This is a genomic window from Shewanella colwelliana (assembly GCF_001735525.1).
Lineage (GTDB): Bacteria > Pseudomonadota > Gammaproteobacteria > Enterobacterales > Shewanellaceae > Shewanella > Shewanella colwelliana.
On sequence record NZ_MCBT01000013.1, the window covers coordinates 57672 to 173014 of the forward strand.

The window sequence follows — 115343 nt, forward strand, 5'->3', positions numbered from 1 at the left end:
TTAGTTCTATTTCGGCAGCCATTCGCCAATTGCTCACTTTTTGATTAACTAATCAGAATCTGTCATGAAAGTTTAATTATAATTTAACCAAACCTTCATAGTGTAATATTGCTGTAATAAAAGCCCTTTAGGATTACGCTTTGAAGTTTATATATAACTCGTTAGAATAAAAACTGTGAGTTTTTATATAAAAACACAGTTTCAATACGCGGACGCTTGGGTTAACATGCGCCCGCATTTTCCAACAGTGGAATAACCTAAATAGGTACACGGCAATGCCAGTAAACTCTATTTTGGGCGTGTTTGCAAAATCGCCAATAAAACCGTTACAAGAACACATAGATAAAGTGCACGATTGTGCGTCGATTCTAGTGCCATTTTTTGAAGCTACTGTCTCAGGTGACTGGGACAAGGCTGTTCAACTTCGCAAGCAAATCAGCCAAGCGGAAAGAGAAGCAGATGAACTCAAAAGAGAGATCCGTCTGACTCTGCCTGGTGGCTTATTTATGCCAGTTGAAAGAACTGACTTACTGGAGCTACTCACCCAGCAAGATAAGATCGCTAATAAAGCGAAAGACATTTCAGGCCGAATCATTGGCCGTCAACTACTTGTCCCAGAAGCTATTCAAGATCCGTTTACTGCCTACCTAAAGCGTTGTCTTGACGCTGTAGCGCAGGCTAAGCAAGCTATCAACGAACTCGATGACCTACTTGAAACAGGTTTTCGCGGACGTGAAGTGGATCTAGTCGCTAAGATGATCGTTGAACTCGATAAGATTGAAGAGGACACCGATGATCTACAAATCAAAATCCGTCGCCAGCTATTTAGTATCGAAAACGATCTAAATCCTATCGATGTGATGTTCCTCTATAAGATAATTGAGTGGGTTGGAGACTTAGCAGATCTTGCTGAGCGCGTCGGTTCCCGCCTAGAGCTAATGTTAGCTCGCGTCTAAAACACAAGTTATCAAGGTATCAACATGGTTGATGTATTAGTCACCAATGGCCCAATGCTAATTGCAATTGCGGCCGCATTTGGATTTTTAATGGCGTGGGGTATTGGCGCGAACGATGTAGCCAATGCAATGGGAACCTCTGTAGGTTCTAACGCGATCACCATTAAACAAGCGATCATTATTGCAATGATCTTCGAATTTGCCGGCGCTTACCTTGCTGGTGGTGAAGTAACAAGCACGATCCGTAAAGGGATTATCGATTCCGCTTACTTCGTTGACTCACCAGAACTGCTGGTTTACGGCATGATTGCTGCGCTATTAGCTGCGGGTATCTGGTTAGTATTGGCATCAGCACTTGGCTGGCCAGTTTCCACAACACACTCTATCGTTGGTGCGATTGTCGGCTTTGCCGCTGTCGGTGTTAGCGTTGATTCAGTGGCGTGGGGCAAGGTTGTTGGCATCATAGGGTCTTGGGTTGTCACACCTGCAATCTCTGGTTTTATCGCCTTTATGATATTCCAAAGTGTGCAAAAGCTGATTTTCAATACGGCAAATCCACTTGAAAATGCCAAGCGTTATGTTCCATTTTATATGGGACTTGCAGGCTTTGTTATGTCACTGGTTACCATCAAGAAAGGCCTTAAGCATGTAGGTTTGCATTTTAGCAATGTTGAAGCTTACGCATTGGCTGCAGCAATTGCTGTACTTGTTGGCCTAGCTGGTATGGTTGCTATCAAACGCTTGAAGATGAGTGCAAAAGCGGATCTCCAAACTCAGTTTGGTAACGTTGAGAAAGTCTTCGCAATCTTAATGGTTGTAACGGCATGTTGTATGGCATTTGCTCACGGTTCAAACGATGTTGCTAACGCGATTGGCCCACTAGCTGCAGTGGTTTCTGTAGTGCAAAGTGGTGGTGAGATCAGCAGTAAAGCACCGCTTGTTTGGTGGATTCTGCCTCTTGGTGCTGTAGGTATTGTAATGGGTCTGGCTATCTTTGGTAAGCGCGTTATGCAAACCATAGGTAAGAACATTACTCACCTTACCCCTAGCCGCGGTTTTGCAGCTGAGCTTGCCGCTGCATCAACGGTAGTCATTGCATCTGGTACTGGTCTACCAATTTCTACCACGCAAACACTGGTTGGTGCAGTATTAGGTGTCGGTATGGCTCGTGGTATTGCAGCCATCAATATTGGTGTGGTGCGTAATATCGTCGTCTCTTGGGTGGTTACCCTACCTGCAGGCGCAGCGTTATCAATCATCTTCTTCTATATCATCAAAGGCATCTTTAGCTAAACGATGACTAAGAAGAGACAAAAGGAAGCCCACGGGCTTCCTTTTTTGTTTCTGCCAGCACAATTTTGAGCCGAAATGTTGATCGGCTTATTATACCAATCTAACTCTTGCAAAAAGCCGCCTAAATCCATAGCATGTGGCAATATTTCGTTGAAGAGAACTCAATGTGTTAAGACTACTATCTCTCGTTGCACTGATGTTGCTGTCACCTTCACTTCTGGCGGCTGAGCAAACCCGTTATATTTCAGATAACGTCTATACCTTCCTTCATGGCGGTCCAGGAACTCAATACCGTATTTTAGGTAGTGTAGAAGCTGGCCAACCTGTTACCTACTCTGGTGAGACGCAAGGTGACTACGTCAAAATAGTCGATCATAAGGGCCGCGAAGGTTGGGTCGATGCTAACTTGATCTCCAGCGAGAAAAGCTTCCGAGTGCAATTACCTGAAGTGCAGACAAAGCTGGATCAAGTGCAAGCTGAACTATCGCAAGTTACCGCAGATAGCAATGACAGCGCACAGATTATCCGCCAGTTACGTTCGCAACTTGCCACCGCTGAAGAGTCACTGTCTATCGCAAGCAATGAACGAGACAGCGCCACGCGTGAATTGGCTAGCATTCAAAACAACGAACGCTACGAAATGCTAAAGCAAGGTGGCATGATTGCCGGTGCAGGCATTATCCTTGGTGTTATCTTGGTTTATTTACCACGCCCACGTCGTCGTCAAAAGAATCGCTGGTAAAACGCCACAGCATCACTCAGTAAAGCCAGCCTATTCATACGCTGGCTTTTTTATTGCCTGTCAAAAATCCCCGAAAACACGGCGTTAGCGCACCCTCTGGCCGGACAAGATCAAACAAAGCTCACATATCGTTTCGCAACAGTGTTCCTCATCACATTTTGGAGGTATAATCGGCGCGCGCAAGGCGTCAGATTGTATACAAAAAAGATAAAACGCCTTATAAAACTTATATTTTGTTCAAGCCAAAACTGTCCCTTATTTAGGTCCAGGTGGAAGTTACTACTATGTTCAAAGCAAGTGAAGTTCTGACTGGTCGTTATGACTCAGCTACCCTAAACGAGCTTTTTGAAGCCATCACCAATAACTATATTGTCGACGAAGAGCAATATCTTGGTGAGCTGATTCAGCTTGTCCCTGCAAGTGAAGATGAGATTCAACGTGTCACCCAGCGTGCCCACGACTTAGTAAAAAAAGTTCGCCAGTATGACAAGAAAGGTCTGATGGTCGGCATAGATGCCTTCCTACAGCAATACAGCCTAGAGACGCAAGAAGGCATTATTCTGATGTGTCTGGCAGAAGCCTTACTACGCATCCCCGACGCAGCCACAGCAGATGCTTTGATTGAAGACAAGTTATCTGGTGCCAAATGGGATGAACACCTTAGCAAGAGCGACTCAACACTTGTTAACGCGTCAACTTGGGGCTTAATGCTCACAGGTAAAATCGTTAATCTAGATAAGAATATCGACGGTAAGCCAAGTAGCCTGTTGAACCGTTTAGTTAATCGCATGGGCGAACCCGTTATTCGCCAAGCGATGCTTGCCGCCATGAAGATCATGGGTAAACAGTTTGTCCTTGGCCGCACGGTAAAAGAAGCATTAAAGAACAGCGTTGATAAACGCAAGTTAGGCTACACCCATAGCTACGATATGCTAGGCGAAGCGGCTCTCACCAGCAAAGATGCGCAAAAGTATTTCGATGATTACTCAAGTGCCATCGCCGCACTCGGTGCCGAAAGCTATGACGAGCAAGAAGCTCCTCGCCCAACGATCTCTATCAAACTATCAGCCTTGCACCCACGTTATGAAGTGGCCAATGAAGACAGAACCTTGACTGAGCTATACGACACCTTGATTAAGCTCATTAGTCAGGCGCGTAGTTTAAATGTTGGTGTTTCAATTGATGCTGAAGAGATGGACCGTCTAGAACTCTCTCTAACGCTGTTTAAGAAGCTATATAACTCAGATGCTGCCAAGGGGTGGGGACTACTGGGTATCGTCGTTCAGGCCTACTCTAAACGTGCTCTGCCTGTACTGTGCTGGTTAACACGCCTGTCAAAAGAGCAAGGCGATGAAATTCCATTGCGCTTGGTTAAAGGCGCTTACTGGGACAGTGAGTTAAAGTGGGGACAAGTCAATGGTGAGGGGGGCTACCCACTTTATACCCGTAAAGCGGGCACCGATGTCTCATACCTGGCTTGTGCGCGCTACCTATTGTCTGACGCAACACGCGGAGCCATCTATCCGCAGTTTGCCAGCCATAATGCTCAAACGGTTGCCGCTATCTCAGACATGGCAGGCGATCGCCAGTATGAATTCCAACGTTTACACGGCATGGGTGAAGAGTTGTACGACACCCTGTTGGCAGAAAGCGGTGTATCAACGGTGCGTATCTATGCTCCCGTTGGCGCTCACAAAGATCTGCTGCCCTACTTAGTGCGTCGTTTACTTGAAAATGGGGCCAACACCTCATTTGTACACAAGCTCGTCGACCCTAAAACACCGATTGAATCTTTGGTTGTCCATCCTTTGACAACCCTACAAGGCTACAAAACCCTAGCAAATAACAAAATCGTTCAGCCAATCGACATTTTTGGTGATGAGCGTAAAAATTCCAAGGGACTTAACATGAACATCCTCTCTGAATCTACGCCCTTCTTTGCCGCGCTAGATAAATTTAAAGACACCAACTGGTCCGCAGGCCCAATCGTCAATGGTGAAACCCTTAGTGGCGAAACGATTGACGTGGTTAGCCCATTCGATACCACTAAAGTGGTCGGTAAGGTGGCTTTCGCTAACAATCAAGCGGTAGAACAGGCACTTTCCAGCGCTCACAATGCCTTTGGCTCATGGTGTTCAACTCCTGTTGAGGTCCGCGCTAATGCCCTGCAAAAGCTTGCCGACCTGTTAGAAGAAAACCGTGAAGAACTGATTGCATTATGTACCCGCGAAGCAGGTAAGAGCATTCAAGATGGTATAGACGAAGTGCGCGAAGCGGTCGACTTCTGTCGCTACTACGCTGTGCAAGCGAAGAAGATGATGGCTAAGCCTGAACTACTTCCAGGCCCAACGGGCGAGCTTAACGAACTGTTCCTCCAAGGTCGTGGCGTATTTGTTTGTATTAGCCCATGGAACTTCCCATTAGCGATCTTCTTGGGCCAAGTGGCAGCAGCGTTAGCGGCGGGTAACACAGTTGTGGCTAAGCCAGCAGAACAAACCTCTATCGTGGGTTATCGCGCCGTGCAACTTGCACACCAAGCGGGTATCCCTAAAGAAGCGCTGCAATTCCTACCAGGTACCGGTGCGACAGTTGGCGCAACCATCACTGCCGATGAGCGCATTGGTGGCGTCTGCTTTACGGGTTCAACGGTTACCGCGAAACGCATTAACCTGACCCTAGCTCAGCGTGACGGTGCAATTATTCCGTTAATTGCCGAAACAGGTGGCCAAAACGCCATGGTTGTGGATTCAACCTCACAACCTGAACAAGTGGTCAATGATGTCGTCTCTTCATCGTTTACCAGCGCCGGCCAACGCTGCTCGGCACTGCGCGTACTCTTCCTGCAAGAAGATATCGCAGACCGCGTTATCGATGTCATGAAAGGCGCAATGAACGAACTGACCATTGGTGACCCAAGTTTCGTCAAAACCGATGTCGGCCCAGTGATTGATGCCACCGCCAAAGCCAACCTTAATGCGCACATAGATCACATCAAGCAAGTGGGTCGTTTGATTAACCAGCTTGAGTTGCCAGCTGGCAGCGAAAATGGTCACTTTGTTGCACCAACGGCGGTAGAGATCGACTCAATCAAGGTGCTTGAAAAAGAACATTTTGGCCCTATTCTGCACGTTATTCGCTACAAAGCGGCCGATTTACCTAAGGTTATTGATGAGATCAACTCCACAGGTTTCGGCTTAACATTAGGCATCCATAGTCGTAATGAAGGGCATGCGCTAGAAGTGGCTGATAAAGTTAACGTAGGTAACGTCTACATTAACCGTAACCAAATTGGCGCAGTGGTTGGCGTACAGCCGTTTGGCGGCCAAGGCCTATCTGGCACGGGCCCTAAAGCAGGCGGTCCACACTACCTAACACGTTTCGTGACAGAGAAGACACGCACCAACAACATCACCGCTATCGGTGGTAACGCGACCCTACTTTCATTGGGCGATAGCGACGAGTAATCTTAGCGACTTGTCAGTAAAGCCAGTGGGTAACACCACTGGCTTTTTTATTTTCCGCTCCCCAAAGAATCTGCTCCTATACTTACACTGATTGGTATGACTCAACACAACACCAAAAATAGGAACAATAGAATGAGCGATAAACAACTGACCCTTGAGCAGGTCTGTGAAATTTTGAATAAGACTCCAACCACTATCAAACGATATGCGCGGGAGAATCTACTAACCAATGTCGGCGAAGATGATAACTATCTATTTAACGAAGCCGAGGTGATGCGTTATCTAGAGTTTTCTAAGCGATTAGGGTAACCACGCAGTCAAGCTAACTAACGCGTGGTATCCATATTTCAACCGTTAAGCCTCAGTCAAACGCTGATATAAACTCGCATAATAGCTGTCTTGTTGTAACAGTGTTTGATGACTGCCACTTTGACGAATCTGGCCATTTTCCATTAAATGAATGCGATCCATCTGACTCATTGCAGTGAGTCGATGGCTAATCATCAATAGGGTTTTATCTTTGGCAAATTCAAACAATATGGCCAATATTTCTCGCTCAGTGCGCTGATCTAACCCTTCAGTGGGCTCATCAAGCAGCAGTAATGGTGCATCACGTAATAACGCACGCGCCACACCAATACGGCGTTGCTCCCCGCCCGAGAGCTGACGTCCGCCTTCACCTATCCAAGTATCCAAAGGCGTATCTCCCTGCACTAAGCTTCCAAGCCCCACTCGATTAAGCACCTCAATTAATACGATATCATTGGCTGCACGTGCAGCATTGCGCTCCGCCCGTGTCATCAACTCGGTAAATTCCGGTGCCAGTTGTGCTAGGATCAAGTTGTCACGTAAGGTGCCTGCAAACAGATAGATGCGCTGACTTACCACTGTCATTCCGCTGCGTAATGCCGTTTCGCTGTATCGTTCCAACTCATGCCCATCAATCGTTATCTCCCCACTTTGCGCTTGCCACTCACGGGTAAGTAACGACAGCAGACTCGACTTGCCGCAACCTGTTTGCCCCAGCAAGGCGACCTTACTGCCCGCTTTCACTGTTAAGTCGATGCCATCCAATACCTTTTGTCCGGCTTGGTAACCAAATTGCACCTGACTGATGCGCAGCTCTCCCTGGGTTATGGCAAGCGTCGATTGTTCAACGAAGCGAATACTTGGCTGCTTATCAACTACCTCATTAACTCGCTCCGCTGCCAACACACAGGCAGAGAGGTGCTGAAATGCTCCAGCCAGCGGCATCAGCATTTCGATACAAGCTAAAGTCATAAAGACCACCAGCGCCAACATCGGGCCAGGAGGGATATTGTCACCCACACCGTGAGCCGCCAGATAAAACAGGACGACAACCGCCACGCCATGACATAAGACTAATGTGGCTTGACTGAGCGCTGTGACTTTGGCCATGGCACTTTGGCTTGCAAATAACGCTGCTTGAGCCTGATCCAACTCTGCCCGATAACGCTTCACCGCGCCAAATAGGGTAAGTTCCGCCTGCCCTTGCAAATATTCCAGCAACAACACGCGATACTGACGCTTACTCTCAAGCTGCAGCCTGCCTGGCTCCTCACCCAACAGATAAAAAGCCAACGGCAATAACAACCAAAAGAGTAATAGTAAGCTACACAAGGTCACCGCTAAGCTGCTATCGAACCAGCCTAAAAATAGGTACAGCGCAGCGATCATCAACAGTGACGCAGCCATTGGGGTGACAAGGCGTAAATAGAGGTGGTCTAAGGTGTCGATATCGGCGACTAGGCGATTAAGCAGGTCGCCTCCTCGCACACCTTTAAGGTCGCTGGCACTCAGCGGCATTAGCTTACGCCATGCCCAACAGCGAAGCTGAGTCAGTAACTTAAATGTGGCTTCATGGGTTGCTAGACGTTCACCATAGCGACTTGCGGTGCGAGCAATTGATAAAAACCGCACCCCACCGGCGGGAGTAAAATAGTTAAAGGCTTGCGCGGTGGCCACACTAAGGCCCGCAACGGCCGTTGCCGATAAAAACCAACCTGACAGCGATAACAAACCGATACCAGCCATCAAGGTGGTGATACTCAAAAATAGGCCGATAAACATCATCAGCCATTGGTGTTTAAACAGTTTTAAAAAAGGGATTAGCTGCTTCATGACTGTACCTCATCTAGCGATGACACCTGCGTATGGCACATGGCGGCAAATAACCCTTCTTGAGCAAGCAATTGCTGATAACTGTCTTGCTGCACTATCTTGCCGCCCTCCAATACCACTATGTTGTCCATCGCCTTGAGCGTGTCTAATCTATGAGTAACCATCACAGAAGAAGCCCCCTGCATCGCTTGCGTCAACGCCTCTAGCACAGCCTGTTCACTATGACTGTCTAAACTGGCGCTAGGTTCATCGAGTAGATAAAGCCCCGCTTTTTGCCCAAGTGCGCGCGCCAAACAGATACGTTGCGCTTGGCCAACCGATACCCCTGCAGACTGTTCGCCAATGGGATGAGACAATCCCAATTTAAGGCTGTCGACAAAAGGTCTGACTTTGGCTTTTTCAAGCAGAGCCATAATTGTTTCATCACTCATATGCGGGTCACTCATGGCAACATTTTCACGCAAGGAGCCATGAAACAACTGTGGCTCTTGCCCAAGCCAAGCCAGCTGCTGACGCCAACTGACTCTGTCGAGTTCTCGTAGCTCAATGCCGTTCACCAGTACACTGCCTTGATAGGGTAAAAAGCCCAGCAGCAGATTAAGCAAAGTGGTTTTGCCCGCGCCACTTGGCCCCACCACGGCAATATGCTCGCCATGAGTTAGGCACAAATTAAGCGGCCCGAGCAAGCGAACACCTTGAGCGGTTTGCACCACAACATCCTTCATCACTATGCTGGGCGCGCGTTCGCCTTGATAAGGGAGCTTGATTGCGGGGAGATCATTGTCGCTATCTGGTGCTTGGTAGGTCAGTAATGCCATTAAGGCTTCGGCTGCACCAATGGCTTGAGCCTTAGCATGGTAGTGAGTCCCCATGTCTCGTAGCGGCTGATAAAACTCAGGTGCCAATATCAATACAAACAGGCCAGTAAACAGCGTGAGCCCTGCACCATAATGGCCAAAATTTAAATGGTCTAAAAAACTAAACCCAAAATAGACAGCTAACACCGCAATGGACACGGCAGCAAAAAACTCCAACACCGCTGAGCTTAAAAATGCCATCCGCAATACGGCCATGGTGCGCTCGCGAAACGCTTCAGAGGCCGTTTCAATCGCTTTAACTTCACTGTCGGCGCGATTAAACAACTTGATGGTATTAAGCCCTTTGAGCCTATCCATAAAATGACCACTTAGACGCGACAACGCACTAAAGTTTTTGCGGTTGGCATCGGCGGCGCCCATACCCACTAAAATCATAAATAGCGGAATAAGCGGTGCGGTCGCTAATAAGATGATGCCTGCCGCCCAGTTGATGGGGAATACCACCGCAAGAATCATCAGTGGAATAAAGCCAGCGAGCATCATTTGCGGCAAATATTTTGCGTAAAAGTCGTGTAGATCCTCAACTTGCTCCAGCACAATGCTTGCCCAGCTTCCCGCTGGACGTCCTTTGATAAATACCGGACCAAGCTCGGTCATTTTATCAAGTACCGTCTGGCGGATCTGGTGGCGTAATCGCATGCCCGCAATAAAGCTCACTCGCTCTCGGCCGTAGGCCAATAGCGCACGGAGTACGATAACGGCACCCAGTAAATACAGTTGGTTAGAGAAAGCCTCTATAGGCTGGTCATCGATAATTAACCCATGCAGCATAGTCGCAAGCAGATAGGCTTGCAGCACCAACGCCAACCCCGTGAGCACACCAAACAGCACGGTCAGGTTTAGGTAGAAGCCACAGGCCGGCTTTTGCTTTTTTAACCAACGGGTAAGGACTTTTTCTAAGCTTTTATCCATGATGCTCCGAGGCGATCTTAGGGGGGAATATTCATTTTTGGTGAAGTATCGCAGGCTATGGGAAGGGAATAAACAATGGTCAACGGATTTGCTAGGAACCTCACAAAAATTGAGCTAGATCAAAAAAGCCAGCACTCAGTGCTGGCTTCTTACTACATCATTAAAGACTTAAATATTAGTCTTCTTTGCTGTAAATATCTTGGTCGTCGGCATCGCTACCATCGTCATGAGCATCACGCCACTCTTGCGCCGCTGCTTCTTTTGCAGCCAATGCTTCATTACGTTCGGTGCGCTGCTTAGCGCGACGTTCGTTACGTACCATTAGGTTCTCAACGATCTCTTGCAGTGCCTTATTGCCCCACTCATTGGCTTCTGCTTCAGTAGCAAAACCCTTTTGAGATTTAGAGACAACCGTCTTACGTGCCGTCATGCGACGTGTAACTTGTGCGGTCCATGTACCTTCGGCTTCGATCACACGAAGACCGTATTTCTTTTGTTGCGTCATTGTATTTCCTAATTCGATCTTCGAGTGTCTAGTTCGCTATCAATATGGGTTGGGTGCTGCTGACATAAATAGGATGTATAGCAGAAAGGCGGCTATTGTAGTCTCCTTTGCACAAAACTCAATCATGAGCGACACAATAATAGCATTAAATTGATTTTACTTAACCCGCTTGGCAAATATTGGCCATTCCACGCGGCTAAGAGGCTGTCGGTACCAGCTTTTACACTTTTAAGACGATTAACCTATACTTTTATCCACCATAGAGACACATGGTCAAGTTTGCACTGTACGTTTCATCGCCGAGTTTTATTGAATCATTAGCGATTTTTAAGCAGATCCTGTAAGATGCACGCCCGCCAGCGTACCTGGCACCTGAATTTTGCTGCACGTTGCAGCCCCAAGAGACCCATCTATGAGTTTTACCTCCCTAGGTTTATCCGCCCCAATTTTAAAAGCTGTAGCCCACAAAGGTTATGAAACACCTTCCCCTATCCAAGCACAGGCAATACCAGCGGTGTTAGAGGGCAAAGATGTGATGGCGGCGGCACAAACAGGTACGGGCAAGACGGCAGGCTTCACCCTGCCACTGCTAGAACTTCTGAGCAAAGGTGAACGAGCGCGTGCTAAACAAGTGCGTGCCTTAGTGTTAACACCAACACGAGAACTCGCCGCACAAATCGCAGAAAGCGTCACCACCTATGGTAAATACCTGCCGCTTCGCAGCGCTGTTGTCTTTGGTGGTGTAGGTATTGGCCCACAGATCAGCCAACTTAATCGCGGAGTCGACATACTCGTTGCCACCCCAGGCCGTTTACTCGACCTTTATAACCAACGCGCGGTGAATTTTAGCCAGCTTGAAGTCTTAGTGCTCGACGAAGCCGATCGCATGCTCGATATGGGCTTTATTCACGACATCAAAAAGATCTTGGCCATCTTACCGACCAAACGCCAAAACCTGATGTTTTCAGCAACCTTCTCCGACGAGATCCGTACCCTAGCCAAAGGCTTGGTGAATAATCCCGTTGAGATTTCGGTAACGCCACGTAACACCACGGCGAACACAGTGCAGCAGCTTATCTGCCCAGTAGATAAGACACAAAAGTCGGCCGCACTGGTTAAAATGATCAAACAAAACGATTGGCAGCAAGTATTAGTCTTTAGTCGCACCAAGCATGGGGCTAACCGTTTAGCCAAGAGCTTAGATAGCAAAGGCATCACCTCGGCGGCGATTCACGGCAATAAAAGCCAAGGGGCACGTACCAAAGCACTGGCAAACTTTAAAACTGGTGAAGTACGCGTACTCGTGGCCACCGATATCGCTGCACGTGGACTGGATATCGACCAACTTCCACAGGTGGTCAACTTTGATCTGCCCAACGTGCCAGAGGATTATGTGCATCGTATTGGTCGTACAGGCCGCGCGGGTGCCGATGGTAAAGCAATCTCCTTAGTCAGCAGCGAAGAGATCAAATTACTTGCCGATATTGAACGTCTTATTGGTAAAAACTTACCGCGTACTGAGGTTGAAGGATTCGAGCCGACACACAGCCTGCCAGAGACAGATTTAACGCCTAAGCGTCACGGACAAAACCGTGGGCCACGCAACGCCAAGCCCAGTGGCAACCGCCCACCGCGCAATAGTGGCGGTCACAACCGTAATGACGATAAGCCACAAGGCAACCGCGAAGGTCAAAGCAAACGTCGTAGTGGCACTGCCAACAAACCTAACGCTGAAGGCCAGAGTCAAGCTCGTCAAGGGCAAGACCGCCAAGGGCAAGGACAAAGCAAAAGTCCCTATCAAGGCAAGAGCGAACACAGAGATGGTAATGCGCCTGCTCGCCGCCGTACTCGCCGACCCAATGCGGCAGCACAGACAAAGTAGTTGCTTAATTGTTAACTGGGGACAGAAAGTTTCTGTGCCCCTTTTAACTAATAGCTATTAACCAATCAAGAGCATTTATCACCAACCAACATGTAATTGACGTGTAAGCATCCAACTCCCGATTTCCGCTACTTTCCTAGCGCGTAAAAATAGTCCCAAACATTTACACCTTGTCCTAAAGTACTGTATTGTCTGTTTATCTAGAAGATAAAGCGTTTATTATTCCAACGGTGAGTAGAACAAATATGAGTTAAAGGATTAACGTGAAAACCTTGTTTAAAATTGTAGTGTTTGGCTCATTAAGCCTAGTGGCGTTTTTTATCGGCATGATAGCGATAGCCGCGCTGACTTCAGTCGATAAAGCCGAGGTATTTGAACCTCACCTGACCGAGACAGCCCCCAAGCTGGTAAAATGGGAGCACCAAACCTTCAAAGATTTGATGACTCAAGACGCTTACAATATCGCCAAACCTGAGCAATGGGATCTTTACATCAAAAAGCTTTCAACCTTGGGATCACTAAAGTCGTTCGAACAAGCCGAACTGCAAAATTGGCATAGTACTGCCAGTATTGGTAGCGCTTCAGCAACCTATGCCACCTATATTGTTCCCATGGCCTTCGATACCGGGCCCGCTCACCTGACTCTGACCTTAGTATCATCAAACGACAAAACGCTGATCCGCTCGATTAAATTCTCATCAGACATCTTGATGCAATAACGTCAATACATGGATTTATAATATGAAATATATAAGCCTAATAATATTATGCCTTACCTCGCTGTGCGCTATGGCGAACTCGGGCCTACCCAATCATAGACATATAGTCGTTCATGGTGCTGGCCAAATTATCACTAAACCCGATATGGCAAAAATAACGTTTGAAGTCAGCAGCGTCCAAGATGATGCATTAGCAGCAAAAAAAGAGGTTGATAAACGAGTCAATGCGTTGCTCAACGGTCTAGATAAATTTAACGTTAATGACGATAACGTCTCAGCCTCAAGTCTGCTCACCGAGCCACATGTAAACTACACAGATGAAGGCCTAGAAGTCATTGCAGGCTATGTTGCTACCCGAACCCTGAAAGTAACGCTCAGTGAACTGGCACAGATGAATGAGTTTATCGACTTTGCTTTAAGTGTCGGTATTAATGAGATAGAAGACATCAAACTATTATCCATCCACTCATCCACACTCAAAAATCAAGCGACAACATTAGCAGTGGAAGATGCAAAGACAAAGGGCGCAGCATTAGCAAACGCTTTTGGAGCAACCTTAGGTAAGATTTACAGTATCAATTCAAGCAATAGTAGCAGTCGTTATGGTTATAGCGCCTACAGTAATGTTGAACGTATCGAAGTGGCTGGCTCAAAGATTGATGCAGACGATCTAGCTCCAGGACGATACCTTCAAGCCACGATCAATTTTTCCGCGTCGATTACGGTCGTTTTTGACCTAGAAGTCGAGTAAACACTCACATCGTTGCAACCTGACTGAAATCACTACAACCCTATTGGAGAACACAATGCTAAAGCATATTTTTTTAACGATTCTATTGCTATCTGGCACAGCGCAAGCGGCTGATGACATTTTGACCCTTGATAGAAGTGTGTCGGGTAGCTTTCAATCATCCTTCCCCAATGACAATAACATTCAACCTGATATCAGCGATTTTAAAGTAATAAACACCGTACTGATGAGCAATGAAATTGGTGAGCGCTGGGCAGTTTTGACAGTTGAAAACTTGGCATCAGGGCAGCGTACTTTAAATCAGAACCACCTACTTGGACTATTTGCCAACGGTGAAAGAATGACACCACATACCTTCAAAAGAAAGTTTTCAGCGAATGAGTTGCTTTCTATCACCATCGCTTTTGGAGAGAGTAAATTTCCAATTCTTGAGGTTTACCCTCGAAACTAAGGCGACTTATCAGAGAATGGTAGTGCAGGAGTGACTAACGAACTATCCCCTCTATGGTGAAATCACAATCAAGGACAGCACAATGGAAACAACCAACCTATTACAAGGCGGCTGCCTTTGCGGCGCACTGCGTTATCAAGTATCAGCCATGCCGTTTGACAGTGATTACTGTCATTGCAGCCAATGCCAAAAGAGCTCTGGCGCAGTCGCCGTTAGCTGGATGGATTTTAACGTCGAGCAGATCACTTGGCTTAAGGGAGCGCCAACGGAATATGCTTCATCAACCACCATTCGCCGTGGTTTCTGTAACCAATGCGGCACCAGTATCAGCTACCGCAGCACCGATTATCCTAACTATTACACTCTCACCATAGCGTCCTTAGATGAGCCAAACCGAGTGCCACCCAAGTATCATATCTATACCGACAATCAAGTGGCTTGGTTAAAAATCGCCGATGATTTACCCAAATATCGCGGTGGTCGCAGTGAAGGAGAATCTTAGAATAAAAAAGTAAGCAGAGGAAAAAACCAAAAACTAAGCCAAAAAGTAAGCCACCCATAGTTAATCACCACACAAGAATGCCTTACGCACCACACGTGAGCAGCAGTGGTAGTAAGGCGTATCTTCCAGGCTAACGATTGTCTGTCTTGGTCTGGCCATCTTCAATTACCATTTGGAAAGGGTAAATAAAGCGTAGTTAAGCGGTCAATATTTAGTCAAGAATCTTGGGTGTCTTAATTATTTGTTTATGACTGGAATAATCCAATCAGAAAAGTCAATCACAAATGCATCTTGAGAAATTTCTTCACATTTATTGTCATTCGAACTGTTTATATAATTAACCCCGAAACCAACATTTTTTATACTTTCTTTTCGTAAAGTAAAGTTATATTTTAGTTCACCATCGCCGTTTAATGCCAATGGAACTATAGCTGTTAGCTCATTATTTTTTTCATTATAAAAACCGATGTCAACTTTACTGAGCGTCAAGCAACTCCATTTACTAGGCACTCTACCTACAACAACATTGATTTCATACATATTATAGATTTCACTAGATCCCACCTTGACACGAACATTATATTCTGCGGCATTTTCACTGGAAATAATAATTGCATCATTTGCAAACACATTAAAGCAGGACATTATAACCACACCAATTACATAATTTATATGTCTCATTTTGAAAGCTCTCTGTATTGTTCAACAGCCCCGAATGATATAGCTTTTAATCTTAGATCATGTGCAGGCCCATACCTAGTATGCGTACCTTCATGTGCTAGATTATAAATAACACTTTCCACTGACGTTAATTGCATTTTTTGATAACAATAAAACTAAGCCACCCATAGTTAATCACCACACAAGAATGCCTTACGCACCACACGAGAGCAGCAGTGGTAGTAAGGCGTATCTTCCAGGCTAACGATTGTCTGTCTTGATCTGGCCATCTTCAATTACCATTTGGAAAGGGTAAATAAAGCGTAGTTAAGCGGTCAATATTTAGCCAGGAATCTTGGGTGTCTTAATTATTCCTCTTAATTAATATGTCACACAGAAATGCAGCCTCTAATTGATACTCTCTTTAATCACACGCCCCCTCCCAAAACGCTTACAGATTTAAAGCACCGTATTTTTTAGCAACTTGTTAAAATCTATCCACGACTAACAGCAGCTTGGTCAGTTCAAAGCAGTAGAAGTGATCATTCATGAACAGCAGAAGCGATCAATTGGGCCAGTGCCACCAGTTAGCGGCGCTGGCCCAAACTGCCCGTCCTGCTGTCAGACACTGATCGTTTCTACTGGCAAGCTCTGCCTAGGCTGCTGGTCGAATTGCCCAATTTCAGACAAGAAAAAGCCCCAATTCAATGAGGCCAGCAGCGAAGGCAAGGAAACTGTTAAATCAGAACTAAGCTAGTACACATTAACTATGGGTTTCTAGGCATTACTTGTGCTCTGCGTAAAATTAAATTAACTCCAAACAATCGGAGACTTCCCTTCCTGTTTCAATATCATGGCTTCAGGTCCATTGTAATCATTATCTTTTAAACCGATTGAAATAGAGCTACCGTCAGAAAAGGTAATTGAAACTTCATCACAAACCTCTTCTACAGACTTAACTTTCATGCCTTCAATATCTAGTACCGAGCCACAGTCATATACATAACTATTGAAAATACTTAGCGTAGCACCATCAGAAAAGACAATCTGAATATAGTCATGAACTTTCTCAATCTTACTTACAATAAGACCAATCAAAATCTGTAGACAAGCCATATATTAACTCCTTATTTTATTGGATAGTGGCTATCTTTATTGGAAATAGTACGTCCGGTATATGGGTCTACACCTTGGCCGGACTTATTTTCAAAAACCAAAAACTAAGCCACCCATTTTTTTAAAATAACATAACTCGTTTTCATGGCTTTGGCGAGGGTTACGATCGATGTGGAACAGCTCATCAATTTTTATCGATATGGCTAAAAACTTATCGTTAAATGAGTAATTTATGGTCACGTAAGATATTCAACACAGCAGAAAGACTTGATAACAATCAAGTATAAGGTGAATTATAATTTGATTGGGGATTATGACTTAAGCGCACAGCCAGCGCTGGCAATTTGCCGCGCCTTGTCGTCGTTTTCGGTCTAAATGCTCACAGTATTCGGTTAAGGCAGGTAGTGCACCTACAGCACCTTTAAATAATGCACCAAACTCTGTAGTGATTTTAAGCCAATTATCTGCGGGGATGTTTAGCCTATTCAGTATATCCTGGCTGCTTGAGCTAATGGCGCCACGTTTATCTTCTCGAATAATCCGACCTGTATCTTCAACTAAAACTATGTAGTCTTTGACACTGAACATGAGCCCGTTAGGCATATTGAGTCGCTCATTACCCACAAACTGTAATAGCTCTGTTGGTTGCTCGCCTTTCATTGCTGAATGTATACGTCGTTTAATACTGGTGTAATCAGAAGTTTCGGGGGTGACGGCCATTTTTGCACGAATGGGGTTTAAATCAACATAAGCCATACAGGCTAAAACTGCGGCTTCATCAAGTAATGCTTGAGACTTAAAGCGCCCTTCCCAGAAGCGACCGGTACATTTATCTTCTTTGTTGGCCATTCTGGCGATGGGCTCACTGAGTGAACGCATAAACCAACTGATATCAATTAAGCGTTTACGGTATTCGGTAATGCATTCATTAACCGTTTGAAGTTCAAACTGGTTAAGGTCTTCCTCTTCAAGGTATTTGTGCGTGAGTAACGTACCTTTAAAGCCCTTGTGCCACTGTATAAGCACTTCTTTATCTGACCATTTTTGTGCTTTATCAGCATCAACCTTTAACACCACATGCAGATGGTTACTCATCACGGCATAAGCACAGATATCAATCGCAAAGATGGTCGCTAACTCAAGAATGCGTGAATCAACCCATTCGCGCCGATGTTCATAATTCTCACCTGTTGAGTTATCTATTCCACACAAGAATGCCTTACGCACCACACGAGAGCAGCAGTGGTAGTAAGGCGTATCTTCCAGGCTAACGATTGTCTGTCTTGATCTGGCCATCTTCAATTACCATTTGGAAAGGGTAAATAAAGCGTAGTTAAGCGGCCAATATTTAGCCAAGAATCTTGGGTGTCTTAATTATTAATTGTTAAGCGGCCAATATTTAGCCAAGAATCTTGGGTGTCTTAATTATTGTTAATTATTACTGATGTCAATTGCACAGGCCGCTGATCACAACTGATCACTTCTACTGGCGGCCACGGCTCACGGTGCTGGTCAAATTACTAGCTATAGGCAACAAAAAGCCCCAAAATATGGGGCTGTTCAAGATGCAGGAAATCATTAGCTATCTAAATTTGATTTGTCATGCCTGTCTATATAAGCGTTACAACAGGCAAGCGCCACATCAGTATGGCGCTGACTCTGCTGGTAAAAGTAAGTTAGCAAGACTTTTAATCAAATAATTATAAAAAACCACCTTCTTTAAGCGGTTTATCCAAAGACTAATTTAGGCTGGTGAAACGAGTCTATATACTACTATGTGATTTCCCAATATTTGTCACCCTGAAAAGAATTAAACTTTCGTAAAAAAATACCTAAATCGGCCGCAACTACATCCCAATCAATGCGAGAGTCTATTGCGGAAACAATAACAACCGAACCAAAATCAGCACTCTTAAGGTTACATCGCAGCAATAAATAATCCGAATCACCGACAAACTCTCCGATTATCAAATCCCCCTCTAAAGCATCACTGATTCTTTCACTCTGATATCTATTGGTAGCATCAGCTATCTCATCTAAACAATATATTTTGAGTCCCCACTGTCCATATTTATCATCTTTAAACAAAGTTGCGCCGTCTGTTGCAAGATAAAACTCTTTAGCCTCTAACGGTAAATTAGCTGTTATGCCTGATAACCGATACTCTTCAACCCCATCAAAAAATGAGCAACGAAGCTTGAAAGGAATTTCTGCGCCTCTATGAATAGCTACTTTAGGAGTGCTCCAGTAACTGCTCATCTGGGCTATCATTTCATTTACCATATCCATTTACATATCCCTCCAGAATGAATTGAACTCCTGCTGATGCGTTCTCCGTTGTATTGGAGCTAGATTCCAGAAATCATTTGAACCTCCAAATTCCCTTGGACGAATATGATGAATATCATATTCAGCCCAGCCTCCACGAGGAGTTTTATATCCTCTATCGTACGATTGCTTGATGAATGCTCCTCTTTCCTGAGCTCCCCAAGACACACGTTGAGATTTGGCTACTTTTTGAAGGTGCCCTGTTGGGAATATTATAGATTTTCCGGTTCTTAAATCTGGTATATTTGGGTAAAACCTTCCAGTCTTATTTAGTAGATTAAAACTTCCTCTATTTGGAAAGCTGGGAAGTCTTATACCAGTTGTAATAAGATCATCAGCATGAGTACCTACAGCTCTCATAGGTAAGAATATCATGCTTTTTAAACCTAACCCCAACAAGTCATCGAAGAATAATGATGACTCTATTTCTCCACTTCCTCTACACGGGTAAACATCACAGAATCTAGCCATATCTTTGACGAAATTAGGCAGTTGATATGACTGTGACAAGTCGCCGTAATGGGATAGTTGACGACCAACATCTTTTGACTTTGCTGTTTTCTGCCCCCAAACAGTTATATTAATCTTGCCGGAGGTAACGTTAGGTTTGCCTTGTTGCTTAGATTTCTCTTTTTCAGCTTTGCCTTTCCTGGATTTATTTTTATCCCCACTTCTATCCTCAGGAGCTTTAGGGGCATCACAAGTCGGTTTTGGGGGACACATTGTAATTTCTGTTATGTACCCCGTAGGATCCACCCCAGACATCGGATTATTGAGGATATAAGAGTAAGGATTCGCACTCTGGCTGTTCTCAGGGAACTGCAAGAAGGGGTCGACACTCAGGAAACGGCCGACGTTGTAATCGTACACCCGACCGTTCATGTGAATCAGTTGTTGCTCGTTTAAATGTTCATGATCTGTATAACCTTTAGTCACACCTTGCCAGCTAGCTAACAAGTTATTGCCTGCAGCAATATCCCGCGGCCGACCAAACACATCGTAACCTCGATGCTGCAATACTGCAGCAGTTTTACCATCGACTAAGGTATCAACGCTACCGAGGCGATCTCTTAGCACGTGCTGAAACGGGGATTGATTACCTAAGCTACCAATATGCGCCTTCATCTTGATAGTGTGATCACCAATATAAGTTTTATCTATTGTGCTGCTGAGCGTCACCTCACGTTCAAAGCTGCCAACATAATAGGTTGTAGTAGTGACACTACCCGTTTTTTTCACCTGTTTATAGCGATTACCATTGGCGTCATAACTAAAGGTACTGGTTGTGCCGTTGCGCACCACTGTGAGCGGTTTGTTTTGGTCATTGTAACTTAAACTAACCCCGTCTCCAGTTAATCGATTGCCATTGTTGTCATAGGTGAAGTTGTAAGTAGCCAGGAATCTTGGGTGTCATAATTATTCTGTTAGTCTGCCATCTTCCCAAACTGCCCTATCACGCTTACCTTTGTCGTAATTTTTCTTGTTTTTATAAACTTCATAATGCGGCTGATTTTTGTGGAGTAAATCCTTTTCCCATATTTCTTCAGTTTTTATATTGCAATCAGCTTTACTGATCTGCCCCAATACTTTTGGACACCGAGCTAAGGTGAAATGGACCGCCCCGAGTCTTATGGACAAATTTCACCTAAGCTTTTTGCATAAGAGATATGTTTATGAGTGGACAACGATATACCCCAGAATTTAAAGAAGAAGCCGTTAAGCAAGTGCTAAATGCTCGCTGAGCGATAACATCTTTATACTGATTGGTATCACAGCGAAGATTCGACCTTCAAAGACTTTCAATAAATAAAAATGCTGCCTGCCGCGACTCATGCCAAACGTAAAAACAGCAAACAACAAAAAAGGAGCTAACGTGAGTTAGCTCCTTTTCGAAATAACGTGATAGCTAATTAAGCCAATCGCTAGCTAAAGCGATAAATTAACGCAGTTCCCATGCACGGTAGCTCTTACCTTTAAGCTTGCCCTTAGTGATCTTGTTAAGTGCCTTATTCAGCACTTTACGATCAACGGCAACATAAGAGCGGAATTCAGTGATCTTAATCTTACCCACTTCGGTGCCTTCGATACCGTTATCACCTGTTAGACAACCTAAGATATCGCCTGGACGTACTTTGTTTTTCTTACCACCGTCAATTTGAATCGTGACCATGCGTGGCTGCGGTGGATACGTATCTAATAGATATTCACTTGGCAGTGCTTCACCAATGATGTCACGGCCAATTTCATCTTCAAGCAGTGCAATTTTGTAAGCATCTTCATGATTAAAGAAGGTATGCGCTGCGCCTTTGCTGCCGGCGCGGCCAGTACGGCCAATACGGTGAATGTGCACTTCAGTGTCGTAGGCAACATGGTAGTTGACCACCATGTCCAGTGCATCGATATCGAGTCCGCGTGCTGCCACGTCAGTGGCCACCATTACGCTGGCACTCTTGTTAGCAAAACGCAGTAGCATCTGGTCACGATCACGCTGTTCTAAATCACCGTGAAGGGCGACCACGCTAAAACCATCGTTAGTCAGTTTGGCCGCAACATCTTTGGTTTCACGCTTAGTGTTGCAAAATACCACGGCGCTTTCTGGTTTATGTTGCAGCAGCAAAAGACGCAATGCCTTCATACGGTCATTGTTGTTGCCACACTCATAAAAATGTTGGTCAATCGTGTTACCGTCATGCTTACCTTCAACCTTTACCATGACAGGATTGACTAAAAACTGCTCACTAATGGTTTGAATCTGCTCCGGGAAAGTGGCGCTAAATAGCAAGGTTTGACGCTCACGCGGCACTTCAAGCATGATGGCGTCGAGCTCTTTTTGAAAACCCATCTCTAGCATGCGATCGGCTTCATCAAGCACTAACATGTTAACGTTTTCAAGATCTAAACGACGACGATCTAAATGATCGATAATACGACCAGGAGTGCCCACAATAATATGTGCGCCATGCTCTAACGAGCCGATTTGTGGCCCCATAGGCACACCGCCGCACAGGGTTAAAATCTTGATGTTGTGGATACCACGTGCCAAGGTACGCAGATCCGCCGCAACTTGGTCGGCCAGTTCTCGGGTTGGACACATCACCAACGCCTGAATACGAAAACGCTTCACATCGAGTTTGTTAAGCAAACCTAGGCCAAACGCGGCCGTTTTACCTGACCCTGTTTTCCCCTGACCAATCACGTCTTCGCCATTAAGAATGGCGGGCAAGCTCTGAGCCTGGATCGGTGTCATCGACTCAAAGCCAATGGTGGTTAGCGTATCGAGTAACGCAGGCTTTAACGGCAGGCTGTTAAATGCAGTGTCAGTGTTTGGGGTGGCTTGGCTCACGGTATTTTCCTAGTCGGATCATACAGAGCCTTGTTGAATGTTAATCAATCTAGGCTCGGCAAATCGAATGTTAAGCATGTTAGGAGGCACGCCTAACTGCATCGCGTTCGCATGCGTTAAGCCTTGCCCTATATAGGCGGCGATTATAGCAATGTTTTACCTGCGAGGGAAAAGAGCGTGTAAAACAAAAGCCCCTAGAAAGCGTTATTGCTGTGCTAGGGGCTCATTGGTCGGGCGTTTATGCGGTAACTAACTCGCCCTCATCGTTGTCGCTATCACTGTCTTTAGCATCCATGCGTTTAATCACAGCGCCATAAATGATCAACGACACGGCTGATAAACTGGCGATGGCAGCAAACACATACCAGATGTAATGCGCATTGGATGAGGCCTCAACCCACGCGGCATGGTCGCTAAAAGTACGCGGATCTGGGCAGTAAGCTTGTAACAAGTAACCTGATAAACCAAAGCCCAATAGAGAACTGATAAATGAGTGCAGGTGTGAGAAACCTAAATAAAGTCCCTCTTCACCTTTAGGTGCTTGTAGTGAAAAGTATTCCAAAAAGCGTGGCGAGATAAAGCACTCGGCTAAGCCTTGGAAAACGATACCTATGATCATCATCGCCGCAATAGGGTGCATGCCAAGTATGGTGGCAGCGGGGTCAAACATATTACCCGAAGCCATCAAAAGTGCCGATACTGGCATAATAAACATACCTATGGTCATTGACGACAGCGCACTGCGTTTGGCCATCATTGCCGTGATAAGGCTAACAGACAAAAAGACCACCAAGGGGTTTACGTTGGCATACCAAGAGGGAGACGAACCTTCACCCGCCATGCGCAACACATACTTAGGCATGGTCGCGTACAGTTGGTGCTGTACCATCCAAAAGCCTGAAATAATGACGGTTAATGAAATAAGGCGTCCATTCCCAAGTACTTTGACCAAGGCTTGCCAGATTTGGCCTAAGCTCTTACTCGAACGACTTTGCTCGGTGCTCTTGAAGAACAAGAAGATACTGATAAATGCAAGGAAGGTCATGGTGGCGGCGAAATAGTTAAGGTTTATTAAACCTAAGTCACCCATAGATTCACGCAACGGCTTTACCACAGTTTTCCCTGAAAACGCACCGATATTGACCATCATGTAAAAGATAGAAAAACCCTTGGCGCGGGTCTCTGTCGTGGTCGACAAGGCAACGGTTCCGGTGATCACCGCCTTAATAAACGAGCCACCTATCATGATAACAATCAAAATTGGTACAATTGCCCAGCGAATATCTGCCTCACGTAAGCCGTGATACACCGTCTCTTTACCGTATTCCACCAGCCCTTGTGTTTCAATAAGCATAGGGAAGATAGCAAGCGAGGCATAACCTATGGTCAACAAACCAAAGGCCAGCAGTAGCGCGCCCCTAAAACCAATTTTGTCGGCCAATGCCCCACTGAAGGTGGGTAAGAAATAGAGACCTGCCGAGAAGGAACCGGCCAACCATGCGGCTTCTACGTCGGTAAAGCCTAAAATACGCGACAAATAAAGGGTGATAACGATAAACACCCCGTAATACGCTGCGCGCTCCAACAGCTCAACACCATTGGCTATCCAAAAAATACGCGGAAAGCCCGTACTTGTGTTAGCGGTAACTTTATTATTCATTTTGTGTGTTCCAAGAAAAAAACACACCAAACTACCGCGAGCGCAGCAATGACGCAACCTCTTCAACATCTATTACACATCAATTTTTCAACTGTTGCGATCGTCACCACAAGTTCACCAAGTTCACCTAAGCTTCACGGCTTAACTTGGCCGCAGCACAACGTAAGCCGCACTGACCATAGTGTGGCGATTAATCAGCTGTTTCTATTGTAAAAGACACCTACAGAGTTGCTTTTTCTTTTCTATACTTATGTGGCCCTAAGGAGAAAGTACTATGGTAAAACTCAATATCCGCCGTAAAGTTGTACTCGCAACAATTACCTCAGTCGTGTTATCCATTTTTTTAATCAGCGTATACGCCCTCAGCAGTAGCCGTAGCATTATTCTCGACAGTACCCTAAACCGAGAGCTGCCTGCGGTATTAGGCGAAGTGGCTAACGATATTGATGCGCAGTTACTCATGCCAATCACGGTATCAAAAGTGATGGCAAGCGATCTCAACTATCAGCGGCTACTCGCCCAAGGGGAGCCTGACGACACCCATATCGGGATCATCGAATCACTGGTAAATATTAAGCAGAAATTTAACACCATCACCGCTTTTTTAGTCTCAAATACCTCTGGTCGTTATTTTACTCACGAAGGATTATTTAAAACCTTGTCCAAAAATGATGAACGCGATCAATGGTTTTATCGCTTTCTCTCCAGCGGAAAAGATTATGACTTAGCCATTGACGTTGACGATCTTAACCAAACGCCGACTCTATTTATCAATTACTTAGTAAAGAACAATGGCCAAGCTGCTGGTGTGGCGGGGGTGGGTCTATCACTGGACTCGCTGGCCAAAAATATTAAGCAGTACCAGATAGGTGAAAATGGCTTGGTGTACCTCACCGACGGTCAAGGGGTGATCAAAATCCATGCAGACACCAGTAAAGGCGGCAAAAGCCTCAGCGCACAAGGCGAAATGGACACTGTAAAATTGCTGTCAAAGCAACGTTTTGCCACCTCGCAATATGTCAAAGATGGCGTCGACACATTGGTCGCCAGCCGCTATATCGACACTATAGGTTGGTACCTGATTGCTGAAATCCCACAAAGCGAACTTTACAGCGCACTAAATGATGCAACCTGGTCGTTAGTATTCATGGGCATAGTCTTGGCGCTGATTATTATGTTCACCAGTACTTGGCTGATTAACCGTCTCATTGCACCGTTTGGCGAGTTAGCGACGATGCTAAATGCCATAGGTGAAGGAGAAGGTGATCTGTCACTGCGTCTTGATGACAGCCGCCAAGACGAAACCGGCAGCATGGCAAAAGGCTATAACCAGTTTGTGACTTACTTGAGCAAAACCCTGCAAAGCGTATCAGCAACCGGACATGATCTGTTCGATGCGGTCGAGCGGATAGATAATCAAGCCAAGCACATGGAACATGAAATTAACGAACAGGTCAGTAAGATTGAACAAGTGGCCACCGCTATCCATGAGATGGGCATGACGGCCGAAGAGATAGCTGGCAGTGCAAATAACGCGGCACAAAATGCACACGTGGCTGATGAGTCAGTCAACCACGGTAATCTTTCGGTGCAAAATACCATTAACAGTGTTTCGACCATGAGCGATCAACTGGGCCATACTAGTGAGACCATTAGTCAACTTGCCGAAGACGTCAACTCTATCGATACGGTACTTGAAGTAATACGTGCAGTGTCAGAGCAAACGAATCTATTGGCGCTAAATGCCGCTATTGAAGCCGCTAGAGCGGGTGAGCAAGGCCGGGGATTTGCGGTGGTGGCCGATGAAGTTCGTACGCTCGCTTCTCGCAGTCATGCCTCAACGGAAGATATTCGCAGCATCATTGAAAAACTACAGGCTAAAACCCGTGAAGCCGTTGATGCCATCGCGCAGAGTACCTCTTTGAGCCAAGAAAGCCAGCAAGAAGCCACCACTTCTGGTGAGCATCTGCAAAGCATTGCCGACAATATTAAGGTAATGAATGAGATGAGCGTGCAGATAGCCAATGCCACTGGCGAGCAGTCTAATGTTGTGGGCGAAATTAACCCCCATGTGACCGCGATTGCCGATATTTCACGCGCCAGTAGCGAGGTAGTCAGACAAACCTCTATCGACTGTAGCGACCTCAGGGAGATGGCGGTGCAGCTTAACGAACTAGTGTCGCGCTTCAAGTTTTAGGTTATCAAAGTCACGATGGTTTTGGCGCGATTATTCAGCCAAAGCCATCGCCTTCATCGGCAATAGTGGTTATCCTTAGCGCCAGTTTTAATCAACACCCGAAATAACCCATGACAAAAGCTAATATCAGCAAAGCAGACCTCATTGAGCAGTTACAACAGTGGCAGACGGCACAGATTAGTGCAGAGCAACTGCAAGACTGGATGGTGACCCATTATGATCCCGACGAGGTCAGCATAGGCCAGGGGGAATGCGAATGGACGGTAGAGGCGATGAATATCGTAATGAATGAGTACGAAATTGCTAAGCTTGACAAATTCCGCCAAGAAAACGCACAACTGGCTATCGATTTTATTCAAGCCGAAGAGGCGAGATTTAATCAGACTCGCCATCTATTTCTACAAGATGGGTTTAAAGATTAACTAAACGAGCGAGTGCTAGCCACCATGCATAGGGCCTAGCACTCTGACTTGCGCAGAGAGAATTAAGGCTTAAACACGCCGATCACATCACCCGTCGCTTTCGCGGCAACCTGCTCTTCCGTTTGCTGATCGCGGTAATCACATTCTACGCACTCTACGGTTTCGACACCTTGCTCTTTGAACAACACAATACTGTCGGTTGCCTTGCATTGAGGACACTTTGCCCCCGCGACGAAACGCTTCTTTACTCTGACTTTGCTCACGTTGTGATTAACCTGTGATGATAAATGGGTTGTCAATTGCCGCCATTTTGCCACAGCTTTGCCAAAAAGACCCCAATAATCCCCCTAAATAGTGGCCTAAATAGCCGACTTTACGCTATTATCCCCTCCCTATTATCTCCACCCAAGTAGCAAGCCGACCTCAATGATCACCATTACTCAAGCGCAACTGATTCGTGGCACCAAGACTCTCTTGGATGAAACCTCACTGACGATTTATCCCGGCCACAAAGTGGGGTTGGTTGGCGCTAATGGCACAGGAAAATCCTCCTTGTTGGCACTGATTCTCGGTCATTTGAGCCTGGACAAAGGTGAATTCAGCGTACCAGCGGGTTGGCAGATAGCCACCGTCGCACAGGAAACGCCAGCGCTTGAAGTGAGCGCCATCGAATATGTGATCGATGGGGACAGAGAGTATCGTCAACTTGAGCAAGCCCTGCATCAAGCTCAGCTCGATGACAATGGTCATGACATAGCCTTGCTACATGGCAAGATTGACGCCATTGGCGGTTATAGCATTCAATCTCGCGCAGCAAGCTTATTGGCAGGTTTGGGCTTTAGTGACACCGAACAGAAAAATCCCGTGAAGAGTTTCTCGGGGGGGTGGCGTATGCGCCTCAACTTAGCCCAGGCACTACTGTGCCGCTCTGAGTTGTTGCTACTCGATGAGCCAACCAACCATTTAGACTTAGATACCATGTATTGGCTCGAAGGGTGGATTAAGGCCTATCAAGGTACGCTCATTTTGATCAGTCACGACCGCGACTTTATTGATGCGATTGTGGATGAGATTGTGCATGTTGAACACCACAAGCTGAACTACTACAAAGGTAACTACAGTGCCTTTGAACGTATCCGTGCCGAGCGTATGGCCCAGCAACAAGTTGCCTTTGAACGACAACAAAAAGAGCGGGCTCATATGCAGTCTTTTGTTGACCGCTTCCGTTATAAGGCCAGTAAGGCAAAGCAAGCCCAAAGCCGCTTAAAAGCGCTAGAGCGCATGGCGGACCTGCTGCCATCCAAAGCCGACAGCCCTTTTTATATGGCCTTTAGAGCACCCGATGCCCTGCCTAATCCACTAGTTAAGATGGAACAGGTGTCGGTGGGTTACAACGACACACCAATTTTGAACCATGTACACCTCAACCTAGTTCCGGGTGCCCGTATCGGTTTGCTTGGACGCAATGGTGCAGGTAAATCGACACTGATAAAGTTATTGGCCGAACAACTTAAACCCATGAGCGGCGTTTACGAGACAAACCCGGGTTTAAATATCGGTTACTTTGCCCAGCATCAATTAGAGTTTTTGCGCCTCGATGATTCACCACTGCAACATTTAGTTAGACTGGCACCCACCCATAGAGAGCAGGAGCTAAGAGACTTTTTAGGTGGCTATGGCTTTAATGGTGATATGGCATTAGCGCCCGTGCGCCCCTTCTCTGGCGGTGAAAAAGCTCGTCTAGTACTGGCTCTGCTGGTATGGCAACGCCCTAACCTATTACTGCTCGATGAACCGACTAACCACTTAGATTTAGAGATGCGTCATGCGCTAACTATGGCGCTGCAATCGTTTGAGGGCGCCATGATTATCGTGTCGCATGACAGACACTTGCTACGCCTTAGTTGCAGTGACTACTACCTAGTTGATCAGGGTGAAGTCCGCAGCTTCGACGGCGATCTCGATGATTACCATCAGTGGTTACTCGATGCTGCCAAGGGCGCTAATAAGTCTGAGTCGGTTGTGGATGCCACGCCAGCACAAGATAAAAAACTACAAAAGCGTCTCGAAGCAGAGTTACGCCAAAAATTGTCGCCACTTAAAAAAATACAAACCAAACTCGAAAAAGCACAGCAGCAATGCAGTGAACGCCTCAGCGAATTAGAAAATATGCTCGCCGACACCAGTTTGTACGATGCTGATAATAAGCCTAAATTAACCCAAGTGCTTAGTGAACGCACCACCTTAACCCAATCGCTCGAAGAGAGTGAAATGGAATGGTTAGAGTTACAAGAGCAGATTGAAGCCATTGAGCAAAGCGTTAAAGCTGAGTTAAGCTAATCTGTATTAGGGGTTCAACAAGGAAGCTGACATGACCTATTTAAATCAATTTGACCTGTCACTATGGCAAGAGTGCGATACCTTATATGCCAACGGACAGCGAGGTTATCTGCAACTGCAAGATGACTATGGTGTGAATGTTAACTTATTGCTGTTAGCGACCTGGCTTGACGGGCAAGCCTATCGATTAAGCACTCAAGCTTGGGAGCAACTCTTTACGCAGATAGATAGCTGGGAAGAGAAAGTGCTTAAGCCTTACCGTAAATTGCGTAAGCTAAGCAAATGCAACCTGGCCGACAGCGAATACCAACAGATGCTCGATGTCGAACTGATGCTAGAACGTAAGGCACAAGCGCTGATTCTGCATAAAGTTAGGCAGCTGCCCGATGAGAGTCGCGAGCAAAACCTGCCTCGCTACCTGTCTCTTTTCGGCGTAGAGTTATCACAACTCAGTGAACTACAAATTGCTGCTACTGAGGTTTAGCGGTTAATCTTTGCGCCAGTAAACTCGCGTTTTTGGCCGTGATACCATAAATGGATAACTGTGGGTTTGCCCCAAGGCTGGTTGGAAACAGCGAGCCGTCCATCACAGATAGATTATCGAAATAGTGGCTACTGCCCTCACTATCGACCATGGCCGTTTTAGTATCTTCCCCCATAGGGCAACCGCCCATCACATGTGCCGAGGCAACCACTGTCTTAAGTGGTGCCAAATCCATCTCGGCAATCGCCTTCTTTGCCTCAGTCCAACTCGACAAGTAGGGCATCCCCTCGCTGATAGGAAGTACTTGCTTTGCACCAGCCGCAAATTGTAACTCTGCCATGCTAGCAAAGGCGCGCCGAGCCGCATGCCAAAAAGCATCCGTGAGCGGATAATCTAAACTAAAACCACTGTCTGTTAGCCTCACCTGACCACCTTGGCTATCAGGGTGATACCCGTCTCTCACTAAGGCAATAGTGACCTGTAACTGATTAAACTTGGCCATGAGCTCTGCATGACTCTGACCATAGCCTAATGTTTTTGAGGCAATTAAAATCGGATGCACCGGAGGAACTTCCAATTTGTAACCCAGTTCACCCTCAGCACCATCTTGCCAAACAAACTGATCAGAATAGATTGATTGCGGGGCACCAGCATGACCATTAATAGGATCATTAAACATGGCACCACTGAGTAACGTTGGGTGTAAAAAGGTACGTTTACCCAAGATATAGTATGGATCGGGCAGCTTTGAGCGCATCATCAAGGTCGGCGTATGGATAGCGCCAGCACTCAAGATGTAATGCTTAGCTTTAAACAACAGCTCCACGCCTGTGGGTTTTAACGACTCGCTCAACGCCTGAGCTTTAAGGCCATAGACCTTATCGTTAGTGTGCTCAATCTTACTCACCTTAGCGCGACTCACCAATGTCGCCCCGCGATTAAGTGCCGCAGGGATCGTCGTGAGTAGCATAGATTGTTTGGCATTAACTGGGCAGCCCATGCCGCAATAACCGCTGTTCCAGCAGCCTGCCACATTACGCTTAATCACGGTAAAATCCCAGCCTAAGGCTTCACAACCTTGCCTTAATGCCAAATTATTCCGATTGGGCTCATAAGCCCACTCGCTAATGTTGAGCCGCTGCTCCATCTTTTCAAACCAAGGCTTGAGTGACTCAGCAGACAGACCCGTTATAGATTTCTCTTTTGCCCAGTACTCGAGGGCATTTTGAGGAGTACGGATCGAAGTGGTCCAGTTGACAGTGGTCGAGCCACCTACGGCCCGACCCTGAAAGATCCCAATCGCCTTATCTTTGGTCTTCATTGACGCGGCCTGCTGATAGAGATTGGGGTAAGCGCGGCGCTCCTCCATATTAAAGCTCTCAGATGACTTTAACGGTCCACCTTCGATGATAATCACCGATAGCCCCGCCTCACTGAGAATCTCTGCGGCGACACCACCACCAGCGCCACTGCCCACAATCACGACATCAGCTTCTAGGGTCTGCGCCTGCGTCACTTGGCTCGCATCAATGTGCTTCCAACCTGAGGCTAAACCTTGTTGTATCGGATCTTGTATGGCCAACAGACTTCCTCCAACCTTTATATTCAACCACTTATCAACAGACCATGGTCTGCTTGTTTTAATGAGCAATACGCAAAAGGTTTAATTTAAAAATGTGGGTTTATTGTAATTCAGTCGAGTCCAGTGTTCGGGGCTAGAGTAATAACTGGCAATCACCAATTCACGCAGCCCCTGATAGGCGGTGATCATCATATCTAGGTAGCTAGCACGCCAGCGCTCTAACATCTCAACCAATTCAGCCGGACGGCGCATTAATAACGGCGTCATACTGCCAGTTAATAACAGTAATCCTAAACGAGATTCCAATAACTCAAGTAACTCTTCCAGCTCTGCACGGCTATCATCAGGCAACAACCCCATGGTTGCCACGATTGCTTCTATGGTTTGGTTCTGTGCCACGATACGCTGAGATTCAATTTCAGGCAGTGCACCATCAAGAAATACCGGGATCAATAAACTAAACAGCAGTCGATGCTGCTCATCTAAGGCTTCACTAATCTTAACGTGAGACGGTGAATAGAGATTAACCCCAAGCGCTAATGCACCTGTGCCCACCAGTGCGCTAGTCAGAAATGTTCTTCGTTTCATCATCTCCCCTGTTTGAGGTTTTTATTTAGGAAAGTCGGCTAATCTGATGTGCTATGTAGATGAAAAAGCCAGTTGATAAATCTATGTTACACTAGCGACTCATTCAACAATTAAACACACGTTTTAATTTTCAGCAATAGCCAATTATGATAAAGCCATACTTTTCGCCACCTTGGTGGGCTAAAAATCCCCATGTCCAAACGATCTTACCCGTACTGACTAAGGTGGACAGACCACCCCTAACCCGCCAACGGCTTGAACTTGAAGATGGTGACTTTATCGATTTAGATTGGCTAAGCCAGCCTAAAACTGGTGCGCCCATTGTGGTGCTAGTGCATGGCCTTGAAGGCAGCAGCGACTCCCATTACGCCAGACGCCTGCTGCAAGATTTAGCCCAACAGCAGATAAGCGCCGTGGTTCATCATCATCGCAGCTGCTCCGGTGAAAGTAATCGATTGGCCAGAAGCTACCACAGTGGTGACACCCAAGATCTGCATGCCTGCTTGGCGATGCTCAAACAGCAGCACCCAAGCTCAGCATTACTGGCCGTTGGTTATAGTTTGGGCGGCAATGTACTGACTAAATATTTAGGCGAACGGGGCGAAACCTCACTAATCGAACGCGCTGTGGTGGTCTCTGCACCATTGCATCTTGCTGCTTGCGCAACACGTCTTAAGAAAGGCTTTTCTAAAGTTTACCAAAGCCATTTAATCAAGCAGTTGCAACAAAAAGTACGCGATAAGCTAAACAATCCACAATTGACTGCACTCATGCCCGTTAGCAATGATGAAGTCGCGCAGCTGAGCACCTTCCATCTATTTGATGATAAGATCACCGCCCCGCTCCACGGCTTTAATGGTGTGGAAGATTATTATCATCGGGCCAGTGGCTTGCCGTTTTTAAGTCAGATCACTCGCCCTTGCTTAGTGCTGCACGCCAAGGATGACCCTTTTATGAATGATGAAGTGATCCCAGCCAATTCACAATTAGCCCCAGCAGTCACTTATGAATTGCACAATAATGGCGGCCATGTGGGTTTTATTGATGGTGGTACTCCTTTTCGTCCCCGCTACTATTTAGAAAAACGTATTGTCAGCTTTTTAATTCACTCGGATAAATCACCATGTTAGTGCCTTACGAATCACTACTACAATTGCCAAGCGAAACCTTAGATCGCTTAATCAAAGAGTTTCTGTTTACTCAGACTGAAGACGGTAGCTTCGCCGCATTGGATGATCAGGCTGTGACGAATGCCATCACCAAATGTCGAGCGGCACTGGCGCGCAATGACCTAGTGGTCGAATACAGCGAAGATGATGAGTCAATTGCGATTAGATCCAAAGAGAACACCCTATTTAAAGGCTAGGCCCCTGAGGGCAAGTCTACGGTAATATTGACCTGTGTAGGGTGTGTGCCGTATAACTATGGGTTCACTGATGCCTTGTGCTGGCATCAATTTCAGCGTTTTTTAGGTAAAAAGATGTCAGCCAAACACCCGATTATTGCCGTAACGGGCTCTTCTGGAGCCGGTACCACCACGACGACAACCGCATTTAGTCATATCTTCCGTCAACTCGGAATTAATGCCGCTGTTATTGAAGGGGATAGCTTTCACAATTTTACGCGTCCTGAAATGGAGCTGAAGATACGCCAAGGCCAAACTGACAATAAAAACATCAGTTACTTTGGCCCAGAAGCCAACGATTTCGCTCGGTTAGAGCAGTGTTTTAGTGATTATAGCGCCACAGGCCAAGGCGATACACGCTCCTATCTGCACACCTTCGATGAAGCCGTGCCCTTTAACCAGATGCCAGGCACTTTTACCCAATGGCGACCACTGCCTGATAATACCGATATGCTGTACTACGAAGGCTTACATGGTGGTGTTGTCACTGATGAGGTTAACGTTGCCCAGCATGTGGATCTGCTTATCGGCATGGTGCCTATCGTCAACCTTGAGTGGATCCAAAAGATCATTCGAGACACCTCCGATAGAGGCCACAGCCGTGAAAAAGTGATGGGATCAATTGTGCGCAGTATGGATGATTACATTAACCATATGACACCACAGTTTTCTCGTACTCATATCAATTTCCAACGTGTTCCCACTGTCGATACTTCTAATCCGTTTAGTGCTAAAACGATACCTAGCTTAGATGAAAGCTTTGTGGTGATCCGCTTTCGTGGCATTAACAATGTCGATTTTCCCTACTACTTAAAAATGATCGATGGCAGCTTTATGTCGCGTATCAATACCCTAGTGGTACCGGGTGGCAAGATGTCACTGGCTATGGAACTGATTTTAACGCCATTGATCCGTGACTTATTAGAAAAAAGACAGCATCTACTGGATTTGGATAACGAATAATTCAAACACTTAAGATTCATTTAAGTCTCTAAGGGTAGACTCACTGCTATCGGGATTTCAGGCGAAAGACTGATAGTTAGTATACTCTTGGGAGTGAATTCCCCCATCTTGATCTGTTTGTTTCCTTGAGTATGCTAACGTCCCGAATTTTCTCAGTTACTCCCTCTTTCAGCACACTCCATCTTGTCGCTCAAGCACAAATATACGCATTAAATACACCATAAGGTTTCACGATTATTTTGCGCGCGTAGCCTTAGCACTTGCCCAACTGTAGAGCCACCATTGAGCAGACATAAAAAACGCCAGCATCTTGCAATGCTGGCGTATTGTTAATCTCAATGAACATTACTGTCCTAAAGGCACGACTTCACGGTAGGGTTGCTGCTGTTGATAATTTTGTAATCTCAACTCAAACTCACTGGAGCGATTCTGCTCAGCGGCCTGCTTCAATGCCTCAATCGCTCGCTGCTGAGTGTCGATGGCAGCAGTATAATCACCGATTTCTGCATAAGCGGCTGCCAAGTTATCTAAATTAGTCGGATCGGCGCTGTTAGCTTCAACTAAGCCTTTGCCAATCTCTAATGCTCTATCACCATTGCGATACTTTGACTCTGGACAGGTTGATAAAATCCACACCACATTGCCAAGAGATATCTCATCACCGACGGCAAGAAAGTGATCCACTGCTTTACCACAATTGCGCGCAACTCCTTCTCCACCAGCGGCATAGATAAAACCTAAACGAAACTGTGCCCATTTGTTCTCTTGGGCTGCTAACTGCAGATACCAACGCTCCGCCAACGCTAAGTCTTTCGTAATAATTTTGCCGTCAAATGCTAAATCAGCAATAGTCTGTGCGGCTTTTTCATGACCTTGCTCCGCTGCCCGTGATACCCACTGCGCCCCCAGTTGCTGGTTCTGTTCAACGAAACGACCCGAAAGATACATCAGGCCCAGTAAAAATTCGGCTTCAGGCTCTCCCTGAGCAGCTTTGAGCTGGATATGCGCCAGTTTACTAGCCATTGCAGCGGATTCAGTCGCAGGAGTTGAGAAAGCCCAAGCGTGACTTGTGATTGCCATAGCAGCAATCAAGCTTGCAACTTTAATCCAAACAGATGTTTTCACGATTTAATGCTCTCCTACATCAAGCTACATAGCCTTTTGGCTAATTGTAATTTGATCACAACCTTGGAAAATGACCCCAGATACGCCGTAAATATGACGCTAGAGAATAACGTTAGCAATAATTAGCGCCTCAAGTCGAGAAAAAAACGTATTAATGTGCATGAAAATCCATTGTGTGTGCGGCAAACTGTGATTTAGTAAACAAGTTAGATGTGATTTACGCAGCATTGTCGGTTAAATAACGTGGGCTTTTAACGGTATTAGTTGACATATATTACTAATGTATCAAAATAAACTCCCATAATTGAAAGCAAGTTACATTGAGTTTTATTGAGTTGTTGATTGCATATTTATTGCAAACTTTGATCTCTCGCGAGGTTTTTCCCACTTAATTGACGTAATCTGCTTATTTAGCATATTCTTGTATTTACATTAATCAGTCGAGGAACATAGGCATGGCTCTGATTGGTAAGCCAAAACCTGATCCAACTTTGGAATGGTTTTTATCACACTGTCACATTCATAAGTATCCAGCCAAAAGCACTCTGATCCATGCTGGTGAAGACTCTGATACCTTGTACTACATCGTTAAAGGTTCTGTTGCCGTCTTGATTAAAGATGAAGAAGGCAAAGAGATGATTCTCTCTTACCTAAATCAGGGTGACTTTATCGGTGAATTAGGTCTGTTTGAAGAGCAAGCCGAGCGTACTGCTTGGGTTCGCGCTAAACAAGCCTGTGAAATCGCAGAGATCTCATACAAGAAGTTTAAGCAATTGATTCAGGTAAACCCTGAGATTTTGATGAAACTCTCTTCACAGATGGCTTATCGCTTACAAAGCACTAGCCAAAAGGTGGGTGACTTAGCTTTCCTAGACGTTGCAGGTCGTATTGCACAGACATTGCTACATCTAGCCAAGCAACCTGATGCGATGACACACCCGGATGGCATGCAAATCAAGATCACTCGTCAAGAGATCGGTCAGATTGTTGGTTGTTCACGCGAAACGGTTGGCCGTATTCTTAAGATGCTTGAAGAGCAGAACTTAATTCAAGCTCACGGTAAAACAATCGTGGTATACGGTACTCGCTAAGCGTACATTAAGTTAGATTTAATAGATCTTCGCTAAAGTGGCCTGACATCTAGTCAGGCCATTTTTTTTAGGATAGCGTTAGTGAATTTTATCTCTCTTATTAGCACCACTGTCCTAACATTGATCTTACTGGGCACAAGCTATGCGTCGACCTCTATTGAGCTTGAGCATAACCAAGCTAAAAAACTGGTTAGCCAAGGTAAAATCCTCTCTCTAGATCTAACCTTGGTGCATGTACAGCAATACTGTGCAGGAAAATTAATTGACGCCCATCTATATCAAGCTCAAGGCCGCTGGAGCTACGACCTACGACTTAAAACCCTTGAAGGCGAGCTAGTATCACTCAGTATTGATGCGGCAACCGGTCAACTTCAAAGCTACCAACAGTTGCCATTAACCTGTCATGACACGAACAGTAAGTAATACCAATCACTATAATCCACCACAAAATTAATCTGCTTTACATCAGCCCGTTGAAAAGTAGTATTATCTTTGTCATATAAACTCTCACTCGATGTTCTGGACCCTGGCACCTCCTCGCAGGCCACACCAGTTGATAACGAGAATGAACTTGAAGGTACACTCAGACAATGAAATTGCTGCTGGTTGAAGACAACGCACTATTAGTGGAAGAGCTGGAAAAACAGTTAAAGCAAGCAGGTTATGTCACCGATGTTACCGACAGAGCTGCTGAAGCAGACTATCTGCTTAAAGAAACCAACTATGACTGCGTTATTTTGGATATTGGCCTGCCTGATGGCAATGGCTTAGAATTGCTAGAGCGTTGGCGCAACCAAGGTATCAATACGCCTGTCATCATGTTAACCGCTCGCAGTCAGTGGCATGAAAAGGTTGAGGGATTCAATGCTGGTGCTGATGACTATTTAGGTAAGCCTTTCCATACCCAAGAGTTGTTAGCCCGTATACATGCGTTAATACAGCGCGCGCATGGCAAAGCCAGTACGCCTTCAAAAGAACTGAGCTTTGAAGGGGTCACCTTGGATGAGGGACAGCAGAGCGTGACTGTGGGTGACAATCACTTTGAACTCACCGCGATGGAGTTTCGGCTACTTAAAATATTCCTTATGTCACCGAAAAAATTACTTTCCAAAGCACAGCTTACCGACAAACTTTATCAATTTGATGATGAAAAAGAGAGTAATGTGGTTGAGGTTTACGTGACCCATCTGCGTAAGAAGCTGGGTAAAACTGCGATTGAAACTCGACGAGGCCAAGGTTATATCTTTCACGGCTTGAAACAATGATCTCGATTAAGACTAAACTAAGCCTGTGGTTAACAGGCTTAGTTATTATCTCAACATTTATTGCCATCGCCTTCTTCGAATCTATGCTCAGGCAAGCCTTTCATGACTCAATCATAGACCGACTTGAGGAAGATTTGGAGCAAGTGTTACTCGCCATTAATGTCGAGAATGGCGACATCAGCATAGATCAAAGTCAACTTTCTGGTTTCTACAATCCCGTTTATTCTGGTCGCTACTACCAGCTAAATATGGAAGGTGTGGAGCTGCGCTCGCGCTCACTTTGGGATCAACGGCTCAATATCCAGTCGTTGAATAAAGGAGAAACTCGGGTGTGGCAGACAAAAGGCCCGCAAAATCATGATATCCAACTGCTCTCTTTAGGGCTAAGCAACCAAGCTGCCCACCAAAACGCCACCCTAACGGTAGCCCAAGATCTCAGTATTGGCCGAAAGGTGTTTACCCAAGTATATGGCACAAAATTAAGCGTAAACCTCGCAATGTTATTAGCCATGATAGCGGGGATATTTTTGGTGCTCAGGCAATCTTTTAAACCGATAAACGACATGCAACACGCACTGGTCAAACTGCGTGAGGGCGAGATCACCGCACTGGATGCGACGAAAATTCCGCCAGAACTAACGCCATTAGCCGACACCTATAATGAATTGCTCAAGTATTCCAGCAAACAGATGGAACGCAGTCGCAATAACTTAGGCAACTTAAGCCACGGGCTAAAAACACCGCTGGCAGTGATGCAGCAGCAAGTCGAAGCTCTTGGGCTCAAAGATCCAGACAGCGCAATAGCATTGCAAAAACAGCTCGACCAAGTGCATAAGATGATTGAGCGCAAACTGGCCGCAGCGAGAATTACCGGCGATATGCTACCAGCCGCACAGCTGCAACTGCCTAAAGATCTGCATGATCTATCTCAAACATTGGCTAAGGTGCACAGTGCCAAAACGATTAACTGCCAGTTTGAGCTTTCAACCACAGTGTCTAGGCTGCCAATTCACCGCGAAGATGGCATGGAGCTTATCGGTAACTTAATGGATAACGCTTATAAATGGGCACAAACTGTGGTGCAAGTCAGTGTGGTCAACCATGACGATACCCTAACCCTTGTCATTGAAGATGATGGGCCGGGCGTTGCCAGCGACGAACTCACTCTACTTACCCATAGAGGCAGGCGTTTAGATGAAGAGATCATGGGCCATGGGCTCGGTCTCTCTATTGTTAAAGATATCGCCGAGCAATATGAAATTGGACTGAAGTTTGATCACAGCACTCACTTAAGTGGTTTAAAAATCGAACTGACCTTTAATAAGCTGTAAGGTTGCCAATGGCACGCGTTAAGCGCCTCACTCACACTCAAGTAATACCAATCAGTTTAAGTTGGCTCTGTGGTAAAAAACACCCATAAAAAAGCCGATGCGACCGCATCGGCTTTCTAACGAAATTCACTCACTCGGATTAACCGTTATTAGTGCTCTCAAAAATCTTGTCAGCAGAGGCTGCCACAAAGCCTGTGTACAACTCACCATCAGCTTGAGGGTAACGCAGTGCAAACTCATAGAAACAGCTTGGAATCGCCTTTTGAGCGTCTTTAAAGTCAACAGTGATTCTATCTGCCATCGTCGACGACTGCTCAAGCAGGACTTCTGCAGAACCTTTGACTTCACCACCGACACTATTTAAGACAAAATCGCCCTGTTTTAGGGTTTCATTGACTTCTAAAATCGTGTTGTAACCAGGTAAATGGTTAATCGATACCGTAAAGTGGTTAGCGCGGTAACCAAATGCAGCAACCCAAGCCGCGTACTCACTTTCAGCCAGTAAGGCCTCATAAGTACTGTAGTCGAGTTCCCAATGACGACCCGAATAGAGGAAGTTTTCAGCATGGGTCGCTGCAACGTCAACTTGCTCAACCAAGGCTTTCACAGTCGCTTGTAGTTCAGGACTAAAGGCTTCAACCATCAGCTCAGAGATAAATACCTTAGGCTGTTTTGGATCTGGGTGCTCAAAATGCTTAGCTTTGAGCTTTTTCGCTTCAAAATTATAATCACCGCAGGCAACATAGCCAAGGGACTCAAAGTGCTTTGCCAGCACGCCTAAGTTCACTTTTTCAATGTTAAAGGTGCGCAGCGCAATATGGTCATTGATAATGGTCTCACCCTTAGCCAAAAGCTGGTGTACTTTCGCAGCTGAAGGGGTCATTTCAACATAGTCGTCCCAAAGGGCGGCAAATAACTGGTTTACATCTGTGTGCATCAATTTCTTCCTTAACGGCATCGTGCTCTCAGTCTTTTGCTATGGCAGCTGAGTTGTGGTTATCACGATATAAGTACAACGAGAGTAAAGAGATTAATCTTTCGTGTACGACTTTTAAAAATGGCGCAGCTCAAACAAGCTGCCCCATGGTGTTTCTCTTAAACAGTTAGGCCTGGGCTTAACGTGGCTGGCAAACTAACCGCATCAGCTTCAACCGAAGCAACTGGGTAAGCACAGTAATCGGCAGCATAAAATGCGCTGGCTCTATGGTTACCTGAAGCGCCTACGCCACCAAAAGGTGCCGCGCCTGATGCGCCCGTGATCTGCTTGTTCCAGTTAACAATACCTGCACGAATACGCGCAAGGAAATAGTCATAATCATCACGGCTGTCGGCCAATATCCCCGCTGAAAGGCCGTAACGGGTATTGTTTGCTAGCTTAATCGCTTCATCAAACTCAGTATAACGAACCACTTGTAACAGCGGACCAAAGTACTCTTCATCTGGTAGTTCGATCACTTGGGTAACGTCGATAAGGCCCGGAGAAACAAGACCTGTACCCGCTTCAAGATGGGTTAACTCCACCAACGCCGTACCACCTAGGTTAACCAAGTTACGCTGCGCTTCAACCATACCTTTGGCCGCAGTTTCTGAAATCATAGATCCCATGAATGGCTGTGGCTGTGCGTTCCACGGTCCCACTTTGATCTGCTTAACGGCTTCAGCCAGTTGAGCTAATAGCGCATCACCTTCGGCGCCTTTCTCCACATACAAGCGACGTGCACAAGTACAACGTTGACCTGATGAGATATAAGCCGATTGAATGATGTCATGAACCGCAGCCTTGGTATCCTTAACACCTTTGATAATAAGTGGATTATTACCACCCATCTCAAGCGCTAGAATTTTACCAGGGTCGCCAGCATATTGCTGATGCAAGATATGACCGGTACGCGAGCTACCAGTAAAGAACAGGCCATCGATTTGCGGATGTGATGCTAGCGCCTTACCGGTTTCAACTTCACCTTGAACTAAGTTAATCACACCTGCAGGAAGTCCCGCCTTTTCCCACAACTTAAGCATTAGCTCAGCGGTTTTAGGGGTAAGCTCTGACGGCTTAAATACCACAGTGTTACCTGCAAGCAGCGCAGGAACAATATGTCCATTAGGCAGATGCCCTGGGAAGTTGTAAGGACCAAATACCGCCACAACACCGTGCGGCTTGTGACGCAACACAGCGCGGCCAGCTGGTGTGTCATTTTCAGTGGTGCCAGTACGCTTGTTGTACGCGGCAACAGATAAGCCTATCTTGCCGACCATAGCGCCCGCTTCAGTCGCGGTTTCCCACTGAGGTTTGCCAGTTTCTTGAGCAATCGTTTCAGCTATTTCCGCTTTACTCGCTTCAAGTTGATCGCGATAAGCTTCTACGATGGCTAAACGCCCCTCAAAACCCAGCATAAACCAATCAAATTGCACCGCACGCGCAGCATCAACAGCACTATTAACTTGCTCAGGCGTTGCCGTATTGCTCTGCCAGATAACTTCATTGTTTGCAGGGTTCTTCGACGTCACATCGTGACCTAGACCAGCAACCCATTGACCATTTATAAATTGACTCATAATTTTATCCTACAATGCTAAAATGCGGATCTGTTCGCCTTGAGCAACCATTAATCCCGCTGCAAGCTCAGCTGAAATCATCACTTCATCAGTTTCATCACTGACCAGCAGATCTGCTGATGTCGCGCGATAATCCGCTAATAAAGTATTTGAGATGATATAACCAGTGGTTGATGCAGGCATCTCACCAATGTTTACCGTTAATAGACGACTCTCTTTCACCGAGCGAATATCGTTAATGTTGCACTCTACCGTTGGACCACCATCGAAAATATCGACATATCCTCGGCATCTAAAGCCTTCGGCTTGTAATAGATTAAGCGCTGGACGTGTATTACGATGAACTTCGCCAATCACTTTCTGTGCTTCTTCCGGCAGCAAACAGACATATACCGCATTCTTTGGCATCATCTCTGCCATAAACGCTTTTTGTCCTAAACCAGATAGATAGTCGGCCTGAACGAAGTCAATGCCAAGAAAGTGTTGTTGCAGCCAACTGTAAAAAGGTGAATTGCCTTCGGCATCACTTTCACCACGCATCTCTGCTATAACAGTTTCGCCGAACCGCGCTGCGTGTTGAGCCAAGAAGAGAAAACGGCTGCGCGATAACATACGGCCATTATTATTTTTACGATATGATTCGCGTAAAAATAGGGTGCACAGCTCAGCAGAGCCAGTATAGTCGTGGCATAAGGTTAAGGTTTCAACCTCGTTACGCACATCAATCTGCTCCGAGTGATAAACTTCGGTGCCTAAGCGATAATGATAGAAAGCATCGACCATGCCCACTGCGGCTTCTAGCCCGCAAGTACCAACAACTTCGCCCGTTTCAGTATCTTCAAGCACCATCAGATAGCCTTCATCGAACGGCTTATCTAGCTGCTTTACGAATGACTCTTCAACACGCTTAATCTTGTTGCGAAGTAGCTCTTCATTTACGGGTAAAGACGTGAATCCATGACCTGACTCCACGGCGATCTGATATAGCGCATCATAATCGCTTGAGCGGATGGGACGGATAATTAACATCTTCGATCTCCTCAGTTTTGCTCTAGACCCAAACACGACCCCTTAAAGTAAGACAGGCGTGTAGTGTTTGAGGTTCAAGTATTCCTATCGACAAAAAAGCGCGAATAAATGATCCGCGCTTAATATGTCTCTTAGCCTGCAACCACTTTCGCTACAGCGCGTTCGAAACGAGCAAGACCTTCAGCAATATCAGCCTCAGGGATAACTAGGGAAGGAGTAAAACGGATAACGTTGGCACCCGCGATTAGGGTCATTAACCCCTCAGCAACTGACGCAACAAGAAACTCTTTTGAACGACCCTGATATTGTTCGTTCAACACAGCACCTAGGAGTAGTCCTTGACCACGTACTTCGGCGAATACCTTATACTTTTCGTTGATCTTGTTAAGGCCATCACGCAACAACTGTTCGCGATGCTTAACGCCATCTAACACTTCAGGCGTATTGACCACATCCAATACAGCGTTACCGATAGCACAAGCTAATGGGTTACCGCCGTAAGTTGAACCATGAGTACCAATTTTTAGATGCGCTGCAATCGCGTCAGTGGTTAACATCGCTGCGATTGGGAAGCCACCGCCTAAGGCTTTCGCCGTTGTCAGGATATCCGGTACCACTTCAGTACGCATATAGGCATATAGCTCACCTAAACGACCAACACCCGTTTGGACTTCATCGAAGATAACCAATGCATTGTGCTTGTCTGCTAGGGCGCGAACCGCTCTTAGAAACTCAACATCAGCATCGATAATACCACCTTCACCTTGAAGTGGCTCAAGCATGATGGCACACGTTTTATCAGAGATAGTCGCTTCAAGCGCAGCGATATCATTAAATGGAATATGGGTGATACTTTGTGGTTTTGGACCAAACCCATCAGAATAAGCGGCTTGACCACCGACACTTACTGTGAAGAAAGTACGGCCATGGAACGCCTTATCAAAAGCGATAATCTGGTCTTTCTCTGCGCTAAACTTATCCAATGCATAGCGACGTGCGAGTTTTAATGCCGCTTCGTTGGCCTCAGCACCTGAGTTGGCGAAATAGACCTTGTCAGCAAATGTTGCATCGACCAGCTTAGTCGCTAGAGCCAATGCAGGTTCGTTAGTCATCACGTTAGAAAGATGCCAAAGTTTTTCACCTTGCTCTTTAAGCGCGCCAACGAGTGCTGGGTGACAGTGACCTAAACAATTAACTGCAATACCACCAGCGAAATCGACAAATTCGGTGCCTTCTTGATCCCATACTCTGCTTCCCTCACCACGAACAGGGATCACTGCAGAAGGTGCATAGTTAGGCACCATTACTTCATCAAATTGGGCTCTAGTTAGCTTGTTGTTCACGCTCATTCCTCTCATCCTTTCATTGTTGCCGATGGCTTAAAAGCCTGTCGTACCCGTCTTTTATCGTATCGATTGCCTATGGCGGCGACGGTTGTTTAGTTATCTTAAGTGACATTAATAGCGAAAATGTGATCAAAATACCAGTTTCTTACACTCAACCCAATTATTCACTGCATGATTAATGCATAAAGATTTGAGCTTTAGAGTTATACAAGCGTTTATTACGGGGGTTTGCGGCATAATTAGTCATAAAAAAAGTTGTTAGCGCCCACTTTTGTTATTCATGCACCAATTTTGAATATATAAACACATTAAATCGCTATAATTAGCTGAGTTGTTTGAATTCTGCTGCTTTTTAACACAAAAAGGCAGTCATAGACTGCCTGAGGAGTGGAGAAGCACCACTACTGGCACTATATCAGATCCAGCTTACGGTAATTCTGCCCTTTAAGGCGAATAACCTCCTGCTCACTTAGCTCATAGTAATCATACATTAAGCGCTTCTCTTTAGCGTCAATCATGCGCATATCTTCTAGCATCATCACCTTGGCAAAGCAGCTGGCTCTGGCAACGATAGCGCCGTATGTCGACAATTCACTATAACTTAAGTGGTTACCCAACTCAGTTTGCACCGTGGTCAGCTCACTTTCACCGAAGTTAAGCAGACTCAATAACTGCCAGTTGAGCTGGTGACTGTGAAGCAGCACTAATTGATACACATCTTCGGCAGGAAACTCAGTCGCAAGCACGGCATCGTACAGCTCTTTATCTCGACTGGCACTTGCCTCTCTCAACCAGTTGCCCCAAATACTCTCATATACCTTGGCACCGTTTTTAAGCACCACAGAGGCACCGAGTTGATACAAGAGTGCACAGCTATAACTAAGTGCGATATCCTGCTCATTCAGCTGAGCTAACGCTTTAGCAGCGATGCCAGTTATCATCGCGTAGCGCCACAGCTTTCTCGTGGTCCACAGCAGATTCGCGTGACCCGTTGGCAGCCAGTTACGTAAACAGTAATACGGAATCAACATCCGTAAGTTCTCAACCCCAATGAAGTTAAGAACTAGCTTAATATCGGTCACCTTTATATCTGAGCGTTGCTGGCGTTTATGGCGAAATGTCGGGCTGTTAACCATATTGGTTAAATCGCGGCATAACCAAGGTAAGTCGGTGATCAGCAGGCGTAAGCGGTTTAAATCTATATTCTTTTGATGCAGAACCTCCAGCATTAACATCTGAGTTTCGTTAATACCCGAATGCTTTAATAACAACTCTGGTGAGGCAAGTTGATTGTCTAAGGTCGTTTTGACTGTGGTGATTAACTGTGCCGATACCGCTTCGAATACTTGTTTGGCTTGTATCTGTTTAGTGAGTCGCTCCAGCACGGCATCACGTTCGATGTCGAGTTTATTCGCATCACCTTCGAGTTCGCGATCGAGTTCATCAAACATGGAGGCTGCAACCTTTTGCTTACCCACAATGAGCTGCTTCAACAACCTATGTTCTATATCAATAATCACGCCTGGACGCACACCGCCAGCAACCGATTTACTCACCTAACCATTTCTCCATCGCCTTCATTCGATTAAACATATAGTACACGAAACTACTGATTTAAAAGACTACAATCCCAGTATAACTTGAACTAGCACTTGTCACGGTTAACAGTACTTCAAGGTTAAGTCGACATAAGCTGGACAACTCTGTTACTTGCCCCCGCGTTGGAATCGTAATGGCCCACTCCCTTCACTGGAATAATAGTGGCCTTCTAATCTGGTACCATCAGCCGATAGTTGTAATCTGTGTTTGCCCTCAACGACCCAGCCTGGAATAGGACGCGTAACCGTCACATCGACCTCTACCGTATTCCCTATGCGCGTACCGATACCATATTCAACCATAGCAACACCTTTGTACTCGACGTAATGGCTCATCTTAATTTGATCACCATCTTGTGCAAGGATCATCACTCCATTAGTAAAGTCACTGCTATTCACATCATGCCACAAACCGTCAACCATCGATGCAATCCCTGTATTAGCATGCACCTTGAGTCCCAGCGTAAAACATGACACTAATGCAATGAATAACAAGCCTATTACTCTTATCATTTCCCCACTCCCAAATATAAAAAAAGGCCTCCAATAGGAGGCCTAAAACCGGCTTACTTCAACTCTTGTTCAAACAACTTATAGATGCGGCGGTACTCATCTAACCAACTCGATGGTTGGCGGAATCCGTGAGGCTCAACAGGGTATATTGCCGTTTCAAACATTGGCTTCTCCAGCTCAATAAGACGCTGTACCAAACGGACACTGTCTTGGAAGAATACATTGTCATCTAACACACCACTCATGATCAGCAACGGCTTTTGTAGGCCTTGTGCATGTTCAATCGGTGAGCTGCGCTCGTACGCAATGGCATCAACATCTGGCGTATTCAATATGTTCGACGTATAGGGTGCATTGTAGTGAGCCCAATCTGTTACTGGACGCAACGCTGCACCTGCTTGGAACAACTCAGGCTCAGTAAATAGCGCCATAAAGGTGAGGAAGCCACCATAAGAACCACCATAGGTGCCAACTTTATTTGCGTCGACATTGGCATTGGCAACCATCCAGCTCACGCCATCCTTAAGATCTTCAACCTCTGGATGCCCCATGTTACGGTACACCGCGGTGCGCCAATCTCGTCCATACCCTTTTGAGCCACGATAATCCATATCCATCACCACGTAACCCTGTTGAGTTAGTAGGTTATGGAACATAAATTCACGGAAGTAACCAGAGAAACCATAGTGGGCATTTTGTAGATAACCCGCACCATGATTAAAGATCACCGCTGGGTACTTATGCGCATTGTTCTTGTCATAACCTTGCGGCAAGTAAACACGCGCATAAACATCTGCCGCGCCATGGGTCGAAGCGACAGTAACAACTTCAGGGGCTTGCCATGCATATTGCTTAAATGCATCGCTGGTATAATGGGTTAACTGCTTTAGTTCACCGCCAATGGCCTGGACAAACAGTTCGCTTGGCTCTGTGCGACGAGAAGCATTTAACAATAACTGAGTTCCATCAGGGCTCAGGCTGTACTCTAATTGGCCATCCCACTGTGTCAACTGCTGGCTCTCACCAGTGGCTATCTCTACGCGATACACGTTATCGATACCTGGGTGCTGCTTATTCGCCTTGTAATAGATAAATTGTGCTTTGGGGCCCAAGGTAATGTCACTGACGACAAACTGGCCTTGGGTAAGCGCTAGAGGCTTGCCAACCAATGATTTCAGGTATAAATGGGAGTAACCCGTTTCTTCAGAAAGGTAATAAAGTTTGTCGCTATTAGGTAGCCAACCAAACTGGTTAAAGTTGTAATTGACCCACGCCTCGTCGTGTAATCGGTGCTCTGTCGCTAACTTGCCGCTGTTGAGATCAAGCGATGCGATCCACCTGTCTTTATTGTCAACAGCTTCGAGCATTATAGCCACTTGGTTGTCTTGGTTATGCCACTGGATTGCACTTTGACTCCAACCCCAATCTTGCATCAATTGGATTTTACGGGGCTGCTTTTCACTCTTATAGCGCTCACCTTTGCCTTGCGCGTTTTCCGCTTTGACGCTGGCGAGTACATCCTCATCAAAACCCGTCAAGCCTTCGATAGTGACATCATGTTTTTGACGTTCCACTAAATCAAGCAATACCAGGCGTTGTCCTGGATTTTCATCTTCGGCAACTCGCGCTCTAACAGGAACCGCATCAACATAACCATCCTTGCCTAAATAGTTAGGCATAATGTCATGCTCACTACGCCAGCTATAGCTTTTATCCATGAGTGATAAAATAAGGTAACGACCATCTGGGGATAAGCTCTTTTCTAAAATGGTCTCTGCGTCACCTAAATACCATGGCTCTGGTGCCATCGTTGGATCAGCCTTGGCTAACTCCTCTTTATATGCTGCTTTGTGTTTCGCATTGTCTTGCTGCATCGCAACATACTGAATCAATCTGTGCTGTTGTTTAGCAATGTAACTATCTGGTTCTTGGACACCTTTAGGGGCATTCTCCATCTTAATCAACGCTAGCTGTTCTATTAAGCCAGAGTCTTGATGAATACGAACAACCTCATTGCCCTGCCAATAAGCGATGTCGCCATTATTTAAAAATCTTACATCCTCTACTGGCTTATTTAATCTTGTCAGTTGTGAAACCTGCCCCGTGGCCAGCACTTTAACGAAGACGTTACCTTGATAAATATAAGCTTTGCGGCTTTTACTGCCATCCAACACACCATATTGTTGATCGGCTGAATGCAGCTGGTTCAGTGCTAGCTGCTCTGCGCTCTGCGCCGTAATGGCTTGTTGATAAAAATCGCGAGTGGGTGCACCGTGAGCCTGACGAGCAAAATAGATCGATTGACTATCATCGCTCCAGTATTCGCCTTTGGCTAAAATCCCCATCCAATCAGGATTAGCCATTATTTGATTAAGCGTTAACGCTTGATCAACTTGTGGGGGTGTCGCCAAAGCCACTTGAATGGGAGCGACTGCCTGAGCAGTATCATTTGAGGGGGTGGTCGCGCAACCACCTAATATTGTGAGGGTCAGTAAACTAAGACCAAAACCACGAAAAGCGCCAGTCATCCTTCTTCCTTATCGTTATCACTGTGCTAAGCCGCAGCCACACAGTCGTTATTTTGATGCCTTTTATATCATAAAATGGCTTATCGACGTGGATGATTAATGATAAATCTTGTAACAGATTGAAAAGGATATCGACAACATAGCAACAAAGTTTGCCAGCAATAGGATGAATAGCCACTCGATGACTATTGGCTAGAAAATGATGCGCGCGGGTTGAGCTAAATTTAATGAATAATCCAGCCAAGCAGACGCTAACCAGGCAAGCTGAAGAAGTTGTTTAACAGCTCTAATCCTTGCTCGGTCAAAATAGACTCCGGATGAAACTGGACACTATAAATGGGGAGGTGTTGGTGACTCATCGCCATAATCTCTCGCCCATGCTGCGGATCGTCGAACCACGCATCTAATACAAATTCAGCGGGTAGGCTTTCCACTAATAAGGAGTGATAACGCGTTACCGTTAACGGGTTATTCAACTGCGAAAAGAGCCGCATACCCGTATGGCAAATCTTGCTCGTTTTACCATGCATAACTCGCTTGGCTCTAATGACGTTAGCACCAAACACCTGCCCAATGGCTTGATGACCCAAACATACGCCTAAGATCGGCAATTTTCCGGCAAAATGTTTAATCGCATCAAGCGATACCCCAGCTTCATTTGGGCTACAAGGTCCTGGAGAGATAACTAAATGAGATGGCGCGAGTTGTTCTATCTGCGCTATGGTGATCTCATTATTTCGTTTAACCACGATAGTATGACCTAGCTGCTGAAAATACTGCACTAAGTTAAAGGTAAAAGAGTCGTAGTTATCGATCATTAAGATCATAGCGTTTTTACAAGCCCTAGGTTTTTAGAGGAGGAATTATGGCCGCAGATGCTACCACAGTGACACACGCTTATCATCCAAAAACACCATGCTAACACGCTGGCTTGAGACATAAAAAAACCAGTCTTTCGACTGGTTCTTAGTATGAGTTACAAGTACTCGGCCTATTTGACAACCGTAAGGTGTCCACGGCGCTTTGGCTTACTCTCTTCTTTTTTAGCCACAGGCTCTGCAGAAGGTTCGTCGACAACAGTTAAGCCACTTTCTTCGAGTTCGGGCTCGAGTTGGTAAGCTTCCTCTTGATCAAACACAGTGCCAGCACCATTCTCACGGGCGTAAATAGCCACGATTGCTGCCATAGGCAGCACTACCTGCTGGGGTACACCACCAAAACGAGCATTGAACTCAATAAAATCATGACCGATTTGCAAATTACCCACTGCACTCGCAGTAATATTAAGCACTATCTGTCCATCCTTGACATACTGTTGCGGCACTTGAGTACCTGGAACATAAGCATCAACAACCACATGTGGGGTGAGCTCATTATCCATCAACCAATCATAATATGCTTGCAGCAGATATGGACGATTAGGGGTCATCGACTTCATTAGATACTCATGCGCATTTCGCGCTCGGCCTCAGTTAAAGAAGCTTTAAATGATTCACGGTCAAATAGACGTGTCATGTAAGCTTTAACTTCTTTTGCTGTGCGGCTATCAAGTTCAATGCCTAATACTGGTAGACGCCATAGTAGTGGGCCTAAGTAGCAATCAGCCAAGCCAAACTCTTCAGCCATAAAGTAAGGCATTTCTGTGAAGATTGGGGCGATAGCTGTCAAGCTCTCTTGCAACTCTTTACGAGCCGCATCGGCGCGATCACCGCTTCTGATGCGTTCAACTAGCGTATACCAATCATTTTCGATACGGTGCATCATCAAACGAGTTTGACCACGAGACACTGGATAAACCGGCATTAGTGGTGGATGAGGAAAACGCTCATCCAAGTATTCCATTATAATGCGTGAGTTATACAGGACTAATTCACGGTCAACCAAAGTTGGTACAGTGTTGTACGGGTTTAGCTCAATAAGATCTTCAGGCATTTCGCTAGGATCAACCTGCAGTACATCGACAGTAACGCCCTTTTCAGCCAACACAATGCGAACTTGATGGCTATAGAGATCGTCGGCGCCTGAGAACAGGGTCATGATTGAGCGTTTATTGGCAGCAACAGCCATTGATACCCTCCAAGATTTAAAATCAAAAGCTAAGAAAAGCAAAAAATAAACGAGGGGCAAAGCCCCCCGTTTACAATATGCGGATAATACATTCTAACCTTTATTGGGGGTTAGTGTACATCTCTCCAGTACTCTTTCTTTAGGAGATAGGCCACAATAAAGAAAATAAACAGGAAGCCCATAACCCACCAACCTAAGCTTTCACGCTCAAGTTTGACAGGATCACCCGAATAAACGAGGAATCCAGTGATGTCACGAACAACTTGGTCATACTCTTCAGCAGTCAATGAACCGCCTGTAGCTACCGTAGTACCATCTTCTTGCTTAACTGGAAGGCCTTGAAGTTCTTGAAGAACGTGAGGCATACCTACCGCAGGGAATACTGAATTATTAACACCAAACGGGCGACTCTCATCTTTATAGAAGCCTTTTAGGTATGTATAAATCCAATCTTCACCACGGACACGAGCTACTAGCGTGAGATCCGGTGGCGCTGCACCAAACCATTTCGCTGCATCGACTTCTGGAATCGCATTTTCCATCAAGTCACCAACCTTGGCATTTTCATCGAACATATACTTATTACGCATATCGTCGATTGAAATATCTAGGTCTTCCGCGACGCGGTTATAACGTTGGTATTGCGTACTGTGACAACCTGCGCAGTAGTGTTGGAATTTATCCAAGCCGCGTTGCAGTGATTCAGTATCATTTAAATCAACGTTAGCACTTTCTAAGTGTACGTGTGCACCACCTGCTGCGAATACGAGCGATGGTACCAAGGTAACTAATGCAATCAGTAATTTTTTCATTAGTGTGTCAACCTCTCTGGTACAGGCTTGGTCTTCTCATTCTTACTGTAAATCCAAAGTGCTAAGAAGAAACCGAAGTAAGTCAGAGTAAAGATACGCGCAGCTATAGTTAGCGCTGGCGTCGCTGGTACCGCACCTAAGTATCCTAAGATAACAAATGATACAGCGAACTGACTGATGTTCAGCTTGTGGATCATGCTACGGTAGCGGATAGATTTAACGTTGCAGCGATCTAACCAAGGTAGAATGAACAATACTGCAATCGCTAACCCCATACCTACGACACCTAATAACTTGTCAGGAATCGCACGCAAAATCGCGTAGAAAGGTGTGAAGTACCACACTGGCGCAATGTGCTCAGGTGTCTTCATCGGGTTAGCCGCTTCAAAGTTTGGCTTCTCGAGGAAGTATCCACCGCCCTCAGGCATGAAGAACAACACATAACAGAAGACAATCAGGAAGCCTGCGACGCCCATGATATCTTTTACTGTGTAGTAAGGGTGGAATGGAATACCGTCTTTTGGCCAGCCATTCTCATCTTTGTTTTTCTTAATTTCGATACCGTCGGGGTTATTTGAACCCACTTCATGTAACGCGATTAAGTGTAGGAATACCAATACAACCAAGACTAATGGCAATGCAATAACATGCAGCGCAAAGAAACGGTTTAGGGTAGCACCGGAGACAACAAAGTCACCACGGATCCAAAGTGTTAGGTCATCACCTATTACGGGAATCGCACCAAATAGTGAGATAATTACCTGCGCCCCCCAGTAAGACATCTGTCCCCAAGGAAGGAGGTAACCCATGAACGCTTCAGCCATCAACACGAGGAAGATCAACATACCAAATAACCAGAGAAGTTCTCTTGGCTTCTGGTATGAACCGTAGATAAGACCACGGAACATGTGCAGATAGATAACCACGAAGAACGCCGATGCACCGGTAGAGTGCATGTAGCGCAGTAACCAACCATATTCAACATCACGCATGATGTATTCAATAGAGGCAAATGCCCCTTCTGCCGTTGGTACATAGTTCATGGTTAGCCAGATACCGGTTAGTAGCTGGTTAACAAGGACTAGCATGGCTAATGAGCCAAAGAAGTACCAAAAGTTAAAGTTAGTTGGTGTAGCGTATTGACCCACATGACGGTTATAAGTGGCCGTCATTGGAATACGAGCATCAATCCAATCGATAATATTTTTAACCATTACGCAGCTCCCTGGTCGACACCGATGATCACGTTGCCATCATCAATATATTGATGAGGTGGGACAACAAGGTTCAGTGGTGCAGGTACGCCCTGGAATACACGTCCAGCCATATCAAACTTAGAGCCGTGACATGGACAGAAGAAGCCCGAAGCAACACCCTCAACTTGCTCACCGAAGGTATCAGGTAGATACGTTGGCGAACAACCTAGGTGAGTACAAAGACCTACGGCAATGAAGAACTCAGGATTAATTGAACGAACGGCGTTCTGCGCATAGGCAGGCTGCTGCTCTTCAACTGACGCAGGATCACGAAGCTGATTATCATGCTTTGCAAGACCATCTAAGATCTCTTCGGTGCGACGGACAACCCATACAGGTTTCCCACGCCACTCCACACGGATCAGCTGACCCGGCTCGACTTTACTAATATTTACTTCAACCGGTGCACCTGCAGCTTTCGCTTTGGCACTCGGATTCCATGACTTTATAAAAGGAACCGCTACAGCGACGGCACCAGCACCACCTACTACGGCGGTTGCTGCGGTCAGGAATCTGCGACGTCCGGTATCGACTGGCGCATTGCTCATCCACTTATCTCCAGAGAGTGTTGGAATTTTTGTTTTAAAATTTCTTTGAAATTGGGGTTTTACCCCAAAGCACAAAAATCAAATTTGAGGCGGGGCTCATTATAGCCAAAAATTAGAACCAGATCATAGTAAAACAGCGAACAAAGTTAACTATGTTAGGAAAAATACCGTTCTAGCACTTAAAGTAGGGCAAGAAATAGCGTAAACGAGCAGAAATTAACAAAGATAATTGAAGTACCAGCTATAACAACTTTAGCTAAATTAGAACGTTACAAAAATTAAATACAAAAAAGCCCGAACTTGTCGGGCTTTTTTAGTCACATGGCTTATTTGCCGTCAGAACGCTTCATATACTTAAAGAAGTCACTGTCAGGTTCTAAGACCATAACGTTTGCGCCACCGTCGAAACTGGCTTTATACGCTTCTAAGCTACGTAAGAACGCATAGAACTCAGCATCTTTGTTATACGCATCAGCGTATATTTTAGCGGCAATCGCATCACCTTCACCGCGAACAGCAAGAGCTTTACGCTCCGCCTCAGCGATTTGGATTGTTACGCTAGCATCAGTCTTAGCGCGAATGATTTCAGACTGCTCCTTACCTTGAGCACGATGCTCTTTCGCTACAGCGGTACGTTCTGCACGCATACGCTGATAGATACTTGAACTTACGTTTGCAGGCAGGTTAATCTGCTTAACACGCACATCGACCACTTCGATACCAAGATCTTCAGCACTTTCAGATGCGTTCTTCAATGCATCTTGCTGCAACTCATCACGACTACCGGAAACGATGTCTTTAATGGTGCGGCGACCAAACTCTGTACGAAGATCGTTATTAATCTTACGTTGGAGTAAAGACTCCGCCTGAGCTTTATTACCGCCATTAGTAGCAAGGTAATATCTCTCATGGTCAAGGATGCGCCATTTCACATAGGAGTCGACCATAAGGTCTTTCTTCTCAGAAGTAACGAAACGATCCGCTGCGCCATCCATGGTCTGAATCCGTGAATCCAGTAGCTTGATCTTATCGATCATCGGCACCTTGATATGCAAACCTGGTTCATAGACACGAGTAACGCCATCTACTTTCAAGATTTTACCAAAACGAGATACGATAGCTCGCTCACCTTCATTGACTACCATCAGTGATGACAGGCCGAGCGCAATTAAAATTGCGACAATAATTACAGTTAATCTACCCATAATTAATTTCTCCCCTCACGAGTTCTATCGCTGCGAGAAGCGCGACCATCAAGCGGCATGCTTAAACTGTTCACCATGCTATTCGCTGATTCCTGATTAGAGGTGTCTGCCTTGGCTGCGGCTTTAGCCTTTTTAGTTGATTGGTTTTGCTCCATCAACTTATCCAAAGGCAGGTACATCATGTTGCCACTGCTCTTAGAATCAACAAGTACCTTGTTCGAACCAGAATAAACCAAAGACATCGCATCGATATAAAGACGATTACGAGTCACTTCTGGTGCAGCTTGGTATTCAGGAAGTAACTGTTCAAAGCGTGCAACTTTACCGCGAGCCTCTAGGATTTCTCGCTCTTTATAAGCGTTAGCCTGTTGCTCCATGCGCTGCACAGTACCACGGGCTTTGGGCTCAATCTCACGAGAATAAGCTTCAGCTTCACGTATAAAGCGCTGCTCATCTTCTTGTGCTGCAATAGCATCATCAAATGCGTCTTTTACCTCTTCAGGCGGACGCGCAGGCAAGAAGTTGACGTCTCGGATCTCTAACCCCAGATTATAAGGCTCGATAATACGATTGACTTCATCCCACGTATCGCGACGAATTTGATCACGTCCCGTGGTCAAAATGTCATCCATCCTGTTGTGACCAATAACATAACGTAACGCACTATCAGTGGCTTCACGCAAACTCGCATTAGCATCGACAGCACTAAACATAAAGCGATACGGATCAACAACGATGTACTGGACATCCAACTCAACTAGCACGACATTTTCGTCAGCAGTAAGCATGCTGCCAGATGCAGGGATCGAGCGAACGTTACTGACATTCACTGGATAAACTTCATCGATGAAAGTCGCTTTCCATTGCAAGCCTGGCCCGACTTCACCAATATATTGGCCAAATCGTAAGGCAACGCCTTTCTCAGCTTCTTTCACCGTATAGAAACCGGACAGTCCCCACACGACAACGGCAATGACTAATACAATGACCAAGCCAAATGCGCTGAAACCAGCACCAGAGCCATTACCTTTTCCCCCAAAGCGCTTAGAGATATTCTTAAACACTTCATCTAGATCTGGTGGCCCTTTGTCATTGCCACTTTTGTTTCCCCAAGGGTCTTTACCCTTGTTACCGGGCTCGTTCCAAGCCATTTAGCACTCCATAGGTGTATGAATTAAACGAGATTACTAAAAACTACTCTACCGCTGTTGTTTCAACAATAAAGGTTTCCAACTCCCCTTGGCTCTGTTTCGTTAATCGTTGCCAATCGGACTCCAATAAACGCACAGATAAGATACAGTTCCCCAGATCGTCATACTCTTTCTGCTGTATCACATCCAGTCGATAAAACTGACCAAGATAATGTCCAGCCGTCGCTGGGATTTGCAAGGTTAACTCAATGGCGACGCGACCAACTATTTTATCGATCGCCTCTTCGAGCAGCTCCAAGCCTTTGCGTTGCTGAGCCGAAACCCACACACGCGTTGGGACACCATCACTATCGTAATCGATCTTAGGCCCCACATCCTCCAACAGGTCGATCTTATTACAAACGACCAATTGTGGAATATCTTCAGCACCAACCTCTTTAAGCACTAATTGCACTTGCTCAAAATTGTCGCCCATATTGTCATCGGCACAATCAACAATATGTAACAACAGATCAGCTTCACGCGTTTCTTGCAGCGTCGCCTTAAAAGCGGCAACAAGGTCATGAGGCAAATGCCTAATAAAACCTACGGTATCGGCCAATATGACCGCACCATCTCGCAACTCAAGCTTTCTTAATGTCGGGTCGAGTGTGGCAAACAATTGATCTGCCGCATACACTTCTGACACGGTAAGTGAATTAAACAAGGTAGACTTGCCCGCGTTGGTATAACCCACTAGCGATACCGTGGCTAATTCACTGCGCTTTCGCGCGCGTCGACTCTGTTCACGTTGTTTATCGACTTTTTCAAGTCGCTTGTTGATCGTTTTTATCCGACCACGCAATAGACGACGGTCAGTTTCGAGTTGAGTTTCACCTGGGCCGCGCAAGCCGATCCCGCCTTTTTGTCTTTCAAGGTGGGTCCAACCACGAATAAGGCGTGTTGACATGTGGCGCAGTTGCGCTAGCTCCACTTGCAATTTACCTTCATACGTACGCGCACGTTGGGCAAAAATATCGAGAATCAGTGTAGTGCGATCTAACACTCGACACTGACAAACTTGCTCAAGATTACGCTCTTGAGCAGGACTTAGGGGATGATTAAAAATCACCACACTCGCTTCTGTAGCAGCCACTAATGCCGCTAACTCTTCCGCTTTGCCTGATCCAACAAAAAACTTTCGATCTGGAGAACGACGACTTCCCGTTATCACACCAACGGTTTCAGCCCCTGCCGATTCAACTAATAAGCGAAGTTCAGTAAGATCTTCCCTACTGTCTTCGTCTGCAAAGTCGATATGAACAAGTACTGCAGCATCTCCCGCTTCATAGCGATCAAACAAAAAGTAGACTCCTCAGAAAATTACTCAGCGCTGTCATCATGTGGTGCGTTATAGCCACCAGTTTGATTTGGCGTAGCGTGGTGGTTGCTCACGTTAAATGGGCGCGCAGGTACCACGGTAGAAATAGCGTGCTTATACACCATTTGGCTAACGGTGTTTTTAAGCAAAATAACGAACTGATCAAATGACTCAACCTGTCCTTGAAGCTTGATACCATTAACAAGGTAGATAGAAACAGGAACGCGTTCACGACGTAATGCGTTCAAAAACGGGTCTTGTAAAGATTGCCCCTTTGCCATTTTATAATTTCCTTTTTATTAAAATAAATTTAAACCTAATACAGCATCAATTTCTGGTTTAGTTTTAGTATTATATAGAGTGAATGAATTAGCTAGCGACAATACTGCATAAGTCGAGCTAGATTTGTTTCGTCACCACTCTCAAGCCAATTTAGCTCAGGCCATCCCCGTAACCATGTTAATTGACGCTTGGCCAATTGCCTAGTCGCAACAATGGATTTTTCGACCATTGTATCATAGTCATAATCACCATTTAGGTACTGCCAAACTTGGCGATACCCCACACAACGCATCGAAGGTAGGTCTAAATGTAGATCGCCGCGCGCTTTTAAGCGCTCTACCTCTTCGATGAATCCTTGATTTAACATCAATTTGAATCTTTCTTCTATAGAAAGATGTAACACTTTACGATCTTTAGGTGAAATACCAAATTGCACCACAGAATAAGGTAAGGCTTCAGACTTAACTTCGGTTAACTGGGTTAAACTTTTACCGCTAATCCGATACACCTCAAGTGCTCGGGATAAACGTTGCGGATCGTTCGGGTGTATCCTCGCCGCAGACACGGGATCTATCTGTTGTAATTGCAGATGCAATACATCCCAGCCGTCTCGCTCGGCTTCTAATGCTATCTGTGCTCGAATCGACTCATTCGCCGCCGGTAAGGGTGATAAGCCTTCCAGCAACGCCTTGAAATAAAGCATAGTGCCGCCAACTAAAAGCGGAGTTTTACCTGCGTCGATAATCGACGCAATCTCATTCAGCGCATCTTGTCGGAAATCGGCCGCGGAGTAGCTCTCACTTGGGTCCCGAATATCAATTAATCGGTGCGGTGCCCGTTCAAGCTCTTCACTATTCGGTTTAGCGCTGCCGATATCCATACCACGGTATATCAAGGCCGAGTCAACGGAAATAATCTCGCAGTTATGCTGCTCAACAAGCTCAATAGCTAATGCCGTTTTACCTGAAGCCGTTGGCCCCATTAAGGTGACAATTCTCGGCTTATTTTCGCTATTCACACTTTTACTCACTTAACCACGTTTGCCAAGGTAGGACCTTAGCCTGAGAAACAATATTGGCTCTTTCTGACTCAGCTAACTGACAATAATCAGCCCAAAGCGATACCGCGGAACTAAAATGATGGCAACTCTTTGCAGCTAACCAACTAATCATGGCTTCATCCGCAGGCTCTTCAAAACGAATCCATTGTAATAGATCAGGTATTACAGTGGCCAGCTGGCTATGCCTTAGATATGGGGGCACTTTCTTTATTATCAACTGCCCAAGGCGAATAGTTAACTCTATGCCTAATTTTCTCAGTAATAATTCCCTTTGGTTCACAGTTTCTAACCAATCTTCATCCACTTTCACCGAAATTGGCATGAGCAATGGCTGCCCTATCAAGCCTAAGGGATACTTGATGCCAATCTCTACCACAGCAAGCTGCCGAGCCACCTCATTTAGCGGCACCAGCAACAATTTATCCTCCTGCGTCATCACCCAAAACTTACCCGCTAACACAGGTGGCATTGCCGGTATCTCAGTTTGAGAGACTTGAACCCCAACTGGAGTCACTGAAGGCGTGCGCAATAGCTGAGCATAACTATCAACTGCGCGCTGTGAGGGCAATTCGGTATTGCGCCATGCATCCGGCGCCCGGCCCGAAGGCTCTCGGTCGCTCACCATACGGTCATCGCGCCCAACCACTGATGGGCCAGTTTTTCCATATGAATAAGGTGCGCTATGCTTTTCACCAGCAGGTAATGGCGATGAAGCCCCAACCTGATCTTGGTGTATTTGAATATCAGCACCAGCCATTACAGGGGCTTTGTTAGTGGATTCAATATGTGTTATTGAGCTTGGTCGAACAAACACGTCATCTTCCAACCCTAAACTTTCAGCTTGGGTTAGCGCAGACTGCAATGCCTGTAAAATAAAGTCATGCACGTAGCGACTCTCATGAAATCGCACTTCATGCTTAGCGGGGTGAACATTGACATCCACCTGGTGAGGATCAAGCGTCAACATCAACACATAGCCGACTTGTACGCCAGCTAACTGTTGAGCAAATGCTTGGCGCACCGCGTGGTTAACTAGACGGTCGCGGACAAGACGGCCATTAACATAAAAATATTGAGTATCACTTGAAGTCGCATCGAAATGCGGAGACTGTATATAGCCACTTAACTGCAAGCCATTATGGCTGCAATCCACACGCAAGGCCTGCTCAGAAAATTGCTTACCACTGACCTGCGCCAATCGCTGCAAGTATTGCGTATCACTCATCGCTGGGCGGTAATTGCGCACCATTTTGCCGTTATGCTTGAGCGTAAAGTGAATATCCTTTCGTACCAATGCAATGCGTTTAAGCCACTCATCGATGTGGGTAAATTCAGTTTTATCACTCTTTAAAAAACGGCGTCTTGCTGGTGTATTAAAAAACAGGTCAACCGCCTCTACCGTTGAGCCGACAGGATGTGCGGCAGGCATCACCTTAACCGCCATATCAGACCCTTCGGCATAAGCCTGCCATGCTTCAGTTTGCTCTGCAGTGCGGGATGTCAACGTCAGCCGTGAAACTGAGCTGATACTAGCGAGTGCTTCACCACGAAAACCAAAACTCAGTATGGCATCAAGATCGTCTAAGCTCGCCAATTTAGACGTAGCATGGCGAGATAGCGCTAGTGCTAGCTGCTCCTTAGCAATACCCGATCCGTTGTCTTGGATCTTAATCAGTTTGCTACCACCTTTTTCAATCTCAATATCAACGCGCGTAGCACCCGCATCCAAGCTATTCTCGACCAATTCTTTGATCACTGAAGCTGGACGCTCAACCACTTCACCAGCTGCGATTTGGTTCGCTAGTTGGGGAGGCAAAATTTTAATCGTCATTTTGACTCCGTTAAGCGCGAGGAATGACCAGATTCTGGCCAATACGTAAGGTGTTAGATTTTAATTTATTCGCTTTTTTAATACTGGCAACCGAAACCTGATAACGGTGGGCGATTACCGATAACGACTCACCTTTTTTGACTTTGTGGCTGATCGACGAACGGCTCGCAATTAAACTATTGACGGGGGGATTGGCCTCAAAATAACGAACCACTCCTCTTTGCACCGCATTAGCGATATTATTTTGATGCTCACGCTGAGTCAGCAATCGCTCCTCTTTATGATTAGAGATAAAGCCTGTTTCTACTAAAATAGAAGGAATATCTGGCGACTTTAACACAGCAAAACTGGCGGACTCAGGCTTATGCTTATGCAATTTAGTCACCTTGCCTAAATTCGACAAGACGTCATCGGCAATGTTATGGCTTATCGCCATCGACCGATCCATCGACATATCCAATAAGGTCATAGCTAAATACTGTTCGTTATCGGTGTTTTGAATAATCTCACCAGCACCGCCCAATAATTCTGAATGTTTCTCTTTTTGCTCCAACCAACGACCAATTTCACTGTTAGCACGGCGCATTGAAAGCACCCATACAGAAGCACCTTGAGGTTTAGGCGAGGTAAACGCATCGGCATGAATAGAGACAAGCAAATCCGCCTTGCTATTACGCGCAATTTCCGAACGCTTATTTAAATTAACAAAATAGTCGCCCGTACGTGTCATCACTGCTTTCATACCCGGTGTAGCGTTAATCTTGGCTTCGACTTTCTTGGCGATTTGTAACACCACTTTCTTTTCATAAATACCAGATGGGCCAATAGACCCAGGATCATCACCACCATGCCCAGCATCAATCGCAACAATAATATCTCGCAACTGCTCTTTAGGTTGGCTAACCGCGGTTTGCTTACTGCCATTCCCACCTTCTAAGTCAACCACTAAACGGTTGCCGTATGGGGCGGTAGGCGATAAAGCAAATAGATTACTTTTTACTGGCTTGACGAGATCGATAACCAGACGCAGGGTGCCTTTTTTAGGTGGCTTACTTACCCTAACTTTCTTTACCAACTTACTGTTATTTTCAATTTTACTCAGGTTAATTGCCGTTGATGTTGCATCCAGATCGACGACTAAACGGTAAGGGCTAGTTAAAGTGAAATGGGTATATTTAGGCGGGGTGCTAAGATCAAAAACCACACGCGTAGACTCAGGTGCGGCCCATATGCGAACACCTTCTAATTTATTTGCGCTGTAGGCCATTACCGGGAAACTGAGCAGTAACAGCAAAAATATATTTTTTATCAACGAATTAGTTTTTATCATTATTATGTAAATTATCTAACAGTTGCTCACCAGCTTGGCTTTGCGGCGTAAATGTCACCATTCGACCTAAAGCTTGATATTGAATATCAATGGCTAGATCGGCAGCAGGTAAAATCCCTTCGCCTTTATCTGGCCATTCGACAATGCACAAACTGTTATCAGCAAAGTAATCACGAATGCCCATAAACTCTAGCTCTTCAGGATCACTGAGACGGTATAAATCAAAGTGATATACATCAACCCCGTCTAATTCATAGGGCTCCACTAAGGTATAGGTTGGGCTCTTTACCGCCCCCTGATGACCTAAACTCTGAATTAACCCACGACTAAACGTCGTCTTGCCGGCCCCTAATTCTCCGCTTAAATAAAGCGTCAGCGGCGGCCTAATTAGCTTTGCCAGTCTTTGACCTAAGCTAACGGTTTCAGATTCATTTTCAAGATAAACTTTTAGTGCAGCCATTTCTCATTCGTATTCGTTAGATAGAGTTTAAACCTCGTATAGCCTGATACTTTAACCGAAACTGTTAGCTATCTAAACAAACATTAGCGTAAATTAATCGGTAGCAGGTTAAATATTATCCACTAATAGACGAATAAACGGGAAAAGATCGCAAGCTAACATTCCCCTCTCTCCCTCTTTGGCCGCCATATCTGCTGCGACACCATGTATCACTACCCCTGCACTCGACGCATCCATAAGCGTCATGCCTTGTGCCATTAACCCCGCGATAATACCGCCAAGTACATCACCACTGCCGCCACTGGCAAGCCCTGGATTACCAACAGGCGCAACATGACAAACGGTGCCATCAAAGATCAGCGTGCCCGCTCCTTTCAATACCACAACTCCGCCATATTTGGCCTGCAATGCTTTCACGGCCGAAAATCTGTCGCTCTCTACATCCGCGGTTTCAATGCCGAGCAACCTTGCCGCTTCTCCTGCATGAGGCGTTAGCACCCAATTCCTTTGTTTTCTTGGTTCAAGCGCCAATAGATTTAAAGCATCAGCATCCATGACGCAGGGCTTGTCACTGAGGCTGGCCGCTTTAAGCAAGTTATAACCCCAATCATGTTTTCCAAGACCTGGGCCAATTAACAAAATATCAGCCCATCCAAGACGCTCATAAACTTCCATATCAACGAGCTCACAGCCTCTAAACATCAGTTCAGGACGCCCATTGTTGATAATAGCAAGATGTTCTGGACGAGAGATCACTGCCACAAGGCCTGCTCCAGAACGTAAACAGCTCTCTGCAGCTAAACGAGGTGCCCCCGCCATACCAATATCACCACCTATCACAGTCACCTTGCCGCAAGCGCCTTTATGACTATTTCGGGCTCGCTTTGGCATGCCTAAATCAGTAAGGCGATGGGCAATATTGATAATATCTGAGGGGGGGAAGAAAGTAGTAAGGCCAATATCAGCAAACACTACACGCCCAACGCGATCTCTGGCCGCTCCAGTAAATAAGCCCTGTTTCAGCGCGCCAAATGTTAGTGTGACGTCGGCCTTTATCGCTAATTCGCCAGCACCTGTGTCGGCATCAATCCCAGACGGTACATCCAAGGACAAAATCCAAGCATTTGACCGATTAATGGTTTCGATAAGCTTACGGAACGGTTCATTCACCTCACCATGAAACCCAGTACCCAGCATGCCATCAACAATAATATCAACCTCATCAATGACGTCTTCAATTGACTGGATGACATGACCACCTGCGGCAATAAACGCCGCTTTTGCATAACTAACCCCACTGCCTAACTCTTCACGCTCAATCGCGTAAAGAGAGACCTGGCAACCAGATTCCAAAAGCAGTGTGGCACAGATGTAAGCGTCGGCTCCGTTATTTCCATATCCTGCGACGACAAGGATTTTTTGCTGAAGCCTAGCCTCACCATTTAACAGTTCAAAAGCAGCTTGTCCGGCTCTATCTATGAGCTCAAATAAACTGACTACACCCGATTGGATCGCTTTTTCTTCAGCATCTCTTATAAGCTGCCTAGTGTATAGGGCCAAAGGTAACTGCGCATCGCTAAACAACATAAAACGTCTCCAAACATCAAATCTGAACCATCAATCGATAGTAGTTAAGCATATTCGATATTAGAGCCTCTTCTATCCATTTGATTCCCTTTAAATAGCACTAGTTGCACTTAATTTGATCTCGCACAATTTATCAGGCAGCAAACCCATAAAAGAGATAACCTCGACTTGGTTTACAGACGAATGTGACAAACAAAAAAGGCACCTTGCGGTGCCTTTCTCTACTTTAACTTAACGCTTAAATATCATCCATCCGGATACTGCTATGCACTAAACGTTGCTGCTGAATCTTTTCAACTCTAACCAGATCATTCAGCGCACTTTTGACTTCACCCGGCACGGAAGAATCAGCCGTTTTCTCAAACAAAGCAATGAGGCGGTTATCCAACTCTAAGTGCAGATCAAGTAGATCCTCCTCGCTCATGTTGGCCTTAGGCGTTATTTCTTGGCAACGCTTGATAAAGTCTTCAAAGGTGATGTCGTTATACCATAGCTGCAACAACCGTGATGGAGCCTCTTCGATATAATCGTCAATCTTTTTAGAGACATCTTTTTGGTGCTGCTGAAAATATTCAAGCATCAACTTAACGCGTGAAGAGTCTACTGCGCTGTACATGCGGCTATATAATTTAGCCATTTCCAAACGGCACTTTGAGACATACGCCAATTGCTCACTAAGCTGTTGAAATCTCATCTTTCTCTTCTCCAATCGATGCTAAAAATATCGGCCATAATTCTGAGTTGGTTTCATTATGAGGCCATTCAGGCAATCTTTTTTTGAACAAGGTCATAGTTTGTAGAATTTTGCATACGCTACTTTAGATTTCGTTAAAGAAGTTCACCCAATATCACGCAAATGGAGATTCTGTGATCTCATAGTCATCAAAGATAGGTAGCCTATGCTGCTCGGCAGCGTGGTAAACATAGCGTTAGAGATATGGAAGGCCATAGGTAAAATGCTGGAGCGAGAAATCGAGTTCGAAATAGATACCAGTAACTGACATGATGACAAGGCATAACCATTGTTCAATATAAGGCGTCAACGGATCTAAAGTAGTGAATAATTTTAAGTGGGAGGCTGTTACGAAAGAAGATTGGAGCGACATATCGGGTTCGAACCGATGACCTATACCTTGGCAAGGTATCGCTCTACCAACTGAGCTAATGTCGCATAAATCTTTAAATTTGGAGCGACATATCGGGTTCGAACCGATGACCTATACCTTGGCAAGGTATCGCTCTACCAACTGAGCTAATGTCGCGTAAATCTTTAAACTTGGAGCGACATATCGGGTTCGAACCGATGACCTATACCTTGGCAAGGTATCGCTCTACCAACTGAGCTAATGTCGCATAAAACTTTTTATTTACAGTATTTGGTGACACTATAAATTTATAATTTGGAGCGACATATCGGGTTCGAACCGATGACCTATACCTTGGCAAGGTATCGCTCTACCAACTGAGCTAATGTCGCATTTCAAGCTTTGCTAACAGCGTCGCTAGCAAAAAGTTGAGGCCGCATTATAGGAGAATTTCATCTCTTCGCAACCCCTTCTTGAAAAAATTGTACCGTTTGCTCAAATTTTAAATACTTTGTCACGATAAAACTGCAATTCAGCAATCGATTCTTGAATATCTATGAGCGCTTGATGAGTGCCTCTCTTTTTAAACCCGGCCATGACTTCAGGGCTCCAACGCCTCACGAGTTCCTTAACCGAACTCACATCAATATTGCGATAATGGAAATAATCTTCTAGCTCTGGCATATAACGATTCATGAAGCGTCTATCCTGGCCAATGCTATTACCACACATGGGTGAAACGCCCTTGGGGACATAATTTTGCAAAAACGTAATTGTTTGCTCAATCGCCTGCGACTCAGTAACTTGACTCGCTTTGACCCTCTCAATCAACCCAGATTCACCATGATGCTTTTGATTCCAATCATCCATCACGGCAAGCGCTTCATCTGATTGATGAATCGCAATCACTGGCCCCTCAGCTAATATGTTGAGCTCTTTGTCTGTTACGATAGTTGCTATCTCAATAATTCGGTCAATGCTGGGGTCTAAGCCAGTCATCTCTAAATCAACCCAAATCAGATTACTTTCATCTGCAGCCATATATCTGCCTTATCATTGCGGTTTGCCTAAATTCAGGCTTTTTTATTCGATACCGTGTATCATACTGCTTTTTTAGACGACACAAAATAACCTTTATTTTGACGATGATGCCACTGTGAGTAAAAAGAAACCCCTAAGCCAAGGTCAACGCCGTCGTATGCGGGCTAATCATGAAAAACGCCTACAACGCCAAGAAGCTGGAACAAGTACTGCTGAGTTACAGGATAGCTCACTAGGACCAGAACAGCTCGGAACCGTGATCTCTCGATTTGGCCAACATGCCGACATTGAAACAGAGAGCGGCGAACAAGTTCGCTGTAATATTCGACGCAATATTCAAAGTTTAGTCACCGGTGACAAAGTTATCGTTCGACAGGCCATCGAAACCACAGCCACGATTGCTGGCGTAGTCGAAGCAGTCCATCCTCGACACTCATCACTCTCTCGGCCAGACATGTATGATGGCATCAAGATTATTGCGGCAAATATTGATCAAATTCTCATCGTATCGTCGGTCGTACCTAGTTTCACAACACAAATTATCGATCGCTACCTTGTTGCCGCTGAAGACACTGGCATCTCGCCAATCATCATCTTGAATAAGGTTGACCTACTCAGTGAGGAAGAGGCTCCAGTAGTAGAGGCAGCATTAGCGCGCTATGAAGCAATTGGTTACCAAGTCTTCAAGGTTAGCAGTATATCTGGTGAAGGCGTTGATGCGATACAGGCTTTACTTAATGACAAAGTCAGTGTTTTTGTTGGGCAATCTGGTGTGGGTAAATCATCACTCATTAATGCATTAATGCCTGATGCAGAATTATTAACAGGCGATGTCTCTGAAAACTCGGGGCTTGGACAGCACACCACTACCACAGCAAAACTGTTGCACTTCCCTAGTGGCGGCGATTTAGTCGACTCACCGGGGGTACGAGAGTTTGCCTTGTGGCATCTGCCCCCTGAACGGGTCGGTTGGTGTTTCGTTGAATTTAGAGACTACATAGGCACCTGTAAGTTTAGAGATTGTAAGCACAAGCAAGATCCAGGCTGTGCAATCACTGAAGCCTATGCAGACGGCAAGATTTTTGAAGATAGGTATAATAATTACCACAAGATCATCGATAGCCTAGATGAACAAAGACATGCCCGTCACTTCCGCAGTGATACCGATTAAGAACAATAAAATAGCTATATTGTATTTGAAGGATAAGTAACGTGGACAAACTAAAAATTGCTTTACAATACATCATGCCAAAACACCTGTTATCGCGTTTGGTTGGTAAGCTCGCTGCAGCTGAACTCGGCGCTGTAACTACGGCGGTGATTAAGTGGTTTATTAAGCAATACAAAATTGACATGAGTGAAGCGGCCAATAGTGCGCCAGAGTCCTATGCGAGCTTCAATGCTTTTTTCACTCGAGCACTTAAGCCAGGGATCCGCCCACTCTGTGACGACGATGACTATATCGTTCACCCAGTAGATGGCGCCGTCAGCCAGTGCGGTCCAATAAAAGAGGGGCGTATTTTTCAGGCGAAAGGTCATGAATATTCATCACTTGCGCTTTTAGGCGATCAAGCCGATGATGCCAAAAGATTTGAAGGCGGAGACTTTGCTACCATCTATCTGGCTCCAAAAGATTATCACCGCATGCATATGCCAATAAAGGGAACCCTGTCTAAAATGACCTATGTTCCTGGTGAGCTCTTTTCAGTCAATCCGTTGACCGCTGAAAATGTACCGGGCTTATTTGCACGCAATGAGCGGGTAGTGGCGATCTTTGAAACTGAAATTGGCCCAATGGCAATGGTTTTAGTCGGAGCAACGATTGTAGCGAGCATTGAAACCGTCTGGGCTGGTACTGTCACCCCACCAACAGGCAAGAAAGTGTTTACGTGGGATTACCCAACCCAAGGTCCTGATGCATTAACGCTTGAGAAAGGCGATGAAATGGGGCGCTTCAAACTCGGTAGCACGGTTGTAATGTTGTTTGCAAAAGATGCAATAGAAGCGTTTGCCGATGGCGTAGAGCCAAAAGCTGTCACACGTATGGGACAAGCTTTCGCTAAAATAGATTAGAGAAACGATTGAGCAATCAACTAAACAACCGCACTGGGTTACTAGAACTACATATAGCCGTATTACTTTTTGGTGGTACGGCGCTTTTTTCTAAACTGATCCCACTTAGTGCCCTCGATATCACGCTACTGCGGTGTTTTATTGCCGCCATTGTCCTTGCACTGCTTGTAAAAAGTATGGGGTCGCGTCTACGCCTCAATAGCCAAAAAGATTATTTTGTCGCCATTGGTCTCGGCGTTATCGTCAGTCTACACTGGGTTACCTATTTCGCATCAATGCAACTCTCCTCCGTTGCAATCGGTATGATTGCCTTTTTCACCTACCCTGTGATGACAGTATTAATTGAGCCCCTATTCACTAAGACACGACTAAAACGTGCTGATTTGCTCAGTGGACTCGTGGTACTAATTGGCGTTGGGCTACTTATTCCTGAAGCAACATTAGGTAATGATGTCACGCTAGGTATTGCTGTTGGCGTGCTGTCTGCCATGTTTTTTACCGCCAGAAACCTTCTCCACAAACGATACTTCGCTAGCTACAGCGGAGCCCAAGCTATGTTCTATCAAACCTTGGTAGCCGTGCTGTTTTTACTCCCATGGCATGAGGTAGAAATTAGCAGTATCGAACAGCATGTTTGGTGGCTCATCCTCCTGCTAGGTGTTGTATTTACCGCAGCCCCTCACGCGCTATTCACTTCGGCATTACGCCAGCTAAGTGCCAAAACAGTTAGCCTAGTCTCCTGTCTACAACCACTTTATGGAGCGCTATTAGCACTGTTACTACTGGGAGAAACCTTAGAATTAAAAACGGTCATCGGCGGATTGTTAGTCGTCATTACTGCAGTTTACGAGACCCAGCAAAGCCATAAGCAATCTCGGCAGCAACAGCGCACCACTGACTAATCATTTCCAATACTAAGAGTAACGATTTCAACACAGCCATTTTGTTAACTTAACCGACTAAATTTCCTCATACACACATATCATTTTCAACCTATATTGGTAAGATAGTTCTGCCCCTTAGCACATTAATGGAAATGCCAAAGCTGCTTATGTTACGTATTTTTCTGATTCTCTTTTTACTAGCGACTTTTAGCGTCCAAGCTAACTCTCCGTTATCGCTCAATAAACAACTCGGGCTAGGCCAAAATAGTACGGTTGAAACCAAAACGCCGGCACAACAACTGGCACATATTAAGCAGCAGATTGAACAACAGCAGGCGCTGCAGGCCAACAATGAACAGCTTCTCCACCAATACAACACGCTGCGCAGTAACCTTACAGGTCAACTCGACGATGCATTAACCCGGCTGATATGGAGCCCCCAGCAAGATCTGTCACAGCAAGCATCAATGTCATACCTGCGCCTGTCTGAACTAAAAGAGATAGAAACCGATCTCGGTGGGCGGATTAACGAGCTCATAAAGCGGCAACAATTACTGCCCAAGCTTATCAGTGACGCCAATCAATTGGTGATACAACATAAAAAAGCCACCAATAACAATGAAGATGAACTCAGTGACGCACAAAAGCGTCTGTATGCACAGACATTGTCTACGCTAGAATCAGAGCTCGCCAGCAGTCAAAAACAGATAAGCATAGCCCAGCAGCAACTCACCTTGGTTCGCCGTCAACTGTTGCAGCAAGAGCGACTCATTGAAGAGCTTAATAGCGCCATCGCCGACCAGCGCCACCAAACAACGGCAGCGACCATTGCTGCGAGTCAAATTGAAACCGCATCGACTAACGATGTTGTCGCAATCGAGCTGAATGAACAAAATCAACAGTATGGACTGCAACTACAAGCACTGACTCTCAAAATGAATCAGGCGGCGACAGATCAAGAAAAAGCTGAAACTCAGTACCAGTTTCAGGCTAAACAGCTGACAAACATCCAACAGCAGATCGCCCTAGTAAAACTTAATTCGGCCTTTGGTGAACGTTTTCTGCGTATTTTGTCGTCACTGCCGAAGCCGCCAAATCAGAATGCTGTCATCAATGAAATTGCTAATGCGCGAATTGCAAGATACCAAGTAGAGCAGGAACAAGGGCTTAACAATGGCTACGCTTCCTCAAATCATACGGCCCTGCAAAGCAAGTTACTGACATCGCAACAGTTGCTTCAAAATCAGTTACTGGATAACTATGACCTCTACATTAGTGATTTGGCTGATTTAAGACTGTTATACGAACAGCTAGGTCAACAGTACAGAACCTTAAAAACCACCTTAAATGAACATCTATTCTGGGTCGCCAACGCTAATAGTATTGATAGAAGCTGGTTTGTCGACCTACTTCAGAGTAGCCAATGGTTAATGACTCAAGCGCCTTTAGGACAGCTATCGGAATCAGTCAACTTACAAAGTACTGTCTGGTCTTGGTGGATAATTTTGTTGGTTTTATGTCTGATGATGCAAGACTTACTCACCCCGAGATTTAACCAATCAATGGCCAATAATCTTGCTTTTGTTGGTAACGTTACTCAGGATAAGTTTATCTACACTTTTAGTGCCCTGATAAACTCGCTACTTTACAGTGCCATCAAACCGCTCCCCGTGATCACCGCAGGACTCATCTTCTATTTCTCAGAGTACAACTTTGTCTCAGCAATCGGGATGGGCATACTGGCCATTGGCCTGCTCTACTACCTTTACAGTTTCACCTATCTGCTTACCCTAGATAACGGTGTACTGATTGGTCACTTTAAAGGTGAAAAGAAGGTGATTAGAGGCGGCCAGGAACGCCTACGTAGCTTTACTTTAATCACCATGCCCATTATCGGCATCATAGGCTTTACTGAGATTTTAGAAGCCTCATTGATACGTAATAGTATCGGCCGTGGCGCCTTTATCTTATTTGCCGTGATGTTGTTTTGGTTTTACAAAGATATTCTAGCGCTCTCAAAGCGCGAACATAGCTTTCATCAAGATGATAAAAACAAACGCCTATTACAGAAGTTACTGTGGGCCGTATTGATATTGCTACCACCCACTTGTGCAGTATTAGCATTTAGGGGCTACTATTACACCGCCTTTCAAATGCTATTACAGCTCCAATTATCACTCATTCTTTCTCTCAGCTTTATGCTGCTGTATCAGCTAATCAAGCGATGGATGCTCATTGAGCGCCGTCGTATCGCCTTTAACCGAGCTAAAGCGAAAAGGGCCGAGATTTTAGCGCAACGAGAGAAGGAAGATGATTCACCAAGCAGTGAGCAAGGCGACACCTATGAAGAGCCAATCGTTGATTTGGAAACCATTTCGAGTCAATCCTTAGGCTTGGTGAGGTCATTACTCATTTTGGCCTTCTTAGCCAGCCTGATTGGATTATGGACCCAGACCCATAGCGCTATTTTCTCCTTCTTAGATGGCATCACGCTGTGGACAACCTCAAGCGTTGTTGATGGCATAGTGCAACAGATCCCCATCACGCTTAAGTCTCTACTCTTGGGGCTTATCATTGTGGGCTTCTCTTTAATGATCGCCACCAATCTACCCGGTTTGCTAGAGCTGATGATCCTGCAACGCCTCGACCTCACTCAAGGAACTGGCTTTGCGGTCACCACAGTAAGTCGTTACTTGGTGGTCTTTTTCGGTATGCTAAGTGGCTTCTCAACCTTGGGAATGGAGTGGTCGAAACTACAATGGCTAGTGGCGGCCCTATCGGTCGGTTTAGGTTTCGGTTTACAAGAGATCTTTGCCAACTTTATTTCAGGCTTAATTATTTTATTCGAAAAACCTGTGCGTATTGGCGACACTGTCACGATCCGCGATCTAACGGGTACCGTCACTAAGATTCAGATCCGAGCAACCACCATCGCAGATTGGGATCGCAAAGAGATTATTGTCCCCAATAAGGCCTTTATCACCGAGCAGCTCATCAACTGGTCGTTGTCAGATCCCATCACCCGTGTGATTGTCTATGTCTCGGTCGCTAGGGACTCCGACCCCGCTCGTGTGGAAGCAGCGCTCTATCAAGCTGTTCAGGAGTGTGACGATGCGCTTGCGACCCCAGAGCCTGAGGTTTGGTTTGCTGGTTTTGGTAAACATACGCAAGATTACGAGATCCGTGCTTATGCTAAAGATATGAGTACCCGCTGGCCACTCAGACATAAACTCCATAAACAGGTCAGCAAAAAGCTGCGCGAAAATAAACTTGAGTTGGCTTATCCGCAACTCGAGGTCCATATCAACGGTGGCCAAGCCAAAGAAACACAAGGGTTAATAAGAAGCTGATGAAGGTCTTTGCTCATCGTGGTGCCAGTGGCTACGCCCCAGAAAATACCCTGGCGGCGATGAGAAAAGCCATTGATTTAAATGTCACGAGTATAGAACTCGATGTTCATAACGTGGGCGGCACACTATACGTGTTTCATGACCGTCGGCTGGATGGCAAAAGCTCTGGAACGGGCTTAATCGAACACGTATCGCCCGAATATCTTACAGCCATCACAGTTGATGGAGAACCCATTCCAACCCTTTGGCAAGTGCTCTGCTACCTGAAAGCCTACAACAGCGTGGTTAATATTGAACTTAAAGGCCTCAATAGCTTAGGACCATTTATCGACTTATACCCTAAACTCCTTAATGAAATCGGCTATCGCAGTGAGCAACTGTTAATCTCCTCGTTTCACCATGGCTTTTTAGCCACGCTAAAACAAAGATTACCTAGCGCAAGACTGGCACCGCTACTTGAAGGCATACCCGATGACTTAGCGGCCTGCGCAACACGCCTTGATGCTTACTCAATTCATCTCAGCCTAAGCTTTATCACCCAAGAGTTGATTGACGATGCCCACGCTCGAGGCCTAATGGTCTATGTCTATACAGTCGATCACCCTCAAGACATTCAAGATTTGGCTAAAATGGGTGTAGACGGTATCTTTAGTAATTATCCCGATGTCAGCCAAGCAATCATCGACAGGTTAACTCATCCGAAAACAAGCTAGCCTTAGCGTCATCAGATGATATGACTACTAGGAACAATAACCTAAATAGTCGCTGACTCAATGCAATAACACGACTATCGATACGGTCTACATTGACTGATAAAAATAATAAAAGAGGTAGGCTATGGAACATAAACTCTTACTCCTGACCAGCGACAACAACCGTTACAGAGAGCTTTTAGCCTCGTGCCACCTCCCCAACCTGACATTACTCGGCGACGACCCCAAAAGTATCTTAGATGCCAACATTTGGCTTGCTGAACCGCCATTAGCGGCTCCGTTGGTTGGGCATGCCAAGAACTTAATCTGGCTGCAGTCGACGTATGCTGGGGTTGATCCATTAGTCAAACCTCGTTTACGCAGTGACTATCAACTGACTAACGTAAAAGGCATCTTTGGCCCGCTGATGAGTGAGTATCTGTTTGGTTATCTGCTAGCACATCAACGACATCACCAAAAGTATAAGAGTCAGCAAGCAGAAAAAATCTGGCAGCCAAGCAACTTCAAGTCATTGCAAGGCCAAAACCTACTGCTGCTCGGTACGGGAAGTATCGCCAAACATATCGCGCAAACAGCCAAACATTTTGGTATGCATGTCACGGGAATTAATCGTGGGGCAAAGCCTACAGTGGGTTTTGATCAGGTGGATACCTTAGCCAACCTACCTCTGCACTTGCAACAGGCAGATGCTATCGCAGCCATCTTACCCAGTACGCCCGACACGCAAGGAGCACTGGATAAAATGCACCTTAGTCTCATGAAGGACGATGCCTTATTGTTTAATCTTGGCCGCGGTGATGTCTTGGACTTAGATGCGCTCTACACCCAATTGCAACAACACCCACAGCAACAGGCAATATTAGATGTTTTCAATAAAGAGCCTTTACCTCAAGAGCACCCTATTTGGTCACTAGATAATGTCATCATAACGCCACATATCGCAGCACCGAGCTTTCCAGAACAAGTTGTCGAGATATTTGCCAACAACTATCACAACTTGCTCAATGGCAAATCGCTGTCTAATAGCGTTAATTTTGAACGAGGGTATTAATTGAGGTAAATAGTGAGCCATGGCGCACACCGTTATGGCAGAAAATGGCTTTGCTCACAGTTTTTAATAACGGGTAAAATAAAAACTATTGATAGACTATAACCAGAAGTTATTGGTAGTGGGAATTATTATCATTTAGAATTGGCGTTATCTTAGTAAAGAGAGCGCCAATATGTACGTTTGCCTGTGTCATGCTATTACCGATACTCAAATTAGAGAAGCCGTTGATCACGGTGACCTATCGCTTGCTGATGTAAAAAAACGTCTTGGTGTTGGTAATCAATGTGGGAAATGCACTCGCATGGCAAGCGAAATCATCCAAGCGCGTCTCGATGTCACCCCCAATTTCTACGAAGTCGCCTAGCGATTTTGCAATAAAAAAGCTGCCTATTGGCAGCTTTTTTATCACTAGGCTTGGCTATAACACCTGTTCATCTTCACCTAATTGAACTCTATCTACACGTTGTAACCCACGGGGCAATTTAGCACCACGGCGGCCACGTTCACCGCGATAATGCTCAAGGTCGCTGGGTTTTAACGTCAATTTGCGTTTACCGGCCCACAAGGTAACCGCCATATCTTCAGGTACCACATCCAAGTGAATTAATAACTCTTCGCGACTTTTTGCTCTGTCACTAGGAATGCCAATAATCTTATTTCCCTTACCTTTACTCAGTTGCGGCAGTGCATCAACAGAGAACAACAGCATACGGCCTTCGTTGGTAATAGCTAGAATAGACTCGTTACGCGATTTATCGACCCGCTTAGGCAGCAAGACCTTGGCGTTAGCCGGTAAACTTAACAGGGCTTTACCCGCCTTATTACGCGATACCATATCTTTGTAATCACCGATAAAGCCGTAACCTGCGTCCGAGGCTAATAGGAAGCATTGTCCCTCCTCCCCCATTAACGCATGTTCAATCGTTTCGCCAGGTGATAACTGGAAGCGAGTCGTCAAGGGTTCGCCTTGGCTGCGCGCTGACGGCAATGTATGGGTATCGGTGGCAAATGCCCTACCCGTTGAACCAACAAATACTGTGGGGCAATTACTGCGCCCCGACGCCGCACAGAGGAAACTATCTCCAGCTTTATAAGAGAGTGCAGTAGGATCGATATCATGACCCTTGGCGCAACGTACCCAACCTTTCTCAGATAACACGACGGTTACCGCTTCAGCAGGCACTAACTCTTGTTCGGTCAATGCTTTTGAATCACTGCGCTCAACCAATGGTGAACGTCTATCATCACCGTAGGTATCACCGTCTTGTAGTAGTTCTTTTTTGATAAGCGTCTTCATGCGGCGCTCGGAGCTTAATAATAACTCCAGTTTTTCGCGCTCAGCGGCAAGTTCGCTTTGCTCAGCCTGAATCTTAAACTCTTCGAGTTTTGCCAGGTGACGCAATTTAAGATCAAGAATCGCATTAGCTTGCTCTTCACTTAAGTTAAAGCGAGACATCAACTCAGATTTTGGATCGTCGTGATAACGGATGATCTCAATCACTTCATCAATATTCAGGAATGCGACCATCAAGGCTTCGAGGATATGTAACCTTGATACCACCTTTTCCAATCTGTGCTCTAAACGACGTCTAACCGTGGTCATACGGAACGTTAACCACTCAGTTAATAGCTGTTTAAGCCCTTTAACTTGTGGACGACCGTTGAGTCCCAATACATTGAGGTTTACGCGAAAGTTTTTTTCTAAGTCAGTGGTCGCAAACAGATGGGCCATCAGTTGATCGCAGTCAACTCTATTTGAGCGCGGCACGATAACCATGCGCACAGGGCTCTCATGGTCTGACTCATCACGTAAATCCGCTACCATAGGTAGCTTTTTGGCCTGCATTTGCGCGGCAATTTGCTCTAAAATCTTGCCGCTACCCGCTTGATGTGGCAATGCGGTAATAACGATCTCGCCGCCCTCAATGCTATACACCGCTCGCGCCTTAATTGAGCCGCGCCCCGTACTATAAATCTTGGCAATATCCGCTTTCGGCGTAATAATTTCTGCCTCGGTGGGATAGTCTGGTCCTGGCACAAGTTCCATCAGCCGCTCTAAGTCAGCCTTAGGGTTATCGAGTAATTCAACACACGCAGAGACTAATTCTCGAACATTATGTGGCGGCACATCGGTCGCCATCCCGACCGCGATACCGGTAATACCATTAAGTAAAATATGCGGTAAGCGAGCAGGTAACACCAAAGGCTCTTTCATGGTGCCGTCGAAATTCACGCCCCAATCAACTGTGCCTTGGCCTAATTCGGTTAGCAATACTTCAGAAAACTTAGATAAACGCGCTTCGGTATATCGCATCGCCGCAAAGGATTTAGGGTCATCGGGTGCCCCCCAGTTTCCTTGACCATCTACCAATGGATATCGGTAAGAGAAAGGCTGCGCCATCAACACCATCGCTTCGTAACAAGCACTATCACCGTGAGGGTGATACTTACCTAGCACGTCACCCACGGTACGAGCCGATTTTTTATGCTTTGATTGTGCAGAGAGGCCTAGCTCGCTCATCGCGTAGATAATACGACGCTGTACAGGCTTTAAACCATCACCAATGTGTGGCAATGCACGATCCATAATGACGTACATTGAGTAGTTTAAATATGCTTCCTCAGTGAAACGTCGAAGCGGCATCTGTTCGACACCATCGAGACTTAAATCAATCGCATCACTCATTCATCTTGATCCTGTTGTTCACTCGATTCACTCTCATCGGCAATGACATCTTTATAAAATAATCGATATACATTGCCCTTTAAATCATCTGAAATGTATAAGGCACCATCTCTGCCAGTGAGTAAGGCATATGGCCTAGCTACGGGGAACTCACCATCCAGAAAACTCACTAATGTCTGTCGCTTGGTCACTGTATTGCCATCTAACGTTAGCATGACGACCTGATAGCCGATTTTACTCGAACGATTCCAAGAACCATTTTCCGCAACAAATAGTTGTTGGTGATATTTTTGTGGGAACTGTTGACCGCGATAGAACTGTAATCCCATTGGTGCTACATGAGCTGGCAACTCAAATACCGGAGCGGTAACCTTTAAACCCTTGGGTTTCTCATAGGCAGGTTCTAATACACTGGTGGCATGTATATAGGGAAAACCATAATGCGCACCGACGGTATCAACACGGTTAATCTCATCGGGAGGCAAACGATCACCCATCCAGTCACGCCCTAAATCAGCAAACCACAACTTTCCATCTGCTGGTGACCAATCAAACCCCGTCACATTACGAATACCTGTGGCGATCTGCTCACTGCTACCCGTTTCAATATCAATAGCAATGATGCTGCCAAAAGGTGCTGGCGCCTCACAGACGTTACAAGGTGCGCCAATAGCAACATATAATCGCCCATCGGGACCAAATCGCATTGAGCGATGGCTCTTATTGGTTTTACCTGGTAAACGGTCATAGACCTCTTTACCACGTCCAGGGCGTCTTAAGCGATTCTCTATATCAACATAGCGAATGATGCGGTCTTCTTCGGCGACGTAGAGATCACCATCATGAAATGCCAAGGCTTCTGGGTACTCAAGTCCTTTGGCGATAACATAACGCTTATCTACACGACCATCAGCATTTGCATCAACAAGAGCCTGAATTGTGCCAGATTTATGTGACCCAACAAACAATGTGCCTTTGTCACCAAAAGCCATCTGTTTTGCATCGCCTAAGTCTGAGGCATATAGCGATAAACCAAATCCTTTGGTGACAGTGATCATAATAGGCTGGTTCTGTGCACTGCTAGAGGCAGAAAAAACCATTGCCATCAGGGATAGCAATGCCAGCGAAAACCTACAACTCATTGTTTTTTTGTGCATTATATTATTCTGAGTCAAACCATCTCTCATTTGTTAGCTTATAAAAGTGCCAGATCACCTTTGGTCTCTAACCAAGTCTTTCTGTCGCCTGAACGCTTCTTAGCCAACAGCATATCCATCAGAGCCATCGTATCATCAGCATCATCAATAGTCAGTTGAACTAGACGACGAGTATTTGGATCCATCGTGGTTTCACGCAGTTGGAGTGGGTTCATTTCACCCAAACCTTTAAATCGTGTGACCTGGATTTTTCCTTTTTTCTTTTCAGCACTAATACGATCTAAAATGCCCTGTTTCTCTGGCTCGTCCAAGGCATAAAAAACCTCTTTACCCACATCGACACGAAACAGCGGCGGCATCGCCACATAAATGTGTCCTTGCTCGACCAGCACCTTATAGTGCTTTACAAAGAGGGCACATAACAAGGTCGCAATATGCAAACCATCAGAGTCAGCATCGGCTAAAATACAAATTTTGCCATATCTGAGCTCCGAAATATCGGCACTATCGGGGTCACAACCTATCGCAACCGAGATATCATGGACCTCTTGCGAAGCGAGCACTTGTGATGCATCAACTTCCCACGTATTTAAGATTTTGCCGCGTAAAGGCATAATCGCTTGAAACTCTCTATCGCGTGCCTGTTTTGCACTACCACCAGCAGAGTCACCCTCCACTAAGAACAGTTCGCCGCGCATCGGATCTTGACCACTACAATCGGTTAATTTACCGGGTAGTGCTGGCCCAGAAGTCACTTTTTTACGCGCAACTTTCTTGGCGGCTTTCAAGCGCTTTTGAGCATTGTTAATACACATGTCAGCCAAGGCTTCTGCTTGATCTGTATGGGTATTCAACCAAAGACTGAACGCATCTCTGACAACTCCCGAAACAAAGGCAGCGCTTTGACGGCTAGACAATTTCTCTTTTGTTTGCCCAGCAAACTGCGGATCTTGCATTTTAATCGACAGAATAAAACTGCTTCTATCCCAAATGTCTTCGGGCGATAGCTTTATGCCTCGTGGAATAAGATTACGGAACTCACAGAACTCGCGCATTGCATCCAACAAACCTTGCCGAAAACCATTTACATGGGTTCCACCCAGTGGTGTAGGAATAAGGTTTACATAACTCTCGTTAAGGTAATCGCCACCTTCAGGTAACCAAGTGATCGCCCAATCAACAGCTTCTGTATTACCTTGAAGACTGCCGATAAACGGCTCCTCAGGTAACATCAGCGCACCATTTATCGAAGATTGCAAATAGTCAGTTAGGCCACTTTCAAAGCACCACTCTTCAACATCACCCGTTTGCTTATTAGAAAACTTGATCCGCAAGCCCGGGCAAAGAACCGCTTTAGCACGCAGCAAATATACCAGTTTGGGGATGGAGAAATTGACCGAATCGAAATAGCTAGGAGTTGGCCAAAAGTGAACTCGAGTGCCTGTATTACGACGACCACAGGTTCCCGTCACCGTTAAGTCTTCGACCTTATCGCCATGCTCAAATGCCATATCGTAAATTTGGCCACCGCGTCGCACAGATATCTCGACCCGGCTCGATAATGCATTGACCACAGAGATACCAACACCGTGCAAACCACCAGAGAATTGATAGTTATCATTGGAGAACTTACCGCCCGCATGTAGCTTGGTCAGAATAAGTTCAACACCCGGGATCCCCTCTTCAGGGTGGATATCGACAGGCATACCTCGACCGTCATCGATAACCTCTAACGAGTTATCTTTATGAAGAATGACATCGATTTTACTTGCGTGACCCGCCAGCGCCTCATCGACACTGTTATCGATCACTTCCTGACCCAAATGATTAGGACGAGTAGTATCGGTATACATGCCGGGACGACGTTTTACAGGATCTAGCCCGTTTAGAACTTCAATTGCATCTGAGGTGTATTGGTTTGTCATAGCACACAAAATATATTGTTATTCAGGCCATGTTGCGGCCCTACATGTCTATTTGTCAAGAAACAGGAACTGGCAGATCCTATCTAATTGTTGCTTGTAGCCGATAAAACTGTGATCACCGCCTGCCTCAACCAGCATTTGGCAATAATGATACTTATGCACTGCTTGCTTATAATCGAGCACTTCATCACCCGATTGCAACAGGACAAAAAAACGGTCTGGATTTAAAATAACTTGAGTATTATATCGTGCGACTTCCTGCTTGTGCACTGGTAATACCTGGTATTGCTCATCGGTGTACGGATTATACTGCTCACCTAAAAACTCATCGAACAATTCAAACGGTTTTACAGCAGGATTAATCAATACCGCCTTACCACCATAGTTTTCAACCAAATAGCTAGCAAAATAGCCGCCGAGTGATGAACCAATAAAATGTAATGACTCGCCCTTTGCGACTTGCTCTTCGACAATTTCAATCAACATCTCCATCGCTGCTTTTGGCGTCGCTGGAAGTTGAGGCTGAAAAAAAGACAACTTAGGGTAATGGCTGGCAATATATTGGGCTGTCACGATCCCCTTGTCTGAAAAAGGGGAACTATTAAATCCATGTATATAAAGCAGCATATGTTCTCATCAATCCTAGGAGTCGTTACGCTGTCGAGCGTCGTCTGTTTTCTGTTTGGTTCTGATAACGAATAAAGCTGTTAATAGAAAGTCTTTGTCTTGATTTTAACAAAACGATGAGCACACTTACTGACATGGCTTCACCTTGCCAATATATCGAATAACTAGCCGTAAAAACATCCTCAAACATCTAAGCTGTCTATGCAGGCAATCTAAACTTTAATGGCTGTGTTTATCTGACTATTAACCTAACTTGGCAGCTAGGTTAACATATTATGATACGAACATCGGCGGTGAATTTCGCAAAATTAGGCACTAGTATCCGCTCGACTCGTGATCAGGAGAAAACTTGTTACCTGGCACACGATAAACATTGGTTAAAATGCTGCCATCCGCTTTAAGCTCAAGTAAGCGATAACCAGGCTGCTGTGCATCGAGAGCAAAATAAGGTGATTTAGGTTTGAATTGAATACAGGTTGACGGTGTAGCCATCAGACGCATTGGCCCCTGCTCACCTTGATGAACCTGATCTAAACTCTGGTGCACATGCCCCCAGAGAAGCCCCTTAACCTGAGGGTAGGTTGAAACGGCATCAATAAACTCACTACCATTGTCCATACAATGTTGATCGAGCCACTTACACCCGACGAGTACTGGATTATGGTGCATGACCAAAAGCGTATGTTTATCAGGCTGATCCGCGATAGCCGCCTCAATTAATTCAAGCTCATCTTCCGCCATATGACCACCGGGCTTACCGCGCACCGTTGAATCAAGCATAATGATTTGCCAGTTTCCCGCCAAAATACGTCGGTCGCCAAAGACGCTAGGGCCTTGCATATGTAAGTGCATAATACGCGGATCATCATGATTACCCGGCAGGTAATGGCATGGCACATTGAGTGGTGCAATGGCTTTGACAAAGTTATGGTATGACTCATTCGAATAGTCTTGGCTGATATCACCCGTCGCCAACATCAAATGTGCAGGGTAATCGACGGCCTTAATCGTATTTAATACGGCGTCAAGACTATGAGCGGTATTGACACCTAATAACTGAGCCTCGGGATCAGCAAATAGATGCGGGTCAGTCACTTGTACGATCCTGACACTTGCACACTCATCAATAGAATATGAGATAGCCTCTTTTAGCACATTAAAACCCTAAGATGCGGACTGACAGATAACCCGAGCATGGTTGTCAATCTTTAGTAACTCTTCAAGAAAAGCATTAACCTGATACTTTTCATCTCTATGGTACATACGTATATTTGGATAATCATATACTGCTCTTAGACGGTAAATCTGTCGACTAGTTAACACTTCTGCTAATTTAGCGTCATGATAAACACGCACTACAACTTTAGGGGTATCAATATATTGAGATGCTTCAACATGCCGTTTTATCTCGACCAACTGGGTATATTGCGTGTTTTCCAACAGCTTCACATCCAAACACCCAAAATCCCCTTCCACTTGCCAACATTCGCCCTGCTCACACTCTGCTGGTAACCAACGCAACATATTAAAATAATTACGAGTGCAGAGAGCCAAAAACCGACTCACATCAACTTGATAGGGGTTAGACCTTTGATTTAAAGAGATTGTCACGGGCTTGTTCTCAACGACTGGTAATTAAGCTGTAGCCATTGTAAGCCAATCACTGTGGAAGCGTTGTTAATACGACCGTCTACAACCATTTGATACGCTTCTTCTCGGTGAATAACATGCACTTTAATATCTTCATGTTCATCACTTAAGCCGTGTATGCCCTGTGCCGCGGTTGCATCCACCTGTGCCCAGTAAAAATCAAATCGTTCACTGGTGCCCCCAGGGCTAGAAAAATAGTTACTAACACAGGTCATTTCGCTGGCACGTAAACCTGCCTCTTCATGCAATTCACGGTGAGCCACCTCTTCAGCGGTTTCACCTGGCTCAATCATTCCTGCCACCAATTCATAAAGCCAAGGTGATGCCGCTGACTCAATAACGGGAATACGGATCTGCTCAATCAGCACCACACTATCAGTTTCCGGATCATAGGGTAAAACCACCACGGCATGACCACGTTCAAACACCTCACGGGTCACTTCCTCACTCCAACCGCCACGAAACAGTTTGTGTTTAAATCGATACTCTTCCATGCGAAAAAAACCTTTATATAGGGTTCTTTGGCTCAGCATTTGAACATCATCGCGATTAAACTCTTGCTTCATGAACTCATCCTAGCTTTTACAATGCCAATTACGAATAGTGTGAAGCCCTAATATAACATGCTACAACGCAAAATTTGCAGACATAAAATCAAAAACTGTTACACTTCATAGTTGACTTAAAAATGGTTAATTTCTTAATATCTTAACTCTATAAGTTTAGATGTATCGGGAAGCGTCGGGAAGCGCAAACCGCTTTACGCAAATGATTTGCTGAAGCCTCACTTAACTTTATTAAGTAATTGCTCCGTTATAAGGGGTATTTATGTCTCAAAAAGGACAAGTAATGAAATTTAAGATTCGCACCTTATGTGCAGCGTTGACTCTAGCGGCAACGACTTCTGCCGTGCACGCCGACGATTTACTGCAGATATATCAACAAGCACTAACCAATGATCCTATTGCGCTGCAGGCCCAATCACAGCGTGACCGCCTCTACGAGCAGATTGAAGAAAATCGCGCGCCGCTACTTCCGACCATTAGTGCAAGCGTCGGTTACGGCAAGAGCTGGACAAACGTTGACGACGATCAATACAACAGCGGCCTAAATGCTGGAGTTTCGCTTAAACAGGTGGTGTACGACCACAGCGCATGGGTTGGGCTAGACTTAGCCGAACTTGCAGCTTCACAGGCTGATGCGGCATATGCATCGACATTGCAAACACTTATTATCCGTGTGACTAGCGCCTACTTTGACGTGCTATCGGCAAAAGATAACTACGAGTTTAAAGGTGCTGAAAAGCGTGCGATTGAGCGTCAATTAGAACAAACAAAACAACGCTTTGCTGTAGGTCTAACAGCTATTACCGATGTGCATGAAGCACAGGCTCAATACGATTTAGCTCGTGCATCTGAGATTTTGGCTGAAAACCAACTCATTAACAGTTACGAAGCGTTACGTGAAATCACAGGTATTGACCACAAATCGATTAATATTTTAGACACAAATCGTTTCAGTGCAGCAAGTCCTTCGCCAGCTAAATCACAAGATTGGCTGAAAATGGCAGAGACCAACAGTGTGGATCTATTGACCACTCGTATCGGTAAAGATATCGCGCAACAGACGATTTCACTTTACAAAGCGGGTCATATGCCCTCACTTAGCCTAAGTGCTGGCTACACCACCAATCTGGAACTAAAGAATCAAAGCGGTGATCTCAGTGATTATGACAACGCTAATGTCGGTCTAACCCTAAGTGTCCCGATTTTTGAAGGCTTTAAAGTCAGTTCTAAAGTCAACCAAGCCCAGTATCAATATGTTGAAGCCAGTGAGAAGATGGAACAAACTTACCGCAAAGTGGTAAAGGATGTTCGTAACAACTTCAATAACGTGGGTGCATCGATCAGCTCAATCCGCGCTTATGAACAATCAGTAGTTTCATCTGAAAGCGCCTTAAAAGCGACTCAAGCTGGTTTTGAAGTGGGTACACGTACTATCGTTGACGTACTTAACCGTACTCGTGACCTGTACGATTCTAAGCGTCAGCTATCAAATGCCCGTTATGGTTATATCAACTCTATCCTAGCGCTTAAACAAGCAACAGGCATGCTTAATGAAGATGATGTGATTGCTATCAACAATGGCCTAATCGCGCCAGAGTAAAGTTAGCCTCTATCAAGACGCATAAAAAAAACCGCCTATTGGCGGTTTTTTTTATGCTGCGATGTGCGATTAGAAAACTAATTCAACACCCGCGAAGTAACCTTTGAACTGGCTATTTGCCGTAATACCGTCAAAGTTATTCACATCAAATTTAAAATCACGGTACCCAACACGTAATTTAGTGTCTAACGCTACACCATCAAACGCCCAACCTAGACCAACAGAGTAGTCATAAACACTGCTCTCATCGATACCTAGCATCACATCGGCAAAACCGTATAAACCAAGCCCTGGAATGCCCACTTCAGCATTTGCGTATGCCATGACCACGCCACTGCTTAAATCTTTCTGTTCTGGGTGTCCAGCATCGGCAACGCGATATGAACCATGCATCTTCTTATATGCAGCACCTAAATCTAAGGCAACCATGTCATTATCAAGCAATTCGTAATAAAGCACGAAATCGGTGTTGCTTAAATTGGTAGCGGTAGTGACATCGCCACTAAAGGTATGATCACCAAATGCCCAATCACCAGACAATGTGGCATCGCCCGTCGCATCTAACCGGTTTTCACGGATTTTGAGGTTGGGCACCAAAGGAATTGGATGCTCTACAGCAACCCAAAAACTACCTTGTGACGAAGAACTGTAATCAAAATCTTGCTGAGTTTGACCACGCTGAGCAAAAGTACCACTGGTATCCGCCTGCCAATAGTCGCCACCGACTTTAAAACCCACCAGCGTCGCTGCTTGTGCCGATGTCGCGATTAGCGAGCCAAATAGTGCACATGCAAGTATTGTTTTTTTCATCATTTAACCTTGAGTCAATAAGTTAGTTAGATCAATTACCGCGGCATTTGCGCGGGATACATAATTGGCCATCACTAAAGAGTGATTGGCGACTATGCCGAACCCCGAACCATTTAAGATCATTGGGCTCCACACAGGTTGCTGAGTTTCCTCCAGCTCACGAATGATCTGCTGCAGGCTAACTTCGGCATTTTTCTTTTTAAGCACATCGGCAAAATCAATTTCAATGGCCTTCATGAAATTGAGCAATGCCCAAGTCGCACCACGAGTTTCATAAAATACGTCATCAATTTTCCACCAACTGGTTTTTATCTGCTGGCTAGCAAAGTTAGGTGTCGATTGGCTGGCCTCGCTGTCGCCCGCCAAATCGGTATTCAAGCGCTCCTGCCCCACACTTGCTGACAAGCGCTGCGACATACTCCCTAAGCGTTTTTGCACCTCTTTCAGCCACTCATTGAGGTTATCCGCACGCGCATAAAACTGTGCATCAGGGTTATTGCTGTCGGAAATTCTAGCCCTATACAACTTCAATAACTTTACCGCATCGCGATATTCGCCTTCCGCGCTAGGCACTAACCAACTAGTGTGCTCAATATTAAGTTTTGAATGCGCCGCCAATAGATCTTTGTCGGCTGTAGATTGTGACTGAGAGCGACTGAACTCTTTACGCATAATCAAAGCTAGATCGCGCGCTTGCTCAATCGCACCAAATTCGAAAGCGGGCATGTTATCCATAAAGAGTGATGGTGGCATAATATCATTTGATAGCCAGCCACCATTTTTATCCAGCAAGGTTTCTACTGTCTCAATCAATGATGTGGTCGTCGCATAGCCCACAACGTTATGGCCTGTTTCACTGTTTAACTGGTGCGGCGGAATGACATCAGGCTCCACACTCCACCAAACGCCAATAAAATAGCCAATTAAAACCAGAATCGCAGCAAGCATGCCGCCTCTTTTCCATGTTATCTGCATACCTATTGTTCCTTAGTGATGATGGTGGTGTTCACCACCATCTTGGTTAGCCAACTCTTGTTTACTCACCATTAAACTGATCGTCTGCTTAGTACCGTTGTCAAACGTCAGGGTTAAATCAACGCTTTCTCCAACAACTAACGGTTTTTTCAAGCCCAGCAACATAATGTGATCGCCAGAAGGAGCGAGCGTTAAATGACCGTGCTCCTCTAGGTTAAAGCTCGATTGCTGACGCATTTTAACCACACCATTCTCTTCAACTAGCGTGTGCAGTTGTGCCTCGTTTGCGACATCTGTTGTCACTGCAACCAATTTCACCGCTGGGCCATGATTCATCAAATTAAAATAAGCAGCGGTATTGGGCACACTTGGCGGCATTGCTCGAACATAGCCATCAACCAGCATCACATTTGCCAAAACTGAAAATGAAGTGCATGATAGCAACACTAAATTAAACGCATGTTTGAAAATATGTTTCAATGTCTTAAACTCCTTTTTATCTCATTTAGCCAAATAAGGAATATTGACCTATGAGTACCGTTCAAATTCAGGATGAGCAGGGCGTTCGTATCATCACAATCAATCGCCCAGAAAAACGCAATGCGCTTAGCCTCGAAATGTACACTCAACTCACAGAATACCTTATCCAAGGGGAGTCCGACAACGGAATTAACGCCTTTATGATTAAAGGCCAAAATGATTGTTTCACCTCTGGTAATGATGTTGCTGACTTTTTAAAAAATAGTGACTTAGGACCAGAACATCCCGCGTTTACTTTTCTATTTACCCTACTGGATCTAAAAAAACCTGTCGTAGCAGCAGTCACTGGACCAGCGGTGGGCATAGGCACGACTTTGTTACTGCATTGCGATCTTGTTTACGCTGATAATAAGGCTAAATTCCAACTGCCTTTTGTCAACTTAGCCTTGGTCCCTGAAGCTGGAGCGAGCTTGCTACTTCCTAGGTTAATGGGCCAACAGAAAGCCGCCGAACTGCTACTTTTAGGTGAGTCCTTTGACGCAGCTAAAGCGCATACCCTTAATATCATTAATGCGGTTGTTGACTCAGAGAACCTGATTGAATTCTCGTTATCTCAAGCAATTAAATTGGCGAGCAAACCCCCTCAGGCACTACAAGCAAGCAGGCAATTAATGCGTGATGACATCGAAGTCGTGAGGGCGCAAATGCAAAAAGAGTTAAAGCAGTTTGCCATTAGGTTACAAAGTGACGAGGCGAAGGCACAATTTAGAGCCTTTCTGAGTAAATAACGCTTAACGGCTAGTCGAAGAGAGTATGAATAACGGCTAGTCTAACTGACTAGCTTGGCCTATGCCCCATGCGGCAATGAGCAATAATAAAATCGGCCAAATTAAAGAGAAACCTAAAAACATCATGATAATGGCGATAAGCACGCACACTGATGCAACAACCGCGATGACACTAAATGCCAATGTAACCCAAACTAAAATGCTAAACAGTACCGCGCAGGTCAATGCGGTAGCCCAAAGTCCGATATCCATCCATTGCAAAGACTCAAGGCTAATGTAAAAAAATGAATGCTCGAGATAGTTAGCGAGAAAGAGCACCAATACACCCACTGTCACGATTCCTGCTGCAGCGACCGTAATATCGAGTAAGCGCTGACTCAATGAAACTCCTTTGCCAGTGTTTGTCATCACAGACTAAATTTCCCGTTGCCATTTTGGCAGTACTAACGCCAATACAAAATAAACTAATAGTCCCATCGCAGGGTTCATCGCCACGGCAAGCGCCCACACAACACGAGTCCATAAACATGACCAATCAAACTTATCGGCGGTCATGGCAGCGACACCACATACCATTCTTCTTGGACGTTTTAAGCGAGTAACTAGATCATCAATGTTCATTTCAAACTCCAACTTTTGCCTCGTCAATTAAGATATAAGGCGTAAAACTCATTGAGCTCGGCATCTTGTTAGATAACTTTGTGCCATCTAAAGCTACAGACGACCGCCGCACATAATGCAAAGCTCAACACGGGTAAAAACAATAACGCTGCAAGTTCAAACATCATTACTGTTATTCCTTAACCATTGCACTGGTAATCACTGTCTCGTCGTTTTGATTAGACGCTTCGGCAACACTCAAGGCCTGCTGCTCAACGCTGCTATCAAATAGTGACTCCGACAACTGCGCCTGAACCGAAAGGCTTAACTCTCTTTGCGCAACAGTCATCATCTCTTGCATCTGAGCCGAAATGTTACGTTCTAACGTTGCGCTAATATTCGTAGGGATAAAGTCATCTGCCGTTGCAGAGAAGCTTGCGCCAACGAGCAATGAAGCGATTAGTGATACTTTAGTTAGCTTGTTCATGATGTCTTCCTTTTCATATTGATTGTGACAAGTAAGATAATACAAAGGGTGTGCCAACTTTTTTAAATACAGATAAGATATTGTTTTAATGATATAAAAACAGAATATGATAGCGATAAGGAGAAATCGTTCGATGTAGCACGGGAACTAAATAGCGAGTTTCACTATTGGCTGGTTAAATTCACTAACTCGCAGTAAGACGCTGAAGAACAGACAATAAAAAAGCCTCCATTTAATATGGAGGCTTACCTAAAAAACAACTATTTAATTGAATTATATATTATTTTAAATCCATACTCGCCCGAGCTTGGTGTAGTACTTCGATACCTGCGCCAGGCTTATGTGCATTTTCACTGACATAACGTCGCCATGCGCGTGACCCCACCTCACCTTGGTACAGCCCAGTAATATGCCGAGTGATATGGTTTAGTCGTCCACCATCTTGTAAATGTTTCTCTATATAAGGAATCATTTTCTCCAAAACAGCATCTCGACTCAAAACAGGTTTGTCTTCACCACATAACCGTTGATCGACCTGTGCCAGCATGTAAGGGTTTTGGTAAGCTTCTCGTCCAACCATCACACCATCAACATGCGCTAAGTGCTCCGCGCACTGGGTTAAGGTCTTAACACCACCGTTGAGCGAAAGGTTCAAGTGCGGGTAATCCCGCTTCAATTGGTAGACTCGAGGATAATCTAACTCCGGGATTTCGCGATTCTCTTTTGGACTAAGACCTTGTAGCCACGCCTTTCTAGCGTGGATGATAAAAGTATCGCAGCCAGCTGCACTCACAGTATCGATGAACTGAGTTAGAAACTCGTAGCTATCTTGCTCGTCAATACCAATACGTGTCTTCACGGTGACAGGAATATCGACCACAGCTCGCATCGCCTCGACACATTGAGCAACCAGTTCTGGCTCAGCCATTAAACAAGCACCAAAGCGACCATTTTGAACACGATCCGATGGGCAGCCTACGTTGAGATTTATCTCATCATAGCCACGCTCAGCCGCCAGCTTAGCGCACGTTGCTAAATCAACGGCATTAGACCCGCCTAACTGAAGCGCTAACGGGTGCTCCTCATCGTTATAGGCCAAATAATCACCTTTACCGTGGATTATCGCCCCGGTCGTCACCATCTCGGTATATAGCAAAGCTTGCGCCGACATCAGCCGCGCAAAATAGCGATAATGCCTGTCAGTCCAATCAAGCATAGGGGCAATTGAAAAGGTGCGATTAATAGTTGATGGCATGGTATTTAACGACATAAAAAAGAGTAACCCATAGTTTAGCAGCCCTCACTCTAGAGGTGGCCGCGCATTTTACACTGGTCGCTGAACAATTGCACAGGTTTGCACAATCAATAGCGTGGCCAATGCCTCAAACTCACATTTTCAGGCTATGATAGATTCACCCCTTAACGACTGAAACGGAGCCCATGATGTGTGGTCGCCTCAATATCATTGCCGATCCACTCAATCAATGGGTCAGTGATGCGCTTGGATTAACCTTTGCCTCGCAGCAACAACAGGATCTCCATCCAACTCAGTCTTTAGACATAGTAACCTTAGAAGAAGGCCTAATGCACCAGCGCAGCGCAACATGGGGGATTAAGCCATCGTGGTCCAAAGCGCTAATCATCAATGCGCAGCAAGAGACCGCAGCGCACAAAAAAACCTTCGCAAAGGCCTATAAAACTGCGCGTTGTATCATTCCCTGTTCGGGCTGGTACGAATGGTCTTCTGGTACAAACACAGCCAAACAAAAGTATCTATTTCGTCATGTATCAGATAGGCCACTATTCATGGCTGGCATACAGTTTTTCAATGAATCGGCCAACCGACAGGTCGTTACACTGACCACCTCGGCGAATCAACTTTGCGCTGACTACCACCCTAGAATGCCGTTTCTTCTCCCCAGTAAATGGGTACCACATTGGCTTAGCGCTAATGATACACAGCAATCAAATTTCAACGATTTCATGGGTGGCTGGCTTAGAGTAGATGCGATAGCAGCATCACAAATATCAAATGTAACATAGAGTTAGTATAAAAAGTTATGCTTAACCTTCTATTATCTATGCTAAGGTTAATGATGATAATTCAAGCTATAAGATAAAACTTCACCTAAGCTTATATAACGCTTAACGTCAGAAATGGAGCCTAACGTCAGATGAATGTTAACTTTATCAACCCTTTTTTGGAGTCTTTGCTCAACGTATTGCAAACCATGGCAAATATGAGCCTAACCCCAGGTAAACCTAACCTGAAAAAAGATAACTTAGCCAAGGGAGACGTGTCTGGCTTAATTGGCATGGTTGGGCCTCAGACCAAGGGGTCACTGTCGATCACCTTTGAAGAACCACTCATCCTTGAAATAATGAATAGTATGCTCGGTGAAAAGCCCAGCAGCATCAATGAAGAAGTAACTGACTTAGTTGGTGAAATAACCAATATGGTCACTGGTGGTGCAAAAAACCTTTTGGGTGATAAAGGTTACGAATTTGAAATGGCTACGCCTATCGTCGTCTCAGGAAAAGGTCATACAATCGCTCATAAATCTGATGGCAAAAAAATCATCATGCCGTTCACCAGCAACTGGGGAAATGCCTATATCGAGATCTGCTTCGAAAGCTGATCAGACGTTAGCCCTGCGGGGCTAGAACGGCTGATTCACCATCACCCAAAACTGACCTCCTTGCTCACTCACAGCAAAGTCGGTGCGAACCACAACCCCCTCAACCTCAAATCGCACACCCGCCCCTAATGTCCATTTCATGTCTTGGTGCAAGCTCTCAACAGTAAACTCATCACTCACTTGCCCGGTTTCAGCAAACAGTGTCCACTGCCACCAAGGTATGTGGTACAAATTAAAAAGAGGCAAAGTCGTTAATGGTTGCCATTTAGGCTGCATACGGTACTCAGCGGAGTACAATACCGCACTGCGGCCGACAAACTGCTGACCAGCATACCCTCTAAGCTTATTAAACCCACCTAAAGAGACACCCACAAAACTCGGCGGGCGATGATATTCGCCAGTATCTAGATTGCCACTTTGCCATGTGGGCGTATCCGCTAAGTAAAGATTAAACGCTAGCACTTGTTTGGCAAACCAGTCACTTTGACCTAAAGACAGAAACAAGCTTTGTTCAAATTCCCAAGTCGTCCAACTACTGCGCGATGCACTGCCAAAATCACGCGTCAGTGTCAGGCGAGTTTGCCCGCCTTGAGTACTGTTTTTGCCATTATCTCTGTTGTCCCAGCCCAATTGCAACGCTACGCCTTGAGACTCATCAGGTAGATAATCATAGCCTTGTAGCTGCTGCATTCGATAAAACGGGCTTACGGTAAGGCTACTAACACCTGAGGTGAGTGGATTCCAAGAGAGTGCCTCTGTTGCTGGGACAAGTGACTTAGCTGCACCATTAACCCCTCGGCCCCACGGCAAAACATACTTCATGTGCAACTTAGCATATGACTCATCGCCAAGGGTTATAACACGTTCAGTCTCAGTTAATTGACCGCTACTTGGCTGGTTAGCAGTCAGCATTGACTCGCCACGATCTGTGTCGATAAAGTAGATCCCCTGCTTATAACTGGCACGATAGAATTCGGCTGAAAATAACCATTGCTCTAGCTTAGGTAGCTGATAAGAATTAGCAGCCAAATAAGTCACCCATGAATCATTGGCACTGCCAAGTCCCACGGCAAGCACAGAAGCCTGCATTTGGCCGGCATGCTTTAACACACCTGCACCGCCAACGGCCGTACTTAATGTTTCAGTCGAAAAAATAAAGGGAACGGCAATAAACTCACTTTTCAAAGACTGGGACCGCTCCCTGTCTGTTGACTCAACAGGCTCATCAATCCCTTGTGTTGACCACGCGGCGGCACTAACTAACAAGCTGCTACCAGCCACGATTAAACGAGGGTAATTTAAAACATTCAAGGAGGAAAACTTCCAAATCGACTCATTGCATCCGGCATGACAGAGTCGATTTACAACTGGAATCTATTGGGCAGTGATCAGTCCAAACACACTGCTACACGGGGGGTAAGCTTGGTAACTAGCTCATAAGCAATAGTCCCGATATGCTCGGCAACATCTTCTACGGGCAGGGTTTTTCCCCATAACATAACATCATCACCAACGACATCAATTGCATCAATACCCAGATCAACCGTGAGCATATCCATCGATACTCGACCGACAATAGGCACCAAGCGACCATTTATCCAAACAGGTGTCCCTTCCGGTGCATTACGCGGATAGCCATCGCCATAGCCAATGGCAACAACGCCTAACTTGGTATCCTTTTTAGCATGCCAATAACTCCCATAGCCAACGGGATCGCCCGCTTTATGATCGCGCACAGCAATAAGACGAGACATTAATTCCATCGCAGGAATTAAACCATGATTACTCCCAAAGTCGCCCGCAACTGGGGAAACCCCGTAAAGCGCGATACCTGGGCGAATCCAATCGGCTTGAGTCTCTTGCCAATAAAGGGCGGCAGCTGAGTTTGCTAACGTCCGTTCACCCGGCAGCCCTTGCGTCATCGTATTGAAACGCTGAGTTTGCTCAGCGGTCGCTGGGTTATTGGGCTCATCGGCACAAGCAAAATGGGTCATTAAGTGGATAGGCTTAGCCACCTGTGGACACTGCATTAAACGTTGATAGGTGTCATTAAACTGTTCTAGATTAAAGCCCAGACGGTGCATACCCGAATCGACTTTCATCCACACGGTTACTGGTTTTGCCAACTGTGCGCTTTCCAGCATTTCGATTTGTGACTCATGATGCACAACAGTTTCAATGTCATGTTGCACCAGTAATGCTAAATCAGACTGACGAAAGAAACCTTCTAACAGCAACAACTTGGCGGACACACCGCCAGCTCTGAGTTCCAGCGCTTCCTCAAGCCGCGCCAGCCCAAAGCCATCGGCGCTAGATAGACAGTTGGCCACATTGAGTAAGCCATGGCCATAACCATTAGCCTTAACAACCGCCATGACCCGGCTATTAGGCGCCAGTTCACGTAAACGTTGTAAATTAGATTTCAGCGCAACGCCGCTGATCTCTGCACGAGGAAAGGGTTTCAAACAGTAACCTTAAATATTATGACGCTATCACTTAACAGAGGGTAACGTAAAAACCGGGTTCAACGGGCTACTTAAATCAAGTTTAATTTAACCCAATGAACCGTCTTGATTAATCTTCTTCGAACTGAGGACCAGCGTAGTTATCAAAACGAGAATATTGCCCTTGGAAAACCAAACGCACACGTCCAATCGGCCCGTTACGCTGCTTACCAATAATAATCTCCGCCGTCCCTTTATCTTCAGAGTCGTTGTTATACACTTCGTCACGATAAATAAACATGATCAAATCGGCATCTTGCTCAATGGATCCGGATTCACGCAAATCCGAGTTCACGGGGCGTTTATCAGCACGTTGCTCCAATGAACGGTTGAGCTGCGATAGCGCGATAACGGGGATCTCTAACTCTTTAGCCAGCGCCTTAAGCGAACGTGAAATTTCAGCGATCTCTAGGGTACGATTATCTGATAGAGCGGGCACTTGCATCAATTGAAGGTAATCGATCATGATCATCGACAACCCACCATATTCACGCGCAATACGGCGAGCACGGCTACGTACTTCTGTTGGCGTTAAACCCGAGCCATCATCGATATACATCTTACCCTGCTCGAGCATGATCCCCATGGTTGAAGATACACGCGCCCAATCATCGTCATCAAGCTGACCGGTACGGATTTTGGTTTGGTCAACACGACCCAGTGACGCCAACATACGCATCATGATCTGTTCTGAAGGCATCTCAAGACTAAAAATAAGCACTGGCTTATCTTCATTGAGCGCCGCTTGCTCACACAAGTTCATCGCAAACGTGGTTTTACCCATAGATGGACGAGCCGCCACAATAACTAGGTCACCAGATTGGAAACCTGCGGTCATCTTATCTAAGTCGCCAAAGCCACTAGATACTCCGGTTACACCGTTATGCGGGTTATTATATAGCTCTTCGATTTTATCGACCGTTTTTTCCAAAATGGTCTTAATGCCCTCAGGCCCCTCATTGGCGTTAGCGCGTTGCTCAGCGATCTTAAAGACCTTGCTTTCGGCCAAATCCAGTAGTTCACCTGAGTTACGTCCTTCAGGGTTAAAACCCGCATCGGCTATTTCGTTGGCCACTTTGATCATTTCACGTACAACCGCACGTTCACGAACAATAGACGCATAAGAGAGAATATTACCGGCACTTGGGGTATTTTTAGCAATCTCGCCTATGTAGGCAAAGCCCCCCGCATCTTCGAGGCTATCTTCAACTTCTAACTGCTCAGAGACGGTGATCAAATCTATCGGTTGCCCCGCAGCAACTAGCGACTCCATTGCCATAAAGATCATCTTGTGAGAGCGAGAGTAGAAATCCTCTTTCACCACAGCTTCGGCCACTTTATCCCAAGCGTCTGAATCTAACATCAAGCCACCGAGAACAGACTGCTCCGCTTCAATAGAATGGGGCGGCATTTTCAATGCATCCATCTGTATATCTCTTGGCTTCTTCTTAGCCTGAAAACCACCTTGCTGTGCCATTAACTCTCCAAATTTCCAACGATTAGGCAAAATATGGTATAAAACCGGGGTCAAGCAGAACATTAACAGAACATAAGACTCTGTTCGTTCACAACTCTCTATAATAATTAAGGAATAAACATGCGCAAAGCATTGGTTGCAGCCTTAATGCTGTCATCAGGCATTGTTATTGCCGATGAAGGGCAATGGCAACCTTATCAAATGCCTTCGATCGCAGACAAACTTAGCGAACGTGGTATTGAAATTCCAGCAAAACAACTTGCCGATCTCACCCAGTACCCAATGAACGCCGTTGTCGGGCTGGGCTATTGTACCGCCAGTTTCGTGTCGCCCCAAGGTTTAGTTGTCACAAATCATCACTGCGCGTATCGAGCCATACAATACAACAGTAAAAAAGAGCACAACTACATCGCCGATGGTTTTTTAGCTAAGCAGCAAAAAGATGAACCTTCTGCAGGACCTAACGAACGCCTCTATATTACAGAAGCGGTCACCGATGTCAGTGCCGAGGTCAAAACGGGCTTGAGTGATGACCCGCTAAAACGCTTTGAAACCATCCAAGCAAATCGTAAGGCATTAATTAAAGAGTGTGAAAGCGATGAAAACTACCGTTGCTCTGTGCGCAGTTTTCACAATGGCTTAGAATACTACCTAATTAAACAGCTGATCATTCGTGACGTTCGTTTAGTCTATGCACCACCAGAAAGTGTGGGTGCCTTTGGTGGTGATATCGACAATTACGAATATCCACGCCACTCAGGCGACTTTACCTTCTTACGCGCCTACGTTGGTCAAGATGGTAAACCTGCAGCTTATAGCGAAGACAACGTCCCGTTTAAGCCAAAGAGCTATTTAAAGATAAATGCTGATGGCGTTAAAGCTGGAGACGGCGTGTTTGTTGCCGGTTATCCAGGCTCTACCAGCCGTTACCGTTTAACCAGCGAACTTAAGTTTGCCAGTAACTGGCTCTACCCCACTTATGCTGAGCGTTATCAGCTACGCATCGATACTATCGAAGCGATGGGCAATCAAGATAGCAATATCAAACTGAAATATGCTGGCAGCCTAGCTTCTATGGCTAACCGCATGAAAAAGTACAACGGCCTACTCGATGGTTTTAAAGCCACTGATATTGCAGGTATCAAGCAAGCTCGTGAAGATGATTTTCGCCAGTGGCTCGCCGCTGATACACAATATCAAAGCTATCAAGCTCAGTTCGATAAGCTCGAAACCTTATTGATTGACCAGCGTCATGCCCTGCAAACCCGTTACTACTTTGAAAATGCTCAATCGAGTGCACTGCTCTCAACCGCTAAACAGCTTTATCGCCTAGCGAAAGAGAAGACCAAGCCAGATGCACAGCGTGAAGAGGGTTACCAATCACGTGACATGAAGATGTTCACGGCGCGTCTTAAGCGTTTAGACCGCAGTTTTGACTTGTCGATGGATAAGACATTGTGGCTGCAAGATCTCAATGCCTATCTGGCGCAAGACCATCGAGTTGAGGCGTTAGATAAGATGCTTAACAGTGATGACAGTAACATCACCTTATCTGATAAGTTAGATGGCCTCTACTCATTAACAGGCTTAACGGACCAAGCTAAACGTTTAGCATGGATGGATGCGGATGTTGCTGCATTTGAAACCAGTGCCGATCCGTTTATTCGCCTAGCGGTTACGCTATATGATACCAATATGGCGCAAGAGACAGCGCAAAAAACCTTGGCTGGAAAGCTGTCAAAAGCCCGTCCTGACTATATGGAAGCGGTGATAGCCTATTACAAAGCCAACAACTGGCCTGTTTACCCTGATGCCAACGGCACCTTGCGTATTACTTACGGCATGGTTGATGGCTATCAGTCAAAGGATGCGCTCTATAAGCAACCTTTCACTCGCCTAGAAGGAATCGTCGCCAAGCACACAGGCATCGCACCATTTGACGCCCCACAAAAGGTGTTAGATGCGATTAAGGCTAAACGCTATGGACGCCATATGGTGGAGAGCGTCTACCAAGACCCTGCGTCTTGGTTATGCCGTCTATTCTCTTGTTTGGATAAACCAGAGAGCTTTGGCTCGGTGCCAGTTAACTTCTTGTCCAGTGTCGACACCACTGGCGGTAACTCAGGCTCGCCAGTCTTCAATGGCCAAGGAGATTTGGTTGGACTTAACTTCGATTCTACCTATGAAGCCATCACTAAAGATTGGTTCTTTAACCCGACCATCACTCGTGCAGTGCATGTCGATATTCGCTATATCTTATGGATGATGGATGAAGTTGACCATGCCGACAACTTGATCAAAGAGCTGGAGTTAGTGACAAACTAACGCTTAAAGGGCCTAGTCTGTTTTAGCCTCGAGAATCGCCACTCCGTGGCTGCTAGAACGGGCTAAGCCCTATGAGATCGCAGACTTCGTCGCTTCTTAACATATTCCAGACATAAAAAAACACCGCACTAATTAAATTAGCGCGGTGTTTTTCTTTAAAGCCGAGGCTTTAAATCGATAATTTAGGCTTCTGCAACAACAGAAAGCTTAACAATCGCTTTAACTTCAGTGTGAACTTGAACTTCAACTTCGTATTCACCAGTAGTGCGGATAGCACCTAGTGGAAGACGAACTTCGCTCTTAGCAAGTTCAACACCAGCAGCTGTAACTGCATCAGCAAGGTCACGGTTACCAATTGAACCGAATAGCTTACCTTCGTCACCAGCTTTAGAAGTGATAACAACAGACTCAAGTGCGTTGATTTTCTCAGCGCGCTCGTTTGCAGCAGCTAGGTCAGCAGCTAACTTAGCTTCTAGTTCAGCACGACGTGCTTCAAAAACTTCAGTGTTAGCAGCGTTAGCAACAACAGCTTTACCTTGTGGTAAAAGGTAGTTACGTGCGTAACCCGCTTTTACAGAAACTTGGTCACCCAAGTTACCTAGGTTAGCGATTTTATCTAGTAAAATAACGTTCATTTTATATTCCTCTAAATTGATGCAGTATTACTGATGTAAATCAGTGTACGGCAGTAGAGAAAGATAACGAGCACGCTTGATAGCGCGAGCTAGTTGACGTTGATATTTAGCGTTTGTACCAGTGATACGGCTAGGAACAATTTTACCACTTTCAGTGATGTAGTTCTTTAGAGTAGCGATATCTTTGTAATCGATCTCTGTAACGCCTTCTGCAGTGAAACGGCAGAACTTGCGACGACGGAAATAACGTGCCATGTGACAGTCTCCTAAGTTTTCAATTCGACATTTTCAGCGTGTAATACCAAACGGTTTTGGCCATTTCGCCCTTGTTGAAGTGCGATAAAACCTTGTACCTCGATATCCACACCGGATTTCAGTTTGTCTGTTACGCTTTCAAAGCGCTCGCCACTAAATATAACTTGTATCTGGCAGTAAACGTTTCTGAGCATTTCAGCTTCATAAACCTGCGATTTGTGTTCCAACATAATTACGCAATGCGCAATGCCCGCTGGGCTTTTAAAGCTTCTAGAACGATTTATAGTTCCAGACAACACCAAGTGATTGGTGGCCACAAATAAACTTACTCTGCTGTGTTTTCAGTGGCTTCTGCAGATGCTTCAGTTGCTTCAGTAGCAGCTGGGCGATCTTCGCTAGAACGACGTGAATCACGCTCGTCTTTCGCTTTAGCCATTGGAGAAGCTTCAGTGATGGCACCTTTAGTGCGCATAACCATGCTACGAAGAACAGCGTCGTTGAAACGGAAAGCTGTTTCTAGCTCTTCAACCGCTTCTGCATTTGCTTCAACGTTCATAAGAACATAGTGAGCTTTATGCAGTTCGATGATTGGGTAAGCCAATTGACGACGGCCCCAATCTTCTAAACGGTGAACTTGACCGCCAGCTTGGGTAAGAATACCCGTGTAACGTTCGATCATACCTGGCACTTGTTCACTCTGATCAGGGTGAACTAAAAATACGATTTCATAATGACGCATTTTTTGCTCCTTACGGTTATCTAGCCTCGTTGTTGGCTCAGTCAGACCAAATGGAGGCAAGGAACTAATTAAAGTGACTGAATTAAGCCGCGGAATATTACATGGGAAGTGCCAATAACTCAAGTGATATCTTTAGCTATTCACTTTGCCGATTGAACGATGAAACGGTATGATGGTGAACTATTGCGATGGTCCCTTTACTCAAGCCGTACAAGAATAAAAATAATGTTAAGAGCTTCTCTATTTTTCACCACCATACTTTTATCTCAAAGTGTCTGGGCGTTAGTGCCACCTGACTATCAAGAGCCACCCAGCGACTTTACCGCCGAGATAGAAGCGGGGCTGCAGGTCAATACCGGTAACACAGAGTCGAGTAGCTTTAATGGCCGCACCAAACTTGTCTACGACACGGATATCTTTAGACAGGAAGGTGTTTTTAAAGCCTATTACGCTGCCGACTCAGAGAAGACCACCGCTGAGAAATATGATGTAGAGCTCCAGTCAAGTTACAAATTCTATAGCGGTTACGTCTTTGCTCGGGGTGACTTTACCGAAGACAGGTTTGGTAGTTACACCCGCATCTCAACCGTTTCCACGGGTTATGGTTTTGACGCCATTGGCGGTGACCGTACAAAACTAAGTTTAGAGATAGGCCCAGGTTATCGATATAACCTACCTCAGGGGAGCGAATCGGAACCCAGCCCTGAAGCCGACCGCGACATCATTTTACGTACCGCGGCGAAATTTGAGCAGAAAATCCACGAATATACTAGCTTCAATGCCGATCTCACCGCCGAAGTCGGCGAGAACAACAACACACTGACCTTAGATATGAGTTACAAGAACACCCTGTTCCAAGATTGGGCGTTTAAGATTGGCATGAACGTTAAATACACTGAGATAGTGCCAGAAGACTCTAAACAGACGGATACAGTCACCACCTTTAACCTGCTGTATACCTTTAAATAAGGTAGCTCACCTGTAGCTGCACAAGGTCTCAATGGCGATTTGATAGGCGAAGCGCTGTTTCAATTGCTTTGCGTTCAGCCGACTTGAAATTTGAAAGGGCTCTGCGAACCATGGCTTCATGGTTCATCAATTGCCTGCAGCATGCTGTTAACGCCCACCTCCATGCCTACACTAAATTATCACTCTCTTCGATTTAGCCTTACAGGTATCTCTTGGATAACCAAAAGTTAACTCGTTATTGAACAAAAATAAACAGACCTTCTAATGAAGGTGTTGGCATTTTTGGCTTATAACATTTGGCTGTATTGGTTTTTATTTCGCTGACGGTAGCGTTGACTTTCATTGTTTTGAATTGCTTGCAGCAGGCCCCACGTGCAAACACATTTGTGACACGGTGAGAGAAGCGTAGCTTCGTGCTTACGAACGAGAGGCATGGACGCCGAACTGGCTTTTAGACATGGACGTTGTTCGAGCACTTCCATGTGAGCTCTACCTCGGTATCTGACGTGAATGGATTCACAAATGCCGCGATGACATGGATGTCAGAGAGCGGCCATGCCTCAGAAGGTCACAACTGAGTTCGCACCGAGCTTTCTATCTCTTCGATTTAACCTTGCTGCTATCACTTGGGCAATCACAAGTTAAATCGTTTCTGGACAAAAGTGTGTTTGCCTTGAAATGAAGGTGTTGGCATTTTTGGCTTGTAACATTTGACGAAGTTGTTTTTATTTATTGATGGTAGCGTTGACTTTCATTGTTTTGAATTGCTTGCAGCAGGCTATTCGTGCAGGTACTTCTGTGACACGCCGCAAGTACGTTCCCTGTAGGCTCTGCCGTGACATCCATGTCACGGAAGGCCACAGCCGCACCTACACCGAGTTTTCATTCTCTTCGATTTAGCCTTATTAGTATGACTTAGGCAATCAGAAGTTAAATCGTTTCTGGACACAAATGTGTTACGCGAATTCGGAAAAACACCGACAGGCAAAAGGCAAGGCCTGACCCTATTAGCTAGCTTGTATAGAGGCCAGAAGGATAAAAATTCAACTTAGCTTGATGAAATTCTTTCAAGAGGCTTGTGCGCCAATCAAGCTCTGCACCGATGTAGACAACGCCTTGAATGTCGTTTTGGATTTCTACTCCTTGCTTAACAATGGCAGCTACTTTCTGTCTACCGAGTCTTGCAATGAAATAACCATGTTCAAAAACAACATTTTGACGAGCACGACCATTCAGTTCACTAGCATTCTTGTGCTTACCTAAATCACATGGTGTATACAAAACAACAGCAAAGTCAGCATCACCACATCTTTCAATCTTTTCGATGATAGTGTTACCACCACTGGCTTGGTCCATCAGCACAATAGGCTCTAAACCTACTTTTCTAATGAAGTTTTCGACTTCTAACCTAAGCACATCATCATGACCATGAACAATAAAGACTTGCTGCTTGTTAGGCGGGTCAAAATTAAACGCCTGAGCAGGTGTGCTAACAGTTTGAGAAGGCTGAGCAACTTGCACTGATTGTGTAGGGATTTGAGTTGGTTGCACTGACTCAGTAGGCAATGCAAAAATGCTCTCTAATTCAGCTTGGCTAAACTGCTTGGTTGGTCGAGTTATTTTATGCTGTTGCGCTAGTCTAGCACCAGGCTTAATGTCCGGATTATAAATACCACTGACCAGCTCATTACCAATCTTTAGGCTCTTCTCTCGCAGCTCATCACTATGATTTTGATTGCCGTTATAGCTATTAGCTCTTTGTTCGTCGTATTGCTCAATTAAACCCAATAGAACATTTCCAACAGTCTGATTGTCTTCTAAATCCCAAAAGCCTTTCATTCGATTGCCTTTAGAAGCTGAAGAGTAATTTAGAGAATACTTTTCATCTTCGATATCAATCTCAAATTCTTCAAAAAAGTTGGCAAAGGTTCTGTTCGAAAAATCTAGAACGTACCCACCGTCCATCTGGAAATACTTCGTTAATAAAGCTCTGTCTTTACGTGATATTGTTGCCATAACCCCTCCATATGCCAAAATTTTACCATAAGGTTATAAGGCACTGAAAAGAAAGTTTAATCTCGTCGACAAGATTGTAACTGGCGCATCTAACAGAGGGTAAAGACAAACACGACAAGCAAAAAGGTAGGATGGGTTACCTTGCTTAGTTCAATCGAGATAGCAATGAGTCTTAATTATATCACTCTTCAGAAAGAAATTTAGTTAGCAGAAAAAAGGCACGTCATGCTTTTGCCCAATGTATGAATTTTTCTCATCTGATTACGAGCCATGAGTAGACATGGTTCTACCGAGCCCAACAAACTTTGGGGCAAAACTAGGTTAGCTTTTTACTCGCCCCTCACACCAAATGAAGCAAAATCGAAGAGAGAAAATAACCCAGTGTAGATGCAGCTGAGGGTATCGAAAACATGGATGTTTTCGTTAAGCGGCCAAGGATGGCGCAAAGCGTCCTGAAGCAGTATCTGCACATAAGCCTGCTGCAAGCCATTAACTCCCATTGAAGGTACGACCTTCAAATACCCTTAACAAATAAGATGCAGCCAAACGCTACATAAGCTAATCCAAAAAATGCCAAACCTTCATTCCAAGGCCAGCACACTTTGGGGCAAAACTAAGTTAGCTTTTAATGCATTATTAGTCCCAAATGAAGTTAAATCGAAGAGAGTGAGTAACCCTGTGTAAGCGCGGTTTTGGCCTTCGAAATCATGGCCAAAAATGTTCCCGACATTTTTCGGCATTCCCTACTTCCATGTAGGTCAGATGTTTTCGTTAAGCGGCCAAGGATGTGCTCACAACAATATCCCTATCTAAAAGCCAGTTCGGCATCCCTGCCTCTCGTTCGTTAGCATGAAGCAATGCTTCACTCACCGTGCCAAAAGAGTGCTTGCACACAAGCTCACCGCAGGTGATTGATTGCTATGAAGGTACGACCTTCAAGCTCACTTAACCAATTCCCCCCAGCCAAACGCTACATAAGCTAATCCCAAAAATGCCATCCCTTCATTCCAAGGCCAACCCACTTTGGTGCCAAACCAAGTGAGCGTTGAACTTAATGCTGACACAAAATAAAACCCAATCGAAGAGATGGTATGACCGAGTGTAGGCGTGATTTATCCCCCTTGGCGGCAGACCGAGGATGCCCCTGATATGCCCCAGCATATATGCGCGTCATCTACACCAAGCATTCAGTAACGATAAAGAGTCGACCTCAAACACAACTTCCTAAAAAGAGGGAGCTAGCCGTTACTCTGCCAACTAAAAAGACTGACTCTTGATGCTCAGGTTATCGCCTAGGCAGCCACACACTGATCACAGCCGTGATGCCAAGCAGCAACGTAGAGATCCACAGACAAGCAATCAACCCAAACTGCTGATACACCCAACCAGATAGAAGAGTGCCGAGCAGGCGCCCCATGGCATTGGCCATGTAATAGAAGCCGACATCGAGTGATACGCCATCGTCGCTGGCATAACTCACAATAAGGTAACTGTGCAACGAAGAGTTCACCGCAAACACGCCACCAAAAAGCAACAAGCCTAATAGCAGCGCACCTTGAGAATAAGACGGCGAATAATCTGCAGCCATAATGAGTGCGATGACAGCAGGAATAAAGGTCAATAAGCAAGCCCACAACAACGCAGCGCGGCCATCCGGGGCTGAAGCAGATTGGCTCCTGGTAATGCGAGGCGCCACACTCTGCACCGCACCATACCCTATCACCCATAATGCTAGAAACCCACCGACCGCTGTATGATCCCAGCCAAACTGACTGGCAAGGTATACAGGTAGTGCCACCACAAACCACACATCACGCGCGGCAAACAGGCACATACGCGCTGCTGATAAGATGTTAATGGCACGGCTTTTAGAAAACAGCTCACTAAACTTAGGCTTATTCTTCGCTTTACCTAAATCCTGTTTTAGCTTGATTATACTCATCAGCAACACGGCAGCTAATAGGGTCGCCATCAAGACAATCGCCCCCTGAAACCCCATCAGAGCCAACAGTGCTCCACCCAAGAAAAACCCCACGCCTTTTAACGCATTTTTAGAGCCAGTCAGCACCGCAATATATTTGTATAGTCTGCCCTCTTCGCCCTTAGCCACCAGCATTTTTACGCTACTTTTAGCACTCATCTTGTTGAGATCTTTAGCGATCCCAGATACAGCTTGGGCGGCCATCACCCATGGCACGGTAAGCCAAACGCTAGGCACCAATAACATCAACAAGGCCACCACTTGCAAACCTAAGCCAATATTCATGGTGCGATTGAGCCCTAAACGTGCACCGAGATACCCCCCAACTAAGTTAGTGACCACTCCAAAAAACTCGTAAAAAACAAATAGCATCGCAATGGCTAACGGCGAATAGCCAAGTTGATGAAAGTACAGCACCACCAGCATCCGCAGTGCACCATCGGTCAAGGTAAATGCCCAATAGTTACCTGTGACAATAAGGTATTGTCGTATCTCAGTAGGTAGTGTACGCATCGTGGCAAACATCAATCATCACTTCCCTGTCTAGGCAATGTAAAATACCGGCTACGCCTTATCTAAACGACCAACCATTCTCGCAAGCTCTGCGGTGCGGTTCGCGTAGCCCCACTCATTGTCATACCAAATATAAACTTTAAGCTGGGTATCATTGACCACCATGGTCGATAGCGCATCCACAATGCTTGAACGCGGGTCTGTCTTATAATCTACTGACACCAGTGGGCGCTCTTCATAGCCTAAAATATCTTTAAGCTCACCTTCAGCAGCCTGTTTAAACAGCCCATTTACCTCAGCTTCGGTGACAGGACGCTGCATCTCAAACACACAGTCTGTGATAGACGCATTGGCGAGCGGCACTCGCACTGCATGACCGTTTAACTTACCTTTTAGTTCAGGGAAGATATGTGTAATTGCGGTTGCAGAGCCGGTAGTCGTGGGGATCAATGACTGACCACATGCACGCGCCCGGCGCAAATCTTTATGGGGTGCATCCAAAATAGTTTGGGTGTTGGTGATGTCATGGATTGTCGTCATTGAGCCATGCTTAATGCCTATCTGCTCATGCAAGACTTTAACCACTGGTGCTAAACAGTTGGTGGTGCAAGATGCGGCTGTCACAATAGGGTATTTGTCTTTATCGTATAAATGTTGGTTCACACCCATGACGATATTTAACACCCCCTCCTCTTTCACAGGAGCTGTAACGACCACGCGCTTTACGCCTTGATCTAAATAGGCTTGCAGTAATGCCTTGGTTTTCATCACGCCCGATGCTTCAATCACGAGATCGCATCCCGACCAGTCGGTTTCGCCAATCGTTTTATTCATCGTGGTTGCAATGCGCCGATCGCCAACCACAATGCCCGAACCATCGGCTGTCGCCTCATGCTCCCAGCGCCCATGGATAGAGTCAAACGTCAGCAGATGCGCCAAGGTGGCAGCATCACCAGCTGGATCATTAATCTGCACAAACTCCACATCATCCCACTGCCACGCAGCGCGGAGTGCTAAGCGCCCCATACGGCCAAAACCGTTGATACCTATTTTAATTGTCATGCGTTAAGTTCCTGTATGCTTGCAACAAAAATTTGCTTTTGCTCGAATTAACCATTGTTGGCGATCGTGTGCTGATAGCGACTGCGGCGCCAATTAACAAAGGCCACTAACGACAGCATCACTGGGACTTCAACTAATACTCCAACGACCGTGGCCAACGCCGCCCCCGAATGTAAACCAAATAGCGAAATGGCTACGGCAACGGCTAACTCAAAAAAATTAGAGGTCGCAATCATACAAGCGGGGGCTGCGACCGCATGCTCCACCTTGAGCTTTTGCGCCGCAAAGTAGGCAATAAAAAAGATGCCATAGGTCTGAATCAGCAGCGGAATAGCAATCAAGACGATATTCTGCGGCTGAGCCAAAATCGTCTCGGCCTGTAAGCCAAACAATAGCACCACAGTGGCAAGTAGCCCCATCATTGACCAAGGCTTAATTTGTCCCACAAACGCATTAAGTCTTTGGCTATCGCCATGTCGATTTAATAATTGACGGGTTAATACGCCAGCGATCAACGGCAATACCACATACAGCAATACCGACAACAGCAAGGTTTCCCAAGGTACCTGAATATCACTCACACCCAGTAAAAATGCGCAGATTGGAGCGAAGGCTACTACCATGATGAGATCGTTCACCGACACTTGCACTAAGGTATAATTAGGATCCCCCTTAGTTAACTGGCTCCATACAAATACCATTGCCGTACACGGTGCTACGCCAAGTAAAATCATCCCAGCGATATATTCACTGGCGGTTTGCGGATCAACCCAGGTTGCAAAAAACACTTTAAAAAATAACCAGCCTAAAAAGGCCATGGTAAAGGGCTTAATTAACCAGTTAATCACGAGTGTCAGCAGTAAGCCTTTGGGGCGCTTGCCCACATTTTTCACCGCGGTAAAATCTATCTGCACCATCATGGGGTAGATCATTACCCAAATCAGCAACGCAATGACCAGATTCACCTTGGCATATTCAAGTGACGCAATAAGGGCAAACTGCTCTGGAAGTTGATTTCCCAGAAGGACGCCCACGACAATAGCAAGCCCTACCCACACACTTAAGTAACGTTCAAACAATCCCATTTTCCCACTCCTACTCAGCTATCTTTTCACTCGCCTCGACAGCTCATTAACAACACGCTTTTACGCGTTCAGGACGATCGCCCATCTTGTTCAGGCGCGCTTGTCCCTCGGCGATTAAACCTTGGTTACCCTTTGCTGTCGCTTGTACCACCGCCAACTCCCAATCACATAAATCTAGGTTGATGCGGTAAAATACCCATTGACCTTGACGCCTGTCACTCAGTAAACCTACTTTTTTGAGCTGTGCTAAATGACGTGAGATTTTGGGTTGACTCTCATCCAGGGCCGTCATCAGCTCACATACACATAACTCTTGCTGATCATGGATCAACAGTATGCTTTTTAGGCGCGTTTCGTCGGCCAACGCTTTAAAAATGGGTGTACACATAGCCAATCCCCTCGCTATAATATATGGAAAAGTATATATATGGATAACCATATATACAAGCGGTGGTACCGTAAACATCCAGCGAAAAGATAAAGTGACAGACATAAAAAAAGCGAGTACCTAAGTACTCGCTTTTTTTATGTTGAAGGCAATTAACTGCCGGCGATTTTCATCTCATCGAGTAAGATGCCACCAGTACGAATGGACGAACGTAGATCCCTGTCTTTCGCCACTGCCACAATATTGCGATACATATCTTTAAGATTGCCAGCAATTGTGATCTCTTCAACAGGATATTGAATCACACCGTTTTCCACATAGAAGCCAGCCGCACCGCGTGAGTAATCGCCAGTGACGCCGTTAACGCCTTGCCCCATGACTTCGGTAACAATCAGTCCAGTGCCCATCTGTTTGACTAATTCATCAAAGGTTTGCCCTGTATGAGCCAGCGTCCAGTTATAGATACCGCCAGCATGACCAGTATTGGTCAGCCCAAGCTTGCGCGCCGAATAACTGGTTAATAGGTAAGTGGATAAGATACCGTTATCAATAATATTACGATCGATAGTTGCCACACCCTCGCTGTCATAATAAGCGCTAGCTAATGCCCCTTTGAGATGAGGCTGTTCGGCAATGGTAAACCAATCGGGAAACACTTGGGTATCGATAGCATCTTGCAAGAAACTCGACTTACGATACAAGCTGCCACCGCTAATGGCGCCGACCAAATGCCCCATCAAGCCTGTCGCCACATCTGGGGCAAACAAAATAGGCAACTTGGTGGTGGCAATCTTACGCCCACCCAAGCGACCTAAGGTTTTTTGTGCAGCCTTAAGACCCACAGCTTCAGGTGTCCACAAGTCGCTAAACTTACGGGCTACCGTGTAATCATAATCTCGCTGCATGTTTCCGTCTTGTTCACCAATCACAACACAGCTTAAGCTATAGCGAGAGCTAGAGTAACCATGCAAGAAACCATGACTATTACCATAGACTTTCATCCCTGTGTGCGCATTGGCACTGGCACCGTCAGAATTCTTAATACGTGGATCACTGCTCAAGGCTGCTTCTTCGGCGGCAGCGGCTAACAACTCAAGCGCTAGGGGCGTTGTCTCATGAGGATAGTAAAGCTCAAGATCTTCAATATGTGTCGCCATCAATGACGCATCTGCTAAGCCATTAAAACTGTCTTCTGAGGTAAACCGAGCAATATCATCTGCTGCCTTTACGGCACGACGAATGGCCTCTGGACTTAAATCTGAAGTTGAGGAGCTACCTTTGCACCCGTCTCTAAACAGGGTAATACCTAGCGCACCATCTTTATTAAACTCAACCGTTTCAACCTCTTTTAACCGAGTCGAAACCGATAATCCCTGCTGCTTACTGATTGCAACCTCAGCACCTGATGTGCCCAGCTTGGCGGCATAATCTAATGCCATCGATACGGCGTCTTTTAATGAATTCAGTTCAAGTTCAATGCTAGGTGAAGGCACAAATCTACTCTTTTGTTATCAATAATTGCCGTAGCATAACAAACCCGCTGCGCTTTAACATTAAATAACTGACGTCCTTCATAGGCGTTATTCCAATCAAATGGTATTATTAAGGCAGTTATTGTTAGAGATTTTTGAAAATGAATATTGTTGGTGACTCAGAACACTTTAAACAGCCCTTCGATCATGATGAAGAATATGTCAGCAGAGCTGAAACCAAGCGAGAAATCGCGATTTACCAAGAACTCGGTAAACAGTTGGTTGCCCTGAGCAAGAGTCAGATAAATAAGCTTGAGCTAGATGAATTACTTTATGACAACGTACTGAAAGCGAAAACCATTCGCATCAATACCGAAGCCTACCGCCGCCATTTGCAATATATTGGCAAGATCATGCGTAACGTTGATATTGAAGCCTTGCAGGCCGATCTTAAAAACGTGCTAAACCAAAACCGCAATGAGAGTTCAAAACTCAATGTGGCAGAAAAGACCAAAGACGCACTGCTAAGCGGTGGCGACAATGCGATTCAGGCCCTCATTGAACAGCACCCTGAACTCGACCGCCAAAAGCTACGTCAACTGGTCAGGCAGACCAATAAAGAGCTGACCAAGAAACCCGATGAAGCGTCAAAGTCGGCGACTGAACTGGTTAAGTATCTGCGAACAGAGATTGCCGAGTAACCACTCGGCTTTTTATTACACCCTGTCCACAAGTCTATTATTTCGTTTCACAAGGATGTTGCTTATGCGACTAATAAAAAACTGTTTAAATTTCGGTCTTACCCTTGTTTTCGCTTTGACGCTAAGTGCTTGTAACGGCGCGGCAGAGGGTACCGACACTGGCGGTAACCAAGGCGATTTTGCTTTATCACTAAGCTATAAGACTGTTGAAAATGGCCAATGCAGTGAACCGACAAACGAATTGAGTTTTGCTACTAGCAGTAGTATCTGCGTCGTTGCCCATGTCACACAAGGTGGCAGCAACAGCAGTGGTGAGTTAGTCAGTTTCAGCGCCACGTATGGCGAAATAGCCCCAACGACTAAGCTAACCCAAAGTAATGGTCTTGCCGAAGTTATCCTCAGTAACAGTGCTGCGACCATTGGCGCAGGTATTGTTACCGCCACATTAACACCAAGCACTGGCGAGCAAGACCCCCTTAGCAGCACCAAAAACTATGAGTTTATCAGTGACGGCACCACACCTGGTGAAACGGTACCAAAACTCAACGCCAGTATATTGAAAACAGGGTCTGTCGTCACACAGCTAAAAGTCGGCGAAACAGTGCAACTTCAAGCACAATTCGTCGATAATGCCAACCTAGGTATCCCACAGCAAATCGTTACCTTTACGGCGGGCGGCGCCACCTTAACGCCCAATTCAGCACTGACTAAATCAAGTGGTATCGCTCAGGTGAGTTATACCCCTAGCAGCACAGATTTAGGCGCTGCAAGCCTCAACACAAGCATCACCTATAAAGGTGTTACCTACCAAAGCAATAGCCTGTACGAAGTACTTCCAGCAGATGCCATTGGCGGGGACGGCACACTAAAGTTGGGCCATTTTGATGCCAGTGGTAGCTTTGTCGAAGGCACGCTTGCCACCACATTAACGCCAACTGACGGTCAATATGTGATCAGCGCAGGCGGCAGTTTCGGTGTCACAGCAAGCATAGTCAATCAAGCCGATGACGGCAGCATCACCCGCGTACAAACCCCAACGGCGGTAAGCTTTAGCTCTGACTGTGTCAGCAGCAACAATGCCAGCTTAGACTCGCCGGTGACTACATTGTCAGGCAGCGCCACATCAACGTTCCAGGACTCAAGTTGCAGCGGTAACAGTGAGCGCGATGATATTATCGTTGCCTCAGTGCTGGCGGGTAACCAAACGCTAAGCGCAAGCCTACCCTTTACACTGGCCAGACAAACACTAGCTAGCCTAAGCTTTATCTCTGCCGAACCGGCCAATATCCGCATCAAGGGGGCTGGCGGCACAGGTAGCAGCGAATCGTCATTGGTCACGTTCAGAGTGACCAGTGCTAACGGGCAGCCGACCAGCCAACAGACCGTCAAATTTGATTTAGATACGGTCGTCGGCGGACTAAGCTTCTCAAATGGCCAAGCAACGGCCCAGAGCCTGACTAATTCTCAGGGGCTTGCCAGTATTCGTGTGCTTTCGGGAACCGTGCCGACACCAGTGCGCGTTGTTGCGTCGGCCACCGATGCTGACACCAATGAAACCATTACCAGCCAGTCAGAGCAATTAACCGTTAACACGGGCCTTCCCCAGCAACTGGGCTTCTCTCTGAGCACTTCAATGGCTAACCCAGAAGCGGGCGATCACAATGGTGAAACGGTCACAATTACCGCCTATGCTTCTGACAGTTTCGGCAACCCCGCTCCCGATGACACGACCATCAACTTTACCAGTGAAGGTGGGCAAATTGGCTCAAGTTGCTTAACGACTAATGGCAGTTGCGCTGTCACTTGGACATCAGCGAGCCCTAGAGTCAGCGACCATCGCATTACGGTATTGGCTTATGCCTTAGGCCATGAGACCTTCTTCGATACCAATGGCAACAATGTCTTCGATGATGGAGCAGCCGTTAATGCTTGTTTATTAGGGGCCACTGAAATCGCTTGTAGTGGTAACGGTATGGATAGGGAAAACTATATGCCTAATGGCTTTAGTGATCTGCCTGATGCCTTCCGTGACGATAATGAAAACTTTGTCCACGACCAAGGGGAAAAATTCTTCAATACCAAGGGAGAAACCACCTATGGTGCACGCGATACCTTGTTCAATGGTCCACAGTGTGAAGGCAGTTTATGCGGTAAGGAGCAGGCCAACAAAACCTATATCCGCAAAGCATTGGTAATGACAATGTCGGGCTCAACCGCAGACTTTATTATCAGCCAGGATGGCAATCTGATTCTTGATACACGCCAAGGGATCAGTAATCCGGTTAGTGCACTCCCAGCAGGAGCAAGTGCTAGCTTCGCCATCACCCTATTTGATAGCGCCAAGCAGGTTCTGCCAGCAGGTTCAAACCTTAACATCACGGCCAGTGAAGGCACACTTAGCTATAGGCCTTATACTGTGCCGAATCTAAACAGTGACGGCGGTACATCAACAAGCTTTAATGTCACCAATGATATTGACCCCACAAGTGTTGGCGAGTCGTCAAAAACCAGCAGCGTGAGCATTGAGTTGGTCACCCCTAAGGGGATCAAGACTGAAGTCAGCATCAATGTTGAGCTAACAGGTACCTAAGTTACACATTCGCCTGCCATTAAAAAGCCCGCTTAACTGCGGGCTTTTTGTTATCTACTGCGCTTTTAATCGATAGCGGACACCAATAAAGGCTAGCATAAAATAAACCAATGCTAGGCCCCAAAGTTGCCACCAAAAATGCACCACACTAGGCCAACTCGCGCCCATCTGATTAAGCTGTAACATGCCCTGAATCGTCGACACTGCGGGAACAATCTGCCCAAGCCATACTAGCGGCGATGGAATCAACTCAAGCGGCCAAATAAATCCAGACACAAATAGAATAGGCATAGAGATCAGCAGTAATACTTGAGTGGGCAGATCCCGACGGGTAAACAAACAACTAAACGCCACGCCGGCGACAGCCGTACAGAGAATAAACGGCACTAAAAACAGCAAAACCTGAGCGAGTTCAGCCTGCACACTGACCCCATACCAATAGTTACAAAACCCCACATAAAAACAGGTGAAAAAGCTGTAGATGAGTGCAAATACCGTCACCCGGGCCAAGATCAGTTCTAGCGGCGATGCTTGCTGCCAATAGCCAGCTCTCCCCCACTGCCCAGCACCTAAAATGCCTGCACCAATTAATAAGGTTTGATGCAGTACCAACAGCAATACTCCAGGCACCACATAAGGGGTATAACCTAAGCTGGGGTTGAAGGCTGGCACACTGTTAAGCTTAATAGGGTCTAAATCATGCTTAACCTGTTTGGCAGAACTTCCCCTGGCAAGCAGCCCATTAAATTGCACATACTTTCCAGCATCTATTCCAACAGACATTAATCCTTCGACAACAGCAGAATAGATCAGAAAATAGTTAGCATCCCCCCCATAGGCTAAGGTCACCCCTTTTTGACGGATCAAATCACGCCTAAAGTTCTCTGGTATCACCATGAAACCATGGGCTTTCCCTGATGCTACCCACTGCTGCGCCTGATCTATCGTTGTCAGCTGACCTACAACATCAAGCTTAGGGCTTGCGTCAGCATGGCGAATGAGCTGCCGACTTAAGCTTGTATGATCGCCGTCAATCACCACAATTTGCTGCTTAGTGGGAACCTCATTGAGATAGGGTAATGGATAGAGCACTGAATAAAATAGCACACCACCAAACAGCGTTATCGCAATCGCTTTGTCGGTCACGATCGATTTGAGATCTGCCATCATTAACGACCAAAAACTCATACTAGCTCGCCTCACTACCGCTGGGTTGCACCGTAATAGAGTTTGTCATTCGTTTCACTCTACGCGCCAAAAATACAATAACAGGGATCAATAATAGATAAGCCCAATAGCTCACCACTTGTTGAGTAAAGGTCGCAAAGCTCTGCCCATAACTGACCACGCCAACATGAGTATCAATATAATGACTAGAAGGCATTAATAGCCGCCACCACTGAGCCAGCTGCGGCATATCTTGCGTTGGAAAAGTGATCCCCATAAATGGAAAGGCTGGCGCAAAAAGCGCAGTACAAAAACTGACGACTCTGGCGCTGTCTTGTAGCAAGAAAAAGATAGTTAAGACCAACAGCCATACCGCCAATAGCATCACAATTTGTGCCAGCAGCAGTTGGCCAAACTCACCTGCTAATGGCAAACCTAAATACTGATAGAGCAAGGTTAAAATCAGTCGCCCTTGCAGCACAATTAGCGGGGTATAAACTAGAATTTTGGCCCATAACACTCGGCGTGTACCTAAAGAAAACCACTCTTGTAGGGTGCTTAACCTTAATTCACGATTAAGTGAGTTGGCAAACACTAACATGGCAAGCAACTGACCGAGCGCAATCAGCACGGGAGGAAGTAAAAACACCACATAGTTGCTGTTGGCATTGTATAGTGCGCTGATCTGGGTTTTAACCAGATTAAGGTTCACCTCAGCTTGCGCCATGGGCACGCCCGCAGCCAACTGTTTGATCAACGCCTTGCTTTTTAATCCATCGGCTAAACTCAACTGAATTTGACTAGACAATAACTTGCCCACCAGCAAATATTGGCTGTTATAGCGAATATCGATACTAGGCTGGTGACCGGTCAGTAGGTCACGATTAAGTTGAAACGGCAACACCACCATGGCGTAAGTTTCCGCCTTTTCCATGGACGCCTTGGCACTATTGATATCTTGGTAGTGGATCGGGGTGATCACCGAACTCGCTGTGAGTTGGCGCACCAACATCCGGCTAATTTGACTCTGGTCTTGGTCCACAATCGCAACAGGCAGCTGGCGTGGCAAGCCCGCACTAAAGAGCCACCACAGACCAAAAATGCCCACTAAAGGAATATAGCTCACCAACGCAAGCTGCCATGGGTCATGCCACAGTGCATGCAGCTCGCGTTTGATTAATTGCTTCATGGAAGCCAATGGTTAACGTACCAAAAGGGTCGTCATGCCAACTCGCAGATCTGCAATAGGCGCTGTAGGTCGTAGCTCCATCTCAAAGGTACGCATATCAAAGTCATGACCACTTTCGGTGGAGCGCCAGGTGGCGAAATTTCCCATCACGCTAATATGTGCAATGGTAAACCCATGGGTTTCTCCCAGCGCAGGGATCTCAACCTCGACGGTGTCTCCCACTTTAAACGCCTTTAACTGATCTTCTCTGACCTGAAAAATAGCCCAAGCATCTTGCATATCGATAATGCTAACGACTGGGAAGCCACTTGGGGCCAACTCACCACTTTGCAGCAAGACTTCACTGACTTCACCCGATTTGGGCGAACGCATTTGACTGTCGGCCAGAATAGCACTGACCTCATTCACGGCCCCTTCAGCCATGCGCGCATTACCGGCTGCGGCCGCTTTCGTCTCGACACGAGCACCTTCATCGGCCATCTGGTACATGGCAAGCGCAGCTTGCTCGGTATATTTAGCCGCTTGCCACTGGGTAAAGGCTTCATCACGCTTTTGGCGCGCTAATACGCCCTCGACAAACAGAGCTTCGACGCGATTATAGGTGGTTTCAGCCAAGCTGGCGGCAGCCTTAGCTTTAAGCCATTGCTCCTTTGACGCTGTCACTTGCTGTTTGCGCGCACCATTATCAGCCTCTTGTTGCAGCGCTTTAGCCGCATCGCGCCCACCTTGGGCCTGCATTAACTTGGCATTGAGCTCAGGGCTATCGATAGCAAACAATAGATCACCTGCTTCTACGCTGTCACCACGACGAACGAGCACTTGGTCGACTCTGCCCGGCACTTTTGAAGAGATATTATATTCCCTTGCTTCAATTTGTCCTTGCAGCCTATCAGGCTTAGGGGTGTGGGCTAACTTTAATCCGTATGCTAGCAATGCCACTAGCGCAATCAATGCCACAATGGCTAACACTCTATTGGTGCGCATCTTATCTCTCCTGGACGCCGCGTGAACGACCGATAAATTCATCTAACTGACCACTCACGGCCATCAATCTGGCATAAGCCTGAACATAACGATATTGCGCTGCTAACTGCTGGGTTTTAACGGCGCTGAGTTTGAGTTCGGCATCGACTTTTTCTATCGAGGTTGACAACCCTTGGCTAAAGGCTAAATCGCGCAAACGCTTATTCTCTATTGCCAAGTCGAGCGATAAATTAAGTGACCCAGCCTCCTCCTGCGCCTGCAGAAGTTGGCGATAGCTTTGATCTAATAGCAAACTTAAATCTTGTTGGGTTTGCGCCTTGGTATAGCGGGCTTGCAGTAGCGCGCTTTTAGCCGCTTCAACTTTACCACTGCGACCATCGCGGCTCAGCAGCGGGATCTTAACCCCTACCCCCACCATCCAATCAGGTTCAACCTTCGCAAACAGGCTATCATCCTCATACAAGGTGTAATTACCGTAGAGGAAAACT

Annotated in this window: 109 protein-coding genes, 4 tRNA genes and 1 pseudogene (2 of these 114 cut by a window edge); 37 read left to right on the plus strand and 77 right to left on the minus strand. The window is 45.8% G+C overall.

The features are described 5' to 3' along the window. On the minus strand, positions 1-22 hold the start of the coding sequence (locus BEL05_RS04855) for a CYTH domain-containing protein (RefSeq protein WP_069670470.1). Its footprint begins 1460 nt before the window's first position; only the first 22 of its 1482 coding nucleotides appear in the window; the start codon lies at positions 20-22; its stop codon lies off the left edge, out of view. 253 nt (positions 23-275) lie between these two features. On the opposite strand from BEL05_RS04855, the gene BEL05_RS04860 reads away from it, so the two are divergent. From BEL05_RS04860 to BEL05_RS04880, 5 genes are all read left to right on the plus strand, one after another. After that, complete coding sequence (locus BEL05_RS04860; RefSeq protein ID WP_069670471.1) at positions 276-956, plus strand: TIGR00153 family protein; 681 nt, start codon at positions 276-278, stop codon at positions 954-956. A gap of 24 nt (positions 957-980) precedes the next feature. After that, the gene (locus BEL05_RS04865) at positions 981-2249 is read left to right on the plus strand and encodes an inorganic phosphate transporter (protein ID WP_069670472.1); all 1269 of its coding nucleotides are present in this window, start codon (positions 981-983) and stop codon (positions 2247-2249) included. A gap of 166 nt (positions 2250-2415) precedes the next feature. Continuing rightward, on the plus strand, positions 2416-2991 hold the full coding sequence (locus tag BEL05_RS04870) for a TIGR04211 family SH3 domain-containing protein (RefSeq protein ID WP_069670473.1): 576 nt from the start codon (positions 2416-2418) through the stop codon (positions 2989-2991). A 284-nt stretch (positions 2992-3275) separates the two neighbouring features. Beyond that, positions 3276-6455, plus strand: coding sequence for a bifunctional proline dehydrogenase/L-glutamate gamma-semialdehyde dehydrogenase PutA (gene putA, locus BEL05_RS04875; RefSeq protein ID WP_069670474.1), 3180 nt, complete (start codon positions 3276-3278; stop codon positions 6453-6455). A gap of 132 nt (positions 6456-6587) precedes the next feature. Then, entirely contained in the window at positions 6588-6764 is a 177-nt protein-coding gene (locus tag BEL05_RS04880) for a helix-turn-helix domain-containing protein (RefSeq protein ID WP_028764146.1), read from the plus strand. A 45-nt stretch (positions 6765-6809) separates the two neighbouring features. Here the strand turns inward: BEL05_RS04880 and cydC are convergent, their stop codons facing one another. From cydC to BEL05_RS04895, 3 genes are all read right to left on the minus strand, one after another. Beyond that, entirely contained in the window at positions 6810-8597 is a 1788-nt protein-coding gene (cydC, locus tag BEL05_RS04885) for a heme ABC transporter ATP-binding protein/permease CydC (RefSeq protein WP_069670475.1), read from the minus strand. Beyond that, positions 8594-10387, minus strand: coding sequence for a heme ABC transporter permease/ATP-binding protein CydD (cydD, locus tag BEL05_RS04890; protein WP_069670476.1), 1794 nt, complete (start codon positions 10385-10387; stop codon positions 8594-8596). Before cydD ends, cydC begins: the two co-directional genes overlap by 4 nt. Before the next feature lie 175 nt (positions 10388-10562). Beyond that, positions 10563-10892: a DUF3622 domain-containing protein gene (locus BEL05_RS04895; RefSeq protein ID WP_028764144.1), complete on the minus strand. Its 330-nt coding sequence runs from the start codon at positions 10890-10892 to the stop codon at positions 10563-10565. A gap of 412 nt (positions 10893-11304) precedes the next feature. Between BEL05_RS04895 and BEL05_RS04900 the strand changes: the two genes are divergently transcribed. The 5 genes from BEL05_RS04900 to BEL05_RS04920 all read left to right on the plus strand — a co-directional run bounded on the left by BEL05_RS04900 (position 11305) and on the right by BEL05_RS04920 (position 15197). Next, positions 11305-12774, plus strand: coding sequence for a DEAD/DEAH box helicase (locus tag BEL05_RS04900; protein WP_069670477.1), 1470 nt, complete (start codon positions 11305-11307; stop codon positions 12772-12774). A 263-nt stretch (positions 12775-13037) separates the two neighbouring features. Further along, positions 13038-13493 carry a hypothetical protein gene (locus BEL05_RS21160; protein WP_245686940.1) on the plus strand — a complete coding sequence of 152 codons (456 nt, stop codon included), beginning with the start codon at positions 13038-13040 and terminating at the stop codon, positions 13491-13493. Positions 13494-13515: 22 nt separating this feature from the next. Next, on the plus strand, positions 13516-14244 hold the full coding sequence (locus BEL05_RS04910; RefSeq protein WP_083250303.1) for an SIMPL domain-containing protein: 729 nt from the start codon (positions 13516-13518) through the stop codon (positions 14242-14244). 55 nt (positions 14245-14299) lie between these two features. Next, positions 14300-14695 (plus strand): hypothetical protein, encoded by a 396-nt coding sequence (locus tag BEL05_RS04915; RefSeq protein WP_069670478.1) that lies wholly within the window; start codon positions 14300-14302, stop codon positions 14693-14695. Positions 14696-14777: 82 nt separating this feature from the next. Continuing rightward, entirely contained in the window at positions 14778-15197 is a 420-nt protein-coding gene (locus tag BEL05_RS04920) for a GFA family protein (protein ID WP_069670479.1), read from the plus strand. 237 nt (positions 15198-15434) lie between these two features. On the opposite strand, the gene BEL05_RS04925 is transcribed toward BEL05_RS04920, so the two are convergent. The 8 genes and pseudogenes from BEL05_RS04925 to BEL05_RS04970 all read right to left on the minus strand — a co-directional run bounded on the left by BEL05_RS04925 (position 15435) and on the right by BEL05_RS04970 (position 24304). Then, the gene (locus BEL05_RS04925; protein WP_139151822.1) at positions 15435-15878 is read right to left on the minus strand and encodes a hypothetical protein; all 444 of its coding nucleotides are present in this window, start codon (positions 15876-15878) and stop codon (positions 15435-15437) included. 173 nt (positions 15879-16051) lie between these two features. Continuing rightward, positions 16052-16147 (minus strand): annotated as a pseudogene (locus BEL05_RS20885) (Mobile element protein); the annotation flags it as partial. Positions 16148-16667: 520 nt separating this feature from the next. After that, entirely contained in the window at positions 16668-16973 is a 306-nt protein-coding gene (locus BEL05_RS04930) for a hypothetical protein (protein ID WP_028764137.1), read from the minus strand. A 318-nt stretch (positions 16974-17291) separates the two neighbouring features. Beyond that, positions 17292-18269 (minus strand): transposase, encoded by a 978-nt coding sequence (locus BEL05_RS04935; protein ID WP_069670481.1) that lies wholly within the window; start codon positions 18267-18269, stop codon positions 17292-17294. Positions 18270-18746: 477 nt separating this feature from the next. Next, a complete protein-coding gene (locus BEL05_RS04945) occupies positions 18747-19262 on the minus strand; it encodes an SMI1/KNR4 family protein (protein WP_069670483.1) in 516 nt (171 codons plus the stop codon). Next, complete coding sequence (locus BEL05_RS04950) at positions 19263-20600, minus strand: RHS repeat-associated core domain-containing protein (protein WP_139151823.1); 1338 nt, start codon at positions 20598-20600, stop codon at positions 19263-19265. Between the two features lie 640 nt (positions 20601-21240). Beyond that, positions 21241-22644 (minus strand): ATP-dependent RNA helicase DbpA, encoded by a 1404-nt coding sequence (dbpA, locus tag BEL05_RS04965; protein WP_069670487.1) that lies wholly within the window; start codon positions 22642-22644, stop codon positions 21241-21243. A gap of 238 nt (positions 22645-22882) precedes the next feature. Beyond that, the gene (locus tag BEL05_RS04970; RefSeq protein WP_069670488.1) at positions 22883-24304 is read right to left on the minus strand and encodes an MFS transporter; all 1422 of its coding nucleotides are present in this window, start codon (positions 24302-24304) and stop codon (positions 22883-22885) included. A gap of 48 nt (positions 24305-24352) precedes the next feature. Here BEL05_RS04970 and BEL05_RS21010 point away from each other — a divergent pair, with 48 nt between their 5' ends. The 3 genes from BEL05_RS21010 (at position 24353) to BEL05_RS04980 (ending at position 26923) form a co-directional block, all read left to right on the plus strand. Further along, a complete protein-coding gene (locus tag BEL05_RS21010; protein WP_175427320.1) occupies positions 24353-24517 on the plus strand; it encodes a hypothetical protein in 165 nt (54 codons plus the stop codon). Positions 24518-24578: 61 nt separating this feature from the next. Next, positions 24579-26501, plus strand: a complete 1923-nt coding sequence (locus BEL05_RS04975) for a methyl-accepting chemotaxis protein (RefSeq protein ID WP_069670489.1) — start codon at positions 24579-24581, stop codon at positions 26499-26501. A gap of 110 nt (positions 26502-26611) precedes the next feature. Continuing rightward, positions 26612-26923: a hypothetical protein gene (locus BEL05_RS04980; RefSeq protein WP_069670490.1), complete on the plus strand. Its 312-nt coding sequence runs from the start codon at positions 26612-26614 to the stop codon at positions 26921-26923. 62 nt (positions 26924-26985) lie between these two features. Here the strand turns inward: BEL05_RS04980 and BEL05_RS04985 are convergent, their stop codons facing one another. Continuing rightward, positions 26986-27186 carry a YheV family putative zinc ribbon protein gene (locus tag BEL05_RS04985; RefSeq protein WP_028764415.1) on the minus strand — a complete coding sequence of 67 codons (201 nt, stop codon included), beginning with the start codon at positions 27184-27186 and terminating at the stop codon, positions 26986-26988. Positions 27187-27349: 163 nt separating this feature from the next. Between BEL05_RS04985 and BEL05_RS04990 the strand changes: the two genes are divergently transcribed. Both BEL05_RS04990 and BEL05_RS04995 read left to right on the plus strand, forming a co-directional pair. Beyond that, on the plus strand, positions 27350-29263 hold the full coding sequence (locus BEL05_RS04990) for an ABC transporter ATP-binding protein (RefSeq protein WP_069670491.1): 1914 nt from the start codon (positions 27350-27352) through the stop codon (positions 29261-29263). A gap of 31 nt (positions 29264-29294) precedes the next feature. Then, a complete protein-coding gene (locus tag BEL05_RS04995) occupies positions 29295-29747 on the plus strand; it encodes a TIGR02444 family protein (protein WP_028764413.1) in 453 nt (150 codons plus the stop codon). Here BEL05_RS04995 and BEL05_RS05000 read toward each other — a convergent pair. Both BEL05_RS05000 and BEL05_RS05005 read right to left on the minus strand, forming a co-directional pair. Then, positions 29734-31329 carry a GMC family oxidoreductase gene (locus BEL05_RS05000; RefSeq protein ID WP_069670492.1) on the minus strand — a complete coding sequence of 532 codons (1596 nt, stop codon included), beginning with the start codon at positions 31327-31329 and terminating at the stop codon, positions 29734-29736. The two genes, BEL05_RS04995 and BEL05_RS05000, sit on opposite strands and share 14 nt — an antisense overlap. Positions 31330-31410: 81 nt before the next feature. Then, positions 31411-31917: a TAT leader-containing periplasmic protein gene (locus BEL05_RS05005; protein WP_069670493.1), complete on the minus strand. Its 507-nt coding sequence runs from the start codon at positions 31915-31917 to the stop codon at positions 31411-31413. 146 nt (positions 31918-32063) lie between these two features. Between BEL05_RS05005 and BEL05_RS05010 the strand changes: the two genes are divergently transcribed. The 3 genes from BEL05_RS05010 (at position 32064) to BEL05_RS05020 (ending at position 34285) form a co-directional block, all read left to right on the plus strand. Further along, a complete protein-coding gene (locus tag BEL05_RS05010; protein ID WP_069670494.1) occupies positions 32064-33047 on the plus strand; it encodes a hydrolase in 984 nt (327 codons plus the stop codon). Continuing rightward, positions 33041-33283 (plus strand): YheU family protein, encoded by a 243-nt coding sequence (locus tag BEL05_RS05015; RefSeq protein ID WP_028764409.1) that lies wholly within the window; start codon positions 33041-33043, stop codon positions 33281-33283. The genes BEL05_RS05010 and BEL05_RS05015 overlap by 7 nt, the downstream gene beginning before the upstream one ends. A 114-nt stretch (positions 33284-33397) precedes the next feature. Next, positions 33398-34285 (plus strand): phosphoribulokinase, encoded by an 888-nt coding sequence (locus BEL05_RS05020; RefSeq protein WP_028764408.1) that lies wholly within the window; start codon positions 33398-33400, stop codon positions 34283-34285. Between the two features lie 345 nt (positions 34286-34630). On the opposite strand, the gene BEL05_RS05025 is transcribed toward BEL05_RS05020, so the two are convergent. Continuing rightward, the gene (locus BEL05_RS05025; protein ID WP_439332365.1) at positions 34631-35410 is read right to left on the minus strand and encodes a tetratricopeptide repeat protein; all 780 of its coding nucleotides are present in this window, start codon (positions 35408-35410) and stop codon (positions 34631-34633) included. Between the two features lie 455 nt (positions 35411-35865). On the opposite strand from BEL05_RS05025, the gene crp reads away from it, so the two are divergent. From crp to BEL05_RS05045, 4 genes are all read left to right on the plus strand, one after another. Beyond that, positions 35866-36501: a cAMP-activated global transcriptional regulator CRP gene (gene crp / locus BEL05_RS05030; protein ID WP_011864391.1), complete on the plus strand. Its 636-nt coding sequence runs from the start codon at positions 35866-35868 to the stop codon at positions 36499-36501. An 81-nt stretch (positions 36502-36582) separates the two neighbouring features. Next, on the plus strand, positions 36583-36924 hold the full coding sequence (locus BEL05_RS05035) for a PepSY domain-containing protein (RefSeq protein WP_373316119.1): 342 nt from the start codon (positions 36583-36585) through the stop codon (positions 36922-36924). A 167-nt stretch (positions 36925-37091) separates the two neighbouring features. Continuing rightward, complete coding sequence (locus BEL05_RS05040; RefSeq protein WP_069670495.1) at positions 37092-37766, plus strand: response regulator transcription factor; 675 nt, start codon at positions 37092-37094, stop codon at positions 37764-37766. Then, entirely contained in the window at positions 37763-39097 is a 1335-nt protein-coding gene (locus tag BEL05_RS05045; protein ID WP_069670496.1) for an ATP-binding protein, read from the plus strand. Before BEL05_RS05040 ends, BEL05_RS05045 begins: the two co-directional genes overlap by 4 nt. Before the next feature lie 139 nt (positions 39098-39236). Here the strand turns inward: BEL05_RS05045 and BEL05_RS05050 are convergent, their stop codons facing one another. The 28 genes from BEL05_RS05050 to orn all read right to left on the minus strand — a co-directional run bounded on the left by BEL05_RS05050 (position 39237) and on the right by orn (position 65742). Beyond that, on the minus strand, positions 39237-40034 hold the full coding sequence (locus tag BEL05_RS05050; RefSeq protein ID WP_069670497.1) for a DUF1338 domain-containing protein: 798 nt from the start codon (positions 40032-40034) through the stop codon (positions 39237-39239). Between the two features lie 158 nt (positions 40035-40192). Beyond that, positions 40193-41653 (minus strand): succinylglutamate-semialdehyde dehydrogenase, encoded by a 1461-nt coding sequence (gene astD / locus BEL05_RS05055; protein WP_069670498.1) that lies wholly within the window; start codon positions 41651-41653, stop codon positions 40193-40195. Positions 41654-41662: 9 nt separating this feature from the next. Beyond that, entirely contained in the window at positions 41663-42682 is a 1020-nt protein-coding gene (gene astA / locus BEL05_RS05060) for an arginine N-succinyltransferase (protein ID WP_069670499.1), read from the minus strand. A gap of 131 nt (positions 42683-42813) precedes the next feature. Further along, entirely contained in the window at positions 42814-44031 is a 1218-nt protein-coding gene (locus BEL05_RS05065) for an aspartate aminotransferase family protein (RefSeq protein ID WP_028764400.1), read from the minus strand. A 407-nt stretch (positions 44032-44438) separates the two neighbouring features. Beyond that, on the minus strand, positions 44439-45584 hold the full coding sequence (locus tag BEL05_RS05070; protein ID WP_069670500.1) for an HDOD domain-containing protein: 1146 nt from the start codon (positions 45582-45584) through the stop codon (positions 44439-44441). Between the two features lie 150 nt (positions 45585-45734). Beyond that, on the minus strand, positions 45735-46139 hold the full coding sequence (locus BEL05_RS05075) for a hypothetical protein (protein WP_069670501.1): 405 nt from the start codon (positions 46137-46139) through the stop codon (positions 45735-45737). Between the two features lie 53 nt (positions 46140-46192). After that, entirely contained in the window at positions 46193-48667 is a 2475-nt protein-coding gene (locus BEL05_RS05080) for a S9 family peptidase (RefSeq protein WP_069670502.1), read from the minus strand. A 251-nt stretch (positions 48668-48918) separates the two neighbouring features. Then, positions 48919-49494, minus strand: coding sequence for an anthranilate synthase component II (locus BEL05_RS05085; protein WP_069670503.1), 576 nt, complete (start codon positions 49492-49494; stop codon positions 48919-48921). 164 nt (positions 49495-49658) lie between these two features. Beyond that, positions 49659-50105, minus strand: a complete 447-nt coding sequence (locus BEL05_RS05090; RefSeq protein WP_028764395.1) for a ClpXP protease specificity-enhancing factor — start codon at positions 50103-50105, stop codon at positions 49659-49661. After that, positions 50105-50734, minus strand: a complete 630-nt coding sequence (gene sspA, locus BEL05_RS05095; protein ID WP_028764394.1) for a stringent starvation protein SspA — start codon at positions 50732-50734, stop codon at positions 50105-50107. The genes BEL05_RS05090 and sspA overlap by 1 nt, the downstream gene beginning before the upstream one ends. Positions 50735-50844: 110 nt before the next feature. Next, the gene (locus BEL05_RS05100; RefSeq protein ID WP_028764393.1) at positions 50845-51546 is read right to left on the minus strand and encodes a cytochrome c1; all 702 of its coding nucleotides are present in this window, start codon (positions 51544-51546) and stop codon (positions 50845-50847) included. Then, positions 51546-52760, minus strand: a complete 1215-nt coding sequence (locus BEL05_RS05105; protein ID WP_028764392.1) for a cytochrome b — start codon at positions 52758-52760, stop codon at positions 51546-51548. The genes BEL05_RS05100 and BEL05_RS05105 overlap by 1 nt, the downstream gene beginning before the upstream one ends. Beyond that, on the minus strand, positions 52760-53350 hold the full coding sequence (gene petA / locus BEL05_RS05110) for a ubiquinol-cytochrome c reductase iron-sulfur subunit (RefSeq protein ID WP_028764391.1): 591 nt from the start codon (positions 53348-53350) through the stop codon (positions 52760-52762). The genes BEL05_RS05105 and petA overlap by 1 nt, the downstream gene beginning before the upstream one ends. 326 nt (positions 53351-53676) lie before the next feature. Beyond that, complete coding sequence (hflC, locus tag BEL05_RS05115; protein WP_028764390.1) at positions 53677-54555, minus strand: protease modulator HflC; 879 nt, start codon at positions 54553-54555, stop codon at positions 53677-53679. Positions 54556-54557: 2 nt separating this feature from the next. Beyond that, positions 54558-55706: an FtsH protease activity modulator HflK gene (gene hflK / locus BEL05_RS05120; RefSeq protein ID WP_028764389.1), complete on the minus strand. Its 1149-nt coding sequence runs from the start codon at positions 55704-55706 to the stop codon at positions 54558-54560. Positions 55707-55749: 43 nt separating this feature from the next. Continuing rightward, the gene (hflX, locus tag BEL05_RS05125; RefSeq protein WP_028764388.1) at positions 55750-57048 is read right to left on the minus strand and encodes a ribosome rescue GTPase HflX; all 1299 of its coding nucleotides are present in this window, start codon (positions 57046-57048) and stop codon (positions 55750-55752) included. 20 nt (positions 57049-57068) lie between these two features. Then, the gene (gene hfq / locus BEL05_RS05130) at positions 57069-57347 is read right to left on the minus strand and encodes an RNA chaperone Hfq (protein ID WP_028764387.1); all 279 of its coding nucleotides are present in this window, start codon (positions 57345-57347) and stop codon (positions 57069-57071) included. A gap of 92 nt (positions 57348-57439) precedes the next feature. Further along, positions 57440-58366 carry a tRNA (adenosine(37)-N6)-dimethylallyltransferase MiaA gene (miaA, locus tag BEL05_RS05135; protein WP_083250307.1) on the minus strand — a complete coding sequence of 309 codons (927 nt, stop codon included), beginning with the start codon at positions 58364-58366 and terminating at the stop codon, positions 57440-57442. A 4-nt stretch (positions 58367-58370) separates the two neighbouring features. Further along, entirely contained in the window at positions 58371-60239 is a 1869-nt protein-coding gene (gene mutL / locus BEL05_RS05140; protein ID WP_069670504.1) for a DNA mismatch repair endonuclease MutL, read from the minus strand. 10 nt (positions 60240-60249) lie between these two features. Beyond that, positions 60250-61569 (minus strand): N-acetylmuramoyl-L-alanine amidase, encoded by a 1320-nt coding sequence (locus BEL05_RS05145; RefSeq protein WP_069670505.1) that lies wholly within the window; start codon positions 61567-61569, stop codon positions 60250-60252. Further along, positions 61556-62029, minus strand: a complete 474-nt coding sequence (gene tsaE, locus BEL05_RS05150) for a tRNA (adenosine(37)-N6)-threonylcarbamoyltransferase complex ATPase subunit type 1 TsaE (protein ID WP_028764454.1) — start codon at positions 62027-62029, stop codon at positions 61556-61558. Before tsaE ends, BEL05_RS05145 begins: the two co-directional genes overlap by 14 nt. A 108-nt stretch (positions 62030-62137) precedes the next feature. Then, positions 62138-63616 carry a bifunctional ADP-dependent NAD(P)H-hydrate dehydratase/NAD(P)H-hydrate epimerase gene (locus tag BEL05_RS05155; protein ID WP_069670506.1) on the minus strand — a complete coding sequence of 493 codons (1479 nt, stop codon included), beginning with the start codon at positions 63614-63616 and terminating at the stop codon, positions 62138-62140. 238 nt (positions 63617-63854) lie between these two features. Further along, the gene (locus BEL05_RS05160) at positions 63855-64310 is read right to left on the minus strand and encodes a hypothetical protein (RefSeq protein ID WP_028764456.1); all 456 of its coding nucleotides are present in this window, start codon (positions 64308-64310) and stop codon (positions 63855-63857) included. A gap of 401 nt (positions 64311-64711) precedes the next feature. Next, a tRNA-Gly gene (locus BEL05_RS05165) sits at positions 64712-64787 on the minus strand. Positions 64788-64802: 15 nt separating this feature from the next. Further along, positions 64803-64878, minus strand: a tRNA-Gly gene (locus BEL05_RS05170). Positions 64879-64893: 15 nt separating this feature from the next. After that, positions 64894-64969: transfer RNA gene (locus BEL05_RS05175), tRNA-Gly, on the minus strand. 48 nt (positions 64970-65017) lie between these two features. Next, positions 65018-65093: transfer RNA gene (locus tag BEL05_RS05180), tRNA-Gly, on the minus strand. 103 nt (positions 65094-65196) lie between these two features. Then, entirely contained in the window at positions 65197-65742 is a 546-nt protein-coding gene (gene orn / locus BEL05_RS05185; protein ID WP_069670507.1) for an oligoribonuclease, read from the minus strand. A 115-nt stretch (positions 65743-65857) separates the two neighbouring features. Between orn and rsgA the strand changes: the two genes are divergently transcribed. The 7 genes from rsgA to BEL05_RS05220 all read left to right on the plus strand — a co-directional run bounded on the left by rsgA (position 65858) and on the right by BEL05_RS05220 (position 74177). Beyond that, positions 65858-66913, plus strand: coding sequence for a small ribosomal subunit biogenesis GTPase RsgA (gene rsgA / locus BEL05_RS05190; protein WP_028764458.1), 1056 nt, complete (start codon positions 65858-65860; stop codon positions 66911-66913). Between the two features lie 41 nt (positions 66914-66954). After that, positions 66955-67815, plus strand: coding sequence for an archaetidylserine decarboxylase (gene asd / locus BEL05_RS05195; RefSeq protein WP_028764459.1), 861 nt, complete (start codon positions 66955-66957; stop codon positions 67813-67815). Positions 67816-67823: 8 nt separating this feature from the next. Continuing rightward, complete coding sequence (locus tag BEL05_RS05200; RefSeq protein WP_069670508.1) at positions 67824-68717, plus strand: DMT family transporter; 894 nt, start codon at positions 67824-67826, stop codon at positions 68715-68717. A 149-nt stretch (positions 68718-68866) separates the two neighbouring features. After that, a complete protein-coding gene (locus BEL05_RS05205; RefSeq protein ID WP_069670565.1) occupies positions 68867-72049 on the plus strand; it encodes a mechanosensitive ion channel domain-containing protein in 3183 nt (1060 codons plus the stop codon). Next, entirely contained in the window at positions 72049-72762 is a 714-nt protein-coding gene (locus tag BEL05_RS05210; protein WP_069670509.1) for a glycerophosphodiester phosphodiesterase, read from the plus strand. Before BEL05_RS05205 ends, BEL05_RS05210 begins: the two co-directional genes overlap by 1 nt. Positions 72763-72886: 124 nt before the next feature. After that, positions 72887-73813 (plus strand): D-2-hydroxyacid dehydrogenase, encoded by a 927-nt coding sequence (locus tag BEL05_RS05215; protein WP_028764463.1) that lies wholly within the window; start codon positions 72887-72889, stop codon positions 73811-73813. A 172-nt stretch (positions 73814-73985) separates the two neighbouring features. Beyond that, positions 73986-74177, plus strand: a complete 192-nt coding sequence (locus BEL05_RS05220) for a bacterioferritin-associated ferredoxin (protein ID WP_069670510.1) — start codon at positions 73986-73988, stop codon at positions 74175-74177. Positions 74178-74231: 54 nt separating this feature from the next. Here BEL05_RS05220 and parC read toward each other — a convergent pair whose 3' ends face one another. From parC to nudF, 7 genes are all read right to left on the minus strand, one after another. Further along, on the minus strand, positions 74232-76499 hold the full coding sequence (parC, locus tag BEL05_RS05225; protein WP_028764465.1) for a DNA topoisomerase IV subunit A: 2268 nt from the start codon (positions 76497-76499) through the stop codon (positions 74232-74234). After that, positions 76496-77605 (minus strand): PQQ-dependent sugar dehydrogenase, encoded by a 1110-nt coding sequence (locus BEL05_RS05230; RefSeq protein ID WP_318964359.1) that lies wholly within the window; start codon positions 77603-77605, stop codon positions 76496-76498. The genes parC and BEL05_RS05230 overlap by 4 nt, the downstream gene beginning before the upstream one ends. Positions 77606-77694: 89 nt before the next feature. Next, positions 77695-79581 (minus strand): DNA topoisomerase IV subunit B, encoded by a 1887-nt coding sequence (gene parE, locus BEL05_RS05235; RefSeq protein ID WP_028764467.1) that lies wholly within the window; start codon positions 79579-79581, stop codon positions 77695-77697. 48 nt (positions 79582-79629) lie between these two features. Then, positions 79630-80208 (minus strand): YqiA/YcfP family alpha/beta fold hydrolase, encoded by a 579-nt coding sequence (locus BEL05_RS05240; protein WP_069670511.1) that lies wholly within the window; start codon positions 80206-80208, stop codon positions 79630-79632. Positions 80209-80523: 315 nt separating this feature from the next. After that, complete coding sequence (cpdA, locus tag BEL05_RS05245; protein WP_069670512.1) at positions 80524-81363, minus strand: 3',5'-cyclic-AMP phosphodiesterase; 840 nt, start codon at positions 81361-81363, stop codon at positions 80524-80526. Between the two features lie 9 nt (positions 81364-81372). Continuing rightward, complete coding sequence (locus tag BEL05_RS05250) at positions 81373-81819, minus strand: DUF1249 domain-containing protein (protein WP_028764470.1); 447 nt, start codon at positions 81817-81819, stop codon at positions 81373-81375. Continuing rightward, positions 81816-82424: an ADP-ribose diphosphatase gene (gene nudF, locus BEL05_RS05255; RefSeq protein WP_069670513.1), complete on the minus strand. Its 609-nt coding sequence runs from the start codon at positions 82422-82424 to the stop codon at positions 81816-81818. Before nudF ends, BEL05_RS05250 begins: the two co-directional genes overlap by 4 nt. 283 nt (positions 82425-82707) lie before the next feature. Between nudF and tolC the strand changes: the two genes are divergently transcribed. After that, on the plus strand, positions 82708-84024 hold the full coding sequence (tolC, locus tag BEL05_RS05260; RefSeq protein ID WP_028764472.1) for an outer membrane channel protein TolC: 1317 nt from the start codon (positions 82708-82710) through the stop codon (positions 84022-84024). A 69-nt stretch (positions 84025-84093) separates the two neighbouring features. Here tolC and BEL05_RS05265 read toward each other — a convergent pair whose 3' ends face one another. The 3 genes from BEL05_RS05265 to BEL05_RS05275 are packed head-to-tail and all read right to left on the minus strand — an operon-like array spanning position 84094 to position 86289. Next, positions 84094-84834, minus strand: a complete 741-nt coding sequence (locus BEL05_RS05265) for a TIGR04219 family outer membrane beta-barrel protein (RefSeq protein ID WP_069670514.1) — start codon at positions 84832-84834, stop codon at positions 84094-84096. A 3-nt stretch (positions 84835-84837) separates the two neighbouring features. Then, entirely contained in the window at positions 84838-85809 is a 972-nt protein-coding gene (locus BEL05_RS05270; RefSeq protein WP_069670515.1) for a DUF2333 family protein, read from the minus strand. A gap of 12 nt (positions 85810-85821) precedes the next feature. Then, a complete protein-coding gene (locus tag BEL05_RS05275) occupies positions 85822-86289 on the minus strand; it encodes a copper chaperone PCu(A)C (protein ID WP_028764475.1) in 468 nt (155 codons plus the stop codon). A gap of 50 nt (positions 86290-86339) precedes the next feature. On the opposite strand from BEL05_RS05275, the gene BEL05_RS05280 reads away from it, so the two are divergent. Next, entirely contained in the window at positions 86340-87077 is a 738-nt protein-coding gene (locus BEL05_RS05280) for an enoyl-CoA hydratase-related protein (protein WP_028764476.1), read from the plus strand. 36 nt (positions 87078-87113) lie between these two features. Here BEL05_RS05280 and BEL05_RS05285 read toward each other — a convergent pair whose 3' ends face one another. From BEL05_RS05285 to dusA, 4 genes are all read right to left on the minus strand, one after another. Further along, positions 87114-87458 (minus strand): hypothetical protein, encoded by a 345-nt coding sequence (locus BEL05_RS05285; protein WP_245686941.1) that lies wholly within the window; start codon positions 87456-87458, stop codon positions 87114-87116. 33 nt (positions 87459-87491) lie between these two features. Then, positions 87492-87698, minus strand: a complete 207-nt coding sequence (locus tag BEL05_RS05290) for a PspC domain-containing protein (protein ID WP_028764478.1) — start codon at positions 87696-87698, stop codon at positions 87492-87494. A gap of 172 nt (positions 87699-87870) precedes the next feature. Then, entirely contained in the window at positions 87871-88164 is a 294-nt protein-coding gene (locus BEL05_RS05295; protein WP_037428845.1) for a hypothetical protein, read from the minus strand. Positions 88165-88444: 280 nt separating this feature from the next. Continuing rightward, positions 88445-89434: a tRNA dihydrouridine(20/20a) synthase DusA gene (dusA, locus tag BEL05_RS05300; RefSeq protein ID WP_028764480.1), complete on the minus strand. Its 990-nt coding sequence runs from the start codon at positions 89432-89434 to the stop codon at positions 88445-88447. Between the two features lie 170 nt (positions 89435-89604). Between dusA and BEL05_RS05305 the strand changes: the two genes are divergently transcribed. After that, a complete protein-coding gene (locus BEL05_RS05305; RefSeq protein ID WP_083250304.1) occupies positions 89605-90207 on the plus strand; it encodes an SOS response-associated peptidase in 603 nt (200 codons plus the stop codon). Between the two features lie 131 nt (positions 90208-90338). Further along, positions 90339-90803: a chemotaxis protein CheX gene (locus tag BEL05_RS05310; RefSeq protein WP_028764481.1), complete on the plus strand. Its 465-nt coding sequence runs from the start codon at positions 90339-90341 to the stop codon at positions 90801-90803. Positions 90804-90824: 21 nt separating this feature from the next. Here the strand turns inward: BEL05_RS05310 and BEL05_RS05315 are convergent, their stop codons facing one another. The 3 genes from BEL05_RS05315 to dnaB form a co-directional block, all read right to left on the minus strand. Continuing rightward, the gene (locus tag BEL05_RS05315; RefSeq protein WP_342671954.1) at positions 90825-92114 is read right to left on the minus strand and encodes a BamA/TamA family outer membrane protein; all 1290 of its coding nucleotides are present in this window, start codon (positions 92112-92114) and stop codon (positions 90825-90827) included. Between the two features lie 77 nt (positions 92115-92191). Next, complete coding sequence (gene alr / locus BEL05_RS05320) at positions 92192-93268, minus strand: alanine racemase (protein WP_028764482.1); 1077 nt, start codon at positions 93266-93268, stop codon at positions 92192-92194. 109 nt (positions 93269-93377) lie between these two features. Then, entirely contained in the window at positions 93378-94784 is a 1407-nt protein-coding gene (gene dnaB, locus BEL05_RS05325; RefSeq protein WP_028764483.1) for a replicative DNA helicase, read from the minus strand. Between the two features lie 120 nt (positions 94785-94904). Here dnaB and BEL05_RS05330 point away from each other — a divergent pair, with 120 nt between their 5' ends. Further along, complete coding sequence (locus tag BEL05_RS05330) at positions 94905-97109, plus strand: S46 family peptidase (protein ID WP_069670517.1); 2205 nt, start codon at positions 94905-94907, stop codon at positions 97107-97109. Positions 97110-97291: 182 nt separating this feature from the next. Here BEL05_RS05330 and rplI read toward each other — a convergent pair whose 3' ends face one another. From rplI to rpsF, 4 genes are read right to left on the minus strand one after another with little or no spacing between them, the layout of a single operon-like run. Beyond that, a complete protein-coding gene (gene rplI, locus BEL05_RS05335; RefSeq protein ID WP_069670518.1) occupies positions 97292-97744 on the minus strand; it encodes a 50S ribosomal protein L9 in 453 nt (150 codons plus the stop codon). Between the two features lie 27 nt (positions 97745-97771). Further along, a complete protein-coding gene (gene rpsR, locus BEL05_RS05340) occupies positions 97772-97999 on the minus strand; it encodes a 30S ribosomal protein S18 (protein WP_011867078.1) in 228 nt (75 codons plus the stop codon). An 11-nt stretch (positions 98000-98010) separates the two neighbouring features. Continuing rightward, on the minus strand, positions 98011-98316 hold the full coding sequence (priB, locus tag BEL05_RS05345; protein WP_028764486.1) for a primosomal replication protein N: 306 nt from the start codon (positions 98314-98316) through the stop codon (positions 98011-98013). Between the two features lie 8 nt (positions 98317-98324). After that, a complete protein-coding gene (gene rpsF / locus BEL05_RS05350) occupies positions 98325-98738 on the minus strand; it encodes a 30S ribosomal protein S6 (RefSeq protein WP_069670519.1) in 414 nt (137 codons plus the stop codon). A gap of 225 nt (positions 98739-98963) precedes the next feature. Between rpsF and BEL05_RS05355 the strand changes: the two genes are divergently transcribed. Next, the gene (locus BEL05_RS05355) at positions 98964-99707 is read left to right on the plus strand and encodes a DUF481 domain-containing protein (RefSeq protein ID WP_069670520.1); all 744 of its coding nucleotides are present in this window, start codon (positions 98964-98966) and stop codon (positions 99705-99707) included. A 729-nt stretch (positions 99708-100436) separates the two neighbouring features. On the opposite strand, the gene BEL05_RS21265 is transcribed toward BEL05_RS05355, so the two are convergent. The 8 genes from BEL05_RS21265 to pmbA all read right to left on the minus strand — a co-directional run bounded on the left by BEL05_RS21265 (position 100437) and on the right by pmbA (position 108245). Then, positions 100437-100568 carry a hypothetical protein gene (locus BEL05_RS21265; RefSeq protein WP_259651127.1) on the minus strand — a complete coding sequence of 44 codons (132 nt, stop codon included), beginning with the start codon at positions 100566-100568 and terminating at the stop codon, positions 100437-100439. A 150-nt stretch (positions 100569-100718) separates the two neighbouring features. Further along, positions 100719-101723 (minus strand): TIR domain-containing protein, encoded by a 1005-nt coding sequence (locus BEL05_RS05360; protein ID WP_069670521.1) that lies wholly within the window; start codon positions 101721-101723, stop codon positions 100719-100721. 581 nt (positions 101724-102304) lie between these two features. Next, positions 102305-102463 carry a hypothetical protein gene (locus BEL05_RS21015; RefSeq protein WP_175427321.1) on the minus strand — a complete coding sequence of 53 codons (159 nt, stop codon included), beginning with the start codon at positions 102461-102463 and terminating at the stop codon, positions 102305-102307. A 545-nt stretch (positions 102464-103008) separates the two neighbouring features. Continuing rightward, positions 103009-104229, minus strand: a complete 1221-nt coding sequence (gene arsJ, locus BEL05_RS05365; RefSeq protein WP_069670522.1) for an organoarsenical effux MFS transporter ArsJ — start codon at positions 104227-104229, stop codon at positions 103009-103011. A 39-nt stretch (positions 104230-104268) separates the two neighbouring features. Further along, positions 104269-105279 carry an ArsJ-associated glyceraldehyde-3-phosphate dehydrogenase gene (locus BEL05_RS05370; RefSeq protein WP_069670523.1) on the minus strand — a complete coding sequence of 337 codons (1011 nt, stop codon included), beginning with the start codon at positions 105277-105279 and terminating at the stop codon, positions 104269-104271. Between the two features lie 47 nt (positions 105280-105326). Next, positions 105327-106364, minus strand: coding sequence for an ACR3 family arsenite efflux transporter (gene arsB / locus BEL05_RS05375; RefSeq protein ID WP_069670524.1), 1038 nt, complete (start codon positions 106362-106364; stop codon positions 105327-105329). A 46-nt stretch (positions 106365-106410) separates the two neighbouring features. Beyond that, positions 106411-106752: a metalloregulator ArsR/SmtB family transcription factor gene (locus BEL05_RS05380; RefSeq protein WP_069670525.1), complete on the minus strand. Its 342-nt coding sequence runs from the start codon at positions 106750-106752 to the stop codon at positions 106411-106413. Between the two features lie 152 nt (positions 106753-106904). Beyond that, the gene (pmbA, locus tag BEL05_RS05385; RefSeq protein ID WP_028764131.1) at positions 106905-108245 is read right to left on the minus strand and encodes a metalloprotease PmbA; all 1341 of its coding nucleotides are present in this window, start codon (positions 108243-108245) and stop codon (positions 106905-106907) included. 140 nt (positions 108246-108385) lie between these two features. Between pmbA and yjgA the strand changes: the two genes are divergently transcribed. After that, positions 108386-108925: a ribosome biogenesis factor YjgA gene (gene yjgA, locus BEL05_RS05390; protein WP_028764130.1), complete on the plus strand. Its 540-nt coding sequence runs from the start codon at positions 108386-108388 to the stop codon at positions 108923-108925. 64 nt (positions 108926-108989) lie between these two features. Beyond that, positions 108990-111515: an Ig-like domain-containing protein gene (locus BEL05_RS05395; RefSeq protein WP_069670526.1), complete on the plus strand. Its 2526-nt coding sequence runs from the start codon at positions 108990-108992 to the stop codon at positions 111513-111515. A gap of 54 nt (positions 111516-111569) precedes the next feature. Here BEL05_RS05395 and BEL05_RS05400 read toward each other — a convergent pair whose 3' ends face one another. The 4 genes in view from BEL05_RS05400 to BEL05_RS05415 are tightly spaced (at most 12 nt apart) and all read right to left on the minus strand, a layout consistent with a single transcriptional unit that may run on beyond the window. After that, the gene (locus BEL05_RS05400) at positions 111570-112703 is read right to left on the minus strand and encodes an ABC transporter permease (RefSeq protein ID WP_028764128.1); all 1134 of its coding nucleotides are present in this window, start codon (positions 112701-112703) and stop codon (positions 111570-111572) included. 1 nt (position 112704) lies between these two features. Continuing rightward, positions 112705-113871, minus strand: a complete 1167-nt coding sequence (locus BEL05_RS05405) for an ABC transporter permease (protein ID WP_069670527.1) — start codon at positions 113869-113871, stop codon at positions 112705-112707. Between the two features lie 12 nt (positions 113872-113883). Continuing rightward, positions 113884-114855 (minus strand): HlyD family secretion protein, encoded by a 972-nt coding sequence (locus BEL05_RS05410; RefSeq protein WP_069670528.1) that lies wholly within the window; start codon positions 114853-114855, stop codon positions 113884-113886. A 1-nt stretch (position 114856) separates the two neighbouring features. Beyond that, positions 114857-115343: the 3' portion of a TolC family protein gene (locus BEL05_RS05415; protein WP_069670529.1), read on the minus strand. It continues 905 nt past the right edge of the window; only the last 487 of its 1392 coding nucleotides appear in the window; its start codon lies beyond the right edge, outside the window — the gene reads right to left on this strand; its stop codon occupies positions 114857-114859.

Bases quoted from the DNA above. Each gene is read 5' to 3' on its own strand.
- BEL05_RS04860 (WP_069670471.1), top strand. From the start codon at position 276: ATGCCAGTAAACTCTATTTTGGGCGTGTTTGCAAAATCGCCAATAAAA.
- BEL05_RS04865 (WP_069670472.1), top strand. From the start codon at position 981: ATGGTTGATGTATTAGTCACCAATGGCCCAATGCTAATTGCAATTGCG.
- putA (WP_069670474.1), top strand. From the start codon at position 3,276: ATGTTCAAAGCAAGTGAAGTTCTGACTGGTCGTTATGACTCAGCTACC.
- BEL05_RS04880 (WP_028764146.1), top strand. From the start codon at position 6,588: ATGAGCGATAAACAACTGACCCTTGAGCAGGTCTGTGAAATTTTGAAT.
- cydC (WP_069670475.1), bottom strand. From the start codon at position 8,597: ATGAAGCAGCTAATCCCTTTTTTAAAACTGTTTAAACACCAATGGCTG.
- cydD (WP_069670476.1), bottom strand. From the start codon at position 10,387: ATGGATAAAAGCTTAGAAAAAGTCCTTACCCGTTGGTTAAAAAAGCAA.
- BEL05_RS04895 (WP_028764144.1), bottom strand. From the start codon at position 10,892: ATGACGCAACAAAAGAAATACGGTCTTCGTGTGATCGAAGCCGAAGGT.
- BEL05_RS04900 (WP_069670477.1), top strand. From the start codon at position 11,305: ATGAGTTTTACCTCCCTAGGTTTATCCGCCCCAATTTTAAAAGCTGTA.
- BEL05_RS04910 (WP_083250303.1), top strand. From the start codon at position 13,516: ATGAAATATATAAGCCTAATAATATTATGCCTTACCTCGCTGTGCGCT.
- BEL05_RS04915 (WP_069670478.1), top strand. From the start codon at position 14,300: ATGCTAAAGCATATTTTTTTAACGATTCTATTGCTATCTGGCACAGCG.
- BEL05_RS04920 (WP_069670479.1), top strand. From the start codon at position 14,778: ATGGAAACAACCAACCTATTACAAGGCGGCTGCCTTTGCGGCGCACTG.
- BEL05_RS04925 (WP_139151822.1), bottom strand. From the start codon at position 15,878: ATGAGACATATAAATTATGTAATTGGTGTGGTTATAATGTCCTGCTTT.
- BEL05_RS04930 (WP_028764137.1), bottom strand. From the start codon at position 16,973: ATGGCTTGTCTACAGATTTTGATTGGTCTTATTGTAAGTAAGATTGAG.
- BEL05_RS04935 (WP_069670481.1), bottom strand. From the start codon at position 18,269: ATGGCCAGATCAAGACAGACAATCGTTAGCCTGGAAGATACGCCTTAC.
- BEL05_RS04945 (WP_069670483.1), bottom strand. From the start codon at position 19,262: ATGGATATGGTAAATGAAATGATAGCCCAGATGAGCAGTTACTGGAGC.
- BEL05_RS04970 (WP_069670488.1), bottom strand. From the start codon at position 24,304: ATGAATAATAAAGTTACCGCTAACACAAGTACGGGCTTTCCGCGTATT.
- BEL05_RS21010 (WP_175427320.1), top strand. From the start codon at position 24,353: ATGACGCAACCTCTTCAACATCTATTACACATCAATTTTTCAACTGTT.
- BEL05_RS04975 (WP_069670489.1), top strand. From the start codon at position 24,579: ATGGTAAAACTCAATATCCGCCGTAAAGTTGTACTCGCAACAATTACC.
- BEL05_RS04980 (WP_069670490.1), top strand. From the start codon at position 26,612: ATGACAAAAGCTAATATCAGCAAAGCAGACCTCATTGAGCAGTTACAA.
- BEL05_RS04990 (WP_069670491.1), top strand. From the start codon at position 27,350: ATGATCACCATTACTCAAGCGCAACTGATTCGTGGCACCAAGACTCTC.
- BEL05_RS04995 (WP_028764413.1), top strand. From the start codon at position 29,295: ATGACCTATTTAAATCAATTTGACCTGTCACTATGGCAAGAGTGCGAT.
- BEL05_RS05005 (WP_069670493.1), bottom strand. From the start codon at position 31,917: ATGAAACGAAGAACATTTCTGACTAGCGCACTGGTGGGCACAGGTGCA.
- BEL05_RS05010 (WP_069670494.1), top strand. From the start codon at position 32,064: ATGATAAAGCCATACTTTTCGCCACCTTGGTGGGCTAAAAATCCCCAT.
- BEL05_RS05015 (WP_028764409.1), top strand. From the start codon at position 33,041: ATGTTAGTGCCTTACGAATCACTACTACAATTGCCAAGCGAAACCTTA.
- BEL05_RS05020 (WP_028764408.1), top strand. From the start codon at position 33,398: ATGTCAGCCAAACACCCGATTATTGCCGTAACGGGCTCTTCTGGAGCC.
- crp (WP_011864391.1), top strand. From the start codon at position 35,866: ATGGCTCTGATTGGTAAGCCAAAACCTGATCCAACTTTGGAATGGTTT.
- BEL05_RS05040 (WP_069670495.1), top strand. From the start codon at position 37,092: ATGAAATTGCTGCTGGTTGAAGACAACGCACTATTAGTGGAAGAGCTG.
- BEL05_RS05045 (WP_069670496.1), top strand. From the start codon at position 37,763: ATGATCTCGATTAAGACTAAACTAAGCCTGTGGTTAACAGGCTTAGTT.
- BEL05_RS05050 (WP_069670497.1), bottom strand. From the start codon at position 40,034: ATGCACACAGATGTAAACCAGTTATTTGCCGCCCTTTGGGACGACTAT.
- astD (WP_069670498.1), bottom strand. From the start codon at position 41,653: ATGAGTCAATTTATAAATGGTCAATGGGTTGCTGGTCTAGGTCACGAT.
- astA (WP_069670499.1), bottom strand. From the start codon at position 42,682: ATGTTAATTATCCGTCCCATCCGCTCAAGCGATTATGATGCGCTATAT.
- BEL05_RS05065 (WP_028764400.1), bottom strand. From the start codon at position 44,031: ATGAGCGTGAACAACAAGCTAACTAGAGCCCAATTTGATGAAGTAATG.
- BEL05_RS05075 (WP_069670501.1), bottom strand. From the start codon at position 46,139: ATGATAAGAGTAATAGGCTTGTTATTCATTGCATTAGTGTCATGTTTT.
- BEL05_RS05080 (WP_069670502.1), bottom strand. From the start codon at position 48,667: ATGACTGGCGCTTTTCGTGGTTTTGGTCTTAGTTTACTGACCCTCACA.
- BEL05_RS05085 (WP_069670503.1), bottom strand. From the start codon at position 49,494: ATGATCTTAATGATCGATAACTACGACTCTTTTACCTTTAACTTAGTG.
- BEL05_RS05090 (WP_028764395.1), bottom strand. From the start codon at position 50,105: ATGAAGTCGATGACCCCTAATCGTCCATATCTGCTGCAAGCATATTAT.
- sspA (WP_028764394.1), bottom strand. From the start codon at position 50,734: ATGGCTGTTGCTGCCAATAAACGCTCAATCATGACCCTGTTCTCAGGC.
- BEL05_RS05100 (WP_028764393.1), bottom strand. From the start codon at position 51,546: ATGAAAAAATTACTGATTGCATTAGTTACCTTGGTACCATCGCTCGTA.
- BEL05_RS05105 (WP_028764392.1), bottom strand. From the start codon at position 52,760: ATGGTTAAAAATATTATCGATTGGATTGATGCTCGTATTCCAATGACG.
- petA (WP_028764391.1), bottom strand. From the start codon at position 53,350: ATGAGCAATGCGCCAGTCGATACCGGACGTCGCAGATTCCTGACCGCA.
- hflC (WP_028764390.1), bottom strand. From the start codon at position 54,555: ATGGGTAGATTAACTGTAATTATTGTCGCAATTTTAATTGCGCTCGGC.
- hflK (WP_028764389.1), bottom strand. From the start codon at position 55,706: ATGGCTTGGAACGAGCCCGGTAACAAGGGTAAAGACCCTTGGGGAAAC.
- hfq (WP_028764387.1), bottom strand. From the start codon at position 57,347: ATGGCAAAGGGGCAATCTTTACAAGACCCGTTTTTGAACGCATTACGT.
- mutL (WP_069670504.1), bottom strand. From the start codon at position 60,239: ATGACGATTAAAATTTTGCCTCCCCAACTAGCGAACCAAATCGCAGCT.
- BEL05_RS05145 (WP_069670505.1), bottom strand. From the start codon at position 61,569: ATGATAAAAACTAATTCGTTGATAAAAAATATATTTTTGCTGTTACTG.
- tsaE (WP_028764454.1), bottom strand. From the start codon at position 62,029: ATGGCTGCACTAAAAGTTTATCTTGAAAATGAATCTGAAACCGTTAGC.
- BEL05_RS05155 (WP_069670506.1), bottom strand. From the start codon at position 63,616: ATGTTGTTTAGCGATGCGCAGTTACCTTTGGCCCTATACACTAGGCAG.
- BEL05_RS05160 (WP_028764456.1), bottom strand. From the start codon at position 64,310: ATGAGATTTCAACAGCTTAGTGAGCAATTGGCGTATGTCTCAAAGTGC.
- orn (WP_069670507.1), bottom strand. From the start codon at position 65,742: ATGGCTGCAGATGAAAGTAATCTGATTTGGGTTGATTTAGAGATGACT.
- BEL05_RS05205 (WP_069670565.1), top strand. From the start codon at position 68,867: ATGTTACGTATTTTTCTGATTCTCTTTTTACTAGCGACTTTTAGCGTC.
- BEL05_RS05210 (WP_069670509.1), top strand. From the start codon at position 72,049: ATGAAGGTCTTTGCTCATCGTGGTGCCAGTGGCTACGCCCCAGAAAAT.
- BEL05_RS05215 (WP_028764463.1), top strand. From the start codon at position 72,887: ATGGAACATAAACTCTTACTCCTGACCAGCGACAACAACCGTTACAGA.
- BEL05_RS05220 (WP_069670510.1), top strand. From the start codon at position 73,986: ATGTACGTTTGCCTGTGTCATGCTATTACCGATACTCAAATTAGAGAA.
- parC (WP_028764465.1), bottom strand. From the start codon at position 76,499: ATGAGTGATGCGATTGATTTAAGTCTCGATGGTGTCGAACAGATGCCG.
- BEL05_RS05230 (WP_318964359.1), bottom strand. From the start codon at position 77,605: ATGGCAATGGTTTTTTCTGCCTCTAGCAGTGCACAGAACCAGCCTATT.
- parE (WP_028764467.1), bottom strand. From the start codon at position 79,581: ATGACAAACCAATACACCTCAGATGCAATTGAAGTTCTAAACGGGCTA.
- BEL05_RS05240 (WP_069670511.1), bottom strand. From the start codon at position 80,208: ATGCTGCTTTATATACATGGATTTAATAGTTCCCCTTTTTCAGACAAG.
- nudF (WP_069670513.1), bottom strand. From the start codon at position 82,424: ATGAAGCAAGAGTTTAATCGCGATGATGTTCAAATGCTGAGCCAAAGA.
- tolC (WP_028764472.1), top strand. From the start codon at position 82,708: ATGAAATTTAAGATTCGCACCTTATGTGCAGCGTTGACTCTAGCGGCA.
- BEL05_RS05265 (WP_069670514.1), bottom strand. From the start codon at position 84,834: ATGAAAAAAACAATACTTGCATGTGCACTATTTGGCTCGCTAATCGCG.
- BEL05_RS05270 (WP_069670515.1), bottom strand. From the start codon at position 85,809: ATGCAGATAACATGGAAAAGAGGCGGCATGCTTGCTGCGATTCTGGTT.
- BEL05_RS05280 (WP_028764476.1), top strand. From the start codon at position 86,340: ATGAGTACCGTTCAAATTCAGGATGAGCAGGGCGTTCGTATCATCACA.
- BEL05_RS05290 (WP_028764478.1), bottom strand. From the start codon at position 87,698: ATGAACATTGATGATCTAGTTACTCGCTTAAAACGTCCAAGAAGAATG.
- BEL05_RS05295 (WP_037428845.1), bottom strand. From the start codon at position 88,164: ATGAACAAGCTAACTAAAGTATCACTAATCGCTTCATTGCTCGTTGGC.
- dusA (WP_028764480.1), bottom strand. From the start codon at position 89,434: ATGTCGTTAAATACCATGCCATCAACTATTAATCGCACCTTTTCAATT.
- BEL05_RS05305 (WP_083250304.1), top strand. From the start codon at position 89,605: ATGATGTGTGGTCGCCTCAATATCATTGCCGATCCACTCAATCAATGG.
- BEL05_RS05310 (WP_028764481.1), top strand. From the start codon at position 90,339: ATGAATGTTAACTTTATCAACCCTTTTTTGGAGTCTTTGCTCAACGTA.
- dnaB (WP_028764483.1), bottom strand. From the start codon at position 94,784: ATGGCACAGCAAGGTGGTTTTCAGGCTAAGAAGAAGCCAAGAGATATA.
- BEL05_RS05330 (WP_069670517.1), top strand. From the start codon at position 94,905: ATGCGCAAAGCATTGGTTGCAGCCTTAATGCTGTCATCAGGCATTGTT.
- rplI (WP_069670518.1), bottom strand. From the start codon at position 97,744: ATGAACGTTATTTTACTAGATAAAATCGCTAACCTAGGTAACTTGGGT.
- rpsR (WP_011867078.1), bottom strand. From the start codon at position 97,999: ATGGCACGTTATTTCCGTCGTCGCAAGTTCTGCCGTTTCACTGCAGAA.
- rpsF (WP_069670519.1), bottom strand. From the start codon at position 98,738: ATGCGTCATTATGAAATCGTATTTTTAGTTCACCCTGATCAGAGTGAA.
- BEL05_RS05355 (WP_069670520.1), top strand. From the start codon at position 98,964: ATGTTAAGAGCTTCTCTATTTTTCACCACCATACTTTTATCTCAAAGT.
- BEL05_RS05360 (WP_069670521.1), bottom strand. From the start codon at position 101,723: ATGGCAACAATATCACGTAAAGACAGAGCTTTATTAACGAAGTATTTC.
- BEL05_RS21015 (WP_175427321.1), bottom strand. From the start codon at position 102,463: ATGCCGAAAAATGTCGGGAACATTTTTGGCCATGATTTCGAAGGCCAA.
- arsJ (WP_069670522.1), bottom strand. From the start codon at position 104,229: ATGTTTGCCACGATGCGTACACTACCTACTGAGATACGACAATACCTT.
- BEL05_RS05370 (WP_069670523.1), bottom strand. From the start codon at position 105,279: ATGACAATTAAAATAGGTATCAACGGTTTTGGCCGTATGGGGCGCTTA.
- arsB (WP_069670524.1), bottom strand. From the start codon at position 106,364: ATGGGATTGTTTGAACGTTACTTAAGTGTGTGGGTAGGGCTTGCTATT.
- BEL05_RS05380 (WP_069670525.1), bottom strand. From the start codon at position 106,752: ATGTGTACACCCATTTTTAAAGCGTTGGCCGACGAAACGCGCCTAAAA.
- yjgA (WP_028764130.1), top strand. From the start codon at position 108,386: ATGAATATTGTTGGTGACTCAGAACACTTTAAACAGCCCTTCGATCAT.
- BEL05_RS05395 (WP_069670526.1), top strand. From the start codon at position 108,990: ATGCGACTAATAAAAAACTGTTTAAATTTCGGTCTTACCCTTGTTTTC.
- BEL05_RS05400 (WP_028764128.1), bottom strand. From the start codon at position 112,703: ATGAGTTTTTGGTCGTTAATGATGGCAGATCTCAAATCGATCGTGACC.
- BEL05_RS05405 (WP_069670527.1), bottom strand. From the start codon at position 113,871: ATGAAGCAATTAATCAAACGCGAGCTGCATGCACTGTGGCATGACCCA.
- BEL05_RS05410 (WP_069670528.1), bottom strand. From the start codon at position 114,855: ATGCGCACCAATAGAGTGTTAGCCATTGTGGCATTGATTGCGCTAGTG.